At 60.2% G+C, this 115,343-nt stretch carries 106 protein-coding genes and 1 tRNA gene (2 of these 107 running past the window's edge); 30 read left to right on the top strand and 77 right to left on the bottom strand.

Annotated features, from left to right (window positions below):
* On the bottom strand, positions 1 to 220 hold the 5' portion of the coding sequence (locus tag R3O64_RS06660; RefSeq protein WP_339016227.1) for a hypothetical protein. 140 nt of this gene lie to the left of the window's left edge; the window shows 220 of its 360 coding nt (coding positions 1-220); its start codon is at positions 218 to 220; the stop codon falls past the left edge of the window.
* Between the two features lie 135 nt (positions 221 to 355).
* On the opposite strand from R3O64_RS06660, the gene R3O64_RS06655 reads away from it, so the two are divergent.
* Positions 356 to 739, top strand: a complete 384-nt coding sequence (locus tag R3O64_RS06655) for an RNA polymerase-binding protein RbpA (protein ID WP_010186588.1) — start codon at positions 356 to 358, stop codon at positions 737 to 739.
* A 103-nt stretch (positions 740 to 842) separates the two neighbouring features.
* Here the strand turns inward: R3O64_RS06655 and musI are convergent, their stop codons facing one another.
* From musI to R3O64_RS06610, 9 genes are all read right to left on the bottom strand, one after another.
* A complete protein-coding gene (gene musI / locus R3O64_RS06650; protein ID WP_101736338.1) occupies positions 843 to 1,484 on the bottom strand; it encodes an ABC transport system MusEFGK2I component MusI in 642 nt (213 codons plus the stop codon).
* 26 nt (positions 1,485 to 1,510) lie between these two features.
* Positions 1,511 to 2,425, bottom strand: a complete 915-nt coding sequence (locus tag R3O64_RS06645; RefSeq protein ID WP_143335529.1) for a carbohydrate ABC transporter permease — start codon at positions 2,423 to 2,425, stop codon at positions 1,511 to 1,513.
* A 3-nt stretch (positions 2,426 to 2,428) separates the two neighbouring features.
* Entirely contained in the window at positions 2,429 to 3,274 is an 846-nt protein-coding gene (locus R3O64_RS06640) for a sugar ABC transporter permease (protein ID WP_339016220.1), read from the bottom strand.
* A gap of 172 nt (positions 3,275 to 3,446) precedes the next feature.
* The gene (locus tag R3O64_RS06635) at positions 3,447 to 4,778 is read right to left on the bottom strand and encodes an ABC transporter substrate-binding protein (protein ID WP_070520595.1); all 1,332 of its coding nucleotides are present in this window, start codon (positions 4,776 to 4,778) and stop codon (positions 3,447 to 3,449) included.
* Between the two features lie 365 nt (positions 4,779 to 5,143).
* Complete coding sequence (locus R3O64_RS06630; protein WP_339016218.1) at positions 5,144 to 6,388, bottom strand: DUF4032 domain-containing protein; 1,245 nt, start codon at positions 6,386 to 6,388, stop codon at positions 5,144 to 5,146.
* Positions 6,389 to 6,487: 99 nt separating this feature from the next.
* Positions 6,488 to 7,618 (bottom strand): ABC transporter ATP-binding protein, encoded by a 1,131-nt coding sequence (locus tag R3O64_RS06625; RefSeq protein ID WP_070520478.1) that lies wholly within the window; start codon positions 7,616 to 7,618, stop codon positions 6,488 to 6,490.
* Between the two features lie 218 nt (positions 7,619 to 7,836).
* A complete protein-coding gene (locus tag R3O64_RS06620; protein WP_070520481.1) occupies positions 7,837 to 8,712 on the bottom strand; it encodes a polyprenol monophosphomannose synthase in 876 nt (291 codons plus the stop codon).
* 28 nt (positions 8,713 to 8,740) lie between these two features.
* Entirely contained in the window at positions 8,741 to 10,231 is a 1,491-nt protein-coding gene (gene lnt, locus R3O64_RS06615) for an apolipoprotein N-acyltransferase (RefSeq protein WP_339017544.1), read from the bottom strand.
* The gene (locus tag R3O64_RS06610) at positions 10,228 to 10,800 is read right to left on the bottom strand and encodes an FxsA family protein (RefSeq protein WP_185964731.1); all 573 of its coding nucleotides are present in this window, start codon (positions 10,798 to 10,800) and stop codon (positions 10,228 to 10,230) included. The genes lnt and R3O64_RS06610 overlap by 4 nt, the downstream gene beginning before the upstream one ends.
* A gap of 70 nt (positions 10,801 to 10,870) precedes the next feature.
* Between R3O64_RS06610 and R3O64_RS06605 the strand changes: the two genes are divergently transcribed.
* The gene (locus R3O64_RS06605; RefSeq protein WP_339016213.1) at positions 10,871 to 11,710 is read left to right on the top strand and encodes a cobalamin biosynthesis protein; all 840 of its coding nucleotides are present in this window, start codon (positions 10,871 to 10,873) and stop codon (positions 11,708 to 11,710) included.
* On the opposite strand, the gene R3O64_RS06600 is transcribed toward R3O64_RS06605, so the two are convergent.
* Complete coding sequence (locus R3O64_RS06600) at positions 11,707 to 12,453, bottom strand: SDR family oxidoreductase (RefSeq protein ID WP_339016211.1); 747 nt, start codon at positions 12,451 to 12,453, stop codon at positions 11,707 to 11,709. The two genes, R3O64_RS06605 and R3O64_RS06600, sit on opposite strands and share 4 nt — an antisense overlap.
* Positions 12,453 to 13,577: a M24 family metallopeptidase gene (locus R3O64_RS06595; RefSeq protein WP_070520494.1), complete on the bottom strand. Its 1,125-nt coding sequence runs from the start codon at positions 13,575 to 13,577 to the stop codon at positions 12,453 to 12,455. The genes R3O64_RS06600 and R3O64_RS06595 overlap by 1 nt, the downstream gene beginning before the upstream one ends.
* 45 nt (positions 13,578 to 13,622) lie before the next feature.
* Here R3O64_RS06595 and R3O64_RS06590 point away from each other — a divergent pair, with 45 nt between their 5' ends.
* Positions 13,623 to 14,252: a serine protease gene (locus tag R3O64_RS06590; protein ID WP_246818419.1), complete on the top strand. Its 630-nt coding sequence runs from the start codon at positions 13,623 to 13,625 to the stop codon at positions 14,250 to 14,252.
* On the opposite strand, the gene R3O64_RS06585 is transcribed toward R3O64_RS06590, so the two are convergent.
* The 11 genes from R3O64_RS06585 to R3O64_RS06535 form a co-directional block, all read right to left on the bottom strand.
* A complete protein-coding gene (locus R3O64_RS06585) occupies positions 14,249 to 17,062 on the bottom strand; it encodes an RNA helicase (protein WP_339016206.1) in 2,814 nt (937 codons plus the stop codon). The genes R3O64_RS06590 and R3O64_RS06585 overlap by 4 nt on opposite strands.
* A 96-nt stretch (positions 17,063 to 17,158) precedes the next feature.
* Positions 17,159 to 18,247 (bottom strand): twin-arginine translocase subunit TatC, encoded by a 1,089-nt coding sequence (tatC, locus tag R3O64_RS06580; protein ID WP_339016204.1) that lies wholly within the window; start codon positions 18,245 to 18,247, stop codon positions 17,159 to 17,161.
* 88 nt (positions 18,248 to 18,335) lie between these two features.
* Positions 18,336 to 18,599: a Sec-independent protein translocase subunit TatA gene (gene tatA / locus R3O64_RS06575; protein ID WP_070520503.1), complete on the bottom strand. Its 264-nt coding sequence runs from the start codon at positions 18,597 to 18,599 to the stop codon at positions 18,336 to 18,338.
* Between the two features lie 81 nt (positions 18,600 to 18,680).
* The gene (locus R3O64_RS06570) at positions 18,681 to 19,646 is read right to left on the bottom strand and encodes a WYL domain-containing protein (RefSeq protein WP_339016200.1); all 966 of its coding nucleotides are present in this window, start codon (positions 19,644 to 19,646) and stop codon (positions 18,681 to 18,683) included.
* Complete coding sequence (locus R3O64_RS06565; protein ID WP_154761958.1) at positions 19,639 to 20,628, bottom strand: helix-turn-helix transcriptional regulator; 990 nt, start codon at positions 20,626 to 20,628, stop codon at positions 19,639 to 19,641. The genes R3O64_RS06570 and R3O64_RS06565 overlap by 8 nt, the downstream gene beginning before the upstream one ends.
* Before the next feature lie 31 nt (positions 20,629 to 20,659).
* Positions 20,660 to 22,042: a Pup--protein ligase gene (gene pafA, locus R3O64_RS06560; protein WP_154761959.1), complete on the bottom strand. Its 1,383-nt coding sequence runs from the start codon at positions 22,040 to 22,042 to the stop codon at positions 20,660 to 20,662.
* Between the two features lie 47 nt (positions 22,043 to 22,089).
* A complete protein-coding gene (locus tag R3O64_RS06555) occupies positions 22,090 to 22,281 on the bottom strand; it encodes a ubiquitin-like protein Pup (protein ID WP_070520514.1) in 192 nt (63 codons plus the stop codon).
* 36 nt (positions 22,282 to 22,317) lie between these two features.
* On the bottom strand, positions 22,318 to 23,862 hold the full coding sequence (gene dop, locus R3O64_RS06550) for a depupylase/deamidase Dop (RefSeq protein WP_339016194.1): 1,545 nt from the start codon (positions 23,860 to 23,862) through the stop codon (positions 22,318 to 22,320).
* Positions 23,859 to 25,433 carry a proteasome ATPase gene (gene arc / locus R3O64_RS06545; RefSeq protein WP_339016192.1) on the bottom strand — a complete coding sequence of 525 codons (1,575 nt, stop codon included), beginning with the start codon at positions 25,431 to 25,433 and terminating at the stop codon, positions 23,859 to 23,861. The genes dop and arc overlap by 4 nt, the downstream gene beginning before the upstream one ends.
* A 44-nt stretch (positions 25,434 to 25,477) precedes the next feature.
* Positions 25,478 to 26,314, bottom strand: coding sequence for a tRNA (adenine-N1)-methyltransferase (locus R3O64_RS06540; RefSeq protein WP_070684945.1), 837 nt, complete (start codon positions 26,312 to 26,314; stop codon positions 25,478 to 25,480).
* Positions 26,315 to 26,350: 36 nt separating this feature from the next.
* Complete coding sequence (locus R3O64_RS06535) at positions 26,351 to 27,613, bottom strand: M18 family aminopeptidase (RefSeq protein ID WP_143335222.1); 1,263 nt, start codon at positions 27,611 to 27,613, stop codon at positions 26,351 to 26,353.
* Positions 27,614 to 27,689: 76 nt separating this feature from the next.
* Here R3O64_RS06535 and R3O64_RS06530 point away from each other — a divergent pair, with 76 nt between their 5' ends.
* Positions 27,690 to 28,493, top strand: coding sequence for a RecB family exonuclease (locus R3O64_RS06530; protein ID WP_143335223.1), 804 nt, complete (start codon positions 27,690 to 27,692; stop codon positions 28,491 to 28,493).
* A gap of 27 nt (positions 28,494 to 28,520) precedes the next feature.
* Here R3O64_RS06530 and R3O64_RS06525 read toward each other — a convergent pair whose 3' ends face one another.
* The 9 genes from R3O64_RS06525 to R3O64_RS06485 form a co-directional block, all read right to left on the bottom strand.
* Positions 28,521 to 30,188: a formate--tetrahydrofolate ligase gene (locus R3O64_RS06525; protein WP_143335224.1), complete on the bottom strand. Its 1,668-nt coding sequence runs from the start codon at positions 30,186 to 30,188 to the stop codon at positions 28,521 to 28,523.
* 72 nt (positions 30,189 to 30,260) lie between these two features.
* The gene (locus tag R3O64_RS06520) at positions 30,261 to 31,568 is read right to left on the bottom strand and encodes an anaerobic C4-dicarboxylate transporter (RefSeq protein ID WP_070520532.1); all 1,308 of its coding nucleotides are present in this window, start codon (positions 31,566 to 31,568) and stop codon (positions 30,261 to 30,263) included.
* A gap of 309 nt (positions 31,569 to 31,877) precedes the next feature.
* The gene (aspA, locus tag R3O64_RS06515) at positions 31,878 to 33,410 is read right to left on the bottom strand and encodes an aspartate ammonia-lyase (RefSeq protein ID WP_070520535.1); all 1,533 of its coding nucleotides are present in this window, start codon (positions 33,408 to 33,410) and stop codon (positions 31,878 to 31,880) included.
* Between the two features lie 91 nt (positions 33,411 to 33,501).
* Positions 33,502 to 34,347 (bottom strand): ATP phosphoribosyltransferase, encoded by an 846-nt coding sequence (gene hisG / locus R3O64_RS06510; protein ID WP_070520538.1) that lies wholly within the window; start codon positions 34,345 to 34,347, stop codon positions 33,502 to 33,504.
* Between the two features lie 58 nt (positions 34,348 to 34,405).
* Complete coding sequence (locus R3O64_RS06505) at positions 34,406 to 34,669, bottom strand: phosphoribosyl-ATP diphosphatase (protein WP_070520541.1); 264 nt, start codon at positions 34,667 to 34,669, stop codon at positions 34,406 to 34,408.
* A 103-nt stretch (positions 34,670 to 34,772) separates the two neighbouring features.
* Positions 34,773 to 35,498 (bottom strand): HAD family hydrolase, encoded by a 726-nt coding sequence (locus R3O64_RS06500; protein WP_070520544.1) that lies wholly within the window; start codon positions 35,496 to 35,498, stop codon positions 34,773 to 34,775.
* A complete protein-coding gene (locus tag R3O64_RS06495; protein ID WP_070520547.1) occupies positions 35,499 to 35,882 on the bottom strand; it encodes a hypothetical protein in 384 nt (127 codons plus the stop codon).
* A 24-nt stretch (positions 35,883 to 35,906) separates the two neighbouring features.
* Positions 35,907 to 37,151 (bottom strand): cysteine--1-D-myo-inosityl 2-amino-2-deoxy-alpha-D-glucopyranoside ligase, encoded by a 1,245-nt coding sequence (gene mshC / locus R3O64_RS06490; RefSeq protein ID WP_339016178.1) that lies wholly within the window; start codon positions 37,149 to 37,151, stop codon positions 35,907 to 35,909.
* A gap of 97 nt (positions 37,152 to 37,248) precedes the next feature.
* Complete coding sequence (locus R3O64_RS06485; RefSeq protein ID WP_180952115.1) at positions 37,249 to 38,100, bottom strand: undecaprenyl-diphosphate phosphatase; 852 nt, start codon at positions 38,098 to 38,100, stop codon at positions 37,249 to 37,251.
* 69 nt (positions 38,101 to 38,169) lie between these two features.
* On the opposite strand from R3O64_RS06485, the gene R3O64_RS06480 reads away from it, so the two are divergent.
* Both R3O64_RS06480 and R3O64_RS06475 read left to right on the top strand, forming a co-directional pair.
* Positions 38,170 to 39,207, top strand: coding sequence for a hypothetical protein (locus tag R3O64_RS06480; RefSeq protein ID WP_339016174.1), 1,038 nt, complete (start codon positions 38,170 to 38,172; stop codon positions 39,205 to 39,207).
* A 45-nt stretch (positions 39,208 to 39,252) separates the two neighbouring features.
* Positions 39,253 to 40,365, top strand: coding sequence for a quinone-dependent dihydroorotate dehydrogenase (locus R3O64_RS06475; protein ID WP_339016172.1), 1,113 nt, complete (start codon positions 39,253 to 39,255; stop codon positions 40,363 to 40,365).
* A gap of 45 nt (positions 40,366 to 40,410) precedes the next feature.
* Here the strand turns inward: R3O64_RS06475 and R3O64_RS06470 are convergent, their stop codons facing one another.
* Complete coding sequence (locus R3O64_RS06470) at positions 40,411 to 40,806, bottom strand: hypothetical protein (protein ID WP_070520563.1); 396 nt, start codon at positions 40,804 to 40,806, stop codon at positions 40,411 to 40,413.
* Positions 40,807 to 40,829: 23 nt separating this feature from the next.
* Entirely contained in the window at positions 40,830 to 41,393 is a 564-nt protein-coding gene (locus tag R3O64_RS06465; protein ID WP_339016171.1) for a YbhB/YbcL family Raf kinase inhibitor-like protein, read from the bottom strand.
* 210 nt (positions 41,394 to 41,603) lie between these two features.
* Between R3O64_RS06465 and R3O64_RS06460 the strand changes: the two genes are divergently transcribed.
* A tRNA-Leu gene (locus R3O64_RS06460) sits at positions 41,604 to 41,689 on the top strand.
* Positions 41,690 to 41,764: 75 nt separating this feature from the next.
* Here R3O64_RS06460 and R3O64_RS06455 read toward each other — a convergent pair.
* Entirely contained in the window at positions 41,765 to 42,436 is a 672-nt protein-coding gene (locus R3O64_RS06455; protein WP_196060517.1) for a DedA family protein, read from the bottom strand.
* Between the two features lie 345 nt (positions 42,437 to 42,781).
* On the opposite strand from R3O64_RS06455, the gene R3O64_RS06450 reads away from it, so the two are divergent.
* Positions 42,782 to 43,522, top strand: a complete 741-nt coding sequence (locus R3O64_RS06450; RefSeq protein WP_339016167.1) for a TVP38/TMEM64 family protein — start codon at positions 42,782 to 42,784, stop codon at positions 43,520 to 43,522.
* Positions 43,523 to 43,559: 37 nt separating this feature from the next.
* Positions 43,560 to 44,132, top strand: coding sequence for a MarR family transcriptional regulator (locus R3O64_RS06445; RefSeq protein ID WP_070520572.1), 573 nt, complete (start codon positions 43,560 to 43,562; stop codon positions 44,130 to 44,132).
* Here the strand turns inward: R3O64_RS06445 and R3O64_RS06440 are convergent.
* A complete protein-coding gene (locus R3O64_RS06440) occupies positions 44,129 to 44,977 on the bottom strand; it encodes a DUF3097 domain-containing protein (protein WP_070564527.1) in 849 nt (282 codons plus the stop codon). The genes R3O64_RS06445 and R3O64_RS06440 overlap by 4 nt on opposite strands.
* Before the next feature lie 33 nt (positions 44,978 to 45,010).
* Here R3O64_RS06440 and R3O64_RS06435 point away from each other — a divergent pair, with 33 nt between their 5' ends.
* On the top strand, positions 45,011 to 45,778 hold the full coding sequence (locus tag R3O64_RS06435; RefSeq protein ID WP_339016158.1) for a hypothetical protein: 768 nt from the start codon (positions 45,011 to 45,013) through the stop codon (positions 45,776 to 45,778).
* On the opposite strand, the gene R3O64_RS06430 is transcribed toward R3O64_RS06435, so the two are convergent.
* The 3 genes from R3O64_RS06430 to R3O64_RS06420 form a co-directional block, all read right to left on the bottom strand.
* Entirely contained in the window at positions 45,775 to 46,893 is a 1,119-nt protein-coding gene (locus R3O64_RS06430; RefSeq protein ID WP_339016156.1) for a ferrochelatase, read from the bottom strand. The genes R3O64_RS06435 and R3O64_RS06430 overlap by 4 nt on opposite strands.
* A gap of 26 nt (positions 46,894 to 46,919) precedes the next feature.
* Positions 46,920 to 48,833, bottom strand: a complete 1,914-nt coding sequence (locus R3O64_RS06425; RefSeq protein WP_339016154.1) for a DIP1281 family NlpC/P60 protein — start codon at positions 48,831 to 48,833, stop codon at positions 46,920 to 46,922.
* A gap of 1,364 nt (positions 48,834 to 50,197) precedes the next feature.
* Complete coding sequence (locus R3O64_RS06420) at positions 50,198 to 50,674, bottom strand: DUF6676 family protein (RefSeq protein WP_339016152.1); 477 nt, start codon at positions 50,672 to 50,674, stop codon at positions 50,198 to 50,200.
* 346 nt (positions 50,675 to 51,020) lie between these two features.
* Here R3O64_RS06420 and can point away from each other — a divergent pair, with 346 nt between their 5' ends.
* From can to R3O64_RS06395, 5 genes are all read left to right on the top strand, one after another.
* Positions 51,021 to 53,837: an aconitate hydratase gene (gene can / locus R3O64_RS06415; protein ID WP_210384684.1), complete on the top strand. Its 2,817-nt coding sequence runs from the start codon at positions 51,021 to 51,023 to the stop codon at positions 53,835 to 53,837.
* A gap of 172 nt (positions 53,838 to 54,009) precedes the next feature.
* The gene (locus R3O64_RS06410) at positions 54,010 to 54,582 is read left to right on the top strand and encodes a TetR/AcrR family transcriptional regulator (protein WP_070565315.1); all 573 of its coding nucleotides are present in this window, start codon (positions 54,010 to 54,012) and stop codon (positions 54,580 to 54,582) included.
* Positions 54,583 to 54,629: 47 nt separating this feature from the next.
* Positions 54,630 to 55,022 carry a hypothetical protein gene (locus tag R3O64_RS06405; RefSeq protein ID WP_339017526.1) on the top strand — a complete coding sequence of 131 codons (393 nt, stop codon included), beginning with the start codon at positions 54,630 to 54,632 and terminating at the stop codon, positions 55,020 to 55,022.
* A gap of 497 nt (positions 55,023 to 55,519) precedes the next feature.
* A complete protein-coding gene (locus tag R3O64_RS06400) occupies positions 55,520 to 56,302 on the top strand; it encodes a hypothetical protein (RefSeq protein WP_250223862.1) in 783 nt (260 codons plus the stop codon).
* A gap of 257 nt (positions 56,303 to 56,559) precedes the next feature.
* Positions 56,560 to 57,057, top strand: a complete 498-nt coding sequence (locus R3O64_RS06395) for a hypothetical protein (RefSeq protein WP_246816444.1) — start codon at positions 56,560 to 56,562, stop codon at positions 57,055 to 57,057.
* Here R3O64_RS06395 and R3O64_RS06390 read toward each other — a convergent pair.
* Positions 57,054 to 57,743, bottom strand: a complete 690-nt coding sequence (locus tag R3O64_RS06390) for an NAD(P)-binding oxidoreductase (protein WP_339017525.1) — start codon at positions 57,741 to 57,743, stop codon at positions 57,054 to 57,056. The two genes, R3O64_RS06395 and R3O64_RS06390, sit on opposite strands and share 4 nt — an antisense overlap.
* Positions 57,744 to 57,822: 79 nt before the next feature.
* Between R3O64_RS06390 and R3O64_RS06385 the strand changes: the two genes are divergently transcribed.
* From R3O64_RS06385 to R3O64_RS06370, 4 genes are all read left to right on the top strand, one after another.
* Positions 57,823 to 58,092, top strand: a complete 270-nt coding sequence (locus R3O64_RS06385) for an ACT domain-containing protein (RefSeq protein ID WP_070524521.1) — start codon at positions 57,823 to 57,825, stop codon at positions 58,090 to 58,092.
* A 15-nt stretch (positions 58,093 to 58,107) separates the two neighbouring features.
* Positions 58,108 to 59,472, top strand: a complete 1,365-nt coding sequence (locus R3O64_RS06380) for a PFL family protein (protein WP_070524243.1) — start codon at positions 58,108 to 58,110, stop codon at positions 59,470 to 59,472.
* A 73-nt stretch (positions 59,473 to 59,545) separates the two neighbouring features.
* Complete coding sequence (locus R3O64_RS06375) at positions 59,546 to 60,235, top strand: MerR family transcriptional regulator (RefSeq protein ID WP_339017524.1); 690 nt, start codon at positions 59,546 to 59,548, stop codon at positions 60,233 to 60,235.
* Positions 60,236 to 60,383: 148 nt separating this feature from the next.
* Complete coding sequence (locus R3O64_RS06370; RefSeq protein WP_227485769.1) at positions 60,384 to 60,815, top strand: hypothetical protein; 432 nt, start codon at positions 60,384 to 60,386, stop codon at positions 60,813 to 60,815.
* A 30-nt stretch (positions 60,816 to 60,845) separates the two neighbouring features.
* Here R3O64_RS06370 and R3O64_RS06365 read toward each other — a convergent pair whose 3' ends face one another.
* Together R3O64_RS06365 and R3O64_RS06360 are read right to left on the bottom strand one after the other, a co-directional pair.
* A complete protein-coding gene (locus R3O64_RS06365) occupies positions 60,846 to 61,583 on the bottom strand; it encodes a DUF2785 domain-containing protein (protein ID WP_154736522.1) in 738 nt (245 codons plus the stop codon).
* A 218-nt stretch (positions 61,584 to 61,801) separates the two neighbouring features.
* On the bottom strand, positions 61,802 to 63,433 hold the full coding sequence (locus tag R3O64_RS06360; protein WP_070524251.1) for an ABC-F family ATP-binding cassette domain-containing protein: 1,632 nt from the start codon (positions 63,431 to 63,433) through the stop codon (positions 61,802 to 61,804).
* 161 nt (positions 63,434 to 63,594) lie between these two features.
* On the opposite strand from R3O64_RS06360, the gene R3O64_RS06355 reads away from it, so the two are divergent.
* The gene (locus R3O64_RS06355; RefSeq protein WP_339017523.1) at positions 63,595 to 65,607 is read left to right on the top strand and encodes a fructose-specific PTS transporter subunit EIIC; all 2,013 of its coding nucleotides are present in this window, start codon (positions 63,595 to 63,597) and stop codon (positions 65,605 to 65,607) included.
* Here R3O64_RS06355 and R3O64_RS06350 read toward each other — a convergent pair.
* From R3O64_RS06350 to R3O64_RS06320, 7 genes are read right to left on the bottom strand one after another with little or no spacing between them, the layout of a single operon-like run.
* Complete coding sequence (locus R3O64_RS06350; protein WP_070524254.1) at positions 65,604 to 66,029, bottom strand: metal-sulfur cluster assembly factor; 426 nt, start codon at positions 66,027 to 66,029, stop codon at positions 65,604 to 65,606. The genes R3O64_RS06355 and R3O64_RS06350 overlap by 4 nt on opposite strands.
* Positions 66,030 to 66,479, bottom strand: coding sequence for a Fe-S cluster assembly sulfur transfer protein SufU (gene sufU, locus R3O64_RS06345; protein ID WP_339017522.1), 450 nt, complete (start codon positions 66,477 to 66,479; stop codon positions 66,030 to 66,032).
* Positions 66,476 to 67,723 (bottom strand): cysteine desulfurase, encoded by a 1,248-nt coding sequence (locus R3O64_RS06340; RefSeq protein WP_339017521.1) that lies wholly within the window; start codon positions 67,721 to 67,723, stop codon positions 66,476 to 66,478. The genes sufU and R3O64_RS06340 overlap by 4 nt, the downstream gene beginning before the upstream one ends.
* A 59-nt stretch (positions 67,724 to 67,782) precedes the next feature.
* A complete protein-coding gene (gene sufC, locus R3O64_RS06335) occupies positions 67,783 to 68,541 on the bottom strand; it encodes a Fe-S cluster assembly ATPase SufC (RefSeq protein WP_070524257.1) in 759 nt (252 codons plus the stop codon).
* Between the two features lie 27 nt (positions 68,542 to 68,568).
* On the bottom strand, positions 68,569 to 69,759 hold the full coding sequence (sufD, locus tag R3O64_RS06330) for a Fe-S cluster assembly protein SufD (protein ID WP_101736367.1): 1,191 nt from the start codon (positions 69,757 to 69,759) through the stop codon (positions 68,569 to 68,571).
* The gene (gene sufB, locus R3O64_RS06325; protein ID WP_070524260.1) at positions 69,760 to 71,205 is read right to left on the bottom strand and encodes a Fe-S cluster assembly protein SufB; all 1,446 of its coding nucleotides are present in this window, start codon (positions 71,203 to 71,205) and stop codon (positions 69,760 to 69,762) included.
* 22 nt (positions 71,206 to 71,227) lie between these two features.
* On the bottom strand, positions 71,228 to 71,878 hold the full coding sequence (locus R3O64_RS06320; protein ID WP_246818424.1) for a helix-turn-helix transcriptional regulator: 651 nt from the start codon (positions 71,876 to 71,878) through the stop codon (positions 71,228 to 71,230).
* 198 nt (positions 71,879 to 72,076) lie between these two features.
* On the opposite strand from R3O64_RS06320, the gene mptB reads away from it, so the two are divergent.
* The 5 genes from mptB (at position 72,077) to R3O64_RS06295 (ending at position 77,735) form a co-directional block, all read left to right on the top strand.
* Positions 72,077 to 73,840 (top strand): polyprenol phosphomannose-dependent alpha 1,6 mannosyltransferase MptB, encoded by a 1,764-nt coding sequence (mptB, locus tag R3O64_RS06315; RefSeq protein ID WP_339017520.1) that lies wholly within the window; start codon positions 72,077 to 72,079, stop codon positions 73,838 to 73,840.
* A gap of 6 nt (positions 73,841 to 73,846) precedes the next feature.
* The gene (locus R3O64_RS06310) at positions 73,847 to 74,761 is read left to right on the top strand and encodes an ABC transporter ATP-binding protein (protein ID WP_339017519.1); all 915 of its coding nucleotides are present in this window, start codon (positions 73,847 to 73,849) and stop codon (positions 74,759 to 74,761) included.
* A 45-nt stretch (positions 74,762 to 74,806) separates the two neighbouring features.
* Positions 74,807 to 75,568 (top strand): ABC transporter permease, encoded by a 762-nt coding sequence (locus R3O64_RS06305; RefSeq protein WP_070524271.1) that lies wholly within the window; start codon positions 74,807 to 74,809, stop codon positions 75,566 to 75,568.
* A gap of 82 nt (positions 75,569 to 75,650) precedes the next feature.
* Entirely contained in the window at positions 75,651 to 76,661 is a 1,011-nt protein-coding gene (locus tag R3O64_RS06300) for a heme A synthase (RefSeq protein WP_339017518.1), read from the top strand.
* Between the two features lie 102 nt (positions 76,662 to 76,763).
* Positions 76,764 to 77,735 carry a quinone oxidoreductase family protein gene (locus R3O64_RS06295; RefSeq protein ID WP_070524523.1) on the top strand — a complete coding sequence of 324 codons (972 nt, stop codon included), beginning with the start codon at positions 76,764 to 76,766 and terminating at the stop codon, positions 77,733 to 77,735.
* Between the two features lie 19 nt (positions 77,736 to 77,754).
* Here R3O64_RS06295 and R3O64_RS06290 read toward each other — a convergent pair whose 3' ends face one another.
* Positions 77,755 to 78,699, bottom strand: a complete 945-nt coding sequence (locus tag R3O64_RS06290) for a heme o synthase (protein ID WP_143335551.1) — start codon at positions 78,697 to 78,699, stop codon at positions 77,755 to 77,757.
* 340 nt (positions 78,700 to 79,039) lie between these two features.
* Between R3O64_RS06290 and tkt the strand changes: the two genes are divergently transcribed.
* From tkt to pgl, 5 genes are all read left to right on the top strand, one after another.
* On the top strand, positions 79,040 to 81,115 hold the full coding sequence (tkt, locus tag R3O64_RS06285; protein WP_339017543.1) for a transketolase: 2,076 nt from the start codon (positions 79,040 to 79,042) through the stop codon (positions 81,113 to 81,115).
* A 44-nt stretch (positions 81,116 to 81,159) separates the two neighbouring features.
* A complete protein-coding gene (gene tal / locus R3O64_RS06280; RefSeq protein WP_070623470.1) occupies positions 81,160 to 82,248 on the top strand; it encodes a transaldolase in 1,089 nt (362 codons plus the stop codon).
* A gap of 130 nt (positions 82,249 to 82,378) precedes the next feature.
* Positions 82,379 to 83,911, top strand: coding sequence for a glucose-6-phosphate dehydrogenase (zwf, locus tag R3O64_RS06275; protein WP_339017517.1), 1,533 nt, complete (start codon positions 82,379 to 82,381; stop codon positions 83,909 to 83,911).
* Positions 83,912 to 83,932: 21 nt separating this feature from the next.
* Entirely contained in the window at positions 83,933 to 84,865 is a 933-nt protein-coding gene (locus R3O64_RS06270) for a glucose-6-phosphate dehydrogenase assembly protein OpcA (RefSeq protein WP_339017516.1), read from the top strand.
* 71 nt (positions 84,866 to 84,936) lie between these two features.
* Positions 84,937 to 85,698 carry a 6-phosphogluconolactonase gene (pgl, locus tag R3O64_RS06265; RefSeq protein WP_101736373.1) on the top strand — a complete coding sequence of 254 codons (762 nt, stop codon included), beginning with the start codon at positions 84,937 to 84,939 and terminating at the stop codon, positions 85,696 to 85,698.
* A 107-nt stretch (positions 85,699 to 85,805) separates the two neighbouring features.
* Here pgl and secG read toward each other — a convergent pair whose 3' ends face one another.
* From secG to R3O64_RS06130, 27 genes are all read right to left on the bottom strand, one after another.
* Positions 85,806 to 86,039, bottom strand: coding sequence for a preprotein translocase subunit SecG (gene secG, locus R3O64_RS06260; RefSeq protein ID WP_070524288.1), 234 nt, complete (start codon positions 86,037 to 86,039; stop codon positions 85,806 to 85,808).
* A 186-nt stretch (positions 86,040 to 86,225) separates the two neighbouring features.
* Positions 86,226 to 87,005, bottom strand: a complete 780-nt coding sequence (tpiA, locus tag R3O64_RS06255) for a triose-phosphate isomerase (RefSeq protein WP_070683017.1) — start codon at positions 87,003 to 87,005, stop codon at positions 86,226 to 86,228.
* Between the two features lie 42 nt (positions 87,006 to 87,047).
* Positions 87,048 to 88,265, bottom strand: coding sequence for a phosphoglycerate kinase (locus tag R3O64_RS06250; protein ID WP_070524292.1), 1,218 nt, complete (start codon positions 88,263 to 88,265; stop codon positions 87,048 to 87,050).
* A 237-nt stretch (positions 88,266 to 88,502) separates the two neighbouring features.
* The gene (gene gap, locus R3O64_RS06245; RefSeq protein WP_070524294.1) at positions 88,503 to 89,510 is read right to left on the bottom strand and encodes a type I glyceraldehyde-3-phosphate dehydrogenase; all 1,008 of its coding nucleotides are present in this window, start codon (positions 89,508 to 89,510) and stop codon (positions 88,503 to 88,505) included.
* Positions 89,511 to 89,992: 482 nt separating this feature from the next.
* On the bottom strand, positions 89,993 to 90,982 hold the full coding sequence (whiA, locus tag R3O64_RS06240; RefSeq protein WP_339017515.1) for a DNA-binding protein WhiA: 990 nt from the start codon (positions 90,980 to 90,982) through the stop codon (positions 89,993 to 89,995).
* Positions 90,983 to 91,161: 179 nt separating this feature from the next.
* Positions 91,162 to 92,160 (bottom strand): gluconeogenesis factor YvcK family protein, encoded by a 999-nt coding sequence (locus tag R3O64_RS06235; protein ID WP_154762008.1) that lies wholly within the window; start codon positions 92,158 to 92,160, stop codon positions 91,162 to 91,164.
* A 76-nt stretch (positions 92,161 to 92,236) separates the two neighbouring features.
* Positions 92,237 to 93,118, bottom strand: coding sequence for an RNase adapter RapZ (gene rapZ / locus R3O64_RS06230; protein WP_339017514.1), 882 nt, complete (start codon positions 93,116 to 93,118; stop codon positions 92,237 to 92,239).
* A gap of 38 nt (positions 93,119 to 93,156) precedes the next feature.
* Positions 93,157 to 95,211 carry an excinuclease ABC subunit UvrC gene (gene uvrC, locus R3O64_RS06225; RefSeq protein WP_269948230.1) on the bottom strand — a complete coding sequence of 685 codons (2,055 nt, stop codon included), beginning with the start codon at positions 95,209 to 95,211 and terminating at the stop codon, positions 93,157 to 93,159.
* Complete coding sequence (locus tag R3O64_RS06220; protein WP_284848092.1) at positions 95,211 to 95,834, bottom strand: PH domain-containing protein; 624 nt, start codon at positions 95,832 to 95,834, stop codon at positions 95,211 to 95,213. The genes uvrC and R3O64_RS06220 overlap by 1 nt, the downstream gene beginning before the upstream one ends.
* Before the next feature lie 83 nt (positions 95,835 to 95,917).
* Complete coding sequence (ribH, locus tag R3O64_RS06215; RefSeq protein ID WP_070524305.1) at positions 95,918 to 96,400, bottom strand: 6,7-dimethyl-8-ribityllumazine synthase; 483 nt, start codon at positions 96,398 to 96,400, stop codon at positions 95,918 to 95,920.
* Positions 96,401 to 96,442: 42 nt separating this feature from the next.
* Positions 96,443 to 97,705: a bifunctional 3,4-dihydroxy-2-butanone-4-phosphate synthase/GTP cyclohydrolase II gene (locus R3O64_RS06210; RefSeq protein WP_269948228.1), complete on the bottom strand. Its 1,263-nt coding sequence runs from the start codon at positions 97,703 to 97,705 to the stop codon at positions 96,443 to 96,445.
* A gap of 11 nt (positions 97,706 to 97,716) precedes the next feature.
* On the bottom strand, positions 97,717 to 98,355 hold the full coding sequence (locus R3O64_RS06205) for a riboflavin synthase (protein ID WP_070565342.1): 639 nt from the start codon (positions 98,353 to 98,355) through the stop codon (positions 97,717 to 97,719).
* 18 nt (positions 98,356 to 98,373) lie between these two features.
* Positions 98,374 to 99,399, bottom strand: coding sequence for a bifunctional diaminohydroxyphosphoribosylaminopyrimidine deaminase/5-amino-6-(5-phosphoribosylamino)uracil reductase RibD (ribD, locus tag R3O64_RS06200; protein WP_284848093.1), 1,026 nt, complete (start codon positions 99,397 to 99,399; stop codon positions 98,374 to 98,376).
* Positions 99,396 to 100,073: a ribulose-phosphate 3-epimerase gene (gene rpe, locus R3O64_RS06195; RefSeq protein WP_070565344.1), complete on the bottom strand. Its 678-nt coding sequence runs from the start codon at positions 100,071 to 100,073 to the stop codon at positions 99,396 to 99,398. The genes ribD and rpe overlap by 4 nt, the downstream gene beginning before the upstream one ends.
* A gap of 28 nt (positions 100,074 to 100,101) precedes the next feature.
* Positions 100,102 to 101,676 (bottom strand): RsmB/NOP family class I SAM-dependent RNA methyltransferase, encoded by a 1,575-nt coding sequence (locus R3O64_RS06190; protein WP_339017513.1) that lies wholly within the window; start codon positions 101,674 to 101,676, stop codon positions 100,102 to 100,104.
* A complete protein-coding gene (gene fmt / locus R3O64_RS06185) occupies positions 101,673 to 102,671 on the bottom strand; it encodes a methionyl-tRNA formyltransferase (RefSeq protein ID WP_339017512.1) in 999 nt (332 codons plus the stop codon). Before fmt ends, R3O64_RS06190 begins: the two co-directional genes overlap by 4 nt.
* A gap of 88 nt (positions 102,672 to 102,759) precedes the next feature.
* A complete protein-coding gene (gene def / locus R3O64_RS06180) occupies positions 102,760 to 103,269 on the bottom strand; it encodes a peptide deformylase (protein WP_070564421.1) in 510 nt (169 codons plus the stop codon).
* A gap of 152 nt (positions 103,270 to 103,421) precedes the next feature.
* Positions 103,422 to 105,464 carry a primosomal protein N' gene (locus tag R3O64_RS06175; RefSeq protein ID WP_339017511.1) on the bottom strand — a complete coding sequence of 681 codons (2,043 nt, stop codon included), beginning with the start codon at positions 105,462 to 105,464 and terminating at the stop codon, positions 103,422 to 103,424.
* 11 nt (positions 105,465 to 105,475) lie between these two features.
* Positions 105,476 to 106,699, bottom strand: coding sequence for a methionine adenosyltransferase (metK, locus tag R3O64_RS06170; protein WP_339017510.1), 1,224 nt, complete (start codon positions 106,697 to 106,699; stop codon positions 105,476 to 105,478).
* 115 nt (positions 106,700 to 106,814) lie between these two features.
* Positions 106,815 to 108,035 carry a bifunctional phosphopantothenoylcysteine decarboxylase/phosphopantothenate--cysteine ligase CoaBC gene (gene coaBC, locus R3O64_RS06165; protein WP_070564661.1) on the bottom strand — a complete coding sequence of 407 codons (1,221 nt, stop codon included), beginning with the start codon at positions 108,033 to 108,035 and terminating at the stop codon, positions 106,815 to 106,817.
* Positions 108,036 to 108,249: 214 nt separating this feature from the next.
* Entirely contained in the window at positions 108,250 to 108,552 is a 303-nt protein-coding gene (gene rpoZ, locus R3O64_RS06160; protein WP_070524322.1) for a DNA-directed RNA polymerase subunit omega, read from the bottom strand.
* 38 nt (positions 108,553 to 108,590) lie between these two features.
* Positions 108,591 to 109,160 (bottom strand): guanylate kinase, encoded by a 570-nt coding sequence (gene gmk / locus R3O64_RS06155; protein ID WP_339017509.1) that lies wholly within the window; start codon positions 109,158 to 109,160, stop codon positions 108,591 to 108,593.
* A gap of 8 nt (positions 109,161 to 109,168) precedes the next feature.
* On the bottom strand, positions 109,169 to 109,489 hold the full coding sequence (gene mihF / locus R3O64_RS06150) for an integration host factor, actinobacterial type (RefSeq protein WP_010186801.1): 321 nt from the start codon (positions 109,487 to 109,489) through the stop codon (positions 109,169 to 109,171).
* A 270-nt stretch (positions 109,490 to 109,759) separates the two neighbouring features.
* Positions 109,760 to 110,608, bottom strand: a complete 849-nt coding sequence (pyrF, locus tag R3O64_RS06145; protein WP_070524326.1) for an orotidine-5'-phosphate decarboxylase — start codon at positions 110,606 to 110,608, stop codon at positions 109,760 to 109,762.
* Entirely contained in the window at positions 110,592 to 113,933 is a 3,342-nt protein-coding gene (carB, locus tag R3O64_RS06140; RefSeq protein WP_339017508.1) for a carbamoyl-phosphate synthase large subunit, read from the bottom strand. Before carB ends, pyrF begins: the two co-directional genes overlap by 17 nt.
* 30 nt (positions 113,934 to 113,963) lie before the next feature.
* Complete coding sequence (gene carA, locus R3O64_RS06135; protein WP_070524331.1) at positions 113,964 to 115,127, bottom strand: glutamine-hydrolyzing carbamoyl-phosphate synthase small subunit; 1,164 nt, start codon at positions 115,125 to 115,127, stop codon at positions 113,964 to 113,966.
* 103 nt (positions 115,128 to 115,230) lie between these two features.
* Positions 115,231 to 115,343, bottom strand: partial view of a dihydroorotase gene (locus R3O64_RS06130; protein WP_339017507.1) — the final stretch only. 1,246 nt of this gene lie beyond the right edge of the window; only the last 113 of its 1,359 coding nucleotides appear in the window; its start codon lies beyond the right edge, outside the window — the gene reads right to left on this strand; its stop codon occupies positions 115,231 to 115,233.

Below are 115,343 nucleotides of genomic sequence, written 5' to 3'. Positions count from 1 at the left end.
GGCGATCAGCCTTCTCTGGAGTTAGGATGACGGCATCCGCAGGAATGGGCGTTCCAACCACGTTGTGGCGCTGCTCGTAGGCTCGCTGCTTGCAGGACGGCGAGCAGAACTTGCGTGGCCTACCCCGGCCGCCCTGCGCGATTTCCTTGCCACACCACTGGCAGGTTGCCGGGCCGCGCCTTGGCGGTGTGCTGGGCTGCGGATCCTGTGTACCAATCACCTCAATCACCTTAGCCCATTAACCCGAGGGTGGGAACAAAGGCAAGGGGCCATTCGTTATAATGATAGATCTTTGGGTGATATAGGTCGACCCTGATCCCTTTCCTACCTCAACACTTGAAAAGGATGATGTTGCATGGCAGATCGCGTACTCCGTGGCAGCCGCATGGGCGCAGTGAGCTACGAAACCGACCGCGACCACGACTTGGCCCCGCGCCAGATGGTGAAGTACCGCACCGAAGACGGCGACATCTACGAGGTGCCCTTCGCTGACGATGCGGAGATTCCCGAGGAGTGGATGTGCAAGAACGGTAAGCTCGGCACTCTGGTTGAGGGCGAAGGCGTAGAGTCCAAGCCCGTGAAGCCGCCGCGGACCCACTGGGACATGCTGCGCGAGCGTCGCTCCATTGAGGAGCTGGATGAACTCTTGACGGAGCGCATTGAGAATCTGCGTTCGCGACGTCGCGCGGCGGCACGCCTCCTCAAGGAGCAGAAGGCGCAGGAAGAAGGAGAGGCCTAGCAGCCTTTGCGCGCCGCATAGAATTCTTAAGGGTAGTGAATCCACGAAGAAGTGGATACCACTACCCTATTTTTCGTTTTGGGCCCAGCCTGCCCGCAGCGCCTTATGCAGCGCTGCCATCGGGTGAATCGGAATTGAGTTCGGGCCATTGTAGCGCTAACTCAGCGAGATAGACTGCGAGGGCCGGACCGAGCACAACGAGAAAGAACAGGTAGCCTCCCCACTGCGCAGGGAAAAAGAGTGGGTACAGCACTAGCAGTGCCCAAGGGCACACTGCTAGAAGCGTACGCGGAAGGTGCGCTACCGCCTTCATCATGGCCGTTGTGCACCGTTGGCTAAACCTCAACCCCGGCGCATCGAGGTGGAAGAACCACACACTAATGCAGCTTATGACAATGAGGCCTGAGACCAGCGCAGCGCGAAGCACTACGCCCATCGTCCCGAGCTCAGCCTTTGCGATAATGGCGAATTCATAGGCGGCCAAGGCGCCTACGGCGAGGCAAATGAGCCACCATGCAGTGTTTACCCCGGGACGCGTCAAAAGGCCCCGAACGAAGGCTGAGCCGCGGCGGGAACCTTCTTCGCGAACCATCTGACCAGTCACCGCGTGAGCGGTGCGTAGGGACATTCCCCCAGTGAACACGGGAAAACACGTGATAACCAGGAGAACGTTAACGATGACGAGGTCAGCGAAGAGGCTCAGAGCAGCATAGAACTTCGATTCGGGGCCGAGCATGCGGTTCATGGTTTTCTAACCTACCGCACTGCGGATTAGCCCTTGACAGCGCCAGCAGCAACACCCTCGATGATGTGCTTCTGCGTGGAGAAGTAGAAGATGACGATAGGAATAATGGCCAGAACCAGCATCGCCATCATGGCGCCCATATCGCGGTTGCCGTTGGAGCCAACGAAGGACTGGATGACTACCGGGATGGTCTTGTAGCGGGTGGACAGGCCGATGACCAGGTACGGCAGCAGGTAGTCGTTCCATACCCACATGGCGTTGAGAATGGCCACGGTGATGGCAGTCGGCTTAAGCATAGGCCACACCACGCGGAAGTAGTTCTGGAGCGGGCCGCAACCGTCGATCATCGCGGCTTCCTCGACGTCCAAGGGGATGGACTTGACGAATCCGGCAAACATGAACACCGATAGACCGGAACCGAAACCGAGGTAGAGCACCACGATGCCGATCGGGTTGTTGAGGTGAAGCATGTCTGCAATCTTGACCGTCGGGAACATGACCATCTGGAAGGGGATAATCATGGACACCACGAAGAGGTAGTACAGAAGGTTCGTCCACCACGTCTTGACGCGCGTGATGTAATAGGCGGTCATCGCGGAGAAAAACACGATGACAATCACGGAGAGAATCGTAATGACGAACGACCACAAGGTCGCTTCCAAAAAGCCCTGCTTGGTCAAGCCCACCATGAAGTTCTCGAAACCGACCCAGGTTTCACCGATGGGTAGGGAGAAAGGATCGGATGAGATAGCGAACTTGGACTTAAAGGAATTGATGAAGATGAAGAGGATCGGGCCAAGGAACACGATGGTAAAGAACACCAGGATGGCGTAGACAATGAACTTGGCGCCGCCGGACATCCTGGTCTGGTTGTCCGTAGGAAGCTGGTGATCCTTCTTCTTCGGGGCCGGTGCGGCCTGCGCTGAAGTACTGGTAGTCATGACTTAAGCCTCGATTTCCTTGGAGCGGGTCGTGCGCAACTGGAAGTACGCGATGACGACCACGACGACGACGAAGATGACGGCCTTGGCCTGCCCCACGCCCTCGACGTTCATACGGTTGAACAACGTATTGACGATGTTGAGGGCGACCATCTCAGTTTGTCCGCCAGGTGCACCGTTGGTCAGTGCAAGGTTTTGGTCGAAGAGTTTGAAGGAATTCGACAAGGTCAGGAAGAGACAAATGGTGATTGACGGCATGACCATCGGAATGGTGACGTGGCGCAGCATTTCCCACTTGTTGACACCATCGAGCTCAGCGGCCTCGAGAAGCTCCGGCGGGACATTTTGTAAACCGGCGATGTAAATAATCATCATGTAGCCGATCAGCTGCCAATTAAGCAGCATGATGAGGCCGGCGTAGCCGAATTTCCAGTCCGCGCTAATAGTCGTGGAATAGTGCGAAAGCACGGCGTTGATCATGGTCTGCCAGGTATAGCCCAGGACGATGCCGCCGATGAGGTTCGGCATAAAGAAGACCGTGCGGAAGAAATTTGTGCCGCGAAGCTTGCGGGTCAGCATCCACGCCAAGAGGAAGGCGAAGACGTTAACGGTGATCACGGAGACAATGACCACGAGGACGGTGAAACCGAAGGCTGAGATGAATCCTTCGCGTTGGGAGAAAGCTTTGACGTAGTTGTCGATGCCAACCCACTTGGCGTTAGTGATGGTGGTGAACTTCGTAAAGGAGAGGAAGAAACCCACGATAAACGGCACCAAGAAGGCAATCATGAATGCCAGAAGGGTGGGCAAGACAAAGACTGGGAAGTACTTCTTCAGCGTTGCTTGCATGGTGGTGAAACCTTAAATTCAGGTGGTGCCACACGTTTCCCAAAGGATGGCGGCGAGGAGAGGGGGGCTGAGGGCGTGGAACAAACTGACGAGTACGTGCCATGCCTCTCACCTACTCCCCTCCCCGCCCTCCGTTTGGGAAGGCGGATGGCGAGGGGATGGGACTAAAGGTTTAGCCCCAGTTGGATTCCTTTTCAGCAGCCCAGTTGTCCTTGAACTGCTTGACGACGTCATCCCACTTCAGGGTGCCGGAGGCATACTGAGACAGGGCTTGGCCGAAGTCATCCTTGAACTGCTGTGACGGGAAGTACTGGAAGTTCCACGGGTAGGTGGTGAGGTCTTCGTTGTCGATAGCTTCCGCGACCTGCTTTGCCAGCGGGTCATTCGGAGTGTCTTCTGCGGAGTAGTTCTTGAACGGGGCAATGAAGCCAAGGTCCTTAACCACGTGCTCCTTGCCGGCATCGGAGGTGAAGAGCCAGTCCACGAAATCCTTGGTAGCCTTCTGGTCTGCCTCGGAAGCCTCCGAGTTCACACCCAAGTAGTTTTCGGTACCGACGTTGATGCCGTGCTTCTCCTCATCCGGCAGGCCCATGTACATCGGCAGGAACTTGATCTTGTCTTCCTTGACTACGTTGCCGGAGGTCTCGGAAATCTGGGACCAAGCCCAGTTACCGTTTTGGACCATGGCGGCCTTGCCCTGAGCGAACTCAGCCATGGAGTCAGAGACCGTCTTAGACGGGGCAAGAGACTTCTCGACGGTGGAGTTGTCCAGGTAGAGATCGAAGAGGTTCTTGTACTCCTTGTTATAGGAGAAGTCGATTTCGTTGGTGTCCTCGACGCCCTTGTCTTGGTACTCCTGCCAAATCGGAGCGTTGGCCAGGTGTGTCTGCCAGCGCCAGTCCTCGCCGGAGGTCAGTGAGGTGGAGGCAAAGGCGCCCTCAATGCCGAGCTCGTCCTTCTTCGCCTGCATGTCCTCGGCGACTTCCTTGAGCTTCTGGTAGCTCTTGATCTCATCGGTGGACTTGATCTTTGCCCCGGAGGTGGCGATGTACTTGTCGAAGATCTCGTCGTTGTAGATGATGCCGAAGCCCTCGACAGCGAACGGGACGCCGCGTACCTCTCCATCTTCAGTGGTCAGTGGCGGGATGTCATCGGTGAGCTGCTTAGCTACCTCGGTATCCGACATGTCTGCCATGTAGTCTTGCCAGGTGATGAAACCAGCCGGGCCGTTGACCTGGAAGAGGGTCGGTGCTTCATCTTTGCCGATCTCAGCCTTGAGGGTCTGCTCATAGGAGCCGGAGGCTGCGGTGACGACCTTGACCTTGACGCCGGTCTCTTCGGTGTAAGCCTTTGCGATCTCCTGGTAAGCGGCATCCTGTTCTGGCTTGAAGTTCAGGAAGTAGACATCGCCTTCGTCGTCAGTAGAGCCTGAGCAGGCGACGAGACTTGCGGCGGCCAGCATGGAAGCCATGCTGATGGATGCGATGCGAGTAAGACGCTTCATGTGGTCCTCATCTTTCTTGATGAAAAGCGGGATGTTGAGCCGTAGATAGACAACCGGCTCGTATGCGGTTATGTCTGGGCGATCCTCCATGACAAAGGCTCTTGCCCAGTGCTACCAGTTGGTCCATAGCTGGTTACTATCCGACTATGAACTGGTTAGCCTGTCTCCTACCTTAGTGAGGTATTCCACACGATCAAAAGAAATCGGGCCTAAAACGCCCGATTGTGACTATATCCATATTCGGGCATGAGATCGCTCCCCATTTAAGGGGCGATCGGGCCTAAAACATACAAAACGATATAAGAAACGGCTGAGAGCGGCTCGATAGACTTGAGCTATTGAGCGGTGTTGGGGCACACGGGCGGTTATGACAAGTCGTCATCCGAGGCCGAGATCTGAAGCAGCCGAGCCTCGTCGCGGCGGGCGGGCAATACGGAAGAAAGATAGGACGCCGTGGCCTCTGGGAGGGTTACGGCCTCTCCCCTTTCTTGGGCGAGGAACCAGCGGTGGTCAACGATCTCGTGGAAGATCTGTGCCGGTTCCAGCTTGTGGAGCATCTCGACGGGAACCGCAGCGATGGTCGGCTCATACTCATGCGTCATCCACAAGTGCGCAGCCTGGGTCAGCCCAACATGAGGGCCGCACTCGATGGCCTGATAGGCCTGGATAGAGCCCAATAAGCGTTGAGCTTGGTGCTCTTCGACGCTCAGTCCTGTCAAGCTCAACAGCTCCGAACGATAGTGGCCGGGATCGACTACCACAGGGCGAATGCGCACGACCTGTTTCGACGCGTCCTTGGTGACCTTGAGCTCCCCCACGTCGAAACCCAGCTGGTTAAGGCGGTCGATTCTCTCGGAGACGCGCCAGTACTCGCTGGCATCTACGGATTCTTCGGCGGTTAGCTCTGTCCACAATTCAAGGTAGGAACTCTCGACCAAGCTTCCGAGGGCGATAACATCGATATCTTGATCTAGGCATTCACCTGCCTGCAAGTCCATGAGCTCACCGATGATGTTGACGCGGGCAATGTCGACGTCGTAAAGCCTGCGTGACTCGGAGAGATTGGGCTGGAACTCCCCTGTTTCGGCGTCGACAAGATAGGCTGAATAAGTCTCGGCATCACGCCGGAAAAGGGTATTCGACAGCGATACATCACCCCAGTAGAAGTTGAGCAAGTGCATCCGCACCAAAAGCACCGACAAGGCGCGGATGAGCTTCTCCGCTTCGACGACTGTCAGGTGCCGCGAGAAGATCTCGCGGTACGGAAGAGAAAACTCTAGGTGTTCAGTCACCAGAGCTGCGGTGAGCTCTCCGTAGCTTTCTACAGCCGGCTGGCGTCCCGTGATGACTGCAACGGGACGCACGCTGGGAGCGCCGAGGCGCTGCAGCTCACGCAGCATCTTGTACTCGTGGTGAGCGGTACGCGCACCAATCTCCTTGACTGCGACGATGCCGCGATTGATCCCCACGAAACGCACGATATGCCGGGAAATGCCCCTGGGCAGTGCGGCGATGAGATCATCGGGCCACTGTTCCAGGGGCGTATCCCAAGGCAACGCCAGCAATGCCGACGCGTACGTCGAAGAGGTGATGCTCATGGACTCTTTCATGTCGAGTCACTCCACCTTCTTTGCTGATTTTGGCCTAGAGCTTTGCCACAGCCGTGCTGACGTTCGCGACATGTTCCGCGGGTCAGCCGGCATATGGGCTTAAGGGAGGCGCTTGCCAGTCGACGCCGAGAAGTTGTGCTGGCCGCCTTCCACGATGCGTGCGTGGAAAATGCTGCCCGGGGCAGGCGCAGTGTTCGGAGCTGCACGAACGACGATCTGGCCCGACTCGGGAACGTCTTCGCTCGAGGAGCCGAGATCACCTTCGCCCACCAATTTTCCGTAGAGGAAGGAGTCGGAACCAAGCTCTTCCACGAAGTCAAGCTTGATCGGGATGGAGAGATCGGTGGACTCGCCCTCGGGGATGATTTCGAGGGCCTCTGGGCGGAAGCCGATGGTGATGCGACCGTTATCCTCCGGCGTCATCGCAGCGACAGTTTCCGGGGAAAGCTTGATACGAGCATGGCCGGAGGTTGCGTTACCGTCCTTGACAGAGAAGGTGCCCAGGTTCATTGCCGGGGAGCCGATGAAGCCGGCGACGAAGACGTTGGCGGGGCGGTCGTAGAGCTCGCGGGGTGCGCCAACCTGCTGAAGGTAACCGTCCTTCAGTACAGCGATGCGGTCACCCATGGTCAAGGCCTCAGTCTGGTCGTGGGTGACGTAGACGGTGGTAACCCCAAGCTTGCGCTGCAGGGCTGCGATCTGGGTACGGGTCTGCACGCGCAGCTTGGCATCGAGGTTGGACAGCGGCTCATCCATGAGGAAGACCTGCGGGTTACGCACGATTGCGCGGCCCATGGCAACACGCTGACGCTGACCGCCGGACAGGGCCTTCGGCTTGCGCTCAAGGAATTCGGTAAGACCCAGGGTGGCGGCGGCTTCGTCGACACGCTTGTTAATTTCGTCCTGGGACTTGCCGGCGATTTTCAGGGCGAAGCCCATGTTCTCGCGCACGGTCATGTGCGGGTAGAGAGCATAGTTCTGGAAGACCATGGCGATATCTCGGTCACGCGGGGCAACGTGGGTGACGTCTTTGTCGCCGATGTAGATGGCACCGTCGGTGACGTTTTCCAAGCCGGCCAGCATGCGCAGCGTCGTGGACTTACCGCAGCCGGAGGGGCCGACGAGGACGAGGAATTCGCCATCGGCGATTTCCAGGTTGAACTTCTTGACGGTGGGTTCCTTAGCGCCTGGGTAGGTCAGGGACGCATCTTTGAACGTTACGGTTGCCATAGCAAACTCTCCTCCATCGGCAGGTACGTGCCGAACGATCCGTAGTGTGAGAATGAAGTGAAGCAAGTCACTGTGCACCAGAGAAAGTGCCACCTACGACATTAGCACTGGTGGTGGTTATTACCGCAAAAGCCCGAAAACCATGACAGGTTTTCAGGCTTGTTTGCCTTATGCGAGGCTCGAAAGGTCAGCGTGCCTTTCCTTGGAGAGACTGGATTTTAACGGCTGAGCATTCCTTTAACCAGGCTGGATACCTCGGACACAAAGTCAGACACGGCATTCTTAGCCGTGGCGGCCTTGGAACCAAGCTCCATATCCTTCACTGTGCGGGAAGTGATCTTGGATACTTCCGAGGTGAAGTCGCTGACCTGCTCGGAGCGGTGAGCGACTCCCCACTTGGTCACCTCGAGCAGGGAATCCTTGACGAAGGAGCCGTCCAGCTTGGATTCTCCCAGCTCGCGCTCGGTGAAGGTAATCGGAACCTCGCGGACATCGAAGCCATCCTTGATGGCGCGGAAGGCAACATCTACCTGGAAGATGTAGCCGGCGTTGGATAGTTCCTCAAAGTCGAGGTGCTCTAGCAGTTCGCGACGGAAGGCGCGGTATCCAGCGGTCATGTCGTTGATGCCAGCGCCCAGCGCCACCGAAATGTACTTGTTGCCCAATCGGGACAGTAGCTCGCGGTTGGCCGGCCAGTTCACAGTCTCTCCACCCGGCACATAGCGAGAACCGATCACCAAGTCAGCACCCTTGTCGATCTCCTCGAGCAAGAGGTGGAGCTGCTCCGGGGCGTGGGAGCCGTCCGCGTCCATCTCGCAGAGCACCTGGTAGTCCTTCTCCAGGCCCCACTCGAAGCCGGCGATGTAGGCGCCGAGGAGGCCGCCCTTGCCCTCGCGGTGAAGGACGTGCAGGTGAGAATCCTCGGCGGCCAGCTTGTCCGCGGCCTCTCCGGTGCCGTCCGGGGAGTTATCGTCCACGATCAGGATGTGAACCTCCGGGGTGGCCTTGCGCACGCGGCCGGTAATCAGCGGCAGGTTCTCAATCTCGTTGTAGGTGGGGATGATGACCAGAGTAGATTCGCGGGTCGAGCTCACTAGTTCCTTGCTCCTTTTGGTTTCTGCTTTAAGGCGCGCTGCGCCGTCCGGACAAGCGGGTGGAATAGATCGCGTACAGCGCGCAGACCGTTCCAATAATAGTCATGAGCCACTGCAGGAGCGAACCATAACGCACCGCAAAAGTACGCCCCTCTCGGAGCGGAAGCTCTTCTTCGAGATAAGCCGGTTCAAAGATCCCACTGTCCTGGCTCACGGAACCATCTGGGTGCACGATGGCCGAGACCCCTGACGTGGCCGCCACAACGACGGCACGATCTGCTTCCATGGCGCGCAGACGGCTCATGGCCAACTGCTGGTAGGTCATATCGGAATCACTGAACGTGGCGTTATTTGTTGGCGTCGTGAGAATCTGCGCCCCGTTGTTAATCGCGGTTCGAAAGGCCTGGTCAAAGCTCACCTCGTAGCAGGTGGCAACGCCGACCGCAGTCCCGGCCATGGTCACCATTCCTGGCCCGTCACCGGGTTTCATGTCGCCTGCGAGATCCACCAGATCGGTAATCCGCGCAAAGAAGTCACGCATCGGCATCGTTTCGCCAAAAGGCTGCAGGTACTTCTTGTAGTGATGCTCCCCCACCGATCCATCCGGGTTGAATACCTGCATGGTGTTGCGCGCACCGACCTCATCGCGCGTTAACGTGCCGACGAGGATGGGGGCGTCGATGTCGTGGGCGGCGGCGTCGATAAGCGCCCGTGCGTCGTCGTTGGCAAAAGGATTGATATCGGAGGAGTTCTCCGGCCAGATGACGATGTCAGGCCGTGCACCATCCTGTGCCGCTTGCTCGGTGACGCGGACGTGGTTATCCAGCACCGCGCGGCGCTGCGCGGCGAAGTCGAGCCCAAGCCGCGGAACGTTTCCCTGGACAGCGGCTACCGTCACAGTACCCGTGGTATGGCTAGGGCGATTCACGCCCTGCGCAGCTACAAGTCCGGCAAGCAACGGCACCGCTAAGAAGGCACAGGCCAACCGTGGCGTGCGCGCAAGCCCCACCAGACCCGCGCCGATGCAGACGACCGCACAAGTAATGAGCGCGGGACCACCCCACGGGGCGAGGTTGGCCAACGGTCCTTCGATCTGACCCCACGCCAGGCGCACCCAGGCAAAGCCTCCAAAAGGTACGGAGGAGCGCAGCATCTCCACTGCCACGTAGAAAAAGGGGAAGAACGCGAACCCATAGCGCAAACGCAGTAGTGCTGCCCCGCCGACGCCGAGGAGGATGCTGTACAGCGAGAGGAAGATAGCGAGCGCAATATAAGGCATGTTGCCCACGAGCTCACCAATCCACGGCAGCGTGAAGAGGTACAAGACAGCGCTATGGCCAAAGGCGATGAGTGCTGCCCACCCTAGATGCAGGGGCTTTCTCCACGGCGCCAGCGCTGCCACCAGCATGGCCATCCCAATGATCCCCGCGGCCCACCAGCCGCGTGGTTCCACCGAAAGATACGTGACCGCGCCCGACAGAGCGGCAAGAACAAGCCGCGCGCACAGCGTGAGCACTATTTGTTTCCGTCCTCGAAGTCCTCGGGCTTAACGTGCTGGGTCCACGAGCGGATTTCTTCTTCATCCAAGACTTCGTGCGATTGGCCTGACTGATCCATCCCGCTGCCGGCTGTACTGCCACCAACAGTGCCGAAGGAACCATAGGAATCGCGGTGCTGTGCCATGGGCGAGGCCTCGTACACGCGCACGCCCATGTCCTCAATCTTCTTGAACATCGATGCGGCAAGGAGCGTGCGGATGATGGAGCGCGTGGGCGCAAAGATGAGCAGAGCGCCAAAAACAGTGGAGACGAACCCCGGCAGCGAAAGCAGGATGCCGCCCACCATGGTCAGACCAACATTGCCGGCCGTTTTGCCTGGGGTGGGATCCTCCATCACATAGACGCCGTCTTCGGTCTGCCGGATGCGGCTGGCCATCATGCGGCGCACTTCCCAGCTGGCAATCGTCATCCCGAACAGCATGGTCAACGCCAGAGCAAGCAGCGCCCACAGCACACCGATCCACTCGGCGACTGCCCAAAACGCCAGGGTTTCGAGGAGGATGTACGCGATGAACAGAAGAAACGGCATGCAGCCCACCATACTTGCTGGACCTGCCGGTTCGCTGGTGACCCTCCCGTAACGATTAAACTTGCGCACCATGTCCCTCACTGAGTCGAAGCATCCTGAATCCGAGACCATGCGCTTCCACCCCGCCGGCGGCGTCGTCACGCCCGAGCAGTGGTTAGCACTGGGCCAGGCCGCCCGTGAACATGGCGATGGCTATGTGTACCTAGAGCAGCACAGCGTCATCAGTGTGCGCGGCGTGAGTAACGAGCAGGCGCTTGGCGACGTCCCCCTCCCCACCACCGCTGCCCACGTTCTGGCCTCTCCCCTCTCCCTTCAGGCGCGCCGGGTAGCGCAGCGCGTCGCTGATGCCTTATCTGAAGAGGAAGGAACCTCCCCGGCTATCACCCGCGCTGCGGTCTTCGGCGTCGATGGTGGAGCTGGCGATCTCCTCGCACACGGCGTGGCGGCGGGACTCCAACTATCCGGCGGCAGCGCAGGGCAGGACGAGGAAGCCGATTCCGCTCGTCTCATCCTTGAGGGGGCAGCAACTGGGCCGGCGCTGGGATTAAGCGACGCGATTTCGCAGCTCGTGGACTACGTGGTCGAGGCCTCCGCTGAGAATCCAGAGGCCATTGACCGGTTGTCCTCGGCTACACCTGCCGGACTCGCGCAATCGGATGTGCCCATCGGTTGGTTAACCGAACACACTGCGCCCGGCCGCGTCGATCTCGGCGCGGGCCTCCAAGATGGCGTGTTGCCCGCAGAGTACGCAGGGCTCATTGCTCAGCTGGGAGCAGCGATCACCGTTACTCCGTGGCAGGGCTTGGTCATCCACGATTTGGCGGAGGGCGATGCTGACGTCGTGCTCCGAGTCCTTGCACCGCGCGGCTTTATTTTTGATGCCAACTCCCCCGCGCTCGGACATCGCTAGCGCGGCATGTGCCGCCAGATCGGGCGCGGGACAAGCTTCATGACCCAGGCCAACAGCTGAAGCGTCCGTGGGATCCACAGCGTGCGGGACACCGGCCGCGAACCCGACGAGGACTCGACGGCCTTGACCACAGCTTGTGCGACTACGTCAGGTGTCACCGACAGGGGCGCGGGTTTCATCCCTTGTGTCATGGACCCGATAACGAAACCGGGGCGCGCGGTGATCAGCGCTAGGTCGCTGCCCTGCAGGCGATCCGCCAGACCTTGGCAGAAGGCATCGAGGCCAGCCTTGGTCGAACCGTAGACATAATTGGCCCGCCGCGCACGCCAGCCAGCGATGGAGGAAAAGGCCACGATGTGGCCGCTTTTCATGACGTCGGCCAGCACGGTGAGCATAGATACCTGCGCGGCATAATCAACCAGAGCGATGTCGAAGGCATGCGCCTCGTCGTGCTCAGCTTGTTCCTGGTCACCCAAGATTCCGAAGGCGACAACCGCCGTCGTGATGTCCTCACCCGCGAGCGTTGCAGCTTGCTCGATGACTGCGCGGTGGGAGGACACATCCGCGGCATCGAAGGAAAGCGTGTGAACGGACGTTGCTCCGTTGCGCAGAAGCTCTGAGGTGAGCTCATCCATGCCGTGCTCACCCCGCGCGGCAAGTACTACCGGGCGGCCTGCGCACAACCGGCGTGCAAGCTCGCCGCCAATATCGCTGCGCCCACCAAGAATCAATAGCGCGCCCATTAACGCAACCCCCTCGGAGCTTGGTTCAAAGACTCGTAGCCGGACTCGGTGGTCACCACGATGTCCTCGAGACGCATGCCCCATTTTCCGGGTACATAGATACCAGGTTCGATCGAGAAGGCCATGGACTCTGCAAGCTCCAGCTCGTTTCCTTCCATGATGAAGGGCTCCTCGTGCGTCGACAAGCCGATGCCATGTCCGGTGCGGTGCGTGAAGTACTCACCCCAGCCGGCGCTTTCGATCACACTGCGTGTCGCACGGTCGATCTCCTGGGCAGTCGCCCCGGGCCGTGCAGCAGCTCGCCCGGCAGCTTGGGCCTCTTCCAACACCGCATAGGCTTCCTGGAAATCAGCAGGCGCCGCAGAAGGATCTGCGCCTACCACGTAGGTGCGTGTGCAATCAGAGTGATAGCCGGAGGGCAACGTGCCCCCGATATCCACCACCACGGGATCACCAGCGCTGAGTTCGCGCTCCCCGTAGTCATAGTGCGGGTTCGCACCATTCGGGCCGGAACCAACGATGATGAAGTCCACCTCTTTGTGCTCGCGCAAGATAAGCTCGCGCAAATCTGCCGCTACGTCGGCCTCAGTGCGGCCAGGCTGCAGGAGACGTGGCACCTCTGCATGGACGGCATCGATAGCCACTGCCGCAGCGCGCAGCTCCGCGACTTCATCTGGGTCCTTGCGGCTAAAGAGCCCAGCCAGCGCCTCGGTAGCAAGCACATACTCCACATGTGGAGCATCCGTCGAAGTGAGCGAAGACGGCTCGACTTGGCGTCGAATCGTGGACTGGAAACGCAATACGTGGTCCGCAGTTAGCGAAGAGCCCACAGCCACGGTGGTGGGATGCGTACCGTCTAAGGCCAGTGCATAAGGGTCCTGCCCGTCACTCCATCCCACTAGCTGGGCAGCAACGCCTTGAAGCGATTCAATGTCGGTGCTGGGTGCGACGATGATCGGTTTGGCCTCGGGACGGATGACCAGGCACGTCAACCGCTCATGGGAAGAGACCCAGGAACCCGTAAGATAAGCGAACTCTGCGCCGGTACCCACGAGCAATACATCGATACCCTTGGCAGCGGCAATCGCGCGGGCGCGGTCCAAGCGGGAAGCATAATCAGTCATGGCAGTTAGCCTACCGCTCGCCTTCGTCCAGTTAAGCTGGGCGCCGTGAATTCCTATCCCGCAGCCGTCAAGATCCGTACCCGCGGTAGCTATTGCTCGGGTGTGCTCATCGATGCATCCTTAAACCCCCGCTCCCAGCAGCGAACCCGGCTAGTTCTGACCTGTGCGCACTTCTTTCGCGATGGCGTGGGCGGTGGTGAACACTACAAAGTCAGTGGCGGGTTCAATCGGCGGATCACCGCCGTGCGCACGATTGACGGGACCGATATAGCTGTGTGCCTGCTTGATATACCAGCACCGCCCCGGGACCTTCCGGGGCTCGCTAAAAGCACACCGCATTTTCGCGCGCCAGTCAACACCTGGGGATATGGCGGAAAGTCCCGTCGCGCACAGAAGCGAACGGGGTTGTTTCTACTGCCCTTCTTTCGCACGTGGTCCATCGACTTCCGCACCACTGTCTCCCCCGCCGGATTTGTCTTCAACACGATTCCGGCAGTCAAGGGTGACTCGGGAGGGCCAGCGCTTGTCGACGACTCCGTCATCGGAACCCAAGCCCTCATCCTCAACCCATTGGGGAGAAACCTGAAGCTAGCCACGGTGGCGCTGGTCGCGCCCCACCGCAAGGCCATCGCGGCGGCAGCCACCGTGATACTGGACTTGGTCGAAGGAAATTAAGCGCCGATGGCGACAACGCCTCGTTGAATCGCGTCAATGGCGCGCCGGGCATTGCGGCGAATCTCTTCTTCGTAGCCTGTCTTGGCTACCTGCTGGAGCAGGTCGATGACCTGGCGGCACCAACGGACGAAGTCACCCGGAGTCAGCTCTGCGCCGGACTCGTTAGCCGCGGCCATGCAATAGGCCAAGGGTGCGCCCGCCGTCCACTGGTGGATGGCCAGCGCGAAGGCAGGCTCCGGTTCACGGGTCTGTGGCAGATTATGGCGCTTCTCATCGCTGACAAGCTCCGCGTAGATGCGCCACGTTGCGTTCATGGCGTCCGCCATTTCGTCGCTAGCCGCACCTGGTTCGCCGCGGGTGGCCTTGCGGTTTTCGAAGACGCACAGGGAGGCAACGCCGGCCAGCTCTGCCGGGTCAAGGTCATTCCAGATACCCCGCTTGAGGCATTGTGCCACCAGTAGGTCGGATTCGGAATGGATCTTGGCCAAGCGCTCGCCTTCGTCCGTGATGACCGGCTCGCGGTCCTCGCCATAGCCTTCAAACTCCACGTAATCCATCTCTGCCAGCAGGTCCACGATGCGCTCGAAAGTGCGGCCGAGGGTATCCGTGGCGCGCTCCACCTTGGCTTCCAACTTGTGGAGCTCGCGCTCGCGTCGGGCGAGCTTTTGGGCCACACCGGCCAGCTGCTCGCGGTCGGTCGCCGGCCAATTGTGCACCGGGTGCTCGCGGAGGGCATCGCGCAGCTGCGCGATCTTCTTGTTGGGACGATTACGCGGCTCAGTGCGCATCTTCTTAGGCCGCTTGTAGTAGTCGCGCTTGAAGGCATCCTGAACATACTTGGTATGCCGACGCGGATTCTTCTGGGCCGCTCGCGGCAGCTTCATGTGGCCGACCACAATTGGCGGATTATCTATACCGGCTGCATCGATGCGGCCTGACCATCCGGTCTCCGTGGTGACCCAGGGGCGTGGATCGGCGGTCTGGTTTGCCGGGGTGATGACAACTGCCAGGGTTGGACGCTTCTTCGTTGCGATAGCGATGACCTCACCCACCTGCAAGCGGGCAAGGACCGCCGCGACCTCCTTGCTCCTCTCTTCCCTCTTGGAGGCACGCGCTGACTTTTCTTCCTCAGTCAGTGCGCGGCGCAGCCTCATATAGTCCATGAGGATCTCCGCCGGGTCTTCACCATCAATTGTCGGCGGTGCCAAGTTATCTACGGCCTGATCCAACTGTGCCCGAAGCTCACGGACCCGGTGCTCAGCGCGCTCAATCTCGCGCGTTTCTTCCACGACGGAACCATCCGCTTGGAACTGGGCAAAGGACTTCTCCAGCAGGCGCAGAGAGTCATCAAAGCCGAGCATGCCCAGCAGGTTGATGGCCATATTGTAGCCGGGTTCGAAGGTAGAGATGAGTGGATAAGTGCGGGTCGATGCGAGCCCCGCCACCGCGGTGGGATCCATCGCAGGTGCCCACTGCACGACGGCATTGCCCAAGGTATCGATGCCACGCCTGCCCGCGCGGCCGGTCAGCTGCGTGTACTGCCCCGGCGTGAGGTCCACGTGTGCCTCGCCGTTGAACTTCACCAGCTTTTCCAGCACCACGGTGCGCGCCGGCATGTTGATTCCTAGGGCTAACGTTTCGGTGGCGAAGACTGCCCGAACGAGGCCCTTGACGAACAGTTCCTCCACGATGTGCCTAAAGGCGGGAAGCATGCCCGCATGGTGGGCGGCAAAGCCACGTGAGAGTGCTTCGCGCCAACGCTTGAAATCAAGGACCTTGAGGTCTTCTTCCGGAATGCCTTCCACGCCCTTATCGACGATGGCCTTGATCTCAGCTGCCTCCTCTTGGGAGGTCAACACCATGCGGGAGCGCAGGCACTGATACAAAGCGCCATCGCAGCCCGCTCGGGAAAAGATGAAGGTAATCGCCGGCAGCATCTCCATTGACCGCAGTTCTTTGAGCACCTCTGGACGCCCCAGCGGCCGGTAGCGGTCCTGCGCGCGGGGTGCGCCGCTGCGCCGATCCTTGTTTCGGTCGTTGCGTCCTCCGCCTTTGTGTCGGGAACGTGCACGGAAGCTCGCGCGGTTTTGTGCATAGTCTGCGCGGCCGTTATCGCTGTCTCCTGCTTCTAGGCGCTGGATACGCCGCGCCAACTCAGCATTGACCTGGCCACCTGAATCAGGCTCGAAAAGTGGGTAGATCTTGCGTCCCACCATCATCCACTGGTCCAGCGGTACGGGGCGCTTGTCGGTGACGATGACCTTGGTATCTCCGCGCACGGTGGTTAGCCACCGGCCGAACTCCTCTGAGTTGGACACCGTTGCCGACAAACCGATGATGGAAACATGTTCCTCGAGGTTGAGGATGACCTCTTCCCATACCGCGCCGCGCGAGGCATCCGCCAGGAAGTGGATCTCATCCATCACCACGTGGGTCAAGCGATCCAATGCGCCTGAGCCCGCATAAATCATGTTGCGCAGGACCTCGGTGGTCATCACGAGGATGTCCGCCGAAGAATTGATGGAGACATCACCCGTCAGCAGCCCCACGGCGTCCTCGCCGTGTGCCTCAACCAGGTCGTGGTACTTCTGGTTACTCAGCGCTTTGATAGGGGTGGTGTAGAAACAGCGGGTCCCCTGGCGCAGCGCCAGGGAGACGGCGAACTCACCAACGACCGTTTTGCCCGCGCCGGTGGGAGCACAGACCAAGACTCCGTGGCCCGCTTCAACTGCTTGGCATCCTTCAATCTGGAAGTCATCCAGTGAGTACGGCAGTGCTTGAGTGAACTCGTCCAGATGCGTCAGTGTCATAAGTCCCCAGGGTACCTGTCAGGGACGGCGCACTAGCGCCCCGGTCCCCAGCGCCAAGGAAACGTTTGAACAAGTTCCCTAAAAAGGCTGACCAGCTTACAGAACGTCGTCGAAAAAGCCGCTCTGCGGGGGCTGAGTATTCTTCTGTTGAGGCTGCGGTGCCGGGGCTTCACCCGTTGAGGCCGGGGGAACAGGCCTGGAAGATACCGGCCGCGAAGACGCAGAAACGCTCGTTGATGCAGACACCGGAGTTGGTGCACCTATGGCACCCGGACCTTCGTCCAAGGACGAGGCTGTTTCATCATCCAGATCCATCCAGTCTGGGCGCTGACGCTTCTGGCGCTTGTCGTTGACTCGGCAGAACTGGAAGGCCAATTCCACGAGGAGTACGAGGGCACCGGCCAAGACCAACATCGAAAAAGGTTCTTGGCCGGGTGTAACCACCGCAGCGAAGATCATGATGGCGACAATGATGATGCGGCGCTTGTCCTTGACGTCATCGTATTCCAAGACACCTATCACATTGAGGCATACCACGAGTAGTGGGATCTCAAAGCTCACGCCGAAGATGAGAAGCAACGTCAGGAGGAAGTAGAAGTAGCGCTCACCGGTTAGTGCCGCGGTCTGATACTCCGAACCCATCCCCATGAGGAACTCCAAGCCCACAGAAAGGATGAAGTAGGCAAGAAGCGCGCCAAGCACGAAGAGAACTACCGCCGTGGAGACAAAAAAGAAGGTGAAACGGCGCTCGTTCTTATGCAGACCGGGCACAATGAATGCCCATATTTGATAGAGCCACACCGGTGAGGACATTACTGCGCCAGCCAACGCGCCCACTTTGAGGCGCAGCAGCAGCATTTCGAAGGGGCTGGTGGCGAGCAAGCGGCATTCGCCATCCGCGGTGAAAGAGATGCGCTTTTCCTCAGGCAGCGAACAATAGGGCCCACGCAAGATCTCGCCCAGCGGCGCCATATTAAACGGAGCGTTTTGATACCAAATGAATCCGATGATGGTGCCTACCACGAGAGCAAGCAAGGAAATCACGATGCGCCGACGCAGTTCTTGGAGATGTTGGACTAGGGTCATCTCCCCCGTAGGATTCTTGGGCTTGCGGCGCAGCTTTGAGGTCCACTTTTGCTTGCGTGCGCTAGACGCGGGATTCGGCGGTGTACTCGCGGTACTCATGCAATGCCTCCCTAGAAAGCCCACAGCGGCACACACGCCCTTGGAGTTCCAAGTCCCTTGAGCGTGGTGTGCCTACCGAGAAAGATGATTAGTTCTGATTTCCATCAACCGGCTTGGATGCGCGCGGCTGCATTTCCGGGCTGTTCCAGAAGTCCTCATCGTTCTTCTTCGATGCAGCAATTTGGGCTTGCTGCTCGGGAGTGTTGTTCTCCTCCTTCATCTCCTTGACTTCGGACTTAAAAATGCGCATGGAGCGGCCCATCGAACGAGCTAGCTCCGGCAGCTTCTTGGCGCCGAACAACAGCACGATGACGAGAACGACAAGGCCGATTTCCAAAGGTCCCACGGTCATTGAGGGTGCCCCTTCTTTCTAGGTTGATGAAGCGTACGGTTCCATGCAGCAGCGCTGTACGGGACGCACGCAGGAGAGCTCTTAGTCTGGCAGTTGAGTATAACGCTCCAGCGCCCGATTTCTATGCTCCGAAATGGCGTCGACAAGCTTTTGCGGCCCCACGACCCGCATTCGGTCGGCTTGGCCGAGGGCGAAGCGGCTAAACCATGCTTCAGAGCCGACGGGCATTGTTGCAGCTATGAGGCCATTTTCCAGTGTTTCTCCGAGGGTGATGTCGTAGTGCTCTGCCAGCCAGGTGAATTCTTGGTTAATCTCCAGCTGTGCAACGAGAGTGTGATCTAGACCAAAGGGGGAATCGGGGTTGAAATCCAGCTTGCGCACGTGCGGGGTCGCGCTGGCGTCGAGTACCTCAACATCACTCATGCGGTCCAAGCGGAACGTGCGGTGCTCCCCCACCGAATCATCCCAGGCCACCAAATAGGGTTCGCCATCCACGATGAAGATTCGTGCCGGGTGCACGGTGCGCTCGCTGGTGCGGTTGGAGGACATGCTCCAATAGGTGAAACGGGCCTGCCGGCGCTTGTCGACGGCCCCCGCCAACGCCGCCTGCACCTGAGATTCCTCCGGATCCGTTGTGGCCAGGGAATCGTAGATGGCGGCGGTTTTTTCATCCATGATCTCACGCAGCTTCGCGGCGGCGGAATGGACCGCGGAGACGTCGACAAGCCCCGGCATTGCTTCGAGGGACTCCAGCGTTAGCAACAACGCACCGGCCTCCGTTGGGGTCAGGCGCAGGGCCTGGGTTAGGCCCTGGTCGTTGTAGATCTCAATGCCGTCGCGGTAGCTGAAGCTCAAGTCAATGAGGTCTTCAGTATTGCGGCCCACCCCAGAGCAGAAGAGCCTATCGACGGCATCTTTAAGCTCAGCGGGAGTCATTCCCAAGTCCTCGGCCGCCTCCATCGGGGTCAACCCTGGGTGGTTGCGCAGGTATGGGATGAGGTTGAGGGAGCGAACAAGAGACTGCAGTTTGCGTGGCTGATCAGCCATGGTGCGTTTCCTCCCCGCTCAAGAGCGCGATGATGTCGGAGCGAACTTCTGTCGGTTCAATCACCACGACATCTGGTGCATATCCCGCGGCGGTGCGAACCAGCCAATCGCGGCGCACGCCCGTCAGCTCAAGGAGGCCATCTGAGCGCCTGCGTCCGGCGTCGACAAGCTCCGCGGCCTGGCCATCTGGGACCTCAAGGAGGGCATCGACGGTATCTCCCCGGTCCAGCGCCTCCACGACGAGATCTTGCAGCGGCGCGGTGGGCTCGAGGTGAGTGGCCGCAGCGCGCGAGCGCCTGACGTTGTCCACGCGGATGGCGCGGAAGGTGCGGGGTGCTTCCCGGTCCACATCCCATCCGACGAGGTAGACGCGATCACGATGGTTGACCAGCCCCCACGGGTCCATGTGGCGGCGAACCGGCTCGGCTGAGGGCGTGGCAAAGTAATCAAAGGAGATGCGCAGCCCCGCACGCACGGCGGTAATCACCCCGGTGACGAGCTCTGGGCTCAGCCTGGTCATGTCGTTGACCGCGGTATATACCGGCGCGCCGCGCAGGTCGCGGGAGGCTCCCGAGGCCGCTAGCTTTGTCCACGCGGACAAGCTGAAATCACTCAAACCGCCCGGGGTGCCAATCCCGCCGGCAACGCCCAACACCATGGCTTCCTCGGGTGTGAAGTCCACGGGAGGCAGCTGGTAGCTCTCAGGATCAAGGCGATACAGCGAGCCTTCCGCACCACTGCTGTGCACCACCGGCACTCCGGCGCGTTGCAGCGTCACAATGTCGCGGGAAAGCTGCTTCTGAAAGGCCTCGTCGCTGCGGGATTGATAGCCCTCGACGTTGCTGCGAATCCAGGCAGCGCTGCGGTCGGGAACCCCGCCTTGGTGCGCTGCGCCGTGGAGGGCAAAGGTGAGGTTGGTGAGCCTTTCGATGGCTCGATCTCGGACTGGTGTCCGAGCCGCAGTGCGATCTGCTGACGGCATGATGGCAGGTTCCTTGTTGAGGTTCGGGGCCTTAAGCACCTTGGTGCGAACGCATGTAGTCTAACAACCCGTCTAAGCGCGGGTCTTCGGATACGAAGGGGTCGGAGAACTCCTCGGTCATGGGTTCTGGGCGGTTGACTTTCATCCGCGTCCAATCCACCGTCACAGCGGCATTGAGATCGCGGGCAACGGCGAGGAACTCGCCGCGCAGCTTGGCGCGGGTGGTCTGCGGGGCGGTATCGACGGCGGCATTGCTAGATGCATCATCGATCCACTGTTCCACCATGCCGCGCTGTTTCAGCACGCTGTAGAGACCGCGGCCTGGGCGAATGTCGTGGTAGGTCAGGTCAATCTGGGCCAGCTTGGGGTGCGCCCAATCTCCGCCCAGGCGCTCGCGGTAGCGGTTCAGCAGGCCGCGCTTAATCACCCAATCGATCTCGCGGTCGACCGCGGAAAAGTCTTGTGTGTCAATGGCCTGGAGGGTGCGCTTCCAGAGATCGACGACGCGTGCGAGCTCAGCCGTTGGTGTCCCGGTGTCCTCGCGGTGCTCCAGCCAACGCTCTGCGGCGGCACACAGTTCTTGCTGGATTGCGAGCGCGGTGGTGTTGCCGCCTCCCTCGAGCGGAAGCTCGGTGCGGCCGGTGGAATCGAGCGCGATGGTGCGGATGTGCTGAATTGGATCAAGCACCGAAAGCTCCGGTACCTCAAAGCCAGCCTCTAGCATCTCCAGCATGAGCAGCGTGGAGCCTACTTTGAGCGCCATCGTGGGCTCCGCCATGTTGGAGTCGCCGACGATAACGTGCATGCGGCGGAACCGCTTCGAATCACCATGCGGTTCATCGCGGGTGTTGATGATCGGGCGTGAGCGAGTCGTCGCAGAGGACACGCCCTCCCACACTTGGTCGGCGCGCTGTGAAAGCACGAAACGCGCAGGCTCGTCGCCCTTGGCAGGTTTAATCATCCCGGCGCCGCAAATGAGCTGCCGGGAAATCATAAACGGCAGGAGGGCCTTGCCTAGATCCTTGAGCACCACGTGGCGGCCAATGAGGTAGTTCTCGTGGCAGCCGTAGGAATTGCCCGCAGAATCGACGTTATTCTTGAACAAGTAGACGGCGCGCTTCTCCCCCTCCGCAGCCAAGGCTTCCTCCGCCTGCACGGCCATGCGGTTGACCATGGCATCGCCAGCGCGCTCGTACGCGATGAGCTGGCTCAGGCTATCGCATTCAGCGGTGGCGACCTCCGGGTGGGAGCCGACATCGAGGTAGAGGCGCGAGGCGTTGGGGCTAAAGATGTTCGAGGAGGAGTACTTCGACACGATGGGCCGGAAAAGCACGCGGGCTATCTCATCCGGGGACATGACTCGCTGGCCATGGGAAGCACTCGCCGTGATTCCGTACTCGGTCTCGATTCCCATGATCCGCCGTGCGTACACAGGGGCGCTACCGGAGGGGCGTTCCACCTTTATTCGCCGCCCTTTTGGACGTAGGAGCGCACGAACTCCTCGGCATTGGATTCCAGGAGCCCATCGATCTCATCGAGGAGATCATCGGTTCCGGCGCTGTTGATGCTGACTTGTCCAGCGTCGAACTCTTGAGAGTCTCCTCCCTCACCGTTGCCGCCGCCGGCATTGATCTGAGACTGCTGTCCGCTCATTGTCAGAGCTCCTTTCGCGAGTGGAGGTTTGCTGCGCTAATACAGTGTAGGGTACTCGATTCGCACCCCGAGCTGGCGCAAACCGTCGACGAAATCGGCGGCGCTGTCCGCAGATTCCAGCAAGGTTCCCACTTCGTCCTGCCCGAGCCGCGTGGTGTCATCGAGGGCCACGCAGGCGGCTCCCGAGTTGGCGCCCTCGGCTTCACCAATTCGGAAGGTTAGTGACTGCCACGATGCGGCCAGGACGTCTTCGCCGAACTTGCGGGTGGCGTGTCCACGCAGATAAGCGCGGGTATCCGTGGGCGGGGTGTCGGCGGCCGCAGCAATCTCCTCCTCACTGACCAAGGTACGCATCTGGCCCTTGCGCACGAGCGCGTGGTAGAGGGACTTGGCCGGGTCAATATCGGTGTACTGCAGATCGATGAGCGCCAGCTTCGGGTCATCCGCAGCCACGCCACGGTCGAGGTATCCCTTAATCAAGCGGTACTTGGCTACCCAATCCAGCAGATGGGCCGCCTTCAACGGGTTGTCCGCCAAGAGCGACACGACCTCGTCCCAGGCGGCAAGAACCTTCTCATCTGACTCTGAGGTCGCAGTAACCCGCTCCCGGTAGACGGCGAGGATCTCGAGGGCGGTGAGGCGGCGGCCGTCGTGAAGCTCCAGCTGATGAGTCAGGGTGAGGTCGCGGCTTACTCGCTGAACCTCTGCCACGGGGTCCTTCAGGCGCAGGTCACTGAAGTCAACGCCTTCCTCTATGGCGTCCAACACCAGCGACGTCATGCCCAGCTTGAGCACCGTCGAGGTATGGGACATCGTGGCATCACCGATGATGACGTGCAGGCGGCCAAAGTCTTCTGCCACCGCATGCGGTTCATCACGGGTGTTAATGATGCCGCGGTTGAGCGTGGTTTCCAGGGAAATCTCCTGCTCGATATAGTCTGCGCGCTGCGAAATCTGGAAACCCGGTTCCTCACCATCAGCGCCCAGGCCCATGCGGCCAGCACCGGTGACCACTTGGCGGGTGACGAAGAACGGGATCAGACCTTGGGCGATGTCGTCGAAGTCAGTCTCCCGGGAGTACTGGTAGTTTTCGTGGCTGCCATAGGAAGCTCCCTTGCCGTCCACGTTGTTCTTGTAGAACTTCAGCGGCGGGCAGGGATCGTGCGTGGCCAGTACGGACGTGCCCTGGGCGGTCAGAGTTGCCACGGCATCTGCTGCGCGTCGCAGGATGAGGTCGCCGGCGGCGTCGTAGACCATGGCGTCCCAGGCATTCGTGCACTCCGGCGAAGAGTACTCGGGGTGGGCGTGATCGACGTAGAAACGCGCGCCATTGGCGGTCACCACGTTGGCCACGCCCAGCGCGTTTGGGTCCACCACGGGCACGGTGTGGTAGCGCTTGAGATCGAAGCCGCGGCTATCGCGCAGCGGGTGCTCCTCCCGAAAGTCCCAGCGGGAGCGCGCACCGGTATGCAGGGCGGCATAGGCCACTACCGCGTGCGTGGACGTCACGATTGGTGACAACGCCGGGTTCGACGGCGTGGAGATTCCGTACTCGGTTTCGGTTCCTAGGACACGGCTCAAGGTTTTACTCCCATCAATTCGACCCCGGTGACATGCGCGCCGGCGGAGGTCCCGGCGACGATCTTGGCCCACTCCTCCGGGTTGGCGGATGTCGGTACATACTCAGATTCTGCTTGTTCCGCAGCAATGGCCTGGTGCAGGTGCGCGGCGGTGATGCCTGCGGGTTGTTTACCCTCCGCAGTGTTGGTTTCGTCCAAAGCCTCCTTGATAGCCAACTTCTTTGCGCGGGAGACGATGTTGGCGATCATCGCGCCGGAGACGAAATCCCGGTAGTGCAGCACGCGGGGATCCGCGTTGGAGAAGTGCAGCGTGACGAAGGGGCGCTCCGCGTAGAGATCCTCCACTGCGGTATCGATCAGCTGGGAAAGCTCGCCCTCGTGCGGAACTGATTCCGGGAAGTGGCGCGCAAAGATTTCCCGCGCGCCCTGCTTGGTGGGCCGGTTGACGCGAATCTTGATGTCGAGGCGCCCCGGGCGCATGATGGCGGGGTCGATGAGCTCCTCGCGGTTGGTGGCACCAATGACGATGACATTGCTGAGCTTCTCGACGCCATCCAATTCCGTCAGCAGCTGTGGGACAACGGTGGTTTCCATATCGGAGGACACACCGGAGCCGCGCGTGCGGAAGATGGATTCCATCTCATCGAAGAAGATGATGACCGGCCGCTGGCTACCATCAGCAGTGGGCTCGGAGGCAAGCTCGCGGGCGCGCTCGAAGATGAGGCGGATGCGGCGCTCAGTTTCACCCACGAATTTGTTGAGCAGTTCTGGGCCCTTCACGTTGAGGAAGTAGCTGGGGGCAGTAGCGCCCAGGGACGCGGACAGCGAATGCGCCACCGCCTTGGCAATGAGCGTCTTGCCACAGCCAGGTGGGCCATAGAGCAGCACGCCCTTCGGCGGCTGGAGGTCATACTGGCGGTAGAGCTCTGGGTGGAGGAAAGGCAGCTCGACCGAATCGCGGATGAGCGAAATCTGTTCGTCCAAACCACCGATGTCCTCGTAGGATACGTCCGGGACTTCCTCCAGCGTGAGCTGCGCTACCTCAGTCTTATGCACGCGCTCGGTGGCCACGCCTGATTTCGGCTCGACCAGAAGGGTATCTCCGGCACGGACGGTATCGCGCAGCATCGTGCCGAGCAGCACCACCTGCTCTTCGCCCGCGGAATTGATAACCACCGCGCGGTCGGTGCCTAGGCGCTCCTGGAGCGTCGCCAGCGCGCCGGTATTCACCGGGACACAGCCCTCCACCACCACGAATCCTTCGCCCAAGCGAACCTGCTGCCCGACTTCTAAGGAGCCTGGTTCGAGGTTGGGAGAAATCTTCACCCGCATGGCGCGGCCGTTTGTGTATACCTCAGCGTCGCGGCGCGAATCGTGTGCGCGCCCGGAATAGCCAAGAAAGACGCCGTACGTGGAGGCAGGCTCTGCAAGAGCGTCCACCTCCGCGAGCATCTGCTGAAGCTTCGTGCGCGCATCCTTCAACAGGGCAGCAAGCTTGGCATTGCGCTCAGCCAGTTGCTCTATCTGGCGGCGCTGCTGGCCAAGTTCCTGGGAATGAGTGGCATCGTTCATAGAGTCCACCCTAGCGCGCGGTGCGCCACGTTTAACGTGAGGGCTTATTTTCGGGCGCGGCGCTGCGGGCGGGGCGGGGTGACGCCGTCGGCAAGCCGGCGCGTCCAGATCAGGAACGCGGTGTGCGCGTTCATGCGGTGCTCCGGGCGGGTGGCCAAGCCCTCCACCTTCCATTCACGCACGAGAGACTCCCAGGCGCGCGGCTCCGTAAAGCACTTCAGCTCGCGGATTCCCTCCATCACCTTCATCAGCTGCGGCACGGTGGCCACATAAGTCATGAAGACGCCGCCCGGGATGAGGATATCGCGCACCTTCTCGAGGTGCTCCCAGGGTTCGAGCATGTCCAAGATGACGCGATCCACGGGGCCGCCGAGCTCCTCGACGGTCACATCGGCCAAATCGCCAAGCCGCGGGCTCCACCACTCGGGCTGCTCACCGAAGTATTCGGCGACGTTATCCACGGCGTATTCCAAGTGGTCATCGCGTACCTCATAGGAGAAAACGTGGCCTTCTGGCCCTACGGCGCGCAAGAGGGTCATTGAGAGTGCTCCGGAGCCGGCGCCGGCTTCCAGCACGCGCGCACCCATGAAGATATCGCCCTCGACCAGGATCTGCGCGGAGTCCTTGGGGTAAATCACCGCGGCGCCGCGCGGCATCGACAAGACATGGTCCACCATGAGGTGGCGGAACAAGAGGAAGGAGCTGCCCAGCGTCGAATCGATGACGGAGCCCTCATCCATGCCGACGATGTCATCGTGGTTGATGATGCCCTTGTGCGAATGGAACTGGCCTCCCTCCTCGAGGACGATGGTGTAATGACGCCGCTTGGCATCCGTGAGCTGCACGCGGTCGCCGTAGCGGAAGGGGCCAGAATAAGCCATAGCGTGAAAAACCTTTCACAAAGTTAGGGGCAAGGACTAACCAACCAAGTATGCCTCAAGGGCGTCACCAAGCCATAGTTGGTCGCGCTCGCCTACCAGCTCACGGATCGAGTGCATCGAGAGCATCGGCACTCCCACATCAACGGTGGGGATGCCCAGACGGGTGGCAGAAATCGGCCCGATGGTGGAGCCACACGGGACATCGTTATTTCCCACGAAGCGCTGGACCGGAACGCCCGCACGGTGGCAGGCAGATTCCCACAGGGCCACGGTATTGGCGTCGGAAGCGTAGCGCTGGTTGCCGTTGATCTTGGTCACCGGGCCGTGGCCGATGATCGGGTGATGCGTGGGATCGTGCTTTTCGGCGTAGTTGGGGTGCACGGAGTGCGCGGCGTCGGCCGAGACACAGCTGGAGCGCGCAAACATCTGGAAACGCTGCTCCTCGTTTGCGCCGAGGGCACGGGCGGTGCGGGTCAGGATATCCCCCAGGATCGGGCCGCCTGCGCCGTAGCGCGAAGAGGAGCCCACCTCTTCGTGATCAAAGGCCGCCATGACTAGGACGTCCTTGTGCTCGATGGAATCGGCGTTCTTTGCAGCAGCGAGCAGGGCACGCAGCGAAGCATGAACGGAAGAAAGGTTGTCCATGCGCCCGGCAGCGATGAGCTTTTCGCCGGCGCCAAAGACCTCACCGCGCTGGGCATCCGCGGTAATCAGGTTGAAGGAAGCGATATCTTCTGGGTCTACGCCAAGCTGCTTGCCGACGACCCCCATCACCGACGTCTCCGGAGTACCTACGGAGAGCACCGGCTGCATGTGGCGTTGGCGATCCGGCTTGAATTCATCTTTGCGGTAGAGGTGGATCGCCAAGGAAGGCAAGCGCAGCAAGGGTCCGGTATTGACCAAGTGGCGGTTGCCATCCTTCGTGATGACCTGGCCGCCGACGGTGAGCTCGCGGTCGAACCAGCTGTGGAGAAGCACCCCGCCATAGACCTCGACGGCTACCTGCTGCCACCCTGCGGAATCGAAGTCCGGGGTGGGCTTGAGAGCCAGGCCGGGTGAATCGGTGTGGGAGCCGATAATGCGGAAGCCGGAATCCGGGCCGGCGCCTTCGGGGACATACCATGCCATGACCGCACCACCCCGGACCATGACATGACCGCCTGGTGCTGCTGACCATTCGTCAGACTCATCTTGGCGGCTAAAGCCGGCGGCGACGAGCGTGCGCGCCACCTCTTCAGCCGCGTGATAGGACGAGGGGCTGGCTGCGATGAAATCAAGAAACTCTTGCGTAGTGCTCATGCCATCTAGCTTGCCACGGACGGTCGGGAGATGCGGGAAGGTTCGCGGTGGGCTATGCGCTAGGCTGAGAAACACTATGCCGAAACGACTAGCCCTCTCCCCTTCCCGTGCCTCCGACTACAAACAATGCCCGCTGCTCTATCGCTTCCGGGCTATTGACAAGTTGCCCGAGCCCAAGACGAAGGCCCAGGTGAAGGGAACGCTGGTCCACGCTGTGCTGGAGAAGATGCATCAGCTGCCCCGCGAGCAACGCGAGTACCCAGCCGCGGTGAAGATGATTAAGCCCGAATGGGCGGTGATGCTGGGCAAAGACCCCGAGCTGCGTGAATTGGTGCCGGAGCCCGAAGAACTGGACTTCTTCGTCGAGGCGCGCGAACTGGTCAAGGGCTACTTCCAGATGGAAAACCCCCAAGGCTTCGACGCCCACAAGTGCGAGATGTACGTCGATACAGTCCTGCCCAACGGCGTGCCCGTCCGTGGGTTCATCGACCGCGTTGATGTTGCTCCCACCGGCGAGGTACGCGTGGTGGACTATAAAACCGGTAAGAAGCCGCTCCCCCGCTACTCCCAGGACGCGCAGTTCCAGATGAACTTCTACGCGCTGGTGTACTGGCGGCTGCTCGGCACCATCCCCACGCAGTTGCGGCTGATGTACCTCAAGGTCCTGGATTCGATGTTCCTCACGCCGGGGCCGGAGGAGCTCGAGTACTTCGAGCGCGACCTGGGTGAGCTCTGGGCCAAGATCGAAGGCGATGGCAAGTCCGGTGACTTCAGGCCCAAGACCTCGAAGCTCTGCGGCTGGTGTTCTTTCCAACACCTATGCCCCGCCTTCGGCGGCACGCCACCCGAGTACCCCGGGTGGCCGGACCGGGCCTCGTAGACGGCGCCCCGAAGAGCGCGCCGCGGCTTAGAACAGGCCAGAGATGGAACCGTCTGCGTCAACATCGATGTTGTTGGCCGCGGGCTTCTTCGGCAGACCCGGCATGGTCATGACGTCGCCGGTCAGCGCCACGATGAAGCCAGCGCCTGTGCGGGGCTGCAGCTCGCGGACATGAAGGACGTGGCCTTCCGGGGCGCCGAGCTGGCTCGGATCATCCGAGAAGGAATACTGGGTCTTGGAAATGACAACTGGGAACTCCTCCCAACCGTTGTCCTTGATGTACTTCAAATCCTTCAGCGCCTTAGACGAGTATTCCACCCGCTCTGCTCGGTAGATTTCCCTCGCAATGGTGTCGATGGAGGCCTCTATGCCCTCAGCGGGATCGTAGAGCTGGTGGGAGTTACCCTCGGAAAGATTCTCCAGAAGGCGCTCAGCCAACGCTGTTGCTCCCGCTCCGCCCTTGGCCCACACTTCTGCTTCTTCGAGCGCGACGTCGAAATCGGCGGCCCACTGGCGCATGAACTCGCGCTCGGCCTCGGTATCGCTCCAGAAGAGGTTGAGAGCGACCACTGGCTTGAGGCCAAACTTGCGCACGTTCTCAACGTGGCGCTCGAGGTTCACCACGCCCTTCTTTAGCGCCTCCAGGTTCTCGGTAGTGAGTTCCTCGCGCGGCTGTCCGCCGTTGTACTTCTGGGAGCGGATAGTCGCAACAACGACGGCACCGGCGACGTCAAGGTCACCGAAGCGGGACTTGATATCCATGAACTTTTCGCCCCCGAGATCTGCACCGAAACCTGCCTCCGTGAGGACAATGTCACCGAAGCGCATGGCCGTTTGGGTCGCCAGCAGAGTATTGCAGCCGTGAGCGATATTGGCGAAGGGGCCGCCATGGACAAAAGCAGGTGTACCGCCCAGGGTCTGGACCAGGTTAGGGTTCAGGGCATCGCGCATGAGCGCTGTTAGTGCGCCTTCTGCTCCCAATTCGCGGGCGGTTACTGGCTTTTGGTCGTAGGTGTAGCCCACAGTGATGTCACCGAGGCGCTTCTTCAGGTCGGCCAAGTCGGTTGCGAGGCCGAGGATGGCCATGATTTCCGACGCCGCCGTAATGGTGAAGCCAGTCTCCCCCGGCACGCCATGGGCGGGGCCACCGAGCCCGGTAACGACGTGGCGCAGGGCACGGTCATTGACGTCAACGCAGCGCTGCCAGGTAATGCGGCGCGGATCGATGTTGAGCGCATTGCCCTGGTGGATGTGGTTATCGATGATGGCGGCCAAGGTGTTGGTGGCCGCGGCGATAGCGTGGAAGTCACCGGTGAAGTGGAGATTGATGTCCTCCATTGGGACAACCTGAGAGTAGCCGCCACCCGCGGCGCCGCCCTTGATGCCCATGACAGGGCCCTGGGAAGGCTCGCGAAGGGCGACGATAGCCTTCTTGCCCAGCTGCGTGAGGGCGTCGGTCAAGCCGATAAGAACAGTAGATTTACCCTCGCCAGCTGGCGTCGGTGAGACGCCGGTGACGAGGACCAATTTGCCATCTGCGGGAGTATCCCCAACTTGAGTGATATCCACTTTGGCTTTGCTTTGCCCATAAGGAATAAGGGCCGTCTCCGGAATGCCTGCACGTGCAGCAATATCCGAAATCGGTTCGAGCTGGTGAGCTTGAGCAATATCAACATCAGAAGGTTGCGTAGTCATGCTCACCAGCTTAGCGCGCTAAAGAAGCGCGCTAAGCAACATCAAAATTTTTCTAAATGATGCTAGGTGATGCTAGATAAGGACTGCGCCAAAGGCGTAGCACAGGAGGACCGACAAGACGATGCTCACAGTGCCTGGAATGATGAACGGGTGGTTGAAGACAGCCTTGCCAATGCGAGTCGAGCCAGTGTCATCCATTTCGACGGCCGCCAACAAGGTCGGGTACGTCGGCAGGATGAACAGCGCGGACACTGCTGGGAAGGCAGCCACTGCGGTAAGCGGGTTGACGCCGAGGGCCAGGGCTGCCGGCATGAGAGCCTTGGTGGTTGCGGCCTGCGAGTACAGGAGCGCCGCAGCGAAGAAGAGCACGATGGCCAGCAGCCACGGGGCGGACTCAATGATGGACCCGGAGATGGCCTGGATGTCCTCCATGTAGTGGTTGATCAGCGTGGTACCCAACCATGCGACACCGAGCACACAGATACAGGCGGACATACCCGACTTAAAGACAGGCGTGTTGAGAACGTCGCCGGCGGGGACCTTGGTGACCATGACAATGAGGGTTGCAGCGGTGAGCATCACTGTCATGATGGCCTCGTTACGCGGCAGCGTCGGTTCCTCGATAAGACCCACCTGGGATGAGGTAAGGGTGGCCCACAGCATCACGATGACGATGGCGACGAGGAAGATGATGACCGAGGTCTTTGCACCTTGTGCCGGAGCGTAGTTCTGGGAACCCTGCGGCAGCTTCACCAAGCCCTGGGCCTTGCGCTCTTGGTAAACGGGGTCATCTTCGAGTTCTGCGCCCGAGCGGTTTGCTACCCAAGCGGCAGGGAAAATGGAGAGGAACGTAGCCGGAATGAGGACCGCGAGGATCTGCAAATAGCCCACGCCCATCGGCTCCAGCAGCGAAGCCAACAGAACGACGGCTGCGGAAATAGGTGAGGCACAGATTGCCATCTGCGAGGCTACGACGGAAATCGAAAGCGGACGGGAAGGACGGACCTTGCCTTCCTTCGCTACCTCAACGATAACCGGGAGCGTGGAGAACGCCGTGTGGCCGGTGCCCGCTAGGACGGTCATCAACCACGTAACGATAGGTGCGTAGAACGTGATCCTCTTTGGGTTCTTGCGAAGAAACTTTTCGGCAAGGTAGACCAGATAGTCCATACCGCCAGCGCGCTGCATGGCAGCAATGGCGGCGATCACGGTCATGATGATGCCAATGACATCAAAGGGGATGTCTTCACGCGTTACGGGGACACCGGTGAGGCCGAGTAGTAGAACGCCCAAGCCGCCGGCCATACCAATACCGATCGAACCAATTCGGGCACCGAGATAAATCGCCGCAAGGACGATAATGATGTGCACAACAACCATTATGTAACTCCAATATGTGCAGGTGAACTGCAGTATGGGTGGTAATTCGCGCTGTGGTCAGTACACGACCTGGGCGCGACAACTGACAGTTCTAATTCTGCCCTATTTATGTGGCTTTGGCGAGAATCCAGGCCCGATTGTGTCCGTTTACACACCGATGCCAACCACTGCTCCCCCATCGGGGTGTCCACGGTGTCGGTAGCATCAGTTGGATTGAAAACAGTCAAACGCCCGTACCACCTTCAGCGAGGCAGTACGGGCGTGGACGAAACAGCAGAGCGCATTTACAACACTGGTGCTGTCGACGGTTTATTCATCGATGTAGAGCTGACCGCGGAACTCCGGGTGCATGAGGTTCTCAACGGACAGAACCTTGTTAAGGGTCTCCTCATCGAGCAGGCCCTTCTCCAGAACGAGCTCCTTAACACCCTTGCCGGTCTTGAGGGACTCCTTAGCAATCATGTCACCGTTGTGGTGACCAATGAACGGGTTCAGGTAGGTGACGATACCGATGGAGTTCTCAACGTACGCGCGGCAAACATCAGCGTTAGCCGTGATGTCCACGACGCACTTCTCACGCAGGGTGTCGACGGCGTTGCCCATGATGCGGATGGACTGGAACAGTGCCTCTCCGATAACCGGCTCCATGACGTTGAGCTGCAGCTGACCAGCCTCGGCAGCCATGGTGACTACGTGGTCATTACCGAAGATCTTGAAGCAGACCTGGTTGACAACCTCCGGGATAACCGGGTTGACCTTACCCGGCATGATGGAGGAACCGGCCTGACGCGGTGGCAGGTTGATCTCTGCCAGGCCGGCGCGCGGGCCAGAGGCCAGCAGGCGCAGGTCGTTACAGATCTTGGCCAGCTTCATCGCTGCGCGCTTAATGGTGGAGTGCAGAAGCACGTAGGCGCCACAGTCGGAGGTTGCTTCAATGAGGTCGCGGGCGGTCTTGATCTCAAGGCCCGTAACCTCAGATAGTGCTGCGGTGACCTGGTGGCGGTAGCCGGCCGGGGTGTTCACGCCGGTACCGATGGCGGTTGCGCCGAGGTTTATCTCCAGCAGGCGCTTCTGGGCGTCACGCAGGATGGCCTGCTCTTCGGCCAAGTTGTGAGCGAAGGCCTTGAATTCATCACCCAGGGTCATCGGCACTGCGTCCTGCAGCTGGGTGCGGCCCATCTTCAGGATGTCAACGAACTCATTGCCCTTGGCGTGGAATGCAGCCTGCAGCGCGTCGATACGCTCAATGAGGTCCTCCATCGCGTAGTAGATGCCGAGACGGAAGCCGGTCGGGTACGCGTCGTTGGTGGACTGGGACATGTTGACATCATCGTTCGGGTTGATGATGTCGTAGGCACCCTTTTCCTCACCGAGGTGCTCGAGCGCCAGGTTGGCCACAACCTCGTTGGTGTTCATGTTGAGCGAGGTGCCAGCGCCACCCTGGAAGACATCCAGCGGGAACTGGTCCATGCAGCGGCCTTCTTCCAGAATCTGGTCACAAGCCCAGATAATTGCTTCTGCCTTCTTCTTCGGAAGAACGTGCAGGCGGCGGTTGGCCATAGCGGTGGCCTTCTTGACCTGGACCATGCCGCGGATGAAGTCCGGGATGGTGTTGATGGTCACGTAGGAAATCTGGAAGTTTTCGATAGCGCGGAGCGTGTGAACGCCGTAGTACGCATCGTTCGGAACTTCCAGGGAGCCGAGAAGGTCAGTCTCAGTACGCGTCTTCTTGCTAGAGGCGGACTTCGAAGACTTGTTGGTGGCCTTTTCTTCGACCTGGGATTTTACATCCTTGGTCTCTTTGGCCTCTGCTTGTGCATCCTTCTTAGTTGTCTTTGCCATCGGGGCTGACTCCTTGCATAAAAATCGAAGAACGATGATGGTCAGTCCCCATCGTAGCTAGGAGCCCGAATAAAATGTTTGGAATCTCCCCCTAAAAGCGGGCAATCCGAAGATCCGAGGCAAGAATTGCCTCTGCCCCGAGCTCTTCGAGGCTGTCCATAACTTGGTTGGCCAGTTTGCGGGGAACCATGACGCGCACGGCAACCCACCCTTCACGGGCCAAAGGAGAGATGGTCGGTCCTGTAAGCCCAGGGGTCACCGCCTCGACGTCTGGCAACTTTTCTTCTGCCACGTTGTAGTCCAGCATGACGTAGTGGCGCGCATTGAGGATTCCTCGAATGCGGCTAAGCACAACGTTTTCATCAGCGGTGACGTCTTCTCCCTCACGCTTTATCACCACGGCCTCCGAGGAGACGATGGGGTCGCCGAAGGGTTCAAGCCCCTGCTGGCGGAGGGTGGCTCCTGTGGAGACAACGTCGGCAATGACGTCCGCGACTCCAAGGTGAATCGAAATCTCTACTGCACCGTCAAGGCGGATAACCTCGGCATCGATTCCATTGGCAGCGAGGTGATCGCGTACCACGTTGGGATAGGACGTGGCGATGCGCTTGCCTTGCAGCTTGGCGACGTCCCACTGCTCCCCTGCTGGTGCGGCGTAACGGAAGGTCGAGCCGCCAAAATTGAGTGCTAGAACTTCATTGAATTTCGCTCGGGAATCGAGCGCCAAGTCTCGACCAGTAATTCCCAGATCCAAGACGCCTTGTGCCACGTAGATAGCGATATCCTTTGGGCGCAGAAAGAAGAACTCGACTCCGTTCTCCTCGTCCACGACGTTGAGCGATTTACTGTGTCCGCGGCCCTTGTAGCCGGCTTCCTTGAGGATTTCAAGGGCTGCCTCGGACAGCGATCCCTTGTTGGGGACGGCGATTTTGATCATCAGTGTGTGGTGCTTTCTACGCTGAATACGGTGAATGGTGGGACGGCTTTATGGCCGATTAAAGGTAGGTGTAAATGTCTTCGAGCTTCAGGCCACGCTTATGGGCCATAACCTGGAGCCAATACAGCAGCTGTGACATCTCCTCAGCGAGCTCTTCATCAGACTGGTATTCCGCGGCGATCCACACTTCGCCAGCCTCTTCGATGATCTTCTTGCCCAGATGGTGGATGCCTTTGTCAAAAGACTCCACGGTGCCGGAGCCCTCAGGGCGTTCGGCGATCTTCTGGGACAGTTCCTCAAATAGGCTCTCAAAATTCTTCACGGTGGTTTATTCTTCCACACCGCTGCATAAAATTCTGCTAGTCGGCCGAAATTCTCAGTTACGCAAAGCCGGCTGACATGATGCGCAACTGAAATCGGTACGTCTAGTCGGCGCGCAACCGGCTAAACCACTCGTGAACATTGGCCGCCGTCGCCCCCTTCAGATGACGGTGAGCAGAGCCCCGGAGGTCAGTAATTTCGGTGGCTTGCTCGGGCACCGCGACGTGGTCTCCCTCCGGCAGTCCGATGACGGTGCACCCGGCGTCGACAGCCGCGCGCATACCTGCCGCAGAGTCTTCAAATACAAGGCAGTCCCGTGGATCGGCACCCACTCGACGCGCCGCCTCGATATACATATCGGGGGCAGGTTTGCCTTGGGGTACTTCGTCACCGCAAATCGTGTCGACGAAGTACTCGCGGCCTAAGGCCGCAATCGCGGAATCAGCCACATATCGTTCCGTGTTTGTGGTCACGATCATCGGCATTCCCAGGCCCTTGAGTTCGTCGAGCAGCTCGGGAATCCCCGGGAAAATCTCCAGGTGTTGGGCAAAAAGGGACCTGACGTAATCGAACATGAGCGCACGATAGCGTTCGTTATCTCCTGGCTGAAGCGTAACGCCTGCTTTGTGCGCACAGATGCTGAGTGTGTCTTCGAAGGTAGCGCCAACCGTGGCTAAGCGCTCCGTGGGTGTTAACCGGCGCCCTAGTGTTTCAGAGAGATAAAAAGTGGCCTCTTCCCACAGGGGCTCGGAGTTGGTCAGTGTGCCGTCCATATCCCAAAAGATTGCTGCTGGACGGGTAGTGAAAGCGGAAGTTGCGTGGTCAGTCAATTAGAAGTCCAGCTCCGGAAGCTGCGCGAGCGCCTCATCGTCCGCACCGGTTGCCGCAGAGGCGGAGTGAATAAGCTCTGTGAGCTCTTCCTTCTCCTCCGGTTCCAGCACTGCATCTGCGTTTTCTTGGTTGAAGGCCGCGAGCTTGTCCACGGTGGGGCGTACCGCGGCGCTCAGGAGTGACCCTTCAGGGTCATCCGGAAGCTTATCCATATCGTCGAGGAAGGACTCCAAGATAGTGCGAAGGCGTGGGAGTACCGCGGCATCAAACGGGGCCTCCCAGAATTCCTTTTCTTCTTCCTTGAGGTAATCCCCGGTAGCGAAGGACTGTAGGTTGGACATGAACTCATCAACGGTGGGCTGGAATTCTGCACGAATCGTCATGAGCTAAATCATGCCTGAAGTTACCTAGAGGCGCACGCCCAGCAAGGAATTAACTGCGGTGCGCAGCAAATCGGATGCCTCTTCTGTTGCTTCCCCGGATTCTGGAGCCTTCTTCGCCCATTCATCGAGAACCGCAATGGCGCGCGGAGTATCGAGATCATCAGCCAACGCCAACCGCAGGTGCTGAATGACTTCCTTGACCTCCTCCACCGTGCCCGGATGGCTTAAAGCTTCGCGCCATCGCTGGAGTCGCTCCTGCGCAGTGCGCAAAACGTCATCTGACCAGTCGCGGTCGGCACGGTAGTGGCCGGCGAAGACACCCAAGCGAATCGCTGAGGGATCGACGCCCGCCTCCACGAGCTTGTGGACGAACACGAGGTTGCCCAAAGACTTGGACATCTTGGTTCCGTCCAAGCCGATCATGCCGGTGTGTACATAGGACTGCGCCATGCGCTCCACGCCGAGCGCTGCTTCTGCGTGCGCTGCGGAGAATTCGTGGTGCGGGAACTTCAGGTCCGAACCGCCGCCTTGAACATCGAAGCTGGAGCCAAGCCGGTTGGTTGCGATGGCGGAGCACTCAATGTGCCATCCAGGGCGGCCCGGCCCAAAAGGCGAATCCCAGGCCGGTTCGCCTTCACGGTGCGCGCGCCAAATCAGAGCGTCAAGAGGATCGCGCTTGCCGGGGCGATCAGGGTCGCCACCGCGCTCGGCAAAGAAGGTCTCCATTTGCTCGCGGGTGTAATTCGACTCGTAGCCGAAGTTCTTCGTGGCCTCAATGGAGGCATAAATATCCGAGTACTCCGGATCGTCGACGACGTAGGCCGCATTGGCGTCGAGAAGCGCCTGCACCATCTCCGTAATCTCGTCGATGGCCTCCATCGCCCCCACAAAGTGATCCGGGGGGAACACGGAGAGCAGCTCCATGTCTGAGCGGAAAAGGTTGATTTGGGAGGTACCCAACTCGCGCCAATCCACACCATCGCGCTCCGCGCGCTCGAAGAGCGGATCATCCACATCGGTGATGTTCTGGGCGTAATTCACCTTGTAGCCGTTATCCAGCAGCTGGCGGTAAATCAGATCAAAGGTCAGATAGGTCGCGGCGTGGCCCAGGTGGGTCGAATCATATGGGGTGATGCCACAGACGTACATGGTGGCAGTCTCCCCACTGATGTCGAGCTTCTTTACCGCTTCATCAGCGGAGTCATAGAGGTGAAGCGGCGACGGGGCGCCAGGGACGGAATCGATGTGCGGGACAGGCCAAGATTGCATGCCCACAATCCTAACGTGTGCTGCCTCCGACGCGGGCGCATGGCCGGGCACATGGCTGTGTATCGCAGGGTGCTGCGGGGCTGGGCCTCTTCACCTCCTACGCGGCCAGCACGCCAAGGCCCAGCAAGAGCATGACGATCAGGCCGACGGGGATGCGGTAAGCGGCGAACCACTCGAAGGAGTGGCTGCCCACGAACTTCAGCAGCCAGGCGATAGATGCATAGCCCACAACGAAGGCGATGAGCGTGCCAACGAGTAATTGGGCGCCGGTGGCGGATTGTCCCACGGTGGGACCGAAGGCGTCGCCAAGCGAAAACAGCCCCGAGGCCATCACCGCCGGAATAGCCAAAAGAAAGCTAAAGCGCGTGGCCACCTCACGGTCGAGGCCGAGGAAGAGGCCACCGGAGATGGTGCCGCCGGAGCGTGAGACGCCAGGGATGAGCGCCAGGCATTGGCATAGTCCCATAACGATGGCATCGCGCATCGTGAGCTCGTCGAAGCCGCGGGTTTTCTTACCCACGCGCTCTGCCAGGATGAACACAAAGGAAAACAGGACGAGCATGGAAGCAGTAATCCATAGGTTGCGCAGGTTATCCCTAATCAGGTCTTTCCCCAGCACTCCCAGGATGCCAATCGGAATTGAGCCAACGATGACCATCCAACCCATTCGATAATCCTGACCGCGCTGGTCCTTATGTACGAGGCCCACGCACCAACCTTTCAGGATCTGCCAAATCATCCCTGCGAAGTAGACGATCACCGCCAGCTCGGTGCCCAGCTGGATGACAGCGGTGAAGGAAGCACCGGCATCCTGTCCCCAGAAAAGAGTGGAGACGATGCGCAAGTGCCCAGACGAGCTCACGGGCAGGAATTCGGTGAGGCCTTGGACAAGAGACAGGACGATGACCTGCAGCCATGTCATGGCTTCAGTTGTAGCTGTTGTAGTCACCCGCGATAGCCTACTCGGGAGTCCCATCGCTTCCTGTTTCCACCACGCTGGCTGCTAGGATGAGGGATCGTGAAAACGCGTCGAGTCCTGCTTTCTTTTGCCCTCCTTTCCAGCGCATGCGCGCTTGCCGCCTGTAATCCCACGGTCGGGGTTGGCGGGGACCCCGACTCGGCGGTCTATGGCAAGGCCGAGCCCGCATCCTCCCCGGCATCCGAGAAGCCGGTGGGTACCGTCGTGCCATTCGATGCAGCGACAGACCTCGCAGCCGTCGGCGACATCCTCGCCGTGCGCACCGAGGACTCGCTCGCGGTAGGTTCAGCTGCGGACTTTGAAGGCAAAAAGTCCACGCAGGTTACCGTGGACGAGAAATGTGGTGACCTCACCGCTTCTGAGAAGCACTTCCTTCTAGCGTGCGGGGATAGAGTTATGCTCATTGATCCGCTCAAGCCGGATTCCCCGCAGGAATTGGCTGTGGAAGAGGAGCAACCGGTGACGGTGGCTGCGGAAGCCTCCAGTGGCGAAGTCTTCGTTGGCTCGAAGGACTCCACCACCATCGGCGCGTACCTAGACGGCGAACGCACTACCGGCATCACTGTGGAAGCAGGCTCGGATCAGCTCATCTCCGTGCCTAATCCGGATGGCGCCGACGGCATCGTCCGTGTCTTGAGGGAGGACTCCACGATTCAATCGTTGGATTGGGAGAAGGAGCGTGCAGGCGGACGCCTTCGCGTGGGCCAAGGTGTAGGTCAGATCGCAGGCGGCGAGGGCGCCGTGGTTGTGGCTTCGGATACCGTCGGCAAGCGCATTGCCATCTATACCGCCAGCGACGTCATCCGCTTGCACCAGTACGGCAATACCGATGGCACGCCGTGGGGTGTGGCTTGGGACGCCGGGCGCAAGCTAGCGTGGGCGACAACTACAGACAACAACCTCCTCCACGCCTACACCATCGCTGCGGGTGTCCCGGAGAACGTCGGCACCATGGATACGGTGGCGGATGCGCGCAATGTTGCCGTGCTTGGCGACGGCACCCTCGTCGCCGCCTCCGCTTCTGGCGACGGGCTCCAATTCATTTCTGATCCACAGCTCTCGAAATCCCCGCGTTAGTATTTCAGTCCCCCCCTTCAGCCTCAACTTTCCAAAGGACAATGCATGCAGTACTCCGCTCTTGACCGCGCCCGCCACGTGGCTTACCAAGCCGCCTTGAAGGGGATGTTTAAGCTCAGCCCGGAAAGAATTCACGGGATCATCAACGGCGGGTTGGCTGTGTTCCAATCGGCCGGCCCCTTCAACCGAGCTCTAGGCAAAGCTTTGCCGGTTACCGATCCCGTCCTTGAACAAGACGTGTTTGGGGTGCACTTTCCGCGCCCGCTGGGTCTAGCAGCAGGCTTTGACAAGAACGCGGCGGCAGCCGACGTCTGGTCCCCCATCGGCTTTGGATACGCGGAGCTGGGCACCATCACCCCGAAGGCGCAGCCGGGAAACCCGGCTCCCCGGTTGTTCCGGCTCAAAGCAGACAAGGCCATCCTCAACCGCATGGGCTTCAATAACGAAGGGGCGCTGGCGGCCGCACGAAACCTCCGGAAGCGCCGCTACAACGATGTCATCGGCATCAATATCGGAAAGAACAAGGTCACCGAGGCTGAGCGCGCGGTGGATGACTACCGTCAGTGCGCATCAGTTCTCGGGGATTTGGCCGACTACGTTGTGGTCAACGTGTCCTCCCCTAATACCCCAGGGCTGCGTGACTTGCAGGCAGTGGAATCGCTGCGCCCCATCATGGAAGCCGTGGTGGAATCGACGTCCTCGCCGGTCTTGGTCAAGATTGCCCCAGACCTCAGCGATGAGGACATTGATGCCGTGGCGGATATGGCCGTTGACGTGGGGCTGGCGGGAATCGTGGCTACCAACACCACCATTTCTCGCGAGGGTTTGAAGACCCCATCCGCTGAGGTTGCCGCCATGGGCGCAGGCGGCGTGTCGGGTCCCCCAGTGGCTGCGCGTTCCTTAGAGGTGCTCAAGCGCCTCCATGCCCGCGTAGGAGACGACCTGGTGCTCATTTCCGCGGGCGGAATCTCCACCCCGGAGCAAGCATGGGAACGCATCACGGCAGGCGCTTCGCTGTTGCAGGGCTACACCGGCTTGATTTACGGCGGCCCGGAATGGATCCGTGACATCCACCGCGGCATTGCCCAGCAGATCCACGCTCACCGCCTCAGCAATATCTCGGAGGCCATTGGCTCTGGTCTTGAATGGATTGACTAGCCCGGCGAAGAGCTTTCAGGCCAGCCGCACGGAGCGCTTCAGCGTTTAGCGCAGTGTGCGGCGGATGATAACCGCGCACAGCCCTGCCGCCACTGCGTAGAGGAAGACGACGTATTGGCCCATCGTTGTAAGGACCGTACTAGGCAGCGCGCGGCTGGCGATGATAAGCACTAGCGCGAGAATCAGCGCAATGATTTGTTCGCGGCTACCACGCTGATCGCGGCGTTGGGTACTGAATGCGCCGACGAGGAGGGCCGCACCAACGATGGCGAGGCGGCGCCACGTCCATTCGAAGGTGGCGCCCCATCCGTCGGTGAAAATGGACACGAGCCCGAATAGCGCCAACACGGCAGCCAACAACATGAAAGCGCCGCCCACTCGCAGGGCGGCGGGGATTTCTACTCCGTCGGATGTGGGAGGGATGTCCGGGTTCTTACTCATTGTGATAAGTGTAATTGGGCCGCTTAGTGGGCCTCGTACCAGCCCCAGGTAATCGCGCGCCCGAGGGTGTGGAAATAAAGGTTGAAGCCGAGGACCGTAGGTGTTGCCTCCGCGTCGATCTCGAGGCATTCGACGTCGACGGCGTGAACGGCGAAGAGGTAGCGGTGCGGGGCGTGACCTGCAGGCGGCTGGGGGCCATAATAGACGCGCTGGCCAGAGTCACCGCGCAAGCTGATAACGCCTTCGAGTCCGAGATCCTCAGCGGCCCCTGCACCTGTGGGGAGCTCGCGTACGTCGGCCGGGATGTTGAAGGCAGCCCAGTGCCAGAAGCCGGACCCCGTCGGCGCGTCAGGATCAAAGCACGTGACGGCAAAGGACTTGGTCCCTTCGGGCACATCCGACCACGACAGCTGGGGCGAGACATTTTCAGGTGCGCGGAAGCGCTCTGCGATCTCCGCTCCCTCCTCGATATCGGACGAGGTCACGGTAAAAGCTGGGACATCCCCCAACGGTGCATAGGGGTCTGGGCCGGGGAAACGGGAGTCGGTGGCGTAGTTCGCAGTGGAATGTGAAGAGTTGCTAGTCATAAATCCATTTCTACCGGAAAGCTATCTGCCGCGTTGCCGCTTACTACCCGGCTGTCTCAGGAGGTGGCCGTGGATACGCAACTTTCATCGTTGTGTTTTCCTCGTTTAAGAACACAGTGAAAACCCGCTCTGAGGTGGCGATTTGTGAAGTTATGCCGGTTCGGGATACAGTATGCGAGTGCCCAGCCGAGAGGCTGAACAAACACCCTAGCCCGGGTGGCGGAATGGCAGACGCGCTAGCTTGAGGTGCTAGTGTCCTATTAACGGACGTGGGGGTTCAAGTCCCCCCTCGGGCACAGACCGAAGCCCCGTGCTTCACACCGTCAGAGATGATGATGTGAGGCGCGGGGCCTTCTTCATGCGTCTAGGGTCTATGCGCGCGATTCCGCAGTAGGCTCCGTCTCCTCTACTACCGTAGCCTTCTTCTTCGACGTGATGTAGCTATGCAGGCCCTTGATGACGATAGGCGCCACCGACAACGCGATGATAAGCAGCATAATCTTCTCAATCGAGTCAGCAATGCCCGGAATGTTTCCGAGAAAAACACCAACGAGATTCATGGAGAGCACCCAAGCGACTGCGCCGCTGACATTCCATCCAATGAACTTCTTGTACCGCATTCCCGCCGTGCCGGCGGCTACCGGAATGAAGGTGCGCACGATTGGGACGAACCGTCCGAGCACTAGTGCAAGCGGGCCGTGCTTGCGGAAGAAGTCCTCGGCGGTGTTGAGATACTCAAGTTTGAGAAGCCGAGCGTCCTTCTTAAACAGGCCACGGCCAAAACGGTGCCCAATCCAGTACCCCACCTGGTCACCAGCTATCGCGGCGATCATGCCTACAGCAATGAGTACCCACAGGGAGACCTGGAGCTCATGGCGCAGAATCGCGGCAGTCACGAGTAGTGAATCTCCCGGAAGAAATGGGAAGAGCACACCGGACTCGATGAAGACGACAAGTGCTATACCACCGATGACCCAGGGGCCAAAGGCTTCGAGCAAGGTGGCTGCGTCCATATAAGACGTGAGGTTGTGGATAAAGTCCATAATGCTCTCCAAAGAAAAACGCAGGCGCCAGGGCGGGCGCCAAAAGTAGGTAGTGAATCAAGAATTCGCTCCGCAGCTAGGGCGTAGAGACAATAAAGGTGAAACTAGCTAAGACGGTCACAATAGAAGTGGCCCTAGAGATGCTTGCGGATGCGCAGTGCTGTTCAGTATCCCGCGTGCACGGCAATACTCATGCATCGAATCGCGGCTTAACAGTAAGTTGAGGTGCAGCTCTCAGCTGCTCCCCAGCCAGCCAAGCCGTCTCCTGCCTCCGTCTTCAGCCGTTCTCCCATGCTTTGGGCTCAATGCGGGGTTTGGCGTCTTCGGCACTAGACTTCTATCTCTATGAACACAGGTTGGGTGCACAGCGTCGGGGACTTCTTCGCGTCTCTGGGCCGCGCTGCGTGGCAAAGCTGCAAGCGTTGGACGTGGAAACGTTGGACGGCAGTAATCGCTGCCGGTGCGGCATTGATGCTACTCGCCGTGCTTGTCGACGTCCCCTCACTCGCCGCCCTCCGCACGTGGTCAGACCAACTCGGGCCGTGGTTTGTCGTTGCTTTTACGGGCGCCTACATCTTCTTCACCCAGTTCCCTATTCCCCGGACCGTGTGGACTTTGGCGGCAGGCCTTCTTTTCGGCCCGTGGCTTGGGCTTTCTGTTTCCCTTGTCGCGCTGACTATCTCCGCCACCATTTCTCTCCTTATCGTCCGCGGCTTACTTGGTGAGTGGATTCGCCCGCATCTCACGCACAAAGCGGTATATGCAATCAATGCCCGGCTTGAGCGCCGGGGTTGGCTAGCGGTGGCGTCATTGAGAATGGTCGCCGGAGTTCCGTTTTCCTTACTAAACTATGTTGCAGCGCTCACGCCGATTTCGGTGACTCACTTCGCCATCGCTACACTCATCGGTTCGATTCCCACCACCGCCATCGGGGTCTTCTTCGGGGATGCGCTCACCGGAGCGATGAGCCCCTACACGATCGCCGGCTTCCTTATCGCTGCGGCAGTGGGAATCGCTGGTCTCATCCTAGACACGCGGTTGCCGCTCGGCCCCGGAATGCGTGGCCCAGTCAAGCGCAAAGAGTAGACTGAGCGTTGTTTCTTGCTGGAAGGAGTCTCTCACTGTGCTAGCTGTCCATGCCCGCTACCGCGGACGCTCGGTACGCCGCGCCGATTTGGTCCAACGATCCGCCGCCGCGCTTTCCACCCTGGAGGGAATCGGCGAGTTTGAGGTCCTTGGTGTTGAGGATATTTGCGCTGTGGCCTATTCTTCTCCGGCGGTCTGTGATGTCGTTATGGCGCTTCTCGCGGACGGTGACTGGGCCATTGGCATTGGAATTATCCCTGGCGAAGGCGCAGGTGATGCCGAAACACGCGCAGTGGCAACCGCCGCGGTAAAGGGCTCGGCGCGGGCCGGACACGTCTACGCCAAAATTGATCGGCGCGGGCGCGCTGCGGAGGCGCAGGATATTGCAGCGGCATTCGCCCTACTCGGCTTTGTGCTGCACAAGCGCACAATGGAAGGCCGTGAGGCGACATCTCTTGTACGCGGCGGGTTGAATCAGAACGAAGCTGCGGAAGAGCTGGGCATTTCCAAACAAGCGATGTCCCAGCGCCTCCAAGCGGCGGGGTGGGCAGCAGAGACGGCCGGTTGCCAGCTCGCCATCAACCTCATTGACCGAGCGAATTCGAATTAGAGCAAATCTTCTTTGCTCAATTCCGGTGTTGTGACAAAGTCGACGAGCCGCTCGACGGCGCCGATGAGCGTGGAATCGAGATCCCGGAAAGAATTCACGGCGTTGTACACGCGGCTCCACCCTTCCTTGGGATCAGACCACCCCGCGCGCTTGCAGATGCCCGTCTTCCAGTCTTCCCCATAGGGAACCTCGGGCCAGGCGCGCAGCCCTAGGCGCTCAGGCTTTACAGCCGCCCAGATATCAATGAAGGGGTGACCGGTGACAAGCACGTGCTCGCCCACCGTTTGCGTCAACCGCGTTTCCTTTGATCCTTCGACTAGGTGATCCGCGAGGACGCCCACACGGCGTCCCGGACCGGGCTGAAACTCAGCCAGGCGTTCCTCAAGGTTATCGAGTCCTTCGAGGTATTCGACGACCACACCTTCCACCCGCAGATCGTGACCCCAGACCTTTTCAACGATGGCCGCGTCGTGAATGCCTTCAACCCAAATGCGCGAAGGTGCGGCAACTTTCGCCTCAAGATTTTCCACACGGCGCGACCCGGAGTTTGACTTCCGCGGCGCCTGCTTTTCGACGTATCGCGTTAACGTCACTGGCTGCCCCTCCAACAAGAACCCCCCTTTCACGAGTTTGAATACTCGCTCATTTCCATGTCGGTCCTCGAGGCGCACGACTGGGCCCCATACGGTTTTGTCGACGCCCAATACTGCCCCTACAAAGTCATCACCTCGAACCTCGACGACCATGCCTGGTTCAGCGGGTACCTCGGGGTACTCCGGCTTCTTGTTCCGCGCATGTCCTGCAAAAATATCGCCGCCATAGGGATCTCGGGAATTCAAGCTCATAGGGGTCTACCCTATCGTCTACACTGTCCAGCCATGGATATGCGCGCCGAAGTCTGGTCCCCTGTACAAAACGTTTCTGTTTGGCTTGGTGCATGGCTATGGGGGCACGAATCCACCGATGGCTTTCTTGATGCCCTCAGCGAGCTGGGTGGTGAGCAACAAGGGGGCGACGGAGAGCCGTTTGTTGATGTTATGTCACTTCTCCGGCGTGAAACGGCCTCCGTCATCGAGCGTGGAGAGCGCGAACCGCTGCTTCGGCTAGTTCTCTCCGGTCCTGGCGACGCGCCAGCACTTCCAGCCGGCACGGAATCGGCGCGAGCGGCGGCAGAAAATCCGGCAGGCGCAATCGTGGTGCGTACCAATAATCGGGATCGAAACCTGGTGTTGGTGCCCACCTATGCCGTGGGCGCGACACGGTGGACGGTGATTGAAGAGACTGCCCCGTTACCCTCGCCCGCTTGGCTTAGCCCGGGCGAGGCCGATGAGCTCTTGAGTACCGCGACGAATGAGTCAGCAAACCTCATCGAGGCATTGGGCTATCGCAGCGATGCCCTCCCCAATCCCCGGCTAACAGTAGGCACACTAAGCGATTTCTACGACACCCCCGGATTACCCGCTGCAGTGCCGGGGCGAGCAGCGAAGCTCTTCGCCCGCGCCGACCGCGTGGCGGCCATCATCGAGACGGTGACTGACCGCATTCAAGATCACAGTCTCGATCCGCAGCTTCTGCGCCTGTGGCGCCATATCCGCGAAGCACGCATGGCCGGCGTGGCTTATGCGCTCACCGATTTCGCGCGTTAATGCGGCTTGCGCAGAGACCAGATGTCACAACAACCTTCAGCGCAGGGTGCGCCATTGACCGTACAGCCCTGAACGGTAACCTCACCGAGTGAAGCAGGTTCAGCGTCATGCTCTAGCTCCTCGATGAGGTCCACGATGAGCGAGGCAAAACGCGCAGATGGGCCGGCGGTGCGGGTGCGATAGACGCTGACGCCCATTTCCTCAGCGGCTTGCTGAAGTTCAGTATCGAGATCCCAGATGACCTCCATGTGATCGGAGATAAATCCAATTGGGCACACGACAACGCTGTCGACACCATCTTCCTCATGGATTCGCGTGGTGTGGTCGACAATGTCCGGTTCCAACCACGGGGTGGCTGGGTTTCCTGAACGGGATTGCCACACTAGGTCATAATTCTGGACCCCGGCAGCCTTGGCTACGAGCCGTGCAGCCTCCGCTACCTGGCGGGAATAGATATGCTTATCGCCTTCTGCTCCCCCAACAGCATCGTGTGCCGATGGCACTGAATGCGCAGTAAAAAGCATGCGGGTGCTAGCCAGCTTGTCTTCCGGCACCTCCGCATAAGCCTCGCGGACGGCTGCGGCCATCTCCTCGATGAACTTGGGGTGATCGAAGAATTGGCGCAGTTTGGTGAAGTTCATTTCGGGCAGTTGCTCGTCCTCGAGGTGCTTGCGCAATGCAACGATGTCCTCGTTGTACTGGCGGCAAGCACTGTAGCCACCCCAGGCGGAGGTAGCGAATACGGCGACGTTGCGCACACCATCGGCGGCCATCTGCTCGACGGCTTTTGTCCCAAACGGGTACCAGTTACGGTTACCAAAATAGACCGGTAGATTATGTCCGCGTTCCTTCAGCTCCGCGGAAACATTAGAAATAATCTCTCGATTTAGCGCATTAAGCGGACTAATGCCGCCTAGGCGGAAATAGTGTTCCCCGACGACTTCGAGCCGCTCGCGCGGGATGCCACGCCCACGGGTAACGTTCTCCAAAAACGGGACGACCTCCTCGTTTCCTTCCGGGCCACCGAAGGAAAGAACGAGGAGGGCGTCAAATGAGGAGGGCACCGAATCGGTGCCGCGGGTGTTGCCCTGGGCAGTACGCAGTGTGTCAGTCATGCAGCCCAGTTTAGCAACGGGCTGAACTAGATCAGTCGCACGGCATAGGGTGCCATGCCGGCTTGTCGTACTGGGGAGATGCTGACGTTTTGACCGGACTGCGGAGCTTCGACCATGGTGCCGTCACCAAGATAGATTGCCACGTGCTGATTTCCGCTCGGGCCGTAGAAGACAAGGTCGCCTCGCTGCATCTCGCTCGGGGAAATCTTGGTTCCCTTCTGATACTGGTAGCCGGTGTAATGCGGCAGGGAAATGCCGACGCCAGCAAAGGCATAGAGCACCAGCCCAGAACAGTCGAAGCCGACCTTGTTGTAGTCGCCATAAGAGTCAGCGACGCCGCCGTCGCGAATGCCCTGCGTAGGACCGTTGGCATCGCCACCACCCCAGGCATAGGGAACTCCCACCTGAGACGTTGCGCGCTCGATGACGGTCTCAATCTTTGCTTCGCGGGAGGCATCGCCCAGTGAAGCGGATGCCTTCTTCGTCACGCTATCGGTGGTGTCAAGTTCCTCCAGGACACCGGAGACATCGGACTCAAGGGAATCCTCGCTATCAGTTGCGTTCGCTGCATCGCTATCGGACGTCTCCGTGGAATCCGTCACTTCCCCAGTGCTGTCTTGCCCACCCTGGAGGGCAAAGAGCTTGGAAGAGCCTTCCGCCAGAGCATTGATTTCCTCTTGGCTCAAGCTGTTATTGTGGTCCGGCTGAGATGCGGCCACCATCGAGGCCACTGTTCCCACCGCTTCAATGCCAAGCGCTACGGTTTCCGCATCGATTCCGTTCGGATCGAACGAGCTGGAGCTACCGCCCTGGGAGTTCTCGGCGTTCTCTTCAGAGGAGCTGGCCGTGCTTGTCGACGACAACTCTTGCACGTTCGGATCGGAAGCCACGGTGCTTGCGGCGCTAGAGAGCTCTTCCAAGTCATCAGCATCGGCAGAAGCCGTCGACGGCTGCGATTGAAGCGTGGGGTTCTGTGCCTCAGAGTCGGAGGGGCCGGCCACGGTGGACGCTGTGGACTCGGCGGTCGGCTCCGTGCTGGCCGGTGTCGAATGCCCCGCAGCGGACGGCGAGGATACCGTCGATGGGCCGTCGGCAGGAGTTGCGGCACTAGACTCAGAACGACCCTGTGCAGAATTAGTCCCGGCCCGCTCCTTGACCTTAGATCCAGCTGTTGGGCTTGACACACCTTCTCCGTCCAGACCCTTGGCTTGATTTAGCGCCTTGTGAAGAGATGAGAGTTGGGAAAGCAGATCCTCGCGTTCGGACGTAGATTCCTCAATAGAAGCCTCGGACGCGGAGAGTTGCTCGCGCGCGGCAGCCTCGGCATCGGCCGCCCGGTCCGCACGTTCCTCGGCCAGTTGTTGGGTCTTCCGCAGCTGGGATTCCTTGTTCGCCTTTTCCGTGCGCTGCTTCTCCAAGTCGCTAACGACGGCCTGCTGCTTCTCAGACTGCGAGCGAAGGTAGGACTGGCGCTCCAGCATGTCCGAACGCGCGTCTTTTCCTGCCGCATGGGAGACGGCATCGGAAGTATTGGCTCGGCGGTAGGCGGAACGGGAGACCTCATCCAGCTTGGCCTGGGCATCGGCGACATCCGCTTGTGCGTCGTCAAGCTGCTCGCGCGCCGTCGTTGTTCCTTGGCGCGCTTGGTTTGCCTTAGTGCGGGCGTCGTTGAGATCGACCAGCGCACGGTTGACGGTTTCGCGCTGCGCACCTATGGAGGCTTCCGCTTGTGCGATGCGCTCCTCAATCTGGGCGATTGCGCCCGCGAGGTCTGCGATGGATGGGTTGTCGGAGGATAGCAGGGATTTGATGTTGATCTGCTCAGGTTCCGCAGCCACTGCAGGAGTGAGCGCGGAGACAGTAGACAAGGCGGCGGTGGTCGCTATGGCAGCGCACGCTGCCTTAAAGCGCCGAAAGCCGAAAGATGATGTGGTGGCCACGAGGGTTATCTCCTAGACACCTACCCCGGAGATGTCACGCACGTTGCGTAGACGAGCTTGCCGGACATCGAGACCTGGAGGTGACGAGTTGGACGAGCAAAAGAAACAGCGGTGTGTACGTAGCTAGTCTCGCCTTCAAGCAGGATGAGGCGGCAATCGATTTCCCAATGGGAATAGTGGACTTAATAAGGCTTGCGCCCGGAATTGACCGGGATACGCGAACGCGGCTTGCCCCTGAAGAGCTCTTTGCTCTCTACGCCACGAAATGCCGAATAGACGGGGCGGCATTTTCTCTTATAGAGGCGGCAGGGAAATCTGCGGGGCGTCTGGCGTGTGCACCAACATCACGTCGAACCGTGCGTCATAGCTAGCCACACCGCACTCGCATGGTGCTCGTTGGGCTCACGGAGAGCGGCGCCGAGTATGGCTGCACGATCCGACGACGAAGGGACACACACCCATATTCAGGCTCGAGGTCCTGCGTCGGTTCCTCCTCGCTCGGCGCCGCGCTCGTGGAGGGCACTTCCGCGGTCCTTAGTGGCGCACGCGTAAGCACTCACAGCTGGCACCCAACCGGAAACCGATGGAACTCATGGCCATCACAGCCCTCGATGAGGGCGTGCGAATGAAGTGTATGAAGCCTCTTCCACTCGGGAGGTAGGTGTTTCGATATCTAAAAGGTTGAACACTGGTACCGACTGCGTCGAGAAAACTGCATTGCTACGCGCATCGCTAGCGCGGTGCGACGGTCATCCACCAGGCGGTGAACCCCAACGGTCCTCTTCGCTCGCGGCGTGCTTCCCCACATACCCGTGCGACAAATCAGTTGAGAGTCAAGGCTTGGTCCATGAACGTATGGAGCAATAGTCAACCCGTGAGTCGATACGTGAACCATACGTCACCGACACGCCATCTCGCACACTTTTCCCATCTTTCACATCAGCCACGGAAAACCACAAGGCGTTACAGGCGCACCTAACCTGCAATGACTTTGTTATCAATGTGTGACTGTGACGTTGCTCACTCTTCCCCGGAGTGCAAACCTCTCCCCCCTGACTATCGCTGTGGATTGCGGCCCTGGGCCTGCCGCAGAAGCTTCGATTGTTCCCAGTGGAACCTGTCTTCTGGGGCGCAGGAAACGCTCCATTTCGGGACTGGAGAGAACCGAAGTATTCGTCGACTTAAGGTGCCCGTGCGGCATCCGATGTGGTCGCTGCGTGGGCCATATTCCTAGGGCTCTTACGCCCTCTCAACCACTCCCCCGTTGCAAAAGTCAAGTCTTAGTGGTTGATATTCGCCACTTCCCTACCCCTGTGGTGGGTGTGGCGCATGTTTAGCGGAATTCACTCGGCGACCTCGATCGCTTAGTTTCTGGCCGTGTCAGCTTTCTGTGTAGCGGCTCGAAATCCCGCCCAGCCCGCAATTGCCGCTACGAAGAAAAACAACGTCAAGATTGCCAGCCATGGCGTTGAAAAATGATCTGCAGTTGCATAGAAATCATTCAGCAAAGTTACCTGATCGAGTCCAGTTGGTAGCGAATCCTCGGCTGCCTCAATGGATGCCCGATCATAAGAATTACTGACTGCGGACACCCGCATTGGCGCCTGGAGAATCACGGTATCGAGTCCCGTTTGTTCTTGAAGGGCTGTCGCCAGGTCGCGTAGATCTGGAATCTTGTCGGGGAAGACATCTACCACTGCGATGCCATGGTTGGGCTGGAGGGAGTCTGCGATGCGGACCTGGAGGTCGTCGTCTAGCGCCAGCTCTGGGTTTGAGAACGCTACACCGTCGGCTGAGAGCTGATCTGCAATGTCGTCTACATCTACGCCCGCCGGGATCATCCGCCACTCCTTAATCTCTATGGACGTTAATGCTTGGTGGCACAGTCTTCTGCCCAAACACGATTCGGAGGTTTGTCCCCCGGATTCCCGATCGAGCCTAAACCTCGGAGCGTGGGCGAGGCCGGTGACTCGCCGCTACCCCCGAAATGTAGGAAACAGAACGCCCGTACTGTTATGCTGGTGTCGACCGAGGGTTCTTGCATCTACAATAGATACGGAACATTCGCGTTCTGAGATCGCCGATACACCTGGCTCCATGTGGTTGCTAGGGCATATCGGCAAATTCGATGAACCTTCGACCAGTGTTCGATAACCCACAAGCGAAAAGCAAGGAATGGAGCTCCTTATGACTGAAAGCCTGAACTCCTTCGGCGCCAAGAAGACTCTTGAGGTCAACGGTAAGTCCTATGACTACTTTGACATCAATGCAGTCGAGGGCCTGGAGAAGCTTCCTTACTCCCTCAAGGTCCTGGCTGAGAACCAGCTGCGCTACGAGGACGGGAAGAACGTAACCAAGGATCACATTAACGCTTTGGCCAACTGGGATCCGTCCGCTGAGCCGGATACCGAGATCCAGTTCACCCCGGCCCGCGTTCTGATGCAGGACTTCACCGGCGTCCCCTGCGTGGTCGACTTGGCAACCATGCGTGAGGCTATCGCCGCCCTCGGCGGCAAGCCGGACCAGGTGAACCCGCTCAACCCGGCCGAGATGGTTATTGACCACTCCGTCATCGTCGAGGCTTTCGGCTCCACCGAGGCCCTGGAGAAGAATGTTGAGATCGAGTACGAGCGCAACCAGGAGCGTTACCAGTTCCTGCGCTGGGGTGCCGAGAATTTCTCCAACTTCCGCGTTGTTCCTCCGGGAACCGGTATTGTCCACCAGGTCAACATTGAGTACCTTTCCCGCGTGGTCTTCGACAACGATGGTGTTGCCTACCCGGATACCTGTATTGGTACCGACTCCCACACCACCATGGAAAACGGCCTGGGCATCCTGGGCTGGGGCGTTGGCGGCATCGAGGCCGAGGCTGCAATGCTGGGTCAGCCGGTGTCCATGCTGATCCCGCGCGTCGTGGGCTTCAAGCTCACCGGCGAGATTCCGACCGGCGTGACCGCTACCGACGTGGTGCTGACCATCACCGAGATGCTGCGCCAGCACGGTGTGGTTCAGAAGTTTGTTGAGTTCTACGGCAACGGTGTGAAGTCCGTGCCGCTGGCTAACCGCGCCACCATCGGTAACATGTCCCCCGAGTTCGGTTCCACCGCTGCGATCTTCCCGATCGACGAGGAGACCATCAAGTACCTCGAGCTCACCGGCCGTCCGCAGGAGCAGATCGATCGCGTCGAGGCTTACGCCAAGGCTCAGGGCATGTGGCTCGAGCAGGACGCTCCGGAGGCACAGTACTCCGAGTACCTCGAACTGGATCTGTCCACTGTTAAGCCGTCCATCGCCGGCCCGAAGCGCCCGCAGGACCGCATTCTCCTCTCTGAGGCAAAGGAGCAGTTCCGTAAGGATCTGCCGACTTACGCTTCCGGCGAGGTTGTTGCAGACGAGTCCACCATCGAGGCAAAGCGCATGACCTCCGAGGGTGGCGACGAGAATGCTCTCGTCGACGTTACCGGTGGCCTGAACAAGTCTCGTGCAGGCGAAGGCGAGTCCGCAGCCAAGGGCGGCTCCGGCCGCCAGTCCAACCCGGTTACCGTCACCTCCCCGAACGGTGGCGAGTACACCCTGGACCACGGCATGGTTGCTATCGCTTCCATTACCTCCTGCACCAACACCTCTAACCCGTCCGTCATGGTTGGCGCTGGCCTCATCGCACGTAAGGCTGCTGAAAAGGGCCTGAAGTCCAAGCCGTGGGTCAAGACCATTTGTGCCCCGGGTTCCCAGGTTGTTGACGGCTACTTCCAGCGCGCAGACCTCTGGAAGGATCTGGAGGCGCTTGGCTTCTACCTCTCCGGCTTCGGCTGCACCACCTGTATCGGTAACTCCGGCCCGCTGCCGGAGGAAATCTCCAACGCCATCAACGAGCATGATCTGGCTGCTACTGCGGTGCTGTCCGGCAACCGTAACTTTGAGGGCCGCATCTCCCCGGACGTCAAGATGAACTACTTGGCCTCCCCCATCATGGTCATTGCATACGCTATTGCTGGCACCATGGACTTCGATTTCGAGGCTCAGGCGCTGGGTCAGGATCAGGACGGCAACGATGTCTTCCTCAAGGACATCTGGCCTTCCCCGAAGGAGATCGAGGACACCATCCAGCAGGCCATCTCCCGCGAGCTCTACGAGGCTGATTACGCCGACGTGTTCAAGGGTGACGACGCATGGCGCAACCTGGACGTTCCGGAGGGCGAGACCTTCAAGTGGAACGAGGATTCCACCTACATCCGCAAGGCACCGTACTTCGACGGCATGCCGACTGAGCCGGAGCCCGTTCAGGACATCAAGGGCGCTCGCGTCCTTGCTAAGCTCGGTGACTCCGTGACCACCGACCACATCTCCCCGGCTTCCTCCATTAAGCCGGGCACCCCGGCCGCTCAGTACCTGGATGCCAACGGTGTCGAGCGTCAGGACTACAACTCCCTGGGTTCCCGTCGCGGTAACCACGAGGTCATGATGCGCGGTACCTTCGCCAACATCCGCCTCCAGAACCAGCTGGTCGACGTCGCCGGTGGCTACACCCGTGACTTCACCCAGGAGGGCGCACCGCAGGCCTTCATCTTCGATGCCTGCGAGAACTACAAGGCAGCCGACATTCCGCTGGTTGTCCTTGCTGGTAAGGAGTACGGCACTGGTTCCTCCCGTGACTGGGCTGCTAAGGGCACCAACCTGCTTGGCGTGAAGGCTGTCATCACTGAGTCCTTCGAGCGTATTCACCGCTCGAACCTCATTGGCATGGGCGTCATCCCGCTGCAGTTCCCGGAGGGCGAGTCCCACGAGTCCCTGGGCTTGGATGGCACCGAGACCTTCGACATCGACGGCATCGCAGCCCTCAACGAGGGCGGCATTCCGAAGACGGTCCACGTGACCGCCACCAAGGAGTCCGGCGAGACCGTTGAGTTCGATGCCAAGGTTCGCATCGACACACCTGGTGAGGCCGACTACTACCGCCACGGCGGCATTCTGCAGTTCGTTCTGCGCCAGATGGTCAAGGCCTAAAACAGCCTTGCCCATTATGTAGGCACCCCGACTCTGGGGCGACCTACATAGTTAGGCACCAAGGCCAGCTAGCAACATGGAGTGCTGGCTGGCCTTTCTGCTTCTGCCCCTCCCCCTCTATTTCCACCACCCGTTTACCCGCCGCCGTGCTTAAAGGAGCTAGTTTTCAGCCATGCCGATTATGAGCGACTCTGAACTGAACCGCCGCCGCCACGACATTCTGGTTGGCGCACGTAAATGCTTCGCTGAGCACGGCTACGACGGTGCGACGGTGCGGCGTCTCGAAGAAGCCACAGGTAAGTCGCGTGGGGCAATCTTCCATCATTTCGGTGATAAGGAGTCCCTCTTTCTTGCCTTGGCCCGGGAAGACGCCGCCCGTGAGGCCGAAGTTGTTGCGAACAACGGTCTCGTCGAAGTCATGAGTGAGATGCTGCGCCATCCGGAACGCCATGACTGGCTTGCTACCCGGCTTGCTGTGACCTCGATGCTGCGTACCGATCCGTCTTTCGCCGCGCGCTGGCATGAGGAGCAACAGATTCTTGATAAGGCGGTCCGTGCCCGCTTGGAATCCAACGCCGAGAAGGGGCGCATGCGAGACGACGTCTCAATCGACACTCTCGTGACATATCTTGAAACCTTTATGGACGGATTTATCAACCGCCTAGCGCTCGGGGATACGAAGAATCTCGAGCAGGTTTTAGATTTGGTCGAACAATCGATTCGCGGCTCCCACGCCGATCACTAGGCTTTAGTACTCGGTGACGAAGTGTGGTCGCCGCTACACTGTGGCGCATGGACCATACTCCCCTACGACTTTCGCGCACGCAGTGCGGAATAAGTCTGAGCGCTACGCCGCGGCTTGCTCCAAAGGAACAGCGCACCCACGATGCTCAGCCGAACCCGCGGATGGACAATTCAGGTCTTCGCGAGGTCATCGAGGAGGCTGGGCCTCAGCCGGGACGCCTCTCGTTTGGTGCTGTCGCAGTCTGGACTTTTATAGGTCTCGTCGGGCTGTTTATGTTCAGCATGTCGATTCCTTTCTTCACTGGTGGCTTTGGTCCTCCGCAAAGCAGCTTCTCCGATCTAGGAGTATTTTCGCTTATCCCAATCATTATTTGCCTCGTCAGTCTTACTGTTTTCATCGTAGGTTTGCGGAGTGTTTTCAAGGAAATCCGAAATGCATAGCGTCTGCGCACCGCGTGGCGCAACGGCTGGATAGAATACCGTCCTGCTCTTATTGGCGAGCTTGTTTACCTGCGAAGCGAAACCGAAGGGTCCGACGACCGTAAGCGGACCTATTTCTATTATTCGGCGCCTCTTTTGATCCTTCAGCCAGACGGCACACTAGCGAGCGCAATGTCCGCTGAGTTCCGCGCTGACAATCCGAATAGGCTAAGGTCACGGGGCGCGGCTCTTGCCGAAGGGGCCCGAATAGCAACCGCCGATACCGCGCACAATAATGGATGGACCGTCGCGGCTTACCGCGCTGATGGATCAAGTTCGGAGGCGGAACTATCCAGCGGTCTCACCAGCGGCCAACTTGATGCCGTGCTCCAATTCGCTGAACAGCGGTGGGTGCGCTAGCTCTCCCAATTAAGACTGAGTTCCTTCCGTTGGGGGCTAGTCCCCAGCCGCCGATGGTCACCGAGAAAATGGAGACCACGACCATTAAGCTGTGATCCATGACTCACTCGCCTTTGCAGCTGCCCCGCACTCCGCTGAAGCTTCCTTCTTCAAGTGCAGGATCCCTCGCGCCTAAGGATTTGAAGGATCACGATCAGCACCCCAACCCAAACATGGATCGCAGCGGCATCCGCGAGGCTATTAATAGCGTCGGGTCTCCGATCGGCCAATCCAATCTCGGCATGGTCATCGTTGCTTCCTTTTTCATCTTCATTGGCGGTTCAGCGCTACTCTTCTCGGTGGCTCACACGCTCTTTATATCAGTCCTGTTTCCCGGAGCCGGAGGAACGATTGGGAATATTCCGATAGCCAGCCTTATCACTGGAGCTGTAGCCCTCGTGTTCGTCTTCGTTGGAATCTTGATTTTGCGGGGGCGCTTGGGTTCCACAACAAGGCTTCGCACCGCGTGGGAGAATGGCTGGATCGAGTACCGCCCCGCACTGATCGGCGAGCTGACCTATAAGCGCCGCGTTGATTACGACGACAAGACCGACTATTACTACACCGCCCCGATACTGATCTTGCAGCCGGACGGCTCATTGACGAAAAGCATGACCGAGGAATTCATTGCTCCAAACCCGAACTGGCTGAAGCTGCGTGGCCGGCTGCTTGCCGACGGTCCCCTCGTCGCCACCGTGGACTTCAACCACAACAACGGATGGGGTGTAGTGGGATACCGGGTAGATGCAGATAAACCGCAGCCAGAACTGCACAATGGTCTGCGCCAAAAGAACATTGAAGCAGCACTGTCTTTTGCAGAGCGGAACTGGGTAAGAAGTTAGTGATAAGAATGTCTGACCACGCTTTAGCACCATTCGACTTCCCGGAACACCACTACTCCGAGAGACTCATTCCCCGCACTCGGAGTTCTGTGTCCGCCCCGAACTTGAGATCAAGCACATCTAGCATCGCTCGCGCGATCGCAGCGGCTGGGCCACTCCCAGGCGGGGCCGCACCTGAATGGCGAAGTCTACGGAACAACCTCATCACGGCGGTAGTGGGCCTAGCTATCGCACTATCAGCCTTTATCGGCGAAGATATGTCTATTAGTTCCGGATGGCAGGGATTGGCCGTTGCGGTCTTTGTTCTCTTCCTCGTCGTGGCGGCCGGTCGGAACATTCGAGCAATTCGGAGCTCTACGTGGGGTGCTCGCCGCCTACGGACGGCGTCGGAAAATGGGTGGATCGAGTATTATCCCGCGCTGCTTAGTGAGATCTGGCAAACAGGTCGACACGTGCCGCACGCTGATCCCACCGAGTACTACTACAAGGCGAAAGTGCGCATTTTCCTTCCAGATGGCACAGTTCAAGAAATCATCAGCGATGAGTTTGAGTCCCACACTTCTCCCCGCTCCTTCCGGGAGCAGGGTGTGGCCGTGGTACGGTTCCAAAGCCAAGCGACGTTCAAGCACCCCACAGGGTGGTATATCGCGGCCCACCTGTCCACAAAGCCACTTCGTTATGCGAGCCTCCACCACCAACTGAGCAGAGAGCAAGTCATCGCCGCGCTTGACGCGGCGGCATCCGCTCGATTTTAGATATCCTTCACGCTTCCATCGCCATCGATGAATTCTAGCGGCGAAGTCGGGAAGCTTTCGCGGCCGGCGACCTCGGTGACCACCTCAGCGACAAGCTCCCGGGAGGTAGTCAGATTAGCGGTGCGCTCTGCGTCCTTATCTAGCACGGTGATGCCACGCGAAGGCTCTTCCGTCAGGGCCGCCGGGCCAAGGATGAGGTAAGTGAGGTCGGTTGAGTTGAGCTTATTGTCTACGGCCTTCTTGGACTCCACGTAGGCGTACCACTTCTCATCCGCAGGATCAGTCGTGTTCTCCGTAGCGCCCATGTAGGAAATCATGATGTAGGCGGGAGTGTTCTTGCCCTCGGCAGAAAGCTTTTCCAGACCCGCAATAGATGCCAGCGCCGCATCACGGTCGACCGCCCACGTCACCTCCGCACCAGCACGGCCACCATTTCCGGCGCCCCACACGACGACGTCATAGTCAGCCAAAAGCTCTGCCCAGTCCTCAACAGAAAGCTCGGTGAGATCGCGAACCACTGCGGCGGCACCGAGGGCCTCAATATCAGAGACCTGGTCCGGGTTGCGGATGAGGGAATGGACGGTGAGGTTGGCGTCGACAAGCTTGGGCGCCGCCAAGAGCCCAACCTTGCCGTGGCCGCCGATGTACAGAACCTTCTTGCGCGTAGTTGTTGTCGTATCAGTCATGTGCGCCACCGTACGCGCCGGCTCGCTATCCTGCATGACCCCAGGGCAGCGTGAAAAACCGACGGGCTACAATCAAATTATGATCGCCATCATGACTGTTACCGGTGTTGATAACACCGGAATTATCTCTGCCGTTTCCACCGCCCTCGCTGAGCTCAAGATCAACATCGTTGACGTCTCTCAGACCCTCATGTCTGGGTACTTCACGATGATCCTGCGCGTCGAATTCGATGAGAATGAGGTCAGCATCCAGCAGATTCAGGAGCGGATGAATACCGTCGGTGAGTCCATCAAACAATCCATTCGCGTGCAGTCGGAAGCACTGTTCACCGCCATGAATGAAATTTAGGAGCGAGAATCAGTCATGCTTAATCGCTTCAACACCGTCAGTATTCTCGACACCATCGAGATGATCGAGAAATACCGCCTCGATATCCGCACCGTTACCATGGGGATCTCGCTGCTCGGCTGCACGCGCTCCACCATGGAAGCTACCGCAGAGGCCGTTTATGATCGCGTGACCACCCGCGCGGCTCAGCTCGTGGAAGTCTGCGAAGGGATCGAGGCCGAGCTCGGCATCCCGATCGTCAACAAACGTATTTCCGTCACTCCGATCTCACTTATCGTGGCTGGCGTAGAAGGACACCCCGTCGACGTCGCCCGTGCACTGGATCGCGCCGCTGAGACGACAGGTGTTAACTTCGTCGGCGGCTACTCCGCATTGGTTGAAAAGGGTGCCACCACTGCGGAAAAGACACTCATCCGCTCTATCCCGGAAGCGCTGGCTGAGACCAACCTGGTGTGTTCCTCAGTAAATATCGCATCCTCGCGCGCCGGCATCAACATGAACGCCGCAGCGCAGATGGGACGCATCATCAAGGAAGCTGCCGAACTCACCAAGGACCGCAGCGCCATCGGCTGTGCCAAGCTCGTGATCTTCTCCAACTCCGTGGGCGATAACCCCTTCATGGCCGGTGCCTTCCACGGTATCGAGGAACCGGACTGCGTTGTCTCCGTCGGTGTGTCTGGGCCGGGTGTTGTCGACCGTGCTCTCGGATCCCTGGAGGGCGCCACCCTTAATGAAGTCGCCGAGGAGGTCAAGAAGGCTGCCTTCAAGGTCACGCGTGCCGGACAGCTCGTTGGTTCGATGGCCTCGGAGCGCCTCGGTGTTCCCTTTGGCATCATCGACCTTTCGCTGGCCCCCACAGCGGAGCTGGGAGATTCCGTCGCGCACATCCTGGAACACATGGGCCTGGATCAGGTGGGCACGCACGGAACGACGGCAGCCCTCGCACTGCTTAACGACGCCGTCAAGAAGGGCGGCATGATGGCCTGCTCACGCGTGGGCGGTCTATCGGGTTCCTTCATCCCGGTTTCGGAAGACAAGGGCATGATCGATGCTGTGCGCACCGGCGCTATTTCCATCGACAAGCTGGAGGCCATGACCTCCATCTGCTCGGTGGGCCTGGACATGATCGCCATTCCGGGCGATACTTCCGCGGAGACTATTGCTGGCATGATCGCTGATGAAGCCGCCATTGGCGTGATGAATCATAAGACGACTGCCGTGCGCGTTATCCCCGCCCCGGGAACCAAGGCTGGCGATGAGGTCAACTTCGGCGGCCTGCTGGGCTACGCTCCGGTCATTCCGGTCAATGAGGTGGGCAACTCCACCTTCATCAACCGCGGTGGCTTCATCCCGGCGCCGGTACACGGCTTCCGAAACTAAAAGCCTCAGCAACTCGGATTAGTTTTCACCAAGCACTTGACCCTCACACTATGTGAGGGTTTAGCTTTGTCCTATGAAGATATCGGACGTCGCCGCGGTCGCTGGATGCTCAGTTCGTTCTGTACGACATTTACACGAGACGGGCGCGGTCCCTGAACCCGCCCGCACCAGCGGGAACTACCGCGACTATTCTGTTTCTGACTTGGCTTCGGTGCTGCGCGCGCGTGCGCTTATCGACGCCGGAGTCCCCGTCGCCGACGTAAATCTGCCGGATGCTATCGATCGTTCATGCGGCGTGCTCGACGATCGCATCGCTCGGCTCAAGAACCAACGTGAACGCTTACGCGCCCTTGCCCAAGCACCCAACGGGACTCCACGAGACATCCGCGAATCACTCAAAGAGGCGATCCATGATCCCGCGATGCTGCAGCTCGAGCTTGATTCTTGGGATCTGATGGCGCTGTGTGGTGTCGCGACGGAAGGAACCTGGCAACAATTGCGCGAGAACCTTGAAGATGCCGAATGTTTGAGAGTTCTCCGCGAGGTTGAATCGCTATGGCGAAAACTGGGTGCATTGTCCCCGAATGATCGCGAGGTCACGGTAATCGTCGCCAAGCTGCAGCATTTAGGCGAACGCGGCCTCATGCGGGGAATCTATCCTACGTTGCGCCCAGGTAAGGTCCCGCTGAGTCCCACCGATGCACCGACAACTGGTGCACAGGGCAGAGCGCTCGCGGCACTGTCGGGAGCGCCACATGGATAGGATATGGAGATTCCTGGGAAAACATCCTGGATTCCGATTGGCAAAGTATGAACTTAGCCTCTACCGCGATTTGTGGCTTTGGATACGCGGCGAGACTTTGCTCCCCGCTGGTGCTCAGGCACTTCCCCATCCCCCGGGCAGGCTGCAAATGCTTGGTTTTGTCACCGCGGTGCTGGTGGTTGAAATGGTAGTCGTCCACCTGATTCTCCCCGCAGGTGCGGTTCGGGTTGTGGCGTTACTGCTGTCGCTGTGGGCCATCATTTTCGTGTGGGGGTTGATTGCCGCTGAGCGCATTCGCCCCAGTTATATCTCCGACGATGCTACCGTTCTGCGGCGCGGAAAAACTGTCTTCGCTGAGATACCAACTGCCGTTGTGCAGCACAAGAGCGTTGATCGCAGTTTTACCTCAGCGATTGAAATACGCGATGGCGAGCTGACAGTAGGCGGCCCCGCAGGCACGGACACCCTCCTGCAGCTGAGCTCGCCTGTTATGGCCACCCCGGATCGCTATCCTTGGCAGCGGCCCCAGCCGATGGAGGTTGATAAGGTGCGCTTCTTTAGTGCTGCGCGCCAACACTAGATGGCGCTTTCACTGGTGGAAAGAGAATACTTATGCGCCGGCGTTGCGAAGTTTGTCTTCGAGTTCCGCTATCAGCGGTAGTGCTAGTTGCGCGCGGTCGACGTCGATTCCCCACTTCTCGGGTTCACTACGCACCATGTGCGCTGTGGCAGTGAGAAAGCGGGCGAAGTTTTCCACTACCGCGCGATTACCATTGCGCACTCCCTCGTTGAGGACTGTATTGCCCAGGCGCTCAGTCCATATTTCTAGAATGTGCGGCGATGTGCTCTTAGCAATCGTCGTGCACGCAGCACGCGCCAAGCGTTCTGCCTCATCGTCGTGCCACACTCCCCCTGGGACGCGCAGGCGGCAAGAAATAATTGCCGCACCCTCCACGGCAGGAATCATCCCCATGCGAACGCAGGTTTCTACATAGTCCGCGCCGTAGCCGACCGCCATGACGTGTCCGATGTCCTTGACTATGCCACGCGTGTCTTCTTCAGTGACATACCATGCGCGGAAGGTGAGATAGTCCTCGTAATGAAAGTGGCCAGACTCAGCGAGAACAGTGAGTAAACGCGCGGCCATGACCTTGGTCCACACCTTGTCCGTGCGCAGGTAACCGGTAAGGCGATCCCGAACCTGGTCGATGTGTCCATCCCACTGCCCTGACTCAATACCTTCTTTAAGCTCGGCAAAGGCCCAGTCCACACGGACTTCAGGCCGCTTGCTCACTAAACCGGTAAGCAGTGGTTCAATGACAGAATCGAGGGTATCGGTGTGGCTCATGGCTTCAGTCCTCTCCTGCTGCAGCACGGCTGGGTCGTAGCGCTACTAGGCCCAGTGCGTGGGAAGCCGGAAGGACCCAAGAAAAGAGCCTTGAGCGGTAAGTGAGTGTGCCCCCGATTCTAGCGCACTATAGGTTTTATGGAAGGCCACGAAGTATCACGGTGACCAGAAGAACAAAGAGCGCTGCCGTTGCTGCAACCGGAGTAAGGAACTAGCCCCTAGGCCAATTCAACGATCTCCATGTATTCGTCGTTCCACAGATCCTCGTCGCCGTCAGGCATGATGATGACACGCTCTGGGTTGAGGGCCTTTACCGCGCCTGGGTCGTGGGTTACCAGAACTACGGCACCGGTATAAGTACCGAGCGCATCGAGAACCTGCTCGCGGGACTGGGGGTCGAGGTTGTTCGTGGGCTCGTCGAGAAGCAGCACATTTGCGCGCGAGGACACGAGCGTGGCCAAGGAAAGACGCGTCTTTTCACCGCCGGAGAGCGTGCCGGCGGGCTGCTCCAGCTTATCCCCGGAGAACATAAAGGCACCGAGCAGACCGCGCAAATCCTGCTGGCCTGCATCGGGGCAAGCCTCGATGGTGTTTTCCCACACGGTCTTGTCTGGGTCGATGTTGTCGTGTTCCTGGGCAAAGTAGCCGATGCGCAAACCATGGCCGGAGACAATACCGCCCTCACCGTCGGTGCGCTCCACGCCCGCTAGAAGCTTGAGCAGGGTCGTCTTTCCGGCACCGTTATAGCCCAGCACGACGACGCGCGAGCCCTTATCAATGGCCAAGTCCACGCCCGCGAAGACTTCAAGCGAGCCATACATCTTGGTCAGGCCCTTCGCGTTCATCGGGGTCTTACCGCAGGGAGCCGGCTCCGGGAACTTGATGTGGGCAACCTTGTCGGCCACACGCACGTCATCGAGCTCGTTCATCATGCGCTCAGCGCGGTGCAGCATCTGCTTAGCTGCTGCGGCCTTCGTCGCCTTAGCGCCGAGCTTTGCGGCCTGCTTGTGCAGGGCGGCCGCCTTCTTCTCCGCGTTGGCGCGCTCACGGCGGCGGCGGGCCTCATCGGTCGCACGGGCATCGAGATACTTTTTAAAGCCCATGTTGTAGACATCCGCCTCGGCGCGCACGGCGTCGAGGAACCAGACCTTGTTGCAGACGGCCTCGAGCAGGTCCACGTCGTGCGAGATCATGATGAGCCCGCCCTCATGCTTCGACAGGAAGCCGCGCAACCAGGTGATGGAATCTGCGTCGAGGTGGTTCGTGGGCTCGTCGAGAAGCAGCGTGGTCTGGGACTTGCCGGAGCCTGCCGACGCCGCGAAAAGAATCTGCGCCAGCTCCACGCGGCGGCGCTGGCCACCGGAGAGCGTCTTGAGCTGCTGATCCAAGACGCGCTGCGGGAGGCCAAGGTTGTCACAGATCTGTGCGCACTCGGAATCCGCCTCGTAGCCGCCGAGGGAATGGTACTCCTCTTCCAAGCGCGAGAACTTGCGGATGGCCTTATCGCGGAACTTGTCGTCCGTTGCCGTCTCCATGAGTTCCTGCTGCTTGGCCATGCGCCGCTTGATCTCATCGAGACCACGGGCCGAGAGCACGCGTTCGCGCGCGGTCTGTTCGATGTTGCCCTCGCGGGAATCCTGCGGCAGGTAACCAATGGGGCCAGAGCGCGTTACCGAACCGCCATAAGGCTCGGTCTCCCCCGCCAAGATGCGCATCGTCGTGGTCTTTCCTGCGCCGTTGCGGCCGACCAGCCCGATGCGGTCACCCGGCTGTACGCGGAGGTGCTGGCCGGGGGCGTCGAGAAGCGTGCGTGCGCCCACGCGCACCTCGAAATCATTGGTCACAATCACGTCGAAACAGTCTAGCAACCAGGGCAGTTAAACCCGAACCAGCGGCAGGGCGCTGATCGACGTAAAGCTAACGGTACGGAGGATAAGTCATCTGGAAATTCGTGGCCCGGATTCGGCGCGCTTCACCTATACAAGATGAAAGATGTGCCTACATTGACATCATGAGTACATCAGCCACATCGAAACCGCCATTAATCCTCGCGATTACCGCCTGCCCAACTGGTATTGCGCATACCTACATGGCGGCTGAAAACCTCGAGGCCGCTGCCGCGGAACTTGGATACCGGATCAAAGTTGAGACCCACGGCTCAATCGGTGTCGAAGGCACCTTTAGCGCTAAGGACATCGAAGAAGCCGATGCCATCGTAATTGGCGCCGACACTGTGATTGCCAAGGATCGTTTCCGCGGCAAGCGCTTGGCAGCAACGGGCGTCGATGAAGCTATTAAGCACCCAAAGGAGCTCCTCCGCCGTTCGCTGTCCGCGTCGAAATGGGAAGAAAAGTTTTCTGCCGAAGAGCCGAAGGGATCTCAGCGCGAGGACAGCTCCGGCAGTGCCCATGGCGCGCGCGCCGTGGGACAGACCCTCTATAAAGCGCTGATGAACGGCGTATCCCACATGATCCCGTTCGTGGTGACCGGCGGTCTCCTCATCGCAGTAGCACTGTCAATTGGAGGAACCCCGACGCCCGAAGGCTTGGCAATTCCCGAGGATTCCTTCTGGAATACGCTGAACGAGCTGGGTGGTTTGGCCTTTTCACTCATGGTGCCGATTCTTTCCGGCTATATCGCAGTGGGCATTGCGGACCGTCCTGGGTTGGCGCCTGGTCTGATTACTGGCCTCATCGCTACGACTGGATCACTCTACGGATCTGAAGCCGGTGCCGGGTTCTTAGGAGGTATCGTCACCGGCATCCTGTCCGGCTATGTGGCGCTAGGGATCAAGAAGATTCCGGTGAACAAATACATCGCCCCGATTTGGCCGATCATCGTTATCCCGATTTTCACCACCCTCATTGTGGGTCTTATCTTCATTTACCTGGTCGGCTCACCGATAGCTGGTGCATTTGAAGCCATGACCGAGTACCTCGCAGGAATGCAAGGCTCCTCTGTCGTTGTGCTTGGCCTCGTTATCGGAGCGATGATCGCGTTTGACATGGGCGGCCCCTTCAACAAGACAGCGTTCCTCTTTGGTGGAGGCATGATTGCCGCTGGTAATGCAGCCCCTATGGGAATGGCCGCTACCGCTATCGCTGTACCGCCATTGGCGGTGGGCGCTGCCACCCTTGCCCGCCGTGCCTGGTTTAATAAGGCCGAAAAAGACGCCGGTATCGCCGCGCTTTTCATGGGGCTATTCGGCATTACGGAAGGCGCAATTCCCCTTGCCGCTGCACGCCCTCTGCAGGTCATTCCGGCGAACGTCATCGGCGGTGCGGTTGCCGGTGGTCTAGCAGGCGCATTCGGAGTTAAAGACCATGTCATGCACGGCGGCCCCATCGTCGCAGTGCTCGGTGCTGTCGACAACGTCGCGGGCTTCTTCGTGGCATTGCTTATTGGCGTTGTCGTCTGTGCATCAGTCATGCTCCTATTAATCGCACTTACTCAGCATAAGAAAACGACAGAGAAGAATGAGAGCAAGAGCGACCAGGGCGCTGCGGACAAAGCTTCAGCAAACGCGGCGGAAAGCTCGCATCTGGGACAACCACTGCTGTCTATCGAAACGGTGAGCCTCGACCACAGTCTGGGCAGTACTCGCGACGAAACCATCGAAGCACTAGTGCGGCTAGTTTCTCCTCGCCTTGCTGATCCTTCTGCGGTGCTCACAGCGGCTCTTGAGCGCGAGACGAAGCACTCTACCGGCGTGGGCCATGGCGTGGCGATCCCGCACGCCCGTTCAGCTGGCGTGAAGGTTCCTACCTTGGCTTTTGCACGTCTTTCCGAAGCAATCACGTGGGCACAGGGTGAGGAGCCCACAACGATGGTGTTCCTCATTGCCGTGCCAGACGACGCCGGCAAGCAACACCTCAAACTGCTTTCCAAGCTGGCACGGGCAATCATGAAGGAGGACTTCCGCGTTCGCCTTCAGTCCGCTACAACCCAAGAAGAAGCCGTCGATATCATCTCCTCGGCGCTGGATCCGGCGTCCTTGCCCACTGTGGGGCAGCGAAACGATTAGACCGCGAAGCCGAGGGCCTGGAGCATCTCGCGGCCCTCTTCGGTAATCATGTTCGGGCCCCACGGCGGCATCCACACCCAATTGAGCTGGACGGCGTCGGCAAGCTTGTTGCCCACCACGACGTCGTCGATCTGCTCACCGATGACGTCAGTCAGCGGGCACGCCGGGGACGTCAGCGTCATGTTGATGACGCAGGTGTTCTTGCCGTCAATGTCCTCGAGCCAGAGGTCGTAAACCAGGCCCAAGTCAACAACGTTGATGCCCAGCTCCGGGTCGATGACGTCCCGGAGATATTCGGTGATGTCGAATGCCTTGGCAATCTGCTCTTCGGTCTGTTCAGGCTTTACTCCGCCGCCGGCGAAGGAGGCGTTCTCGTCCTGATACGGGTCGGTCGGCTGGCTATCGTTAGTGGTATCCGCCATCTACTTCTCCAATTCAGTCAGCGCCTGTGCGGTGGCAGCCTGGAAGGCCTTCCACCCCAGCAGCGCGCACTTAACACGGGCAGGGAACTTGGCGACACCGGCAAAGGCGACGCCATCCCCAATGATCTCGTCGTCTCCCTCAATTTCGCCGCGGGAAGTCACCATCCGGTCAAACTCCTCGATCTTGGCGTTGGCCTCCTCCAGAGGGATGCCAACGATTTCTTCCGCCATGACGGAAGTCGAAGCCTGCGAGATGGAGCAGCCCTCAGCGTCGTAGGACACGTCCTCTACAGTCTTCCCGTCGGCCGACAGCTTCACGCGCAGCGTGATCTCATCGCCGCACGAAGGGTTGACGTGGTGAACCTCGGCCTGGCCATCGCGCAAGCCGGAGAATTTCGGGTTCTTATAGTGGTCCAGGATGACATCCTGGTACATGGAATCTAGGTTCATTCGCTCACTCCAAAGAAAGCACGGGCAGCCCGCACCGCCTCTACGAGGGCGTCGACCTCGTCCTCAGTGTTGTACAGGTAAAAGCTAGCGCGTGCGGTCGAATTAGCCTTGCACGCGCGGTGCAGTGGCCACGCGCAGTGGTGACCAGTGCGGATGGACACGCCATGAGCATCAAGCACCTGGCCTAAATCATGCGGGTGGATGCCTTCCACGATGAAGGAGACCGCTCCCCCGCGATCCTCGGTGTTTTCGGGGCCGATGATGCGTAGACCAGCAATCTCGGAAAGCTTGTCCAAGGCCAACGCGGTGAGCTTCTGCTCGTGAGCGTGAATGGCCTCCATGCCCACTTCGCTCAAAAACTTCACCGCAGCTCCCAGCCCTACGACCTGGCTGGTCATCTGGGTACCGGCCTCGAAGCGGGTGGGTGGCTCGGCAAAGGTCGAGCCTTCCATCTTGACCACCTCGATCATGGAACCGCCAGTAAGGAAGGGCGGCAGCTGTGCCAGCAGCTCCGCCTTGCCGTAGAGCACACCGACGCCGGTTGGGCCGCACATCTTGTGCCCAGAGAACGCAGCGAAGTCCACGTCGAGAGCGTGGAAGTCCACCGGCATGTGCGGAACGGACTGGCATGCGTCCAGAACCACCATCGCGCCTACAGCGCGGGCACGGCGCACCAGTTCCTCGACGGGGGCCACGGCTCCCGTCACGTTGGACTGGTGGGTAAAAGCCACGACCTTGACGGAGTCATCGAGCTCGAGCGAATCAAGATCAATGCGGCCGTCCTCAGTCATGGAGTACCACTTCAGCGTCGCGCCAGTGCGCTGGCACAGCTCCTGCCATGGCACCAAGTTCGCATGGTGCTCCAATTCGGTGACGACGACGGTATCGCCCTCGCCGACATAAAGCTGACCCGCGCGCTCATCGCTAAGCACGTAGGCGACTTCATTCAACGCCTCAGTGGCGTTCTTGGTGAAGGAAATCTCATCGCGGTCCGCGCCAACGAAAGCGGCAATGGCCTGGCGGGCGGACTCATACGCGTCATCGGCTTCCTCCGCCAACTGGTAGGAGCCGCGGTGCACCGGCGCATTGGTGCCGAGTACGAACTCCTCCTCAGCCTTCCACACCGGGAGGGGACGTTGCGAGGTCGCACCCGAATCCAGGTACACCAGTGGCTTACCGTCGCGCACGGTGCGCGAGAGGATGGGGAATTGCTCCCTGATCGCATTAACGTCTAGTTCAGACATAGGTCCTTGTGCTCGGTTCTTTATCGATTGCGTACGTGGTGTGTGCAGCCTGATGAGTTCTACTTGAGGAACTGCTCGTAGCCGTCCGCCTCAAGCTGATCAGCCAGCTCGGCGCCACCGGTCTTGATGACGTGTCCGTCTGCGAAGACGTGGACAAAGTCTGGGACGACGTAGTTGAGGATGCGCTTGTAGTGCGTGATGAGGAGGATGCCGCCCTTGGTTTCTTCCTGGTAGCGGTTAATCCCCTCGGAAACCACGCGGAGGGCGTCGACGTCCAGGCCGGAGTCGGTCTCATCCATGACTGCGAACTTCGGCTTGAGGATGTCCAGCTGCATGACCTCGTGGCGCTTCTTCTCACCGCCGGAAAAACCTTCGTTCACGGAACGGTGGGCGAAGGACTTGTCGATGGAGAGCTTCTCACGAGCTTCCGTGAGCTCCTTGTTCCACTCGCGCAGCTTCGGGGCCTCGCCACGAATAGCGGTCACGGCAGAGCGCATGAACTGGGACATCTTCACGCCCGGCACCTCGGTCGGGTACTGCATGGCGAGGAAGAGGCCAGCGCGGGCGCGCTCATCAACTTCCATCTCAAGGATGTTTTCGCCGTCGAGGAGCACCTCGCCCTCAGTAACCTCGTACTTGGGGTGACCGGCAATGACGTAGGACAGGGTGGACTTGCCGGAGCCATTGGGCCCCATGACGGCATGGGTCTCACCGGAGTTGATGGTCAGGTTGACGCCCTTGAGGATCTCCTTCGGCTCGCCGTCCTCCTCGTTGGGGAGCACCTGCGCGTGGAGATTCTTAATTTCCAGAGTAGACATTGAGTTGGTACCTGCTTTCGGGGAGTTTTAAGCGTTGATCTTGGCGAGCTCGTCGACGACGCGGGATTCCAGTTCCTCGCGCAGGGACTCGACCGGGATGCGGGAGATGACTTCGGAGAAGAAGCCGCGGATGATGAGGCGGCGTGCCTCGGCGGCCGGAATGCCGCGGGACATGAGGTAGAACAGTTCGAGGTCATCGAAGCGGCCCACAGTTGCGGCATGGCCGGCGCCGACGATCTCGCCGGTCTGGATCTCCAGGTTCGGGATGGCGTCTGCACGCGCGCCCTCAGTGAGAATCAGGTTGTTGTTCGTCTCATAGGTGTCCGTGTTGTTCGCGTTCTTGCGGATGAGCACGTCACCGACCCAGCAGGTGCGGGCCTCCGGGGTGCGGGAAGCGGAGCCAGCCTCGGCCTTCTGCGCGGCCGTAGCGCCCTGCAGCGCGCCCTTGTAGAAAACGCGGGAGCGGCAGTTCGGCACATCGTGATCCACGAGCAGACGGTTCTCAAAGTACTGGCCGGCATCGGCGAAGTAGACGCCCAGCAGCTCGGCATCGCCGCCCGGGGCGTCGAAAACCACGCGCGGAACGAGGCGCACAATCTCGCCGCCGAAGATGGCGGTGTTGTGGCGCAGGACGGCGTCGCGGCCCACCTTCGCGATCTGGTGGGACAGGTGGACGGCGTCATCTTCCCAATCGGCGTCAACGACGACGGTGACGTGGGCGCCGTCGCCCAGCACGAACTCAACATTGTCCGCGTGGGTGCCGGAGCCGACGTATTTCAGCACGATGGTGGCTTCGGCGTGGTGTCCCACGTGGATGGAGGTCGCACCAAAGGAGGTCACGCCCTCACCAGCACCGGTAATGGTGATCTCCACTGGCTTGTCCAACTGTGCCTCAGCGTCCACAGTGACAACCTGTGCCTCCGGCATGGAAGTCCAGGCCTGTGCAGCAACGCGGTCAGCAGGTGCGCCAGCGGTGCCCAAGCGCTCGTCGTCAGGCGCAACCGTTTCGGAGGTCACGCCTTCCGGAGCGGTGACGTCGATCTTCTGCGCGGTTGCCGGCGCAAACTCACCGTTGTGCAGGCCCCGCAGGTTGCGCAGGGCAATAAAGCGCCACACCTCATCGCGGCCATGCGGGACCGGGAAGTCCTCCACGTTGAATGATGTGAACTGGTCACCCTTGGTGACGTCAGCAGGATTAAATTCGTTGGAAGCTACCACTTAGCCCACCGATCCTTCCATCTGCAGCTCGATAAGACGGTTGAGCTCCAATGCGTATTCCATGGGGAGCTCCTTTGCAATCGGCTCAACGAAGCCGCGCACGATCATCGCCATGGCCTCTTCCTCGGCGATACCGCGGGACATGAGGTAGAACAACTGCTCCTCGGAGACCTGCGAGACGGTCGCCTCGTGGCCCAAGGTGACGTGGTCGTTGCGGATATCGTTGTACGGATACGTATCCGAACGCGAGTTATTGTCCACTAGCAGCGCGTCACACTCGACGTTGGCCGTGGAGTTGGCAGCGTTGGCGTTGACCTGCACCAGACCACGGTAGGCGGCGCGGCCACCATTGCGGGCCACCGATTTGGACACAATGTTGGAGGAGGTGTTCGGCGCCATGTGGACCATCTTGGAGCCGGTGTCCTGCACCTGGTTGTCCGCAGCGAAAGCCAGGGAGAGAACCTCGCCCTTAGCGTGCTCGCCGGTCAGCCAGCAGGAGGGGTACTTCATGGTGACCTTGGAACCGATGTTGCCATCGACCCATTCCATGGTGCCGCCCTCTTCCACCTTGGCGCGCTGGGTCACCAAGTTATAGACGTTGGTGGACCAGTTCTGAATGGTGGTGTAGCGGCAGCGGCCGCCCTTCTTCACGACGATCTCGATGACACCGGTGTGCAGTGAGTCCGAGTTGTAGATCGGAGCGGTGCAGCCCTCGATGTAGTGGACGTAGGCGTCCTCTTCCACGATGATGAGGGTGCGCTCGAACTGGCCCATGTTCTCCGTGTTGATGCGGAAGTAAGCCTGCAACGGGATGTCCACGTGGACGCCCTTTGGCACATAGACGAAGGAGCCACCAGACCAGCAGGCATTGTTCAGTGCGGAGAACTTATTGTCACCGGCTGGGATGACCGTGCCGAAGTACTCCTGGAGGATCTCCGGGTACTCGCGCACAGCGGTATCGGTATCGACGAAGATAACGCCCTGGGCTTCGAGGTCTTCACGAATCTTGTGGTAGACCACCTCGGACTCGTACTGGGCGGCAACACCGGAGACTAGACGCTTCTTTTCGGCATCCGGGATACCCAGCTTGTCGTAGGTCTCCTTAATGTCTGATGGCAGGTCATCCCAGGTTTGGGCCTGCTTCTCAGTGGAGCGGACAAAGTACTTAATGTTGTCAAAGTCGATGTCGGAGAGATCCGGGCCCCACGTGGGCACCGGCTTCTTGTTGAAAACGCGCAGTGCCTTGAGTCGGGACTCAAGCATCCATTCCGGCTCGTTCTTCTTCTCCGAGATATCGCGGACGACGTCTTCGCTCAAACCTCGGTGTGCTGCCTGGCCGGCCGCGTCCGAATCGTGCCAGCCGTAGTCATATCCACCGATGGAGGAGATGATCTCATCATCGCTCATCTTGGTCTCAAGCCCTGGTGCTGGTTGTGCCTGTGTCAAAGCCCGCTCCTTTCTATGTTGATTAGTCTTTTTCCCGTTCCACCGCAGTCGGCGGGACAGGTTTTAAGGGGATATTCGTGGTGCAGATTCCGTGGCCATCCGCGATGGAGGCCAAAGGCTGCACGTGTTTGCCTAATAGCGCGGAGAAAACTTCTTGTTCTGCTTCACACAACTCCGGATGCTCAGCAGCCACATGGGCCACCGGGCAATGGTGCTGGCAAATCTGCACTCCATTTCCCACCGATGTCACCGTGGCCGCGTAGCCGTGTGCATCAAGCACAGCGGCCAGCTGGCGTGCCACCTCAGGTACGGATTCTTCCTCCTCTACCAAAGGAGTCACGTCTTCCACGAGCCGCTCGAAGCGGGCCTTGGCAAAGCGCCGGACCGCCTCGGGCCCTCCCGCTTCGCGCAACGCGGTGAGTGCTTCCGCCGCCAGTTGGTCATAGGCATGCCCGAATTGGGCACGGCCTTGATCCGTGAGGCGGAAGTGCTTGGCGGGGCGACCACGGCCTGCCGACTGCCCGGGGCGGGCTGCTGGGCGGCGGTGTACAACCTCGGTGAGTCCTTCCTCCACCAAAATGTCTAAGTGCCGGCGTATGCCGGCTGCAGAGAGACCTAGGCGTTCACCTAAGTACGACGCCGTCACCGGGCCGTCCTTGAGAAGCAACAACATGACGTGGCGGCGAGTATCGCCCTCGGTTGAGCGAGTCTCCCTGGGTAACTCCTTCGTCACGGTGCACACCTCCTTGAGTGAATCATTCCCTGTTTAGACAACACTAGTGTTCCTTAATTCATTCCCAATTTCCACTCTTTCCTTCGTGTCGCGGGCAGCTAGTTCCCGCTCACCACTGAGCCGCTAAGGTAGACAGTCATGAATATGGAACGCGACTACACCCGATCGGGGCGGCTGCCCCGCGTCATCTGGGGCGTGCGCGATGAGCTTCCCCGCATGGGTGTTCCTGGTTCCCGTTCCGCGCTCCTTCACCAAGACTTCCCTGACTCCGCCGAGGGCGCAGATCACGCCGCGCTTGGCGACGCCCACCGCCGCACCATCTCCCAGCTGCGTACACTGTTCACGCTTCGCTGGCTCGGCACGATCGGCGCACTGCTCATTGCACTCGGCGGCTTGGGCGCCGGCGCGCTCCCAGTGGTGGGAAACCCGTATGAGTCCTTGCCTTTCGGTTCACTCATGTCACGAATGCTGCAGTCTTCCTCCGCCATCGTGTTTATCGGTGTCGGTTTCATGGTGACCGCGTGGATTTTTATGGCCCCACTCGTGGGGGCTCCACTGCGCCTGCGCAAGGCCGAGCACAATCCAAAACTAACGGGCGACGGGGAGGATACGAGGTTTAGCCACTCCCCCCGAGTGCTGACGCAAAGCCAGATGTGGCGAACCTGGCTGGGATGGGTACTTCCACTACTGGTCACCGCTCCCCTTTTCACCCAAGACATCTACTCCTACCTGGCCAACGGATCCATCGTGCTGCAAGGCCTCGATCCCTATTCCGCAGGCCCCGTCGAACTGCTGGGTGCCGATAACGACCTTGCCCGTTCCGTCCCTTTCATCTGGGCAAACTCCCCCTCCCCGTATGGCCCTGTGGCGTTAGGACTGGCCGCATTGGTCAGCTGGCTCACCCACGACTCCATCATCTGGGGTGTAGTCCTGCACCGAGTGTTTTCCCTCGTCGGCATTATCGCTGCTGGCTGGGCCATTTCGCGTCTTGCCGCCCGCTGCCGGGTGGCCCCAGAGGCAGCACTCTGGCTCGGCATCCTCAACCCCTTGACCATCCTTCACCTGGTAGGAGGCATTCACAATGAATCCTTCATGCTGGGGCTGGCTCTCGTCGGTGTGGAATTGGGCCTTCGGGCTGTCAACGATTCCCACGCCGCCCGTTGGCGGGTATGGGCACTGTTCATCGCGTCTGGCGTCCTCATTTCGTGCGCCGGCATGGTGAAGGTTACTGGCTTCATTGGACTTGGGTTTGTCGGTATGGCGGCTGCTCGCAGGCTCGTCGACAAGCACGGTGTGCCCGCCGTACGGGCGGTCCTTGGCGCCGGTCTTGCCCAGCTGCTTCTGCTCGCCGTTTCTGTTGCGGCAGTCACGATAGTCACGGGTATCGATATTGGATGGATCTTTGGTCAAGGCGGCGCGGCTACGATCCGTTCCTGGCTCTCTGCGACAACCTCCGTGGGCGTCGGCGCCGGCTTCCTCGGGATGCTGTTGGGTTTGGGTGATCACACCGAGGCCATTCTCAGCGTCACCCGCACTGTCGGCGTCATCATTGCCGCCGGTTTTATGCTCCGCATGCTGTATGCGACCTTCCGCGGAGCCATCCACCCGGTGGGCGGACTCGGTGTGTCCACCTTCGCGCTCGTGGTTTTCTTCCCCGTCGTCCAGCCCTGGTACATCCTGTGGGCGGTGCTGCCGCTCGCGGCGTGGGCAAACCGGCGCTTCTTCCGTATGGCGGTAATGATTTACTCCGGGGTGATGAGCTTCATCGTCCTACCACGCGGGCTAGGCCTGCCCCCAGGCACGGTCTTCGTTATCTACCTAGCCGCTGTGGTGACGTTCGTAGCACTGATCGCTGCGGGGTGGGTTGCGTTGCGCCGAGCGGGCGTGCGTGTCTTAAACTAACTGCCCGTGACTAGATCGGCTCTCATCCTAGAAAACGTCAAAAAGACCTATGGCGACGTCAACGCGGTAAATGGGCTGAGCTTCCGCGCTAATTACGGCGAGATTCTATGTCTGCTTGGCCCCAATGGTGCGGGCAAGACAACCACCATCGAGATGTGTGAGGGATTTAAGAAGCCCACCTCCGGCCACATTGAGGTTCTGGGGCTTGCCCCTGCACGCAACCCTGACGCGGTGCGCGCCCGCATTGGCATCATGCTGCAGGGCGGAGGTTCTTATTCCGGAATCAAGGTTAAGGAGATGCTACAGCTTAGCGCCGCCTATAACGACAATCCCTTAGACCCGGAATGGCTACTGGATACCCTAGGGCTGCGCGCGGTGGAAAAGAATAGTTACCGCCGTTTGTCGGGCGGGCAGCAACAGCGGCTTTCTCTCGCCTTGGCCATCATTGGACGTCCAGAATTGGTCTTCCTCGATGAACCCACGGCAGGTATGGATGCGCAATCGCGCCTTGCCGTGTGGGATCTCATCCGTGCGTTGCGTGCAGATGGCGTGACAGTCATCCTCACCACGCACCTCATGGATGAAGCGGAAGCACTCAGCGACCGCGTGGTCATTATTGATCACGGCCAGCTCGTCGCCAGCGGCACCGCAGCGTCGCTGACGAGTTCCGCTGATATCCCACAGGTGAGTTTTGAGACCGCGACTCCAGTGGACCTTGAGGCGCTGCGTAAGGCAGGCATCTCCGCCGACGCTACCCGCCCCCTCCACTACCGACTCACCTCTTCGGTCAGCCCGGAGGTCATCGCAGAGCTCGCCACGTTCTTAGCCGCGCACGACGTTGTCCTCCGCAACCTGCAAACCTCGCACCGTAACCTCGAAGAGGTCTTCCTAGATCTCACCGGCCGCGAGATGCGCAGTTAGCCCGCATCTGACACCTACCATTTTGTTTGATCAAGGAGAAGCTCCATGAGCACCTTCGCACCCGGCACATTCAGCCCGAATCCGCAGCGCGTTGGCGTTGCCGCCATGGCCCGTGCCCAAGGGGCAATCGAGTCAAAGCTGATGCTGCGGCACGGCGAGCAACAGCTACTGAGCATCATCATTCCGCTCGCTATCCTGATCGGCGCCGCCAAGATGCAGGACAGTACGGGCCACGGCGTAGAGGAGATCTTCCCCATGGTCCTAGCCGTCGGCGCTACATCCTCTGGGTTTACCGGCCAAGCTATTTCTCTGGCTTTCGACCGTCGCTATGGCGCGCTCAAACGAACGGGCGCATCAGGAGTTCCGGCCTGGGCCATCGTGGTGGGAAAGATCCTTGGCGTTCTTTCAATGGTGGTACTTCAGGTCCTTGTACTGGGCACAGCAGCTGCCATCCTCGGGCTGCGTATTACTGCCGGCGGTGCCGCCATCGGTGTGGTGGTGTTGGCATTTGGTGTCGCCACATTTACAGCGCTCGGCTTGCTGCTCGGCGGAACCCTCAGTTCAGAGGCTGTCCTGGCGGTGTCCAACCTCATTTGGTTCATTCTGCTCGGTACCGTCGGCTGGGTGATGTATTCCCAGGGTCTGGGCGATAATGGGGTGCTCACGCTCGTGCCCACTGTGGCGATGGCCGGTGGGCTCGACATCGCTCTTAAAGGAGCATTCCCTGTCTTTGAGATCCTCGTCCTCATCGGTTGGTCAGCGGTAGCGTCGTTTGCAGCGGTGCGTTGGTTCCGCTTCGAAGGCTAAAAGTGATTCTTCTCCCTTGCACGGCGTGACGCACATGCCGGTTTTGGTTTCGAAGCGGTGCCGAACGGTAGGCTGAGTACCCGTGAGTACTGCCAACATTTCTTCTCAACGCACCCCTGCGCCTGCTACAAATCCTGCAGGCCCCTCGCTGAAGACACAGCGCATTATCGCACTCGTCCTCTTAATCTGTCAGGCTGGCATTACAGTATCGGGTTCTATCGTCCGCGTGACCGGCTCCGGCCTTGGTTGCGTGACGTGGCCCAACTGCCACCCCGGCTCCCTCGTTCCTATCCAGGGCGCGGCCCCCATGCTGCACCAGGCCATTGAGTTTGGTAACCGCCTGCTGACCTTTGTTGTTGCGGCAGCAGCCATCGCCAGCATCGTGGCCGTTCACAAGGCGCAGCGCCGCAAGGAGCTCAAGGTCTATGCCTGGGCGGGGCTCGCAGGTATCTTCGTGCAGGCACTCATTGGTGCCCTGTCGGTGAAATTGCAGCTGTCGTGGTGGTCCGTGGCGCTACACTTCCTTCCGTCAATGATCCTGGTGTGGATTGCGGCCATGCTGTTCTCCCGCATCAACGAACCCGATGACGGAACCCCTACTCGCCTCTTCCCCGCCGCCGTGCGCACGCTCGCGGTCGTTGCTGCGGTAGCGCTCTCCATCGTGCTGCTGACCGGTACCTTTGTCACCGGCTCCGGAACACACTCCGGCGACGCTGGCGTGGGCATGGAGGGACGCCTCGGTGTCGATACCTATGGCATGGCCGTCATCCACGCTATCTGCATGTACGTCTACTTGGCGCTGACCCTCATCGTGGTCTTCCTCCTTCACCGCACTGGTGCGCCCAAGGCGGCCAGGAAGGTGGGCTGGGTACTCATTGCCTGCATCGTCATCCAATGGGCTCTTGGCGTAACGCAGTTCTACCTGCACATTCCACGCTGGACAGTCCCCTTCCACGTTGGCATGTCCTCGGTGGTTACGGCCTTCACCGCCCTACTATGGGCGCATGGACTGCGCCGCGTCCGCACCACTGAAATTGCTTCCTCCAGCGCTACTCAGTCTGGTGTCGAAAGCAGCTCCGCAACCCAAAGCTAGGGCAACCCGGTAGGTGCTCACAGCGCCGTCTTCCCCACCACGCTAGGAGGAAGGCGGCGTTTTTGCTGCGCGGGGGCCGGGGTGTCGTTTAGCCTAGACACCATGCATGCTATTCAGGTGACCACGACCGGAGGGCCTGAGGTCCTCACCTACGCCGAGGTAGATTCCCCCACGCCATCGCAGGAGCAGTTGCTTGTCGACGTCTCCGTGGCCGGCGTCAACTACATCGACACCTACTACCGCGAAGGCATCTACAACGCCTCTGTGCCTTTCATTCTCGGCCTCGAAGGCACCGGCCGGGTTGTGCACGATCCCCAGGGGGAGATCGCCCCGGGCACGATGGTTGCCTGGGATCACGCATTCGGTTCCTATGCCGAGCAAGTCTGTGTGCCGCGCGACCGCGTGGTGGCCGTCCCGGATGAGATCCCGTCCGCCGTCGCAGGGTCCATGCTCCTCCAAGGCATGACGGCCCACTATCTCACCCACGGTGTATATCAGCTTGGGGAAGGCGCATCGTGCCTGATTACCGCCGGTGCGGGCGGCGTCGGCCTAGTCCTTACGCAGATGGCCAAGTCCCTCGGCGCCACCGTTTACTCAGTGGTTTCCACCGATGAGAAAGAAGAGCTGGCCTACGGTGCAGGTGCTGACTGTGTCTTCCGCTACAGCAGTGGCCTGGCCGAACAGGTACGCCGCCACAACGGTGGGCGTGGGGTTGACGTGGTTTACGACGGCGTCGGCAAGGCGACCTTCGGCGAGTCCCTCGAAGTCGTGCGCCCGCGCGGTACTGTGGCGCTCTTCGGCGCCGCGTCGGGACCAGTCCCGCCGATGGATCCGCAGCTGCTGAATAAGCACGGCTCCATCTTCCTCACCCGCCCCTCACTCGGGGCCTGGACGTCCCAAGAAGGCGAGTTCCAGATGCGTGCTCAAGCCGTGGTGCAGGCCGTTATCGACGGCGAGCTTGACTTCCGCGTATCTGCAGAATATCCGCTTGCAGAAGCCGCTCAGGCCCACCGCGACCTCCAAGAGCGCAAGACCACCGGGTCAATTGTTTTGCGCGTGCGGGAGGAAGAATAGCTAGATAAACACTAGCTAATTAAAAGAGCGTGGCTGACCAACCCAGCATGCGCCCGATGGGCTCCCAACCCACGATGGCGTCGATGGACAGGCCGATGAAAAGAACTGACAGATAGTTGTTGGAGTAGATAAACAGGCGCATGGGCTTGACCTTTGCGCCCTTCTTTACTCCTTGGTGCAGCCGGATGGCCATCCACAGGAAGACCGCACCGGAAGCCACCGCGGCCACCAGATAGATCCACGAAGCGGCCGGGATGATGAGGAAGGTTACGATGACCGTTCCGATTGTGTACCAAACGATTTGGCGAGTTACTTCCACTTCTCCGGCAACAACGGGCAACATCGGTACCCCAGCCTTGCGGTAGTCCTCTTTGTACTTCATTGCGAGTGCCCACGTGTGTGGTGGGGTCCAGAAGAAAATGATGAGGAACAACACCACGGCCTGCCACCATTTATCGGGCTCCCCCGCGGGCGCGTTATCCCGAATCACTGCCCAGCCCACCATGGCGGGCATACAGCCAGCGAGACCGCCCCACACGATGTTCTGGGAATTCCGCATCTTGAGAAACTTCGTGTAGACGATAACGTAGAAAAAGTTGGTCAACAGCACGAAGAACGCGGCCAGCCAAGAATGCGCCAGCACGCCCAACCAAAAGACGGACAGCGCGAGCATGACCCAGGCAAAGGCGGCGGCATTACGGCGCGAAATGGTCTTGCGCACCAGCGGACGAGCGCGCGTGCGTTGCATCTTCTGATCGATTTCATAGTCCACAACGTTGTTGAACGTGTGGGCTGCTGCGGCACCCATCCAGCCACCAAAGATGGTGGATAAGATGAGCCAGAAATTCGACGACACCGCCTCGAATCCACGCTGGGCCTGGAGCATAGCCGGGATTGCTGCCACGAGGAGGAGCTCAATGATCCTCGGTTTCGTTAGCGCAAAATAGGCCTTGATAGTCTCCAAGGAACAGTCCTCCGTAAATCCGGCACGTGGGTGAATGGCTTATTGGTCTGAAGTAGTGGTCGTCTGCTCGTGCTAGAAAGTTCCCAAGGACGTCTAGAACACATCCTGAAAACCTCGTGGCGAGAATCCAGATCATTCTCCGGAGAAAACTCGCCGGCCACTGGCCGATAGCAGGGAGCAACGGCGTCAACCATGCCAGATTACCGTCCGAAACCTGGTTTCTATAATCCCCCGCCGAGGATCGAAAAACCTTTACACTGATAAACGGTATATCTGTTTCCAGAAGCGAAGTGAGGTTTTCGCCGTGTCGCACGATAAGTTGTCCCCGGAACTGCAGGCTATGGTCCAGCGCCGCTACCCTTCGGACTGGAGTGACCTCGATACCCGCGCTGTGGATACTGTTCGCGTGCTCGCTGCCGACGCAGTCCAGAACTGCGGCTCCGGCCACCCGGGTACCGCTATGTCCCTGGCCCCGTTGGCCTACACGCTCTACCAACGCGTGCTAAACCACGATCCAGCAGACGTCCACTGGGCCGGGCGCGACCGCTTCGTCCTTTCCGTCGGACACTCGTCCCTGACGCAATACATTCAGCTCTTCCTCGGTGGCTTCGGCCTCGAGATGGAGGACCTGAAGTCCTTGCGCACCTGGGGCTCGAAGACGCCCGGCCACCCGGAGGTGCACCACACTGACGGCGTAGAAATCACCACCGGCCCGCTGGGCCAGGGCCTGGCCTCCGCGGTTGGTATGGCAATGGCCGCGCGCAAGGAGCGCGGATTGTTCGACGCCTCTGCCCCAGCGGGCGAGTCTCCCTTCGATCACTTCATCTACGTCATCGCCTCGGACGGCGACCTGCAGGAGGGCGTGACTGCTGAAGCTTCGTCCTTGGCAGGCACTCAAAAGCTCGGCAACCTCATCGTCTTCTGGGATGACAACCGCATCTCCATTGAGGACGACACCAACATTGCCTTCAATGAGGATGTGGCCAAGCGCTACGAGGCCTACGGCTGGCATGTGCAGACCGTCGAATCCGGCGAGGACGTTGAAGCCATCGAGGCAGCCGCTGCTGCTGCCCGCGCCGAGACCTCCCGGCCTTCCTTCATCCGTGTGAAGACGGTCATCGGCTACCCGGCACCGAACAAGATGAACACCGGTGGCGTCCACGGCGCCGCCCTCGGTGAGGATGAGGTCGCCGCCACCAAGGAGGTCCTCGGCTTCGATCCCACACAGTCCTTCCACATCGACGAGGAAGTCCTCGCTCACACCCGTGAGCTGACTGCCCGCGGTGCACAGAAGCACGCCGAATGGCAGGAGAAGTTCGACGCATGGGCTGCGGCCCACCCGGAGGAAAAGAAGCTCTTCGACCGCCTCCAGGCCCGGGAACTTCCGGCTGACTTCGCCGCTGACCTTCCTACCTGGGAGGCAGGCGAATCTCTGGCCACTCGCAAGGCCTCTGAGGCCGCTATCCAAGCGCTCGCAGCCTCCCTGCCGGAGATGTGGGGCGGCTCCGCCGACCTGGCGGGTTCCAACAACACAGTCATCAAGGGTGCGGATTCCTTCGGCCCGGAGTCCATCACCACGGGTGCCTGGACGGCCACGCCTTACGGCCGCAACCTGCACTTCGGTATTCGTGAGCACGCCATGTCCGCAATCATGAATGGCATCGCGCTGCACGGCAATACCCGCGTTTACGGCGGTACCTTCCTCATCTTCTCCGAGTACCAGTACCCTGCCGTCCGCCTTGGCGCTTTGATGTCCACCGATACTTACTACGTGTGGACCCATGATTCCATTGGTTTGGGTGAAGACGGCCCCACCCACCAGCCGGTTGAGACGCTCTCTGCCCTCCGTGCCATCCCCAACCTCTCCGTCATCCGCCCGGCCGATGCCAATGAAACTGCCCAAGCATGGGCAGCAGCACTCGAATACAAGGCAGCACCGAAGGGCCTGGCCCTATCCCGACAGAACCTGCCCGTGCTCGAGGGCACCAAGGAGAAGGCCGCCGAAGGTGTTCGCCGCGGCGCCTACGTCCTCGTTGAAGCGTCGAAGGAAACCCCGGACGTCATTCTCCTCGCCACCGGTTCCGAGGTTCAGCTCGCGGTAGAAGCCGCCAAGCAGCTCGAGGCTGAAGGCACGGCAACGCGCGTTGTCTCCGCTCCGTGCCTGGAGTGGTTCGACGAGCAGGACGCCTCCTACCGCGAATCTGTCCTTCCCTCCTCGGTCCGCGCTCGCGTCTCCGTGGAGGCTGGCATCTCGATGCCGTGGCACAAATACACCGGTACTTTCGGCCGCACTGTATCCCTGGAACACTTCGGTGCCTCCGCACCGGCGGCGGAGCTCTTTGAGAAGTTCGGCTTCACCGCCGACGCTGTTGCCGACGCCGCCCGGGAATCACTGAACGCTGCCAAGGAAAGCTAGTTTCCCGTTCCGAGTTCTCACCACGAAAGGATCTGCACAACACCATGACGCATATTGATGAATTGGCTCGCCTCGGGACGTCGACCTGGCTCGACGATCTTTCCCGCGAGCGCCTAGACTCCGGCAATCTTCGTGAGCTCTTGGACACCAAGTCCATCGTGGGCGTCACCACGAACCCAGCCATCTTTGCCGCGGCAATGTCCTCCGGCACCTCCTATGACGCCGACATCGCAGCGCTGAAGGAAAAGTCCGCTGCCGCAGATGAGGCGGTGTACTCGCTGGCAATCGACGATGTCCGCAACGCATGCGATATCTTCACTGAGATTTACGAGAAGTCGGGCGGGCGCGACGGCCGCGTCTCCATCGAGGTTGACCCACGCATCTCCGCCGATGCAGACGCAACCTTGAAGCAGGCGCGCGAATTGTGGGCCAAGGTTGACCGCCCCAACCTCATGATCAAGATTCCGGCTACGGAAGGCTCCCTACCAGCCATCACCGAGGCGCTTGCGGAAGGTATCTCCGTCAACGTCACCCTAATCTTCTCCGTAGAGCGTTATGCCCACGTCATCGCTGCGTACAAGGAGGGAATCAAGCGCGCTGCCGAGGCTGGCAAGGACGTCTCCACGATTCATTCCGTGGCATCCTTCTTCGTCTCCCGCCTGGATACCGAAGTGGACAAGCGCCTCGAGCTGATCGGCACTGAGGAGGCCCTCGCACTGCGTGGAAAGGCCGGGGTTGCCAACGCCCAGCGTGCCTATGCCCTGTTCCTCAAGGAATTCAAGGAGCCAGGCGCACACCTGCCGTCTGGTGCACACCCGCAGCGCCCCCTGTGGGCGTCGACGGGCGTCAAGAACCCCGACTACCCCGCCACGCTGTACGTCTCCGAGCTAGCTGGCCCAGATACCGTCAACACGATGCCGGAGAAAACCATCGATGCCGTTCTCGAACAGGGCAACCTGCACGGCGACGCTCTCAGTGACTCTGCTGAGCAGGCAGAGAACGTGTGGTCACAACTGAAGGCAGTCGGCATCGACTTCGACGATGTTTTTGCTGTGCTGGAGAAGGAGGGCGTCGACAAGTTCGTCAACGCCTGGGAGGAATTGCTTGCCTCCATGACTGATCGCCTCTCCTAATCGAACGTGAATTCTTGACCGCCTACAATCGCCGCGCGCACCGCAAATGGCCATGCAACTATGGTCGGCGGGGCGCGTGTCGCTATGCTGGGCTGTTGGACTTACCTCACACAGACCGAAAGGACACTTAGTGAGCACTAGCAGCGCGTGGGTCAACCCGTTGCGCAACTCGAAGGATAAGCGCCTGCCACGCATCGCCGGCCCCTCTGGCATGGTGATTTTCGGCGTCACGGGTGACTTGGCGCGCAAGAAGCTCCTCCCCGCCATCTACGACTTGGCCAACCGCGGATTGCTTCCGGCAGGCTTCACTTTGGTCGGCTACGGCCGTCGCGACTGGGACAAGCAGGCGTTCTGTGACTATGTCCGCGTGGCCGCCGAAGCAGGTGCGCGAACCACCTTCAACGAGCATGTGTGGGAGCACCTTGCCAAGGGAATCGAGTTTGTGCAGGGCAACTTCGATGACGCCGGCTTTGACAAGCTTTCTGCGCGGCTGGCGGAGCTCAATGACTCCCGCGGCACGGGTGGAAACTGGGCCTACTATCTTTCGGTACCTCCGGAGTTTTTCTCCGATATTTGCCACCAGCTTGAGCGCGTCGGTATGGCCGATAGCACGGATAATTCCTGGCGCCGCGTCATCATTGAAAAGCCATTCGGACACGATCAGGCTTCCGCGCGCGAGCTCAACGAGATTGTCAACGCCGTCTTCCCTGAGTCCTCGGTTTTCCGCATCGACCATTACCTGGGCAAGGAAACGGTCCAAAACATCATGGCCCTGCGCTTTGCCAACCAGATTTTCGAGCCAATGTGGAATGCGCATTACATCGATCACGTGCAGATCACGATGGCTGAGGACATCGGGCTGGGCGGGCGTGCCGGCTATTATGACGGCATCGGCGCCGCGCGCGACGTCATCCAAAACCACCTCCTCCAATTGCTTGCTCTCGTAGCAATGGAGGAGCCCTCCTCCTTCGACCCCGAGGCTCTTCAGGCGGAAAAGATTAAGGTGCTGCGAGCCACCAACGCCGTGCATCCGCTGAACAAGACCACTGCGCGTGGCCAATACTCCGCCGGCTGGCAAGGATCGCAATATGTCAAAGGCCTCCGGGAGGAAGAGGGTTTTGATCCGGAATCCACGACGGAAACCTATGCAGCCTGCACTCTTGAGGTCAATTCCCGCCGCTGGGCGGGCGTTCCTTTCTACCTGCGCACTGGCAAGCGTCTCGGCCGCCGCGTGACTGAAATTGCGCTCGTGTTTAAGACAGCTCCCCACCAGCCTTTTGATCAAGGCCAAGCAGAGGCCCTAGGCCAGAATGCCGTGGTAATCCGCGTGCAGCCAGACGAAGGCGTCACCATGCGTTTTGGTTCCAAAGTCCCCGGATCCACGATGGAGGTCCGCGATGTCAACATGGACTTCGCGTATGCCGAGGCCTTTACGGAGGAGTCTCCCGAGGCCTATGAGCGCCTGATTCTCGACGCCCTCCTTGACGAGTCCTCCCTCTTCCCCACTAATGAAGAGGTTGAGTTGTCTTGGTCCATCCTCGATCCCATCATTGAATACTGGTCCAACATTGGTCAGCCGGAGCAATATCGCGCCGGCACGTGGGGACCGGAGTCTGCCGATAAAATGCTGCGCCGCCGGGGACATTCCTGGCGTCGTCCGTAGGTCCCTAGGAGGAATGGCTTAATGATTATCCCCTTGCCCGATACGACTACGCGCAAGATCTCCAAGAAGCTCGTGGAGATGCAGGAGCATTACACGCTCACGACAGGCCGCGTCCTCACCCTCATCGTCATGACTGAGGAAGGCGATGACCTAGACAACCTTCTCGCCTCGGTTCGTGATGCCTCCCACGAGCACCCTTCTCGCGTCATCGTGATTGCCACGGGTTCCTTGGAGGAAGAGACGCGGCTCGACGCCGAACTGCGCGTGGGCGGCGAAGCGGGCGCTTCCGAAATCGTCGTGATGCACCTGCACGGCGCGCTAGCGGACCAAGCGGAGTCCGTGGTTACTCCCCTTCTCCTTCCCGATACCCCAATCGTGGCATGGTGGCCCACCGCGTGCCCACCGTCACCAGCCGCGGTGCCCATCGGCGCACTCGCCCAACGCCGCATTACGAACGTGGCTTTCGGCAGCGGCGTTGACCAGTATGACCTGCACGTGTTGTCTTCGGGCTACACGCCTGGTGATTCCGACATGTCGTGGGGCGCTATTACCCTGTGGCGTGGCATCGTAGCCTCGGCGCTTGACCGTCACCCCCATGAGCCGGTCATTTCCGTCGAAATTTCTGGTGCTGAGCACCACGCTGCAGTCGACTTTGCAGCTGGCTGGCTTCTCGACGCCCTCTCCGTCCCCGTCACCCGCACCGTCTCGGACTGCACGGCGGGTGCTTTCCCGATCTCCTCGGTAGTCTTCCGCCGCCCCACTGCAGATGTCAGCGTGACCGTTGTCGATTCCGAGACGGTCAGGGTCAGCGTTCCCGGCTCCCCAGAGTCCCTCGTAAGCCTCACCGTACGTTCCGAAGCGGAAGTGCTCTCAGAGGAACTCCGCCACCTCGACGCAGATAAGACATACGCCCATTCTCTCCGCGCTTTAGCTCGAGTGGACTACAGTGTGTAGTCGTAAACTTTTCTTTTTCACCTAAACCCCTAGACCCCTAGACACAGCATTCACAAGGATCTTTCTGCACTATGGTCACGCTTCGCCGCGTTAGCGACATCGATGAGCTCATATCCTCCGCCGCACTCGCCTTCATTGAGACGGTTGCGGCGGTTCAAGCCCCGGGCGGAGGCCTTCACAAAGACGGAGTAGCCCGCGTAGTCCTCACCGGTGGCGGTGCAGGCATTGGTGTCTTGCGCGAATTGGCTCGCCTTGACCACGCCGCCCAGCAGCAAGGAACCGACTTCCCTGCCCTCTCGGTGGACTGGACGCGAGTCCATGTCTTCTTCGGCGACGAGCGCAACGTGCCGGTCAGTGATCCTGATTCCAACGAGGGCCAAGCCCGCGAAGCTCTCCTGAGCCAGGTCGGCGTTCCCGAGCGCCATATCCACGGCTATGACTTGGGCGCCGTGTCCATGGAACACGCCGCCCAGGCTTACGAAGGCGAAATTCGTGAATTCGCACCTGAGGGTTTCGATCTGCATCTCCTCGGCATGGGCCACGAAGGCCACATCAATTCCCTCTTCCCGCATTCGGAGGCGGTCTACGAGGACTCGGACTATGCATTCGCCGTCCACGATTCCCCGAAGCCGCCTTCGGAGCGTGTCACGCTAACCTATCCTGCGATCAACCGCTCTCAGCGCATTTGGTTCCTTGTCTCCGGAGAAGAAAAAGCCGAAGCGGTATCACACCTCGTTGCTGGCGCTGCCGCAGAAGACTGGCCGGCCGCTGGCGCCCAGGGAACGGAAGAGACCCTGCTTTTCGTGAGCGAAGACGCCGCGCAGAAGCCCTAACAACGCCTGCGCGCAACTCGAGAAAACCTATAACGCCGCGTGTCCCCTCGACGTGAGGAGGCACGCGGCGTTAATCGTGTGCGGAGCCGGAGGCTCGTCAGCGGCCTTTAGCTATAAGCCTGCAGCAGGTTCAGGGCTACGATGCAGGCGAGCCAGATGACCACCATGACCACGGTATAGCGGTCGAGGTTCTTTTCCACCACGGTGGAACCAGACAGGTTGGACTGTACGCCGCCGCCAAAGAGGCTGGACAGGCCGCCGCCCTTACCTTTGTGCAGCAGCACGAAGATAGACATCAAGATTGCGGCAATCACGAGGATGATTTCCAGTGCCAAGATCATGAAATAGTTCCTTGTTGTACGCGTTCAAACGGTTAGTGTGGCGCGTGAAGGTGTGCATCACTTTCACGCTGGAAAAGGGGCGCCAGCGAACGGGCGCAATAAACCTTGATGATACACCACGTGGCGGGCCAGAAACCATTCCGACCCGCCACGACAGAGTGGTGCAGATGCGATCAGCTGGAAGAACTAAGCGCCCTGTGCAGCGTTAGCCGCCAACTTGGCAAACTCCTCGCCCTTCAGGGATGCACCGCCGACGAGGCCGCCGTCTACATCAGGCTTGCCCACGATCTCTGCGATGGAGTCGACCTTGACGGAACCACCGTAGAGAATGCGGATGCCTTCGGCCACTTCATCGCCACCCAGCTCGCGAACGAGCTCACGGATAGCGGCGCACACTTCCTGTGCGTCATCAGCGGAGGCAACCTTGCCGGTGCCGATTGCCCACACGGGCTCGTATGCGATGACGGTCTTGGCAAGATCCTCTGCGGAAAGCCCCTGCAGGGAGTTGCGCGTCTGGGTGACCACGTAGTCGACATGGGTGCCAGCTTCGCGCACGTTGAGGGGTTCGCCGACGCACACAATCGGGCTGATTCCGTTGGCCAGCGCCGCTGCAGCCTTTTCCGCAACGAGCTGGTCGGTCTCGCCATGGTACTGACGGCGCTCGGAGTGGCCTACGACTGCCCACGAGCAGCCCAAGGCGGACAGCATCTTGCCGGATACTTCACCGGTGTAGGCGCCAGACTCGTGCTTGGAAATATCCTGTGCGCCATAGGTGAACTGGAGGTCGTCGCCGTCGACAAGCGTTTGCACAGTGCGGATATCAGTGAACGGGACCATGAAGGCCACGTCGACCTTTTCGTAGTAGTCCTTCGGCAGGGAGAAGGCGAACTTCTGCAGGGAGCTGATGGCTTCCTTGTGGTCGAGGTTCATCTTCCAGTTACCAGCAATTAGCGGGGTACGTGCCATGATTAGCCTTTCTAGATCAGACTGTGTTGACGGTGTATATGACTAGGATTCCAGGACCTTAACGCCCGGCAGCTCCTTGCCCTCCAGGAACTCCAAGGAAGCGCCGCCGCCCGTGGAAATGTGGGAGAAGCCTTCTTCGTCGAGGCCGAGCAGGCGGACGGAGGCTGCGGAGTCGCCACCGCCAACGACGGTGAAGGAGCCGTTCTTCGCGGTGGCGTCGATGATGGACTGAGCGACACCTGCGGTGCCCTTGGAGAAGGCCTCCATCTCGAACACGCCCATCGGGCCGTTCCAGAAGACGGTCTTGGAGGAAGCGATGACCTCGTCAAACTTCTTTACAGACTCCGGTCCAATATCGAGGGACATCCAGCCCTCCGGTATTCCGTCGAGTGCAACGACCTTGTTCTCTGCGTCAGCGTTGAACTCGGTTGCAGCAACGAGGTCGACCGGCAGGACGATCTTGTCGCCGAAGCGCTCGAGCAGCTCCTTGCAGTTGTCAATCTGGTCTTCCTGCAGCAGGGAATTCTGAACGTTGTAGCCCTTCGCAGCCAGGAGCGTGTAGCACATGCCGCCGCCGATGATGACCTTGTCGGCCTTGCCAGCAAGAGCTTCGATTACTCCGAGCTTGTCGGAAACCTTGGCGCCGCCGAGTACGACAACGTACGGGTGCTCAGGCTTCTCAGCCACTGCGGCGAGGGTCTCCACTTCCTTCTGAACCAGCTTGCCGGCATAGGCAGGCAGGCGCTTAGCGACGTCATACACAGAAGCCTGTGCGCGGTGGACGACGCCAAAGCCATCAGAAACGAAGGCACCATTATCCGCAGCGAGTGCAACGAGCTCATCGGCAAAGGCCCCACGCTCGGCCTCGTCCTTGGAGGTTTCGCGAGGATCGAAGCGAACATTCTCGAGCAGCAGGACATCGCCATCATTGAGGCCGTTGGCGCGCTCATGGGCATCCTCGCCGCTGACGTCGCCGGCCAGGGCAACGTACTGGCCTAGGGCTTCAGACAGTGCCTCAGCAACCGGTGCCAGGGAGTATTTCGGGTTGACCTCGCCCTTCGGGCGGCCCAAATGCGCGGACAGGATGACCTTGGCTCCGCCTTCGATCAGCGCCTTGATAGTCGGCAACGAGGCGGTGATACGGCCAGAGTCGGTGATGTTTCCCTCGTCATCGAGCGGAACGTTGAAGTCCGAACGAACGAGGATGTGACGGCCGGAAACGCCTTCTGCGAGCAAGTCGTCCACAGTCTTGAAAGCCATAGTGTTCTCCTTAAAGGTAGGTATTCAAGCTAAAGGTTAATGCTATTCAATTAGAAAGTGTGGTGAACGCCTAGCACGGCGGGTTCGGGGCGCCGTGTGTGTTCCGGATAGACGAAGAACGGCCCAGCGCACGCCACGTAATCATGAGGCGTGGCGCATGGGCCGGTTTTCTAACCTGTGGTGCTACCGCAGGCAATCACAGCTTGGTTCACTGTGCTCATTCTAAGAATCGAATCCTTAGAGCTTGGAGGCAACCAAGGAGGTGGTGCGGACGAGCTGGTTGGTGTAGCCCCACTCGTTGTCGTACCAGCCCAGTACCTTGACCAGGTTACCGTTGGATACCTTGGTCATGCCGGCATCGAAGATGCAGCCGTGCGGGTCGGTGATGATGTCGGTGGAGACAATCGGGTCCTCGGTGTAGCCCAGGGTCTCACCGAATTCGCCGGTAGCAGCTTCCTTGATGGCAGCGTTGATCTCCTCGGCGGTAACCTCGCGGGAAGCCTCGAAGGTCAGGTCGGTGGCGGAACCGGTGATGGTCGGAACGCGCATTGCGTAGCCGTCCAGCTTGCCCTCGAGCTCCGGCAGAACCAGAGCGACAGCCTTAGCAGCACCGGTGGAGGTCGGAACCATGTTCACGGCGGCGGCGCGGGCGCGGCGCAGGTCGCGGTGCGGAGCATCCTGCAGGCGCTGGTCACCGGTGTAGGAGTGAACGGTGGTCATGAGGCCCTTCTCAATACCGAACTTGTCGTTGAGGACCTTTGCCATCGGAGCCAGGCAGTTGGTGGTGCAGGAAGCAGCGGAGATGACATTGTGCTTCTCAGCATCGTACTTGTCGGAGTTGACGCCGTAGACGAAGGTGCCGTCAACGTTCTTGCCCGGTGCGGAGATGATGACCTTCTTGGCACCGGCCTCGATGTGAGCCTTGGCAGCCTCACCGTCGGTGAAGAAGCCGGTGGACTCGATGACGATGTCAACGTTGTGCTCAGACCACTTCAGGTTCTTCGGGTCACGCTCTGCGGAGACAGCGATGCGGTGACCGTTGACGGTGATGGACTCCTCGTCGTGCTCGATGGTGCCGTCGAAGCGGCCCAGCACGGAGTCGTACTTAAGCAGGTTGGCAAGGGTGCCGTTGTCAGTCAGGTCATTGACGGCTACGACCTCGAGGTCGGTGTTGCCCTGTGCAACTGCACGGAAGAAGTTACGGCCAATACGGCCAAATCCGTTGATACCTACGCGAATGGTCACTGTAATGTCTCCTCAAATAATCGAGTGAAGTTCTGTTGTGGGGCTTCCGAGACTCTGTCTTTAACGGCAGTGCGGTAAACCGCTTCCACGGCACCGTTGCTCTGCCACTTCCGTGACGTGCTCGGTGGTTTTCCCAACACGGCCGATAGTACCGACCCATTGTGCTTCCCGCAGTGAGCATGTGAGCTCCTGTTGCAAGCTCTCACATGACGGCACAAAGAGGCGTACACTGTTAAGGCTTCTATCGGGGATGGTGGGGGACCAAAGTTCAGACACCTGCGGTAATGCCCGATTATGTGGGATTGTGTGGGGTGCCGGAATTGTAGGGTGGGATATCTCACTTAACCGGAAAAGAGCGGGTTAACCCAAAAACAGTACTGGCATTCAAACCATAAAAAATGCCCCAGACGAGCCTTTCAGTGCCCGAACGGGCACCCACGACTCTGTCTGGGGCAAGGATTGGAAACTAAGACGTTTGGATTCTAGGACTCCTCAAAGAGATCCTCAGTCACCGCTTTCGTCGTATCCGGTACACCAAGTTCCTTGGCACGCTTATCTGCCATGGACAATAGGCGGCGAATACGCCCAGCCACCGCGTCCTTGGTCATCGGCGGATCTGCCAATCGCCCGAGTTCTTCCAAGGAGGCTTCGCGGTGCTGCACACGTAGACGGCCAGCATCAGCCAAGTGCTCCGGCACGTCATCACCCAAGATCACCATGGCACGCTCGACGCGGGCCGCAGCGGTTACTGCCGCTCGCGCGGAACGGCGCAAGTTGGCATCGTCAAAGTTGTCGAGGCGGCGAGAGGTGTCGTGAGCCTCACGCTGGATGCGCTTCTTTTCCCACGTCAGGCGAGTCTCCTGAGCGCCCATACGGGTCAGCAACGCGCCAATGGCGTCGCCATCGCGCACCACGACGCGGTCGGCGCCGCGTGTTTCCTTGGTCTTCGCCACCACGCCCAAACGGCGCGCGCAGCCCACGAGGGCGAGAGCCGCCTCCTGGCACGGACACGTCACCTCGAGCGCTGAAGAGCGGCCCGGCTCTGTCAATGATCCTTGAGCCAAGAAGGCTCCACGCCACGCCGCTTCATTATCAGCAACAGAACCTGAAATGACCTGCGGTGGCAGGCCCACCACGGGGTGTCCGGAACGAGTTACCAAACCCAGCCGCCTCGTAAGCTCCTTGGCCCCGGAGGTGATTCGCACTTGCACTCTACTCTTCTTAGAGGATGCAGCGGGACCCGCCACATGGGTGCTCGCCGCGATTGAGTACAGCTCATCGAGCGCAGTGACCAAACGATTGGCCACGCTCTGGGATTCCAATTCGACCTCGTACATCACTCGATCCCCGGTGATGTGGAGGTCACCGGCAAACCTGAGAATTGCGGCAACCTCCGCCGCACGAGCGGACTGGCGCGGTACGGACACCGCCGTAAGCTCTTCCTTGACCTGCTCGGTCAACGACGCAGACACCTCGTGCCTCCCCTTTCAACTCTTGACACAGTGCACCGCGAACGTCGGCAGTAGCGCAGTACGACGCAACCTGACCTCACTCTGGAAGACACGCAACGCGTCGCGCCGCGCTTGTGCGCTATGACGTATGCGCTATGACGTAGCAGTGAACAATGAATGCCCCATAGTCTATCGTGCGCCTAGCCCCGATGAGTGCCCGGGGCACCCGCCGTCGCCCCACGTTCGGCAGCGTACTCGGAATAAAGCTCGGTGAGGACTTGCGCTAGCTTGTCTGGACAGTGTTTGTTCAGCGAGTTCCCGTCAGCGTCCGTCTGACAGACATCCCGAAATACTGCGCTGGCGCCGAGCACACTAGCAGCGCGCTGCACAAAGACTCGCTCCGATTCATTGGGGAGACCGGAGCCGTCGACGATGACTTTGTCGACCCGCAGGTTTGGCGCATGCTGCGCTAGCACGTGCAGGTGGCGCTCCGCAGAAAACCCCTGGGTCTCCCCTGGTTCGGCGGAAAGATTGAGCACCACCACGCGAAGGGCATCCGACGACGTTATAGCGTTGACGATGTCCGGAACGAGAACGTGCGGGAGCACGGAGCTAAACCACGAGCCGGGGCCCAAGGTGATCAAATCCGCGTCGTGCAGCGCAGCGATCGTTTCCGGGTTAGCTTCCGGCTTCTCCGGGATGATGCGCACGCGGCGCACCTGCCCCACAGTTGAGGCAACGGCCACCTGGCCGCGCACGGAGCGCATGATACGGGGGTCGTCGTCAAGCCCGGAAACATCCGCCTCAATCTCGAGCGGTAGATTTACGGCCGGCAGCACCCGTCCGGCCGACTCCGTCAAACGCGCAACGGCATCGAGCGCCGCCTGGAAGTCCCCTAACACCTCGTTGAGTCCGGCGATAAGGAGATTGCCCACAGCGTGCCCGGCCATGGCACCAGTGCTCTGGAATCGATGCTGCAAAGTAGAAGCCCACAGCTGCCCTTCGTCCGAATCGCTCGACAGAGCTGCAAGGGCCATGCGCAAATCACCAGGCGGGATTATATCCATCTCACGGCGTAAGCGGCCGGAGGAACCGCCATCATCGGCCACGGTGACGATGGCGGAGATTGTCTCCGCGCCCGTACGGCGTGCGGCCAGCAGAGTTTGATACAGCCCATGGCCGCCGCCCAGGCTAGCCATGTGGATAGGGAGAGTCGTCACGGGAACACTAGCTTTCAACTATTCAGGTAGGGAATGAATATGTATCTTATCGCACCTAATCGCGAGAAATATCTCGGTGCAACGTGCTCACATCGAGGTCACCGCGTTCCCTGAGGCGGCGGGCAATTTCTTCCGTAACTGCCACGGAGCGATGGTGCCCACCGGTACAACCGATGCCCACGGTGATGAAGTTCTTCCCCTCATGGCGGTAGCCGGTGAGCATCGAGTCAAACATGGTGATGAACCGCTCGATAAAGGGCTCAGCCGCCTCTTGAGACAAGACATAATCTGCAACCGGCTCGTCGGTGCCACGGTACCCCCGCAGCTCAGGTACCCAATAGGGATTGGGAAGAAAGCGAACATCAACGACAAGGTCCGCATCACGCGGTGAGCCATGCTTGAAGCCGAAGGACTCAAGCGTGACGTGTTGCTTCTCATGACCCATTTCGCCGAAGGATGCTTCGATAGCGCGCCGCAGATCATGGACGGACAGGTTGGTCGTATCGATGATGATGTCCGCGCGCTCGCGAATTGATTGCACCGCTGCGCGCTCTCGTTGGATGCCTGCTTTGAGGGTTTCGCCCTCCTGCATCGGGTGGGTACGCCGCACCGAATCGAAGCGACGGATGAGCACATCATCGCGCGCATCGAGGAAGAGCAGGGTGGGCTTCATATCCAGCTTTTCGAGTTCCTCCAAGGTTTCCGCTAAAGAACCCGGAAACATTCGGGAACGCACATCGGTCACCGCGGCAATCTTTGTCACCGGGGAATCGGGCCGAGCGCACAGCCTCAGTAGGTCGACGATAGACTTCGGCGGAATGTTGTGGGCTACGTAATAGCCCTTATCCTCCAGCACTTTAGCCGCCGACGTCAGGCCACCGCCTGACATGCCCGTGATCAAAATGGGTGGGGAGTCTAACAGCGTCATGACTTCCATTCTTACCATCTGATCACGAGGCAAGGAGGGAATCCTGCTTAGGAATCCTGGAGATGATCAAATACCGTCTGCGCCAGCTTCGGGCCAAACCCCTTCACCGCAGCAATCTCCTCCACGCTGGCCTCTTTGAGCTTCTTCACTGAGCCGAAGTGCTTCACCAGATCGGTGCGCCGCTGCGGCCCCAATCCCGGTACCGCATCGAGTACGGACGAGCGCATCCGCTTCGACCGCTGCTGTCGGTGATACGTAATAGCTACGCGGTGCGCCTCATCGCGGAGGTGCTGTAGAAGAAATAGCGCCTGCGAATTACGTGGCAGGATCACCGGCTCATCATCGCCTGGGACCCACACTTCTTCCAGGCGCTTAGCCAGGCCGATGAGTGTCACATCGACGATGCCAAGCTCGTCGAACACCGCCTGCGCCGCCGCCACCTGCGGTGCGCCACCGTCGACGATGAACAGTTGCGGCGGATAGGAGCTGCGTTTGGTCTGGCTCGCGGCCTCCTCGCGGACCATTTCTTCAGCGAAGGTGGTGTTCTCCAGCTCCTCGTCCGGAACCGCTCGTTTGTCCTCGTGGTGGTGCTTGAAGCGGCGCCGAGTCACCTCAGCGATAGACCCAACGTCGTTGGAACGGCCATCGCCCGCGGCCTCCTTGATGCGGTAGCGGCGGTAGTCAGACTTGCGCGGCAGCCCATCCTCGAAGACCACCAGGGAGGCCACGACATCGGTGCCCTGAATGTGCGAGATATCCGTGCATTCGATGCGCAGCGGCGCGGAATCCATGTCCAACGCTTCCTGCAGCTCCTGCAGGGCTGCGGACCGGGCGGTAAGGTCTCCGACTCGCTTGAGTTTGTGCTGCCGCAGCTGTTCTTTCGCATTGCGCTCGACGGTCTCCATCAAGGCGCGCTTGTCACCGCGTTGCGGAACCCGCAAGTCAATCTGGGCGCCCCGCAGGTCCTCCAGAACTATCTTCACCTCGTCGGCTTCGTCCGGCAGTGTTTGGACCAGGATCTCACGCGGGATGGCGTTTCCCCGATGAACCGCGGTATGGGATTCCTGGTCGACTCCCCTGCGCTCCAGCTTGGCGTCTTCCGCGGCCTCCTGGCGCTGACGCTCCACGGCATCCGAATAGAACTGGATTAAGAAATTCTGGATGAGCGCCGGAAGCCCCGGATCAGGCTGGCCTTCCTCGATTGGCTCCGTGATGGCCTGGTCACCGGAGCGTTCCACCACCCAGCCCCGTTGGCCGCGGATGCGTCCCGCGCGCACGTGGAAGATCTGAACTGCTGCCTCTAACTCGTCGGAGCTAAACGCGATGAGGTCGGCGTCGGTGCCGTCGGAAAGCACCACAGCTTGTTGTTCCATGAGTTTGTCAATCGCGCCGAGATCGTCGCGCAGGCGGGCAGCCAGCTCAAACTCGAGGTTCTCTGAGGCCTCCTCCATTCGCTGCGTTAGTCGCTTGCGCACAGGACCGGTATTGCCGTTCATGAAGCTCAGCAGTTGGTTCACCGTCTCACGGTGTTCCTCGGCACTCACCCGGCCAATGCAAGGGGCATCGCATTTTCCGATATACCCCAACAAACAAGGCCGCCCCAAGCGCTCATGGCGGTTGAATACCCCTTTGGCGCACGTGCGCATAGGGAAAATTCGCGTCAGCAGGTCGAGGGATTCACGCACCGCCCAGGCGTGGGAATAGGGACCAAAGTAGCGCACGCCTTTACGGCGTGGTCCGCGGTAGAAAAACGCTCGCGGGATGGTCTCCCCCACAGATACCGCGAGCATCGGATACGTTTTGTCATCGCGGTACATGACGTTGAAGCGTGGATCGAAGCGCTTAATCCACGTGTACTCCAACTGCAGCGCTTCTACCTCGCTGGCCACCACGGTCCATTCCACCGATGCGGCGGTGAGGACCATCTGGCGGGTCCGCGGGTGCAATTGCGTGATGTCTTGAAAATAATTCGATAGGCGCGCCCGCAAATTCTTTGCCTTGCCCACATAGATGACGCGGCGATTGTCATCGCGGAACTTATAAACGCCCGGATCCGTGGGGATGCTTCCGGGCGCAGGGCGGTACTCAGAGGGATCAGCCACTAGTCATCCTGCGGCATGTAGCGTGCTTCCAAGTCACGGAAAGAGCGGACCTTGGTGACAATGTCCTGCCTATCGCCCGATTGCAGGGCCCACACCGGAACATATTCAAAGTCAGGAAGTTCGATGCGTGCCATGCGCGAGCCTTCGGGAAAGGACAGGCCATAGATGACCTGCCACGGGTAGAAGCGGGTTCCCACAATGTTGCGGATCTCTACGCCATCGGAGTTCGCGCGCAGCCGCGGACGCGTCAGTGCCAACCAAGACAGGATGGAGATAATCACGCCGACGCCGGGGAAGGCAAACTTATCAATCGTCGTCACAGTCGCGCCGGTAAAGGACAAGCCAACCGTGAAGCCCATAAACAGGTGCGCTGCCATCACAAGGATGATCCAGATGATTGCCACCTTGCGCAGATAGGGCGAGGTGGCCTCATACTCCCAGGGCTTGGATGAAGTCTGGGCGAAGGGATCGGCGCTGGTATAAGCCCGCACCTGCTCATCGCTCACGCTCGAGGAACCCCCAGACGCAGCGGGCGCGCCCGGCTGCGAGGATTGGGAGGCCTTGCCAGCGCGGGCTGACCGCGCGCGCTCTTCGTGCGCCGAAGGCACCTGTGGATCCGTCATCGAGTTTCCTTCTCCTCATCACTCCGCTAAGACAGGCCACGGGCCTGCGCGATATGCAGATCGCCGTGGTTGCGCTTGGCAGCCTACTTTAGGGTCGACTCGTTCAGTGTACGCAACGTATGCACGGTTTCTAAAGCTGCATGCATAGCCTCCGCGCCTTTATCTTCTGAAGAGTTCTCAAATCCGGCGCGATCGACGGCTTGCTCATAGTCGTTCACCGTCAGGACACCATTTCCCACGGGCGTCGACTCATCGAGAGCAATACGCGTCAGCCCCTGCGTGACCGAATCACACACGTAGTCAAAGTGCGGAGTGCCGCCCCGGACGACACAGCCCAGCGCCACCACGGCATCGTGGGTGCGCGCCGCGGCCTGGACCACGACGGGCAGCTCGAGGGCGCCGACGACGCGCAATGGAGTGACCTCAGCACCAGCGGCTTCGGCGGTCTCAAGCGCGCGGCGGTGCAGCTGATCGCAGATCTCGGCGTTCCACGTGGCGGTAACTACGGCGACGCGGAGTCCTTCTCCCGAGACATTGTTCGGGGTTGGCAGGCCTTCCTTGCTCACGGTGTGCTCCTTTGTTTTGTTCCAGTGTTTGGTCTTAATGCTCTAGGAGTGTTTGAGATCCCATTCGGCCACCTGTGGCAGGTCATGGCCCATCCTGTCGCGCTTCGTGCGCAGATAGCTAATGTTTTCCGCCGTGGCGGGTGTAGCCAGGCCGGTGCGGGCGGTGGCGTCAATGCCGAAGCCCTGTAGCCCTTCACCCTTGTGTGGGTTGTTGGTCAAGAGGTTGACGGATTTCACGCCCACATCGCGCAGGATTTGTCCGGCAACGGAGTACTCGCGGGCGTCTTCAGGCAGCCCCTGTTCCACGTTGGCGTCGACGGTGTCCATCCCGTCATCTTGCAAGCGATAGGCCTTGAGCTTGTTTACCAAGCCAATGCCACGCCCTTCCTGTCCGCGCAGGTAGATGACAATGCCACGCCCGGCCGCCTGGACCGCGCGGAGGGATTCCTGCAGCTGCGGGCCGCAGTCACAGCGCTCAGATGCGAAGACATCACCGGTCAGGCACTCAGAGTGCACGCGGACAGGTACGTCTTCCGCACCGGAATAGCTCTCCACGTCACCGACGAAAAGGGCAATGTGCTCGCGCTTGTCGACGCCATTCACATACCCAACTGCGCGAAACTCGCCGTACTCGGTGGGCAGGCGGGTTTCTACCTCGCGGTGAACCTGTTGCTCATTGTGGCGGCGCCACTTGATGAGCTGCTCGATGGAGATCATCGTGAGCCCGTGGACGTCGGCGAAGCGGCGCAGCTCCGGCGAGCGAGCCATATCCGTGGGGTCTTCTTCGGAAACGATCTCACAGAGCACGCCGGCCGGGCGGAGCCCCGCCAACCGTGCCAGATCGATCGCAGCTTCCGTGTGGCCATCACGCTCGAGCACACCATTCGGGCGGGCAGCCAGCGGGACGACATGGCCCGGGCGCGTAAACTGCGACGGCTCGGAGGAGGGATCAGCCAGCTTGCGGATGGTCTCACAGCGCGAGGTAGCGGAGATGCCAGTGGAGCCATTAGCAAGGTCCACGGTGACGGTGTAGGCGGTCTGGCGCACGTCTTGATTGACCGCCATCATCGGTGGCAAGTTCAGGCGCTTGCAGTCCTCTGGGAGCAAAGGTGCACAAATATATCCGGAGCTATAACGCACCATGAAAGCCACGAGTTCCGGGGTGGCGAGCTCGGCGGCGAAGATGAGATCACCTTCGTTTTCCCGATCTTCATTGTCCACGACGACGACGGCCTTGCCGGCCGCGATGTCGGCGATGGCTTGCTCGACGCTATCTAAACTAAATGCTGAATCTGCAGCGCTCATAAGGACTAACTCTATCCCTCTGTGCCCGCGGCGTGGGCGTTAGGGTGAACCATTTTCTCTACATACTTTGCAACCACGTCTACCTCGAGGTTTACGCGGGCGCCGGGCGCCATTGCACCAAACACGGTATCGCGCAATGTGGTGGGAATGAGAGAGACCTCAAAAAAGCCATCCGCGCCAGGTTTATCTTCATCCGCCGATACCGCGGACACCGTCAGGGACGTTCCTTGGACGGCGATGGATCCCTTCTCCACGACGTATCGGGCGAGCTCCCGCGGCAGGCTAAAACGCAACACCTCCCAGTGCTCCGAGGGGGTGCGGGAAAGCAGCGTGCCGGTGCCGTCGACATGGCCCTGCACGATGTGGCCGCCCAAACGAGTCGTTGGGAGCACCGCCCGCTCGAGGTTAACCGCCGAACCCACTTCGAGTTCTCCCAATGAACTACGGTTCAAGGATTCCTTCATAACGTCTGCGATAAAGGTTCCTTCTCCCAGCTCGGCTACGGTCAGGCAGACGCCGTTGACAGCGATGGAATCACCCAACTGCGCATCACTCAGCACGGTAGATGCCGCGATGCCCAAACGGACTGCATCGCCCTGCGGTTCCACGCTATCGACGTGCCCGATTTCTTCTACGAGTCCGGTAAACATAGTCCGTACTCCCCTTTCCTACTTCTCATTCTTCCGGTATTCCACGAGCAGGTCGGCGCCAAGCTCGGTAACCGCCGCGCGCTGCCACCTCGGAGCCAGCGCCAAGTTCGAGGCTATAGCCCGAGTGAGAACTCCCCTGCCCTGGCCAAGGATGACGTTGCCGATGTATGCCTGAATGCAATCCACGCTGCCCAATTCCATAAAGCTCGTCGCGAGTCCCGCACCGCCTTCGACGAGAATGTCGCGCGCGCCGCTGGCGTACAGCTCGGCTAGCGCCTCCTGCGGGGTGGAATAGTGCTCGAAACCTAGCTTTGCCAGATTACTGCTTCCGCCTCGGTCCACGTCCCGGGAGCCGATGACGACGCGCCGCGGCTGCGTTTCACGCAAGGAGCCGTCCCGGTAACGTGCCGTCAACGACGGGTTATCAGCCAGCGCGGTGCCCGTGCCGATGAGGATGGCATCCCTTTTTGACCGGTCGCGGTGCACATGCTCGCGAGCCTGCTCCCCGGTAATCCATTGGCTGCTGCCATCCACTGTGGCGGTAAACCCGTCGAGGCTTTGGGCAAACTTAAGCGTCACGTGCGGCCGGCCCAAGCGCACCGCACCCAACCACCCGGCGAGTGCATCGCTCACGCCGTCCGGCGCCTCAATCTGCCCCACGGCAATGCCGGCGCCGCGCAATGTGGCCGCGCCGCCGCCGGCCTCCGGGGTGGGGTCTGGGTGAAGGAAGTAAACGGCGGCCACAGAGGCATCGATAAGCGCCTGCGCACAGGGCCCAGTACGTCCGGTGTGGTTACAGGGTTCCAAGGTCACGACCGCCGTGCCGCCCCGCGCCTTGTCGCCCGCTTCGCGTAACGCCATGACTTCGGCATGCGGACCGCCCGGGGGCTGGGTTGCGCCGACACCGGCGACGCGGCCGGCGGCATCAAGTATGACTGCTCCTACAGGCGGGTTTGGGCTCGTCGTGCCGCGCACCTTATCGCCGGCCTCCATGGCCACACGCAGCGCCCGCGTGAGAACCGCTGAGTTTAGGTGTGGGATCACAGCGTGGCCAAGCTACGCAGCTCGTCGACGGCCGCTGCCTTGTCTGCTTGTTTGTAAATGGCGGAACCTGCGACGAAAGCATCGCAGCCCGCCTCGGCGGCGGAGCGAATCGTTTCAGCGGAAATGCCACCGTCAATCTCGATGAGGACGTCCAGACCACGCTCGTCGATGGCCGCGCGCAAGGCGCGCACCTTGTCCAGCTGATCCGGCATAAAGCTCTGACCACCAAAGCCCGGCTCAACTGACATAACGAGCACTTCGTCGAAGTGCTCGAGGGCGTCCAGCCAAGGGTCGATCGGCGTGCCCGGCTTAATGGAAAAGCCCGCGCGCACACCTAAATCCCGGATTGTACGCGCCAGGGCGATGGCCGCGTCCTTGTCGGCGACGGCCTCGACGTGGAAGATGATGCAATCGGCGCCGGCCTTGGCGTAGGTTTCTACCCACTTCTCGGGTTCCTCGATCATGAGGTGAACGTCCAGCGTTTGCGGTGTAATCCCGTCCACCGTCGCAGTGATATCCGGGCCAAAGGACAGGTTCGGGACGAAGTGTCCATCCATAATGTCAACGTGGATCCAATCCGCGTTGGCCACGGCACGAACCTCTTCGCCCAAACGGGTGAAGTCGGCGGCCAAGATGGACGGGGAAATAATGGGACCAGACGAGAGTGCAGACATGACCTTCAGCCTAGTCCCTCTCGCAGCCTCAGTCCGCTACTCGGCGCAAGACCGCGAAAAACATCGCATCGGTGCCATGGCGGTGCGGCCACATCTGCGCGGACAGCTCGGCGCCAAGGTCCCCCATCTCCGGCAGCACGTCGCGCGTATTTAGTTCTTCGATGTGAATCGCTGCTCCCTCTGCGTGCCGCTGCACGGCGGCATCCACGATGCCCCTGGTCTCACGCAGATCCGGCGAGCAAGTCGAGTACACCACGACGCCACCTGGGCGCACCAGCTCCAACGCGGACTCGAGCAGCTCGGTTTGCAGCTGGTTCAGCTCCGCAATATCTGATTCGGCCTTGCGCCAGCGAGCTTCCGGGCGCCGGCGGAGCGCGCCTAGGCCGGAGCAGGGGGCGTCGACCAGCACGCGGTCAAAGCCTGGTTTCAGTCCTGGTGCTCGGCCGTCCGCTTGGTGCACGCGCACAGGCAGGTCCCCCACCGTCTTTTCCACCAAGGTGGCGCGATGCGGGGAGACTTCGACGGCATCAACTGTCGCGCCCTCAATTCGGGCGATCGCCCCCATGAGGGCGGCCTTGCCACCAGGTCCGGCGCACAGATCCAGCCAGCGTCCGGTGTCTTCACCACTGAGCTCGGCTTCCGTTACCGCGCGGGCAATGAGCTGCGAACCTTCGTCTTGGACTGCCGCCAGCCGTTGGCGAACCGGCTCTAGCGAACCAGGATCCCCGTGCTCAAGGTAGACCGCATAGGGAGAATAGCGGCCTTCCTCGCAACCGGTGATCAGGGCGAGTTCTTCGGCGGAGATCTCACCGGGGCGCGCTACCAAGTGCACAACGGGGCGTTGGGAGTCCGCCTCGAGTGCGAGCTCCAGCTCACGCGACTGGTCGGCGCTGAGCGCACCAGTGCCATCGGGTTCCAACACACCCAAGGCACGGCCGAAGGAGCGGGCAATCCACTCCGGATGGGCATGGCGGAAGGCCAAAGCAGCCACCTGACCTTGGGGAGCAAGCTGATCCAACCACGCTTGCGCCGGCGTACGGGTGATGGTGCGCATGATGCCGTTGGCAAAACCTTTAGCCTTGTCCTGACCAACTGCCTCCACGAGGCGCACGGTAGTATCGACCGCCGCGTGTGCCTCAACGCGGGTATAGAGCACCTGGTAGGTTCCCATTCGCAGGGCGGTGAGCACGTCGGGGGCGATAGCGTCGAGGCCACGAGAGGAGCACTCGGCGATGACGGCATCGAGCACGCCCTCGGTCCGCAGCGTGCCATAGGTTAACTCGGTGGCGAAGGCAGCATCGCGGCCACTGAGGCTATTGGCACGTACGGCTTTCGGCAGCGTGAGGTTGGCAAAGGCATCGTCTGCATCCACGCGTTGCAATACTTCGAAAGCCACCGCGCGTGGACGATCCACCCCGCAGCGCTGCGCGGCAGAAACCACCGAGGTCGACGGCGCTGGGCGCCGTGTATCGTGACGCTGACCGCCGCGACGCTCCCTGTTGCCCTTGGCAGTGCGTTTCGCACCGCCGCGTTGCTGCTTCCCACGCGGCGCGCGGTCTGCAGGATCGCCTGACTTGCTGCGGGATCTAAAACCTCCGCTCATGAGAACTTCACCTCATCCTCGCCGCCTTCTACTGACTGCGAAGACTGGTGCGCAAGCCCGCGGCCCCAGTCGGCGGCATTCATCATCTTCTTGCCTGGCGGTTGAATCTTTCCCAAACGAACCGGGGAGCTGCCAGTACCGACCATCACTTCCTTCTTGGCCACGTGGACTTCACCCGGCTGCAATGCGGAAAGCGCGGAATGTTCATTAAGGTCCTCAAGTTCTGTGGGTGGCACAGGTTCTACTGGACCGAGCTTTAAGCGTGACTGCCCCAGAAGGGTCCAAGCACCCGGCCCTGGGGTATGCGCGCGAATGTGGCGATCAACGGCCTCGGCGGGCGCAGTCCAGTCGATGCGGGCATCGTCGGTAGAGATCTTGTGCGCATAAGAGGCTTCACCTACCTGCGGCTGCGGCGCGATGCTGCCGTCTTCCAACCCATCCATGGTCCGCACGAGGAGGTCGCCACCGGCATAGGCCAGCCGCGTCAATAGGTCATCCGCGGTATCGGTGTCTTGGATGTCCTCGTCGATCGTGGCGAGGATGTCCCCAGTGTCCAGGCCTTGGTCGATGCGGAAGGTCGTAGCACCCGTGCGAGTATCCCCAGCCGCAATGGCTGCTTGCACCGGTGCCGCGCCACGCCACGCCGGGAGCAGGGAGAAGTGAAGGTTCACCCAACCGTGCGTCGGAAGGCTCAGCAAGTCCTCCGTGATCAGGTTTCCGTAGGCAACCACGGGGATAGCCTCGGGAGCAATGTCTGCTAGTCGTGCACGCAGGGCATCACCGTCCTCGGTGCCAGGCTTAAGTGTGGTCGGCGTGAGCACCTCGATACCGTGCTTTTCCGCCAGTGCCTTCACCGGACTTGGATGAACGGTGCGGCCACGGCCCCGGCGGGCATCAGGCCGAGTAATGACGGCGGCCACCTCATGGGGTGAGTCGACGAGCTTCTCCAAAGCCACAACTGCGGGCTCCGGGGTTCCGGCAAAAACAATACGCACTGCTAGAGCATGCCTTTCTCGTGTGAGAGTTTCTAAATCTAATGTTCAAAAATGAATCTGCTGTACTGCTGATTAAGCAGGGCTACGGCTATGTGTTGAACCACTCCGATTGGCGGATGGTTTTCATAGAGTCCTTACGCAGTTCATCGCTCAGACGCTGCAAGAATAAGATCCCATCCAAGTGGTCCGTCTCGTGTTGGATACAACGCGCCATCAGCCCAGAGGCAAGCATGGATATCGGGCGGCCGTGTGGGTCGAATCCGCGCAGAAGTACGGTAGAAAAGCGTTCAGTGGGCTGAGAAATGCCGGGGATGGACAAGCAACCTTCGGTCCCCAACTGCATGTCCTGGCCTACCGCTTCCCATACCGGGTTAATGACGGCACCGCGCAAACCATGCTGATAATGCGAGCAATCGAAGACAAAGATGCGTTTGGTCACACCGATTTGGTTGGCCGCTAAACCTACTCCCCCTGCGGCTTCCATTGTCTCCAGCATGTCCTGAGCCAAGCGTTCCAGTGATGGCCCGAACTCGGTGATTTCCTCAGCTCTGGTGGTGAGGACCGGGTCGCCGTAGAGACGAACCTCTCGCACGGTCATAGTGGTACTCCTCGTGGTTGACGGTGTGGCACGTCGTGCGGGGGTTGTCGGCCTTGGCATTCCTTGCCTGCCCAGGGCCCTCCGCGCTCCTGCACCGAGAATAGTTCACCTTCCGCGGGAGGCGCTCGACAGGGGTGGAAAGGAGCGCAGCGTTAACCGATGTTTATCGGATCCACGGCGATACGCAGAGGCAAAACATCCTTGCGAGCGCTGCGCAAGGAATTGGCTGTGCGCAAGGCCTGGCCCAGCAGGGACCTCGGGCCCAGCGGGGTTCGAATTAGCAGACGCTGTGGTTCGCCGCCGCGCTCATGATCGTATTCACCCGGCAAGCTCACGCCAGGCGGCAACGGTACGGGCCCGAGAAGCTCCGCATGCTCCGGCAGTTCCGCTAGCTCCAGGAAGGCATCGAGGGAGGCGTCCGCCCCGTCGATCGCCGCCATATGCACCGCGGGCGGAAAGCGAACCTCGCGGCGCGCCTGCAACTCGGCCGCCGCGGCGCCCACCATGTCCCACCGGCTAAAGAAATCCACAAGCGGCAGCTGTTCATCAGCGGCGACGATAACGACACCACCCTCCTTGGCTGGCGCAACGAGGGTGGCCGCCGCGGCCCATGTGGCCAATGTGTCCTCCGTGGCGCGCAGATCCTGGCGGCCGAGCAACGCCCCGGTTTCCACAAGGAGCGCAGCCCCGTACATCCCGCCTTTCGCTACGCGCGGCTCCGCGCCGGGTGTCGCGATGACGAGCGCGGGCGCGTCTGGGATTTCATCTACGACGGTGGATCCACCGGATTGAATCACGCGTGTATTGGGAAAGGCCCGGCCCATCTCTTCTGCGGTGCGCTCGGAGCCCAACACGATGGCGCGCAACCGCGGTGAGCCGCACTCCGAACAGCGGTAATGCGCGTCAACGCGCCCGCACCACCGACACGTGGGCAGCGCCGCAGAATCGGTCGACTCGTGCTTCGAGCCGCGAGCGCAAGGCAGACCTAAGGGACCGTTGCAATGACGACACCGTGCAGGAGATGCACACTGCCCACAGGCGAGGATTGGGGCATAGCCCTTGCGCGGGACTTGAACAAGGACGGGCTCGCCCCGGTCGAGGGCTGCGCGCGTGGCTTGGAAGGCGGGGCCGCTTACCGACGTCGTGCCTCCCCGCATATGGCGGGCCACGTTGACGCCATACGCACCCACCGCAACGATTTCGGGGCGCCTATCTTCCAGTGTGTTCGCGGCGGGTAGAAGATCGTGGGCCCACCCCGATTCAACGAGTAGTTGGGTCTCCGCGGTGCGGGCGTGGCCGGCGAGGATAAGGCTGCAACCTTCCTGCGCGGAGCGTGTGCTCAGCACTTCCCTGGAGTGAACATAGGGCTTGAGGTTGTCAACCAAGCTATCGTCGCCATCGTTGAGCAAGACGGCCAATTGGAGGCCCTTGACCGGGGCGAAGGCGGCGGAGCGCGTCCCGATGACGATTCGGGCTTGACCCGTCAACGCCGATAGATAGCGGCGATAGCGTGCCTGGGGGCCGGTGCTGTGCGCGAGCACCGTGATTTGTTTGGCAGAGACGTGGCGGCGAAAGGCCTCCTCGAGCTGATCCAGGTCCTTCTGGTCCGGTACGACCATGAGCACGCCGCCGCCTTGGAGCGCCACACTGGTGCCCAGCGCTGCCAGCGCGCTTGCCCAATCCTCCCCCGGCGCTATCTGCCATGCTGCACGCGCAATATGGCCCGACAGCACCGAGTCCACGAAGGACTCGCCATGCTGGTACCCGGACCACGCAGAGAGATCCGGGTGCTCCGCTGTACCTAATTCTTCCCACGGTGTATCGACATCCGCTTCCTCAGCCTTGGCATGCCGCGCCGGGATGGCGGCGCGGATGATATCGGAGCGCACGCCGCCATAACGGGCTGCAAGGGATTCGATGAGCGCCGACATTTCCGGCGAGTACACCGCAAAGGGGGAAATCACGCGATCGATATAGCGAAGCGATCCAGCGAAGTCGGAATCGCTGGCGCGGGAGAGCAGGATGGCGTCGACCAGCCGGCCATTGAAGCGAATGCGCACGCGTACGCCTGGCTGGGCGGCCTGCGAATCCGATTCATCGATGAGGTAGTCGAATTCGCGGTCCAGGTGCGCTACCCCCAACAAAGGCAACACCCGCGCGACCGGTTGCTGGGCGGCGGGTGTCTTCTTGGGCATAGCGCCCGATTCTACAGGCCGGCGGCGCGGCGCAAGTCGACAGCCCGCGAGGTGTCCTCCCACGGAAGGTCAACATCGGTGCGGCCAAAGTGACCGTAGGCCGCGGTTTGACGGTAGATCGGGCGCTGCAGGTTGAGCTCGCGGATAATGGCGGCGGGGCGCAGATCAAAAACCTTGTCCACCGCAGCCTGAATGTCGGCATCGCTCAAACCGGCTTGAGCAGTGCCGAAGGTCTCGACATAGAGACCAACCGGCTTCGCGCGACCAATAGCGTATGCAACCTGCACTTCGGCGCGGTCGGCCAGACCGGCGGCCACGATGTTCTTAGCTACCCAACGCATAGCGTAGGCGGCTGAGCGGTCCACCTTGCTCGGGTCCTTGCCGGAGAAGGCACCGCCACCGTGGCGGGCCATGCCGCCGTAGGTATCGACGATGATCTTGCGCCCAGTCAGGCCTGCATCACCCATTGGCCCGCCAAGAATGAAGGAACCAGAGGGGTTGATGAGTAGCTCGGTGTCGTCGGTGTAGTACTTGCTCAGGTCCGCATCGTTGACGACCCACTCGACTACATGGGTACGAAGCTGTTCCGCGAGCCAGTCCTGGGTCACAACCGGATCATGCTGGGTGGAGATGACAATCGTCTCTAAGCGAGTCGGCACATCGTTCTCGTCATATGCAAAGGTGACCTGGGTCTTGCCATCTGGGCGCAGGGAAGGAACGATGCCTTCCTTGCGGACCTGGGTGAGGCGACGCGAAAGGTGGTGTGCCGTAGAGATCGGCAGCGGCATGAATTCTGGAGTCTCATTCGTTGCGTAGCCGAACATGAGGCCCTGGTCGCCAGCGCCATATTGATCGTCGTCCTCAAACTGGCCCGAGCGAACCTCGGTTGAGGCGTCCACTCCGGCGCCAATCTCTTGGGATTGCTCACCAATCGCTACGTTGACTCCGCAGGTGTGGCCGTCAAATCCCACGTCGGAGGAAGTAAACCCGATCTCCACGAGGGTCTTGCGTACAATCTGCGGGATCTCCACATACCCGGAGGTGCGCACCTCACCCACGACGTGAACTTGGCCCGTGGTGACAAGAGTCTCCACGGCGACGTGTGCGTTTGGGTCTTCCTTAAGAAGGGCGTCAAGAATGGCGTCCGAGATAGCGTCACAAATCTTATCCGGGTGACCTTCTGTCACGGATTCGCTGGTAAAAAGACGTACCGCCTGAACAGCTGTTTCAGTCACAAATCTTCCTTAAACTAGTTCTGCGCGCCGTGGGCAAGGCAGCGCCTATCCCACGTCCCGGCTAATAACACCGCCCCATCGTAGACCAAGCGGTCTACAGCTGCAAGAACGAGCGCTACCTTTCCAGAATTTCATTCACCACGTTAAGTATCTGGGCAGCTACAACCTGCTTCGATCCCGGTTCAACCTCCACCGGATCAGCACCCTTCCGAAGGATCCACCCTGCACTCGTTGGCTGTCCGAAGACCTTGCCCTCCCCAACCTCGTTGGCCATGAGTACATCGCACCCCTTCTTCACGAATTTTTGCTGGGCGTACTCGAGCACGCTCGTGTGTGCATCCCCGGTCTCCGCTGCAAAACCGACGATGATGGCATCGCGCTTCAAGTCCCCATTCTCGCGGCGTTCCACCAACCCCTTGAGGATATCTGGGTTCTCCACCAACTCGAGATGAGCTAAGTCCTCGTCAGCGGCCCCCTTCTTCATCTTGGAGTCCGCGACGGAAGCCGGCCGATAGTCTGAAACAGCTGCAGCCATGATGACGATATCCGCATCCGCTGCTTCAGCGTTCATTGCCTTGTGCATATCGCGAGTGGAAGTCACCCGCACAACGGAGGCGCCTGATGGAATCGGAAGCGCGTCAGTATTGCCGGCAACGATAGTTACATCTGCACCGCGCTGCGCGGCTACTTCTCCTAAGGCAAAGCCCTGGCGACCAGAGGAACGATTGCCCAGGTACCGCACCGGATCTAGGTTCTCCTGCGTCCCCCCGGCAGAGATCACGACCTTGAGCCCCTGCCAATCATGATCCACACGGTGGCCAGCAATAATTGTGCGGGCAAACTCCGCTATCTGCCCCGGTTCCGGCAAGCGGCCTGCACCGGAATCAACTCCGGTGAGCCGCCCATGGGCCGGTTCCATCACGATAACGCCGCGACGACGCAATGTCGCCACGTTGTCTTGCGTCGCGGGATTGAGCCACATCTCCGTGTGCATAGCTGGGGCAATGATGACAGGACACGTAGCAACCAGCACAGAGGCGCTCAGCAGATCATCGGCGCGGCCACAAGCCAGCCGAGCGATCAAGTCAGCGGTAGCTGGGGCGATGACGACGGCATCGGCCTGCTGCCCCAGCGCGACATGCTGCACCTCATCAACAGCATCGAAAACGGTAGTCGAGACCGGATGCCCCGACAGCGCCTCGAAGGTGGCTGCACCGACGAAATTTAACGCGGCTTCTGTAGGAATCACGCGGACATCATCGCCGTGCTCAGTGAAGTCCCGAATCAAATGACACGCTTTATAGGCTGCGATTCCGCCGGCCACGCCAACAAGGATGCGACGCGGCTGCGTGGTTCCGCCTGCACCCGATGAAGCCGCCTCTGCGGGAGCCGAGGCAGTGCTGCTCTCTGGACTATCTGGGGTTTGCTGTACATCCTTCACTCGGACGATAGTACCCAAGACACAACAAACCCACCCAAGCGCCTCAAGCGACACTAGGGTGGGTCTATTTCGGAATACGCGTTAGGCTGCTGCCTTCACGGGGCAAAGACTAGTTGCCTTCCTCGTGGTCCAGCAGGCCGGCGTCGATCTCGCGCAGTGCGATGGACAGCGGCTTCTCGCCCGGCTCCGGGGTCACCAGCGGTCCGACGAACTCGAAGACGCCTTCGTCCTGTTCCTTGTAGTAGCTGTTGATCTGACGTGCGCGCTTAGCGGCGAAGATCACCAGGGCGTACTTAGACGAGACCTTGCCCAGCAGCTCATCGATAGGCGGGTCAGTGATACCCGTCGGCGGATCGAATACTGGCTCCGGCTTTGCGGCCTCAGAATTGGCAGGTGTGGTCACGTTGGTCACATGCACCTTTACTGTTGGTAGATGGTCAAAATCGTGGTCTATCCACGCAGGATAGCACTAATTGCAGCAACGGCCTCATCGAGATTGTCATTGACAACGATGTGGTCGAACTCTTTTTGCGCGGCAAGTTCCGTTTCTGCGGTGTGCAAACGGCGGTCAATCACATCCTGTGGCTCGGTACCGCGCCCAGTCAGGCGCTCCACCAAAACCTCCCAGGACGGTGGGGCCAGAAACACGGTTTCCGCCTCCGGCATCGCCGCCTTCACGTTGCGGGCGCCTGCAAGATCAACCTCCACCAACACTGGGTGACCAGCCAACATCGCTTCCCTAACGGGTTGAGCCGGCGTACCAGAACGCTGCAAACCACCGTGGATCTCTGCCCATTCGAGCATGTCTCCGGCGTCTATGTGTTCCTGGAAAGCCTCCGGGGAGACAAAGAAGTAGTCCACCCCATCAGACTCGCCGGGGCGGGGTTGGCGCGTCGTCATCGAGACGCTGAAGTAAAGGTTGTCTACATTATCGCGCAGGCGCGAAACCACAGTGGACTTACCCACAGCGGACGGCCCGGCCAGAACGACCAGGCGCCCGCGTGCAGTTTCGTCAGCCATTGCGCTAATTACTCGCCGTAGCCGAAACGCTCGAGCAGGGCGCGGCGCTGACGGTCACCCAGGCCACGCAGGCGGCGGGTCTGAGCAATCTCCAGGTCCTCCATGATTTCCTTAGCCTTGACCTTGCCAACCTTCGGCAGAGCCTCGAGAAGCGCGGAGACCTTGGTCTTACCGATGATCTCATCGGTCTCGGCCTTCTCCAGAACTTCCTGCAGGTTGGTCTCGCCGCGCTTCAGCGCAGCCTTGAGCTCAGCGCGAGCCTTGCGAGCCTCAGCGGCCTTTGCGAGAGCTTCTTTGCGCTGCTCATCTGTCAACTTGGGAAGGGCCACGGGTTTCCTCCGATTTCATTAGTACGAACATTGTCATCTGATGGCTAACACCAGAATCTCGGCTCACGGTGGGAAGATTTCCCCAGCGCGGGGTAGCTTTTGCTACCGCCGCGAACCGACTTCTGGCAATCCTAGCACTGGTCTGTACGCGATGACGTAACCCGGCCCCTTTCTACTAAAGGTTCCTGCACGTCAACGCACATGCCTTAAACAAAATACCAGGTAAACGGCGCGCCTGTTAATCCAGCGCGCCGTTTGAGACCGAGCTCTTTAGTCTCGGAATTCAGCAGCCGTATCAATTACGGCTTTGCGCAGGTCAGCAACGTCTGGACCTGCCGAAAGGATGGCTCGAGAGACGTTGGCAAAGCCCAGCTCGGGTGCCGCGGAGGTGAGTTGCCTAACATCAGCTGGAGTCGCGCCCTGCGCGCCCACGCCCGGAAGAAGAACCGGACCATGTAAAAGGTCTAATACCGGCGGCGCGTCGAGTGTCGCACCGACAACCACTCCGAGCGCTCCCACAGCGTCATCCGTGGCCATTGCCGCGACATTGCGCTGTCCGAGTTCATCAACGACGCGCTGCGCGACGCTGCGGCCATCGACGCTCAGCGATTGCAACGCTACGGCCTCCGGGTTGGAGGTCGCCGCAAGGACGAAGACACCAGCACGGGTCTTTTCCGCAATATCGAAGACAGGACTCAACGCTCCCACACCGAGGTAAGGCGATACCGTCACCGCGTCCGCGCGCAACGGCGAGTCCTCCCCCAGCCAGGCCTCGGCATAACCTGCCATGGTGGAGCCGATATCGCCGCGTTTAGCATCGGCCAGACTCAGGCAGCCTTGCTCGCGCAGCGCCGCCAGGACCTCTTCGAGGACGGCGAAACCGCGCGAACCACAGCGCTCAAAGAACGCCACTTGCGGTTTGACTACAGCTGCCGTATCGGCGAATGCCTCTACGCAACGCATACTGAAGGTGCGCAGTCCGTCGACATCGACTGACAGGCCCCACGCCTCCAGGAGGTGTGGGTGTGGGTCAATACCTACGCACAGACGCCCTCGTTGCCTACCCGCGGCGACAAGGCGATCGCCAAAGGTAGGTGCAGCATTAGTTGACTGGGTCATGCTTGAGCTCCTGCAGCGCGCGTACCTTAAGATCGCCCTGGCGCAGCGCCTCGATGCCCTGCACCGCCGCGGTAACGCCCTGGACGGTCGTCACCAGCGGAACCCCGACGGATACTGCCGCGGCGCGAATGTCATAGCCGTCGTGGCGTGCACCGGCGGAACCGGCCGGGGTGTTGAGGATGAGGTCGACCTTGCCTGCCAGGATGGCGTCGACGATGGACTCTTGTCCCTCCTCAGCCTCGGAGACCTTGACTGCCACCTCGCACTCCACGCCATTGCGACGCAGCATCTGCGCGGTGCCTGCCGTGGCGACGATGGTGTAGCCCATGTAGGCCAGGCGCTGAATCGGGAAGATCAGCGTGCGCTTGTCGCGGTTGGCCACGGACACGAAGACCGTGCCCTCCGTCGGCAGCTCGCCGAAGGCGGCCATCTCACCCTTGGCATAAGCTGCGCCGAAGTTGTCGGCCAAGCCCATGACCTCACCGGTGGACTTCATCTCCGGGGAGAGCAGCGTGTCAAGCAGCTGACCGTCCGGGCGGCGGAAGCGGTTGAACGGCAGCACGGCTTCCTTAACCGCAATCGGGTGCTCAATGGGCAGGGAGCCGCCGTCATAGGTGGACGGGATGATTCCCTCATCCTTGAGCTGCGCGATGGACGCGCCGAGCATGACGCGCGCTGCGGCCTTAGCCATCGGCACACCGGTGGCCTTGGACACGAACGGCACCGTGCGGGACGCGCGCGGGTTGGCCTCAATGACGTAGAGGGTGTCGTCCTTGAGAGCGTACTGGACATTCATCAGGCCCTTGACGCCGATACCGTGCGCTAGACGACGCGTCGACTCCCGCACCTTTTCAATATCCTCCGGGCCGAGCGTCATCGGTGGCAAGGCGCAGGAGGAGTCGCCGGAGTGGATACCCGCCTCCTCGATGTGCTCCATGACTCCGCCGAGGTAGACCTCCTCGCCGTCGCACAGCGCGTCGACGTCGATCTCGATAGCGTTGTCGAGGAAGCGGTCCACCAACACCGGGTGATCCGAGGTGATCTCGGTGGCGCGCTCGATGTAGTCACGCAGGGAGTCTTCGTCATAGACAATCTCCATGCCGCGGCCGCCCAGCACGTAGGACGGGCGGACCAGCACTGGGTAGCCGATGCTCGCGGCGACCTCGCGGGCCTCATCGAAGGAGGTAGCGGTGCCGAAGTCCGGTGCTGGAAGCTCGGCAGCGGCAAGCACCTTACCGAACTCGCCGCGGTCTTCCGCCAGGTCGATGGCGGCGGCAGAGGTACCGACGACCGGAACACCCGCGGCCGTCAGGCGCTCGGCCAAGCCCAACGGAGTCTGCCCGCCCAGCTGGACGATGACACCGGCTACCTCACCACAGGCGGCCTCTGCGTGGTAGACCTCCATGACATCTTCGAAGGTCAAGGGCTCGAAGTAGAGGCGGTCTGCAGTGTCGTAGTCCGTCGATACTGTCTCCGGGTTGCAGTTAACCATGACCGTCTCATAGCCCTCGCGGGAGAGCTCCAATGCGGCATGCACGCAGGAGTAGTCAAACTCGATGCCTTGACCGATGCGGTTCGGGCCGGAGCCCAAGATGATGACCTTGCCCTTGGTCTTTTCGGAGCTGGCTCGAACCTCGGATTCCGCGTTCGGATCCATCTCGTAGGTGCTGTAGTGGTAAGGGGTTTGAGCCTCGAACTCGCCCGCACAGGTATCAACGGTCTTGTAGACCGGGCGAATACCCAGGGACCAGCGCAGGGAACGCACGCCATCCTCACCGGCGAACTCCGGGCGAAGCGCGGCAATCTGGGCATCTGAGAGGCCAAAGACCTTGGCGCGGCGCAACAACTGCGCGTCGAGCACTGGGGCGTTCTCGAGCTCCTCGCGGAACTGCACGAGTGCTTCGAGCTCCGCCAAGAACCACCGGTCCAAGTGGGAGTGCTCGTGGAGCTGCTCAACGGTAGCACCCAAACGCAGCGCCAGCTCGATGTCGTACATACGGCCCTCGGTCGGGCGCTCTAGATCCTTGAGCACGGCGTCGAGGTCGGTGGCGCGCTCACCGGCGAAATACTCATCCGGCTTGGTCCAGAAACCAGAAGGCTTGCCCTCCAGCGAGCGCATGACCTTGTTGAGGCCGGAGATGTAGTTGCGGCCAATGCCCATTGCCTCGCCCACAGACTTCATCGTGGTGGTCAGGGTGTCATCAGCGCCCGGGAACTTCTCGAAGGCAAAGCGCGGAGCCTTGACAATGACGTAGTCCAGCGTCGGCTCGAAGGCGGCCGGGGTCACGCCGGTGATGTCGTTGCGCACCTCATCCAGGGTGTAGCCGATAGCCAGCTTGGCAGCCAGCTTGGCAATCGGGAAGCCGGTGGCCTTGGAAGCCAGTGCCGAAGAGCGGGACACGCGCGGGTTCATCTCGATGGTGATGATCCGGCCGTCATCCGGGTTCACAGCGAACTGGATATTGCAGCCGCCGGTGTCGACGCCGACCTCGCGGATGATGGCGATGCCTTGGTCGCGCATCTTCTGGTACTCGCGGTCAGTCAAGGTCAAGGCCGGGGCCACGGTGACGGAGTCACCGGTGTGGACGCCAAGGGCGTCGACGTTCTCGATGGAAGCGATGACCACGACGTTATCGTCGCCATCGCGCATGAGCTCAAGCTCGAACTCCTTCCAGCCCAGGATGGACTCCTCGATGAGGACGTTCGCTTCCGGCGAGGCGGCCAGGCCGCCGCCGGCAATACGGTCGAGGTCCTCCTCGTTGAAGGCCAAGCCAGAGCCCAGACCGCCCATAGTGAAGGACGGGCGCACGACAACCGGGAGGCCGAGCTCGGCGACGGTCTCGTGAACCTCATCCATGGTGTGGCACACGCGGGAGCGTGCGGATTCACCACCGATGGAGGCCACGATGTCCTTGAACTTCTGGCGGTCCTCGCCGCGCTCGATGGCGTCGATATCGGCACCGATGAGCTCGATATCGTACTTCTTCAAAATGCCCAGGCGGTCCAGCTGTACAGCGGCGTTGAGGGCGGTCTGGCCACCGAGGGTTGCCAGGACGGCGTCGATAGGATTGCCCTCTTCTTTTTCCTTCTGGAAGATCTTCTCGATGAACTCGGGTTCGATGGGTTCCACGTAGGTGTGGTCTGCGAACTCCGGGTCGGTCATAATCGTTGCCGGGTTGGAGTTGACCAGCGTTACGCGCAGCCCCTCTTCCTTGAGCACGCGGCAGGCCTGGGTGCCGGAGTAGTCGAACTCGCAGGCCTGGCCAATAACAATCGGGCCGGAGCCGATAACCAGGACGTGATTGATGTCGTTGCGCTTTGGCATTAGTTTCTTCTTCCTCTTCCTGGTTGCGTTCTACTTGTTCGGGGACTTCTCAGTCATGAGCTCGATGAACTGGTCAAAGAGCGGGTTAGCATCGTGCGGGCCGGCGGCGGACTCGGGGTGGTACTGCACGGAGTAGGCCATGCCGTTCTTGAGCGCTACGCCCTCGATGGTGTTGTCGTTGAGGCAGGTGTGGGACACAACTGCCGGGCCGAAGTCAGTATCGAACTCCTCGCCCGCCGGGTTCTCCTTGCCGGATGGGCTGGCCAGGGCGAAGCCGTGGTTCTGGGAGGTGATGTCGATCTTGCCGGTGAGCTGGTTGCGCACCGGGACGTTGATGCCGCGGTGGCCGAACTTCAGCTTGTAGGTGTCCATACCCAGCGCGCGGCCGAGGATTTGGTTGCCAAAGCAGATGCCAAAGAAGGGGTACTTGGCAGCAAGGATATCGCGCACGATGCCCACCATGGTGTCAGCGGTAGCCGGGTCGCCCGGACCGTTGGAGACAAACACGCCATCCGGGTTGTACTGCTTGATCTTCTCGAAGGGGGTGTTGGCTGGAACCACGATGGTCTCGATGCCGCGCTCGGCAAAATTCTTCGGGGTTGCGGTCTTCACACCCATGTCATAGGCCACGACGGTGAAGCGCTTCTCCCCTACAGCTGGGAAGGTGTAGACCTCATCGGTCGAGACTTCTTCGGACAGGTCAAGACCTGCCATGGATGGCTGATTCTTGACCTCAGCGATGAGCTCCTCGACGTCCCGCTCAGCTGCCTCGCCGGAGAAGATACCGGCCTTGATGGAACCGTGGTTACGCAGGTGACGCACCAGGGTACGGGTATCAATTCCGCCGATGCCGATGATTCCCTGCTTCTCCATCTCCTCCGGCAGGGACCGGGCGGCGCGCCAGTTGGAAACACGGCGGGCAAGGTCACGGATAACAAGGCCGGCAACCCAAATCTGGTCGCCGTGGGACTCGCTGTCCTCATCGTTCCAGCCCGTATTACCAATCTGGGGCGCGGAGGCAACCACGATCTGACGGTGATAAGACGGGTCAGTCATGGTCTCTTGGTAGCCAGTCATGGCGGTAGTAAAGACGGCCTCGCCCAGGGTTGTGCCCGTGGCGCCGAAGCCGAAGCCACGGAAAGTACGGCCATCGGCGAGGACCAGGATGGCGGGAGTGGTGCTAGTGGAAGTCACTGTGCGTTAAACCTTTCAGTGATTTTGTCGGTGAAGGGTTGGTTGTGTTGGCTATGAGCGTTGGGTACTCGGGTTGAGCAACTCTGACTCTCGATTATCCCGATTATTCGTCTGCCTCGTCACCACTTTCAGCAGAGAGGTCATAGGTCACCGCGCCGCGCAGGATGGTGTAGGTAACGCGCGCGCCAAACTCCTCCCCCTCATAGGGGTTGTTCT

This window comes from Corynebacterium hesseae (assembly GCF_037850265.1).
In the GTDB taxonomy this organism is placed as follows: Bacteria; Actinomycetota; Actinomycetes; order Mycobacteriales; family Mycobacteriaceae; genus Corynebacterium; species Corynebacterium hesseae.
Note: the sequence above shows the minus strand (reverse complement) of the source record. Positions and strands in the feature narration are given on the sequence as shown.

Excerpts from the sequence above, each read along its gene's own strand:
- R3O64_RS06645 (WP_143335529.1), bottom strand. The coding sequence starts at position 2,425 with ATGACTACCAGTACTTCAGCGCAGGCCGCACCGGCCCCGAAGAAGAAG.
- tatC (WP_339016204.1), bottom strand. The coding sequence starts at position 18,247 with ATGAGTACCGCGAGTACACCGCCGAATCCCGCGTCTAGCGCACGCAAG.
- R3O64_RS06400 (WP_250223862.1), top strand. The coding sequence starts at position 55,520 with ATGACTCACTCGCCTTTGCAGCTGCCCCGCACTCCGCTGAAGCTTCCT.
- R3O64_RS06430 (WP_339016156.1), bottom strand. The coding sequence starts at position 46,893 with ATGACTGACACACTGCGTACTGCCCAGGGCAACACCCGCGGCACCGAT.
- tkt (WP_339017543.1), top strand. The coding sequence starts at position 79,040 with ATGGTCCAGCGCCGCTACCCTTCGGACTGGAGTGACCTCGATACCCGC.
- R3O64_RS06435 (WP_339016158.1), top strand. The coding sequence starts at position 45,011 with ATGGATATGCGCGCCGAAGTCTGGTCCCCTGTACAAAACGTTTCTGTT.
- R3O64_RS06405 (WP_339017526.1), top strand. The coding sequence starts at position 54,630 with ATGGACCATACTCCCCTACGACTTTCGCGCACGCAGTGCGGAATAAGT.
- musI (WP_101736338.1), bottom strand. The coding sequence starts at position 1,484 with ATGAACCGCATGCTCGGCCCCGAATCGAAGTTCTATGCTGCTCTGAGC.
- R3O64_RS06555 (WP_070520514.1), bottom strand. The coding sequence starts at position 22,281 with ATGAGCGGACAGCAGTCTCAGATCAATGCCGGCGGCGGCAACGGTGAG.
- R3O64_RS06535 (WP_143335222.1), bottom strand. The coding sequence starts at position 27,613 with ATGAGCACTACGCAAGAGTTTCTTGATTTCATCGCAGCCAGCCCCTCG.
- R3O64_RS06385 (WP_070524521.1), top strand. The coding sequence starts at position 57,823 with ATGATCGCCATCATGACTGTTACCGGTGTTGATAACACCGGAATTATC.
- R3O64_RS06340 (WP_339017521.1), bottom strand. The coding sequence starts at position 67,723 with ATGTCTGAACTAGACGTTAATGCGATCAGGGAGCAATTCCCCATCCTC.
- mshC (WP_339016178.1), bottom strand. The coding sequence starts at position 37,151 with ATGCAATCTTGGCCTGTCCCGCACATCGATTCCGTCCCTGGCGCCCCG.
- sufC (WP_070524257.1), bottom strand. The coding sequence starts at position 68,541 with ATGTCTACTCTGGAAATTAAGAATCTCCACGCGCAGGTGCTCCCCAAC.
- R3O64_RS06530 (WP_143335223.1), top strand. The coding sequence starts at position 27,690 with ATGCCGAAACGACTAGCCCTCTCCCCTTCCCGTGCCTCCGACTACAAA.
- def (WP_070564421.1), bottom strand. The coding sequence starts at position 103,269 with ATGACCGTGCGAGAGGTTCGTCTCTACGGCGACCCGGTCCTCACCACC.
- R3O64_RS06210 (WP_269948228.1), bottom strand. The coding sequence starts at position 97,705 with ATGAGCGCTGCAGATTCAGCATTTAGTTTAGATAGCGTCGAGCAAGCC.
- R3O64_RS06585 (WP_339016206.1), bottom strand. The coding sequence starts at position 17,062 with ATGACACTGACGCATCTGGACGAGTTCACTCAAGCACTGCCGTACTCA.
- R3O64_RS06440 (WP_070564527.1), bottom strand. The coding sequence starts at position 44,977 with ATGAGCTTGAATTCCCGAGATCCCTATGGCGGCGATATTTTTGCAGGA.
- tpiA (WP_070683017.1), bottom strand. The coding sequence starts at position 87,005 with ATGGCACGTACCCCGCTAATTGCTGGTAACTGGAAGATGAACCTCGAC.
- aspA (WP_070520535.1), bottom strand. The coding sequence starts at position 33,410 with ATGGCAAAGACAACTAAGAAGGATGCACAAGCAGAGGCCAAAGAGACC.
- pafA (WP_154761959.1), bottom strand. The coding sequence starts at position 22,042 with ATGGGAATCGAGACCGAGTACGGAATCACGGCGAGTGCTTCCCATGGC.
- R3O64_RS06600 (WP_339016211.1), bottom strand. The coding sequence starts at position 12,453 with ATGGGCGCGCTATTGATTCTTGGTGGGCGCAGCGATATTGGCGGCGAG.
- R3O64_RS06390 (WP_339017525.1), bottom strand. The coding sequence starts at position 57,743 with ATGACTGATACGACAACAACTACGCGCAAGAAGGTTCTGTACATCGGC.
- arc (WP_339016192.1), bottom strand. The coding sequence starts at position 25,433 with ATGAACGATGCCACTCATTCCCAGGAACTTGGCCAGCAGCGCCGCCAG.
- R3O64_RS06570 (WP_339016200.1), bottom strand. The coding sequence starts at position 19,646 with ATGGCTGATCAGCCACGCAAACTGCAGTCTCTTGTTCGCTCCCTCAAC.
- R3O64_RS06625 (WP_070520478.1), bottom strand. The coding sequence starts at position 7,618 with ATGGCAACCGTAACGTTCAAAGATGCGTCCCTGACCTACCCAGGCGCT.
- secG (WP_070524288.1), bottom strand. The coding sequence starts at position 86,039 with ATGATCTTGGCACTGGAAATCATCCTCGTGATTGCCGCAATCTTGATG.
- R3O64_RS06475 (WP_339016172.1), top strand. The coding sequence starts at position 39,253 with ATGCAGTACTCCGCTCTTGACCGCGCCCGCCACGTGGCTTACCAAGCC.
- tatA (WP_070520503.1), bottom strand. The coding sequence starts at position 18,599 with ATGACCGTGGGACCTTTGGAAATCGGCCTTGTCGTTCTCGTCATCGTG.
- R3O64_RS06610 (WP_185964731.1), bottom strand. The coding sequence starts at position 10,800 with ATGCCGTTTCTTCTGTTCATCGCGTACATCCTCCTCGAAACCCTGGCG.
- R3O64_RS06270 (WP_339017516.1), top strand. The coding sequence starts at position 83,933 with ATGATTATCCCCTTGCCCGATACGACTACGCGCAAGATCTCCAAGAAG.
- sufU (WP_339017522.1), bottom strand. The coding sequence starts at position 66,479 with ATGAACCTAGATTCCATGTACCAGGATGTCATCCTGGACCACTATAAG.
- mptB (WP_339017520.1), top strand. The coding sequence starts at position 72,077 with ATGAATATGGAACGCGACTACACCCGATCGGGGCGGCTGCCCCGCGTC.
- gmk (WP_339017509.1), bottom strand. The coding sequence starts at position 109,160 with ATGGCTGACGAAACTGCACGCGGGCGCCTGGTCGTTCTGGCCGGGCCG.
- R3O64_RS06190 (WP_339017513.1), bottom strand. The coding sequence starts at position 101,676 with ATGAGCGGAGGTTTTAGATCCCGCAGCAAGTCAGGCGATCCTGCAGAC.
- pgl (WP_101736373.1), top strand. The coding sequence starts at position 84,937 with ATGGTCACGCTTCGCCGCGTTAGCGACATCGATGAGCTCATATCCTCC.
- R3O64_RS06350 (WP_070524254.1), bottom strand. The coding sequence starts at position 66,029 with ATGGCGGATACCACTAACGATAGCCAGCCGACCGACCCGTATCAGGAC.
- R3O64_RS06630 (WP_339016218.1), bottom strand. The coding sequence starts at position 6,388 with ATGAAAGAGTCCATGAGCATCACCTCTTCGACGTACGCGTCGGCATTG.
- R3O64_RS06395 (WP_246816444.1), top strand. The coding sequence starts at position 56,560 with ATGTCTATTAGTTCCGGATGGCAGGGATTGGCCGTTGCGGTCTTTGTT.
- R3O64_RS06455 (WP_196060517.1), bottom strand. The coding sequence starts at position 42,436 with ATGGACTTTATCCACAACCTCACGTCTTATATGGACGCAGCCACCTTG.
- R3O64_RS06605 (WP_339016213.1), top strand. The coding sequence starts at position 10,871 with ATGTCCCTCACTGAGTCGAAGCATCCTGAATCCGAGACCATGCGCTTC.
- R3O64_RS06635 (WP_070520595.1), bottom strand. The coding sequence starts at position 4,778 with ATGAAGCGTCTTACTCGCATCGCATCCATCAGCATGGCTTCCATGCTG.
- R3O64_RS06470 (WP_070520563.1), bottom strand. The coding sequence starts at position 40,806 with ATGAGTAAGAACCCGGACATCCCTCCCACATCCGACGGAGTAGAAATC.
- R3O64_RS06640 (WP_339016220.1), bottom strand. The coding sequence starts at position 3,274 with ATGCAAGCAACGCTGAAGAAGTACTTCCCAGTCTTTGTCTTGCCCACC.
- R3O64_RS06295 (WP_070524523.1), top strand. The coding sequence starts at position 76,764 with ATGCATGCTATTCAGGTGACCACGACCGGAGGGCCTGAGGTCCTCACC.
- R3O64_RS06355 (WP_339017523.1), top strand. The coding sequence starts at position 63,595 with ATGAGTACATCAGCCACATCGAAACCGCCATTAATCCTCGCGATTACC.
- R3O64_RS06565 (WP_154761958.1), bottom strand. The coding sequence starts at position 20,628 with ATGCCGTCAGCAGATCGCACTGCGGCTCGGACACCAGTCCGAGATCGA.
- R3O64_RS06410 (WP_070565315.1), top strand. The coding sequence starts at position 54,010 with ATGCCGATTATGAGCGACTCTGAACTGAACCGCCGCCGCCACGACATT.
- rapZ (WP_339017514.1), bottom strand. The coding sequence starts at position 93,118 with ATGGAAGTCATGACGCTGTTAGACTCCCCACCCATTTTGATCACGGGC.
- R3O64_RS06370 (WP_227485769.1), top strand. The coding sequence starts at position 60,384 with ATGCTTGGTTTTGTCACCGCGGTGCTGGTGGTTGAAATGGTAGTCGTC.
- R3O64_RS06525 (WP_143335224.1), bottom strand. The coding sequence starts at position 30,188 with ATGACTACGCAACCTTCTGATGTTGATATTGCTCAAGCTCACCAGCTC.
- R3O64_RS06320 (WP_246818424.1), bottom strand. The coding sequence starts at position 71,878 with ATGTTGTTGCTTCTCAAGGACGGCCCGGTGACGGCGTCGTACTTAGGT.
- R3O64_RS06655 (WP_010186588.1), top strand. The coding sequence starts at position 356 with ATGGCAGATCGCGTACTCCGTGGCAGCCGCATGGGCGCAGTGAGCTAC.
- R3O64_RS06420 (WP_339016152.1), bottom strand. The coding sequence starts at position 50,674 with ATGATCCCGGCGGGCGTAGATGTAGACGACATTGCAGATCAGCTCTCA.
- R3O64_RS06235 (WP_154762008.1), bottom strand. The coding sequence starts at position 92,160 with ATGGCTAGCCTGGGCGGCGGCCATGGGCTGTATCAAACTCTGCTGGCC.
- pyrF (WP_070524326.1), bottom strand. The coding sequence starts at position 110,608 with ATGACCCAGTCAACTAATGCTGCACCTACCTTTGGCGATCGCCTTGTC.
- tal (WP_070623470.1), top strand. The coding sequence starts at position 81,160 with ATGACGCATATTGATGAATTGGCTCGCCTCGGGACGTCGACCTGGCTC.
- can (WP_210384684.1), top strand. The coding sequence starts at position 51,021 with ATGACTGAAAGCCTGAACTCCTTCGGCGCCAAGAAGACTCTTGAGGTC.
- R3O64_RS06305 (WP_070524271.1), top strand. The coding sequence starts at position 74,807 with ATGAGCACCTTCGCACCCGGCACATTCAGCCCGAATCCGCAGCGCGTT.
- R3O64_RS06380 (WP_070524243.1), top strand. The coding sequence starts at position 58,108 with ATGCTTAATCGCTTCAACACCGTCAGTATTCTCGACACCATCGAGATG.
- R3O64_RS06520 (WP_070520532.1), bottom strand. The coding sequence starts at position 31,568 with ATGGTTGTTGTGCACATCATTATCGTCCTTGCGGCGATTTATCTCGGT.
- R3O64_RS06495 (WP_070520547.1), bottom strand. The coding sequence starts at position 35,882 with ATGACGATTCGTGCAGAATTCCAGCCCACCGTTGATGAGTTCATGTCC.
- rpe (WP_070565344.1), bottom strand. The coding sequence starts at position 100,073 with ATGTCTGCACTCTCGTCTGGTCCCATTATTTCCCCGTCCATCTTGGCC.
- R3O64_RS06375 (WP_339017524.1), top strand. The coding sequence starts at position 59,546 with ATGAAGATATCGGACGTCGCCGCGGTCGCTGGATGCTCAGTTCGTTCT.
- R3O64_RS06465 (WP_339016171.1), bottom strand. The coding sequence starts at position 41,393 with ATGACTAGCAACTCTTCACATTCCACTGCGAACTACGCCACCGACTCC.
- R3O64_RS06205 (WP_070565342.1), bottom strand. The coding sequence starts at position 98,355 with ATGTTTACCGGACTCGTAGAAGAAATCGGGCACGTCGATAGCGTGGAA.
- R3O64_RS06175 (WP_339017511.1), bottom strand. The coding sequence starts at position 105,464 with ATGCCCAAGAAGACACCCGCCGCCCAGCAACCGGTCGCGCGGGTGTTG.
- R3O64_RS06595 (WP_070520494.1), bottom strand. The coding sequence starts at position 13,577 with ATGACTGATTATGCTTCCCGCTTGGACCGCGCCCGCGCGATTGCCGCT.
- R3O64_RS06365 (WP_154736522.1), bottom strand. The coding sequence starts at position 61,583 with ATGAGCCACACCGATACCCTCGATTCTGTCATTGAACCACTGCTTACC.
- R3O64_RS06250 (WP_070524292.1), bottom strand. The coding sequence starts at position 88,265 with ATGGCTTTCAAGACTGTGGACGACTTGCTCGCAGAAGGCGTTTCCGGC.
- R3O64_RS06450 (WP_339016167.1), top strand. The coding sequence starts at position 42,782 with ATGAACACAGGTTGGGTGCACAGCGTCGGGGACTTCTTCGCGTCTCTG.
- R3O64_RS06220 (WP_284848092.1), bottom strand. The coding sequence starts at position 95,834 with ATGACGGATCCACAGGTGCCTTCGGCGCACGAAGAGCGCGCGCGGTCA.
- R3O64_RS06540 (WP_070684945.1), bottom strand. The coding sequence starts at position 26,314 with ATGGCTTATTCTGGCCCCTTCCGCTACGGCGACCGCGTGCAGCTCACG.
- hisG (WP_070520538.1), bottom strand. The coding sequence starts at position 34,347 with ATGATCAAAATCGCCGTCCCCAACAAGGGATCGCTGTCCGAGGCAGCC.
- carB (WP_339017508.1), bottom strand. The coding sequence starts at position 113,933 with ATGCCAAAGCGCAACGACATCAATCACGTCCTGGTTATCGGCTCCGGC.